The sequence below is a fragment of the Calothrix sp. CCY 0018 genome, from assembly GCF_963920925.1.
Classification (GTDB): domain Bacteria; phylum Cyanobacteriota; class Cyanobacteriia; order Cyanobacteriales; family Nostocaceae; genus Rivularia.
This window is the reverse complement of the sequence record NZ_CAWUDI010000012.1, coordinates 57,672-173,014: the sequence shown is the minus strand read 5'-3', so window position 1 is coordinate 173,014 and position 115,343 is coordinate 57,672. Positions and strand designations below refer to the sequence as shown.

The following is a 115,343-nucleotide window of genomic DNA, read 5'->3' as shown; positions in this document are numbered from 1 at the left end:
ATTTCCTTTACAAGGTTCAGCCTTCGTTTTAACGTTAGAAACCGAAGGGAAAATTCCCGAAGAAGGCATTCTTGTAACCGTCAACAGTGATATTTACTTTCAAGACTATTTCAGTGGTCGTTTTCTTCAACAAGCTCCTTTTTCCCCAGGAGCTGAATTAGTTGATGTTGTTACTGATGACACTGGAAGGGAAACAGGTATTCAATTAAGAATATTTGAGCCAAATACTTTCTTTTCATTGAATGCCAAAACCCAGTATCGAGGTGAACTATTAGAACCAGAAACTGATGGTCCTGAAGAAGCAACGTTCTTCTTAGAAGAAGGTGAAGGTTATGGAGTTAATCCCAATGCTAATCAATCCACTACCACTTTTTACGACAATATAGATCAAATTCCCGAACCCACTGTTATTCCTGAAGTTAGCCTGAGTATTAGTAAAGACGAGCTAATTGAAGACCAGGGAACAGAAGCGACGCTCAATTTTAACCTCAGCGAAGCTCCGTCAGAAGATGGCGTGCTGATTTATGTCAAAGGTAACGAGGGCATTCTTCCTCAGTTTGATGTTCTTAACGCTGACATATCTGGAGGAATCTTTCCATTTTCAAATTTCGATGTGAGTGGCTTCTATTTTAAAGTTACAGAACAAGAAGCATCGATAGTTTTACCTGTCTTCGCCGATCCGTTTGAAGAAGGATTACAAAGCTTTAACTTAGCTGTACAAGAGGCACCTACCTACACAATTAACAGTGGTGCAGGTGAAGTTAATTTCACAATTGCCGATACGCCCCTATCATTGCCCGAAGTTAGTTTGAGAGCAGAATCAGAAGTTTTAGTTGAATCAGAAAACGATACCAGCTTACTAACCTTTAACCTTACAGCAGCATCACCATCCGAAGATATTACAGTATCCGTCGATGCTCCCAACTTACCGGAGTTTAATGTAGATGCGATCGCTGTAACTGGAGGCGAAATCACCGAGATAAGTAATACAGCCTTTTCTCTAAAAATTACTGATATTACAGCTACAGTTGAATTACCTGTGGCATCAGACGGCGATTTGGAGAAACTTGAAACAGCTACGTTTAGTCTTGTTGAAACTGCTAACTCAACAATCGATCCAGAGGCAAATGTTGCTACATTTACTATTTTTGATAGTCCAGAACAAGTTCCTGTAACTGAGGAAAATCGACCTAACGACACTATCGCCGAAGCCATTAACCTCAATTTAAATCCTGAAAACACTGATACTACAGTAAAAGGCAGTATTAATGGCTTAGATTCTGATGATGAATTTTTCCTAAAAGCAGTAGACTTTACGGAAGATGTAGACTTCTACTCCTTTAATTTAGAAGCGGGAGATAAAGTAAAGATCGATCTTGATTCTATTCCCTTTGAATTCGAGCGTTTTCCCGGTATTGAGCAACGGTTAGATTCTGAACTACGCTTGTTTGATGCTGATGGTAACGAACTAGCTAGCGTCAATAACGGTGCAGCACCCGACGAAGAATTCAGTCGCGATCCCTATCTTGAATTTACCGCAGAGGAAGCAGGTAGTTACTATGCGGGCGTTAGCCAACTTGGAAACCGCAATTACGATCCTAATGTTGAAGAAAGTGGTAGTGGTTGGATATTTACAGAAATCGGTGTTTTTGCAGGAGAATACGAACTCAACGTGGAATTAGCATCAGCTAATGTCCCAGAAAAACCCACTACCGAACCCGTATTTGGTTCCCTAGAAGCAGATATTATCGAAGTCACCGGAACTAGTCAACTGATTTTCGGTGGAGACTCCGACGATTTTATTGACGCTTCTATCGGTAGTCAAGGCGGAAACCGTATTTACGCTGGTAGCGGTGACGATACTTTGATCTTGGGAAGTGGCGATCGCCTTGTTGGTGGTGAAGGCACTGATAAATTCTTCGCACTTTCCGGCGGTGATAACATTCTTACAGGTGGTGCAGGTGCAGATCAATTCTGGATTGCCACTGTTGAAACTCCCGAAGCTACGAATATCATAACCGATTTTACCAGTGGTGAGGACGTGCTTGGTATCGCTGGCTTAGGAATCGGCTTTAATGATTTGAGCATTACCCAGCAGGAAGATAATACCTTAATTGCTGCAAATGGTTCGGACTTAGCGATATTGCAGGGTTTTGGTGCAAATAGCTTGATTGCAGATAACTTCGCTTTCGCTTAAGCATCTAGCTGTACATCCTAGTCCAATGCAGCCGTAACGCACTGTTAATTAAGATTTGTGACATTTGAGAAATAAGGGGTGGTGTATTACCATCCCTTATTTTTTATGATATCCAAGGTGCAAAATTTGCATAAAAAGAGCGTGAGACTTGCTGCATCCGTCACAATGAACGCATCGAGAAAGGTAAGCAACTAATCTTTCATGACAACTCATATCTAGTACTTCATATTGAAGTATATAGCGTAGCACAGTAAGCCGTAAAAATATTTCTGATAATCCAGAGCCAAATAGATCCTTAGATTCAGTAGTTCGCAATTTACTAAAGTGCGATAGCGAAGCGCTGCTGCAAGCAGAACGCCCTGAGAAAAACTTTTCACTACCTACACTCCCATGACTTAACTCATAGTGATACCCGATAACTCCTTTAAAAAAATTAGGAGTGTAACTTAATTAATCAAATGATAAGTTATCAGAAACAACAATAATAAATAACATACATTCTATTATCTATAAAAATAACATCTATCTTTAGGATGAATTATATAATTTCTGCATTATCGCCTTATTTAGTACAACTGCTTAATAAGATGTTATTAAATGTTTCAGTATTTTGGTTACGTAAAAATAGCTTTAATCAAATATACTAAGAAATAATATAGTCTCTAAAAAAACAACTCTAATTTGTTAGAGAATCAACCTTTATCTACTTGGTAATACCTTTACTTCTTTGTTTACTAAAGGAAAAAATTGGAATACAATTATCTCCGATAATTTAACGAAAACGGGATTATTTACGTATTTTTATTGGATAAAGATAACTTTTTTGGTAAAATAAAATGCTAGTAGTCTTTTTCATACAAAAACAAAAAAAACAATCTCTCTTAAGTAGGATTACCAAGCAAAAAGAAGCAAATACTACTTTTGATAGATAAATTTCGAGATTATTCTTGGCAATATTTTTAATTAGGTTTCAAAACTTACATTAATAAATTAGGAGGTATTAAAATACAAGTACACCAAGAGGGGAATACATATCTACCGCATATTGGGTACAAATCACTAGAATACTTACTTACTGCAATAATCATGAATAAAAGCAAGAAATCTTCTGTTTCAGGGAATACTCCCACAAAAGGGTACTTACACCAGTTAATTCAAGGCAGTAAAGCTACCTTCACAACTACCTCCCACTTGCGACGAATGCCAGTATTTGTAAGTATTTTAATAACTTCCGAAGGATTATCTTTGCAACGCCGATCCTTTAATTTCGGTAAGTATCAAAAACTTACTTCAAAAAATAGAACTCTTCGACAAATTCCAACATTAAGCTCGAAAAAAGATACTTATATTCATTTTTTTGATTTGGGAGAGTTTCAAAAGCCAGACCAAAAAACTTTATCAAAGATACTACCCTGAAAAATTCTTGCTGGGTTCATTGAAATAAACTACGCCAATCTAAATGTAACTGCTGCTTGTATTACATTCGTAATATACAAAATTTACGCAGAAACACTTCTTTTTGCTAATGTTTTGACAGCCACAGAAGCTACCTCTGCTACTGCTTCGGATGGAAGATTTCGTATCGCACCTAATATTGACTCTAATCGGTATACTGGTTCACCGGAAGGTAATTCTCCCTCAACAAGATATGCCTGTAAGTCAGAAAGATTCCACCCTTTCAAATCCGCCAACTTTTGCAAATTTTGCGTATCCGGCCAAGCTTGACCTAATTCCCAAAAAGTAACCGAAGGACGACTTACACCAAGCAACTTGGCGAATTTGTACTGACTTTGGGAGCTTCGTAACTCCTTGACTAATGTGGCTAACCGTTCTGCTTTAGGGTTCATATACCTATTTTAATATTTTTTTGCTGACTGCATAAAAAAGTGTCGTTATGCGGTAGATTATATAAGTCTAGTTAATTTATTTACTTAAATTAGTAGACAATTTTACTACAGCTTCTGCGTATCAGATAATTTTGGTCAAACAACCTTAATTGGGGTAATGTTCGTTTTTGAGGTAATAGATTAAACATACAGATACTTAAAGTTAGATATAGAGAAAAATACATAATTGGCATCCCTATTGGCAAGCCAACTCGAAACAAAGTACGCTTAACAGCGCTTGGTTATTTTATCACCCATTTGGTCAATTGTTTTTGATTTTAATAGGCACCTCTTAAAACAATGGATAACTCCTTTACCTTATCGAATAACACAACTACTCATAATTTTACATCTATTTTCTATGAAATAGATCCCCGTAAGCTGAAACCACACCCACGCAATGACTTGATTTATGGTAAGGAGGAAGACGCAAGTGAATTAGTAAAGCTAATAAAGTATTCAAATCAAATAAGACCATTAGTAGTCACCAAGGAAGGAATCATTGTTTCGGGGCACCGACGCTGGCAAGCAGCTTTGCAACTAGGATGGAAGGCTGTACCTGTTGAAGTGAGAGAATTTGACGACGAACTGGCTGAACTACATACCTTGCTACTAGAAAATGCCAACCGCGAAAAAAACCGGGAGCAGAAAGTCCGCGAAGGGCAAGCATGGCTTGAGGTAGAAAGTGATGCAGCTAGAAAAAGGATGAGCAACGGTGGAAAAAAATCCGCTCCTGGAAGACCAGCTAGGAAAGATGAGAAAGGGGTGGAAAATTTTCCACACCTTTGTTTAAGTTCCACAAGTGGAAAAACACGCGATCGCCTTGCTCGAAAAGTAGGGCTTGGTTCTGGGCGCACATACTCCAAAGCCTTGAAGGTAGTAGAGTTTATAGACGAGCAGGAAAGTTTAGGAAAGCCGGAAATAGCAGAAGAGATTCGACAAACTTTAAATTTAAAAAGCGTAGACGCAGCTTTCAAAGCATTTCAATATAGTAAAAAGCATCCGCAGTCAACCGAAGATAATCAAAATATAGAAGAATCATTTCATACAGAACATTTATTATCACAGCATCCAATAAGAAAAAGCTGCTGGAACTGTCAGCATAAAACAGACTCAGTAGACAACCAGCATATTCACTGCAACAAACACGGCATCCTCAGCACGATTGAGAAATCAGGAAGGGAGCGAGGTCAAGATTGTCCACAATGGAGGGATAGATATTCATTTCCCGAGCAATTGAAAAATCCTTGCTTTGCCATTCAGTTATTACTACCAGTGGAGTGGCAAGAAAGGTTAGAGGAAAGTGCCGCATTTATAGATATGGATGCAGCTACCTGGATTGTCAACTTAGTAGGTAGAAATCTTGCTCGCAATTATGACCATTTGAACTTTCAAGATGCGATCCTGCGATAAAAAACTGTGCAAGTTACTTAAAGGGCTAGCAACTGTTACCTAATTTCTACCCAAAACTAGACAAATATTACCGTTTATCCACATTTATACGAGCTAACCTTTCTACCGCATCACTAAGACTGTTAGCTCCCATTTCTTCTTTCATAGACTCTAGCCATTCAATAGCTGTTTCGGTTAAAGTCCGCCGTGAATCTACGTTTTGGTTCGTTATAAATTTTTTTAGCTGGCATTGTTGACAAATATAATATACTCATGTGTCACATGAGTATATTATTGAAAAAGGTCGAATTCAATAAGGAGTTTCAAATGGGTATAAAAACATTCACGGCAGAGTTACCGAAAGCATTAGTTCCTTTCGCTATTAAATATTCTAAAAAGCAGAAAGAACATCGTTGTACTGCGATGGAATTAATTAATAGTGATATTTCTAAAACTAAAAAGAATCAGGAACTACAGAAGTTTGGCTTTAATAAAAGACAGGCTAATTCTTTACTTATTGATATCGACGGTAAAATCGGTTCTGCTCGTGAATGTCGCGAAGCTCATATAGAAACTATAGAAGATAAAATTAATTCTGCTCAGGAACAGATTACCGAATGGGAGAAAAAACTATCGAAATTAGCTTATCCTTGTTGCAGAGTTAAACGTAATCAGTTTAAGTCCCGCCAACATGAATTAAGATTTAAAATCCACCATAAGCGTCGTTACGTTATTGCTCAACACGGTAAAGTAGCTAAGTTAAAAGAAGCTCCTATCGAAGTTAATTTTGGCACTGAATTTAACTTTCCTTTGGTTGGTAGTCAGGGAGAATCTAATGGTAATCAGATATGTCAGTACGATTATAAGAAGAAGTCTTTAAAAATTCGTGTTCCAGTTGAATGGGAATCTGAGTTTGGTAAGTACGTTACAGCTAATCTAGAGTTCCCTTATGGTCAGGATTGCATTGAAGCAGCTTTGATGCGTAGAGCAGTAAATAAAAAATCATTAGAAACCATCCCTGCTAGTAAAGGAGAGTCTTTAACCTGGAGATTATTCTATAAGAATAATCGCTGGTATATAGCAGTTTCGGTAGAAGTAACCGAAGTTCCTATCCAGTCTAAACCAGTAAGATATGGTTGTATTGGCGTTGATTTAAACCCAGGTGTTATAGGTTGGTGCTACGTTGACTATAACGGGAACCCGGTAGCTAAAGGTCAATATGAGTTAAATCTACATTCCCGCCGTTCTGGTCAAGTAGAAGCTGAACTTTCCGACCGAATTAAACGGCTAATATTACTTGCTCAATTGTACGGCTGTGCAATTGTGATAGAAAACCTTTCTTTCGCTGCTAAAAAGAAGCGCATGAAGGAAGAAGGTCGTAGATACGCTAGAATGCTCAATTATTTTGCTTATTCCCGATTCAATGAAATACTACAAACCCAAGCCCGTAATAAAGGTATTCAAGTAATTAAAGTTAATCCTGCATACACTTCATTAATTGGATTAACTAAATTTATGCGGCTGTACGGTATGAGTTCTGATACCGCAGCCGGAATGGTAATAGCTCGTAGAGCTATGAGACTTAGTGAATCTGTGCCTACCCATGTCGCTCTCCCGGCTGTGATGGTCGCGTCTAGACACGTATGGGCTTCATGGCACAGAATTAATAAGTCGCTCAAGTCGTTACGCCGACATGAGTATTTTAACCAACAGGCGTTAACAGCGCATCTCAGCAATTACTCTAAGGACGTAGAGCCTGTGGAGGTCGGTACATCAGACGTGACTCGTGTTGAGGAATTCGGTGAAAGTCCGAACTGTAGTCCCGAACTAGCCGTTAAGGTCGGGCGATGATGGGTAGCTTTATCCAGTAATGGGTAGTTTTGTCCATTTATTAAGTGACGGCTAAGAAGCTACCTAAACACTATATTATTAAACACTGGTTTCCAGCATTTATAAGTTTTATCCCACCAGACAACGTACAATATAAATTGCAAGAACTAAAAACTTTTGAAGCTGATAAAGATAAAAATATTACTAAAAGCGATTCGAGAAAATTTTCTGAATCGATTAAATCCGATCAAAATGACCCCCAAAATTAAGTTATCGTACAATAAAACCAGTCAATCAATATTTTTAACTAGAACCTTAATAAAGCAACGCCGAAAAGCTATTGGAATGAGCCAAATGGAACTTGCCCAAGCTATGGGAAAAAGCCAAAGTTGGGTACGCGATTTAGAAAACAAATTAAAACAGCGAACAATTAAGCCGAAATATGCTTTTCAATTGAAAACAATACTCAAGATAGCTTAATTTTGAAGATTTTATTTAAAACTATATTATTATTACAATTTGTACATTTAATCAATAAATAATTTTTTTTTAAAATCTTTTATATAAATTTTCAATTGAATAACCAGTTATCAGTTTCATAAAAAAATACAATACCCTTGCATACTTAATTTTTAATCTTTAAACAGTCTTAAAATAAAAATTAAGACTTTAATAACACATTTCATAAGAACAATAAACGAAAAAATTATAGTTTTAGCTACCTGCTCTAAATAGGTATTTTTATATTATTGGAATAGATTCCAATTAAAGTAAATATAGCGTAGCTGACATTAGGGGCAAACTAAACTGTCTAGTTTAATCAAGCTGGAAGCTCCGGTTTGAAGCCGGGGGTCATTGATAGTAAAAGCATAACCGCGTCGAAACGTTAAATAAACGAACTATTTAAATCTATAAAAAGGTTTCTAGATTTTTAATTCCGAGTAGTAGTACCAGTCAATGATCGCTATCTGTAAATTGCTAAATACTGCTACACACCTGCCGAAAAGACTATTAATAAAGTTGAAGTTTTAATAATAATTGTAAGCAAAACTATTAGCCGCAAAGCCTTACACTTCAATGCTTTGAGGTCATTATTTAACATAAAACACGGTTTGTCAAGAAAATTTTTGCTCAAGTAGAAAAATTTAACTTTAGTGCTGTTTGGTTAATTAGTACTAAATAAAATGTAATGCGTGAAATACTTGTCTCACTTACGTTTTAGCACCTCGTACTAAGAAATGATAATAAAGAAATCTCACGAAGAATGTCACTGATACCGCGATCTGAAAATTTTCTTTAGTACTTTTTATATTAAAGGATAACAGAATCAAACCCTGTAAAGCCTATATATGCTCAATTACAGCGTTTATTTTTAAGTAAAGAACTATTAAGTAACGCCCCCTCGTGGTGACATTAGCACCCCTGACGGTGACATTATTTTCTGAAATACTTGATTTATAAGGGTTACAGCATTTAGTACTAATCGGGTTTCTCGCAATTAGTACTAAAAACCGCAGAAAACACGAATGTTATTGTAATTAAGGCAAATTCCGGGACTAGCCGCTTTAAAATTCATACAAAGATTTTTGCTAATGAAACGCCAGTACACTAGCAAGCGCTTTCCCTGTCCCATCTGCAACAAAACTCACGGCTGCGCTATTAAAGAAGACTCATTAATTGAGTGCTTGCGTAGTTTTAGCCAACATGACGCACCAGCGGGCTATCGTTTCATAGCGTTACTGCGTAACGATATGGGCGGTTTGTTTGCTCTCGAAGATAGTAACGCCTACCTCACGACAGAAAATAACCTAAATACACGGAGACAACATTATGTCAAGCAAAAAAATCTACTATCTATTTCGGAACGCGATCGCGATTTCCGTTCAATACTTCAAGAATGTACAAAAACTCTTTCGTTCCAACATTCTTCTCACCTCCATGAGGACAGACAGCTAACTATCGAAGAAATAAACTGGTTAGAAACTTTAGGATGGTTAAGAACTTGGAAACCCGGTACTTATGCTCCTGATGGTATCAAGTCAACTCTTCCAGGTATCTCTTCTGAAGGAAAGCTGTTAGGAATGCCAGGATTTGCGATTACGGCTCTCTCACCAGACGGACATATTACGGGTATGCAGATTGCTACTTTAAGAACTAAACCTAAATATGTTTGGTTAAGTAGTAACAAAGATGGGGGAAACGGACCGCAATTACCCAACGGGGAACTACCGCTATTTTGCTGGAAGCACCCCGATGCGAAAAAAATCAAAACAGTAATTCTTTGTGAAGGGGCGTTAAAATCACTGCTTGTTGCCATGTTTTTATGGAGACAAGGACGAACTGATATTGCAGTTATCGGAACTGCGGGTGCAGCTAGATACGGTAAAAAAACGCTTAAAGATTACCTGAAGCGATTGCGCGTAAAAGAAGTTAGATTAATGCCAGATGCTGGAGCAATCGACAATCCCCTTATTACTAAAGCTAACGAAGCAACTATTTACTCTTGTCAGAAATGGCGCTATCGAGTCAGTGTAGGTTGTTGGGGACAATGGCATGACAAAAAACATTTGGATATTGACGAATTACTAGCTGCTGGTCGTCAAAATGAAGTTCAATTGCAGACGAGTGGCATTTTCTTATTAAAATGTCATCAAGCAAACCAAATCCGAAAGTTACTAAAATTAAACTATTTTTATCAAATTGCAGACAAACAAGTTGAATTACGTCCGGAACCAGATGCAATTAACAACAGTAAACAGATTCACTTGTACTACCAAAATATTCAAACTTTCCGTAAAAGCGATTATGAAGTGGTAGTGACTTGGGAAAATACGACTTTAAGACCGGAAGACTTTTTCGCACTATGTCCTGAATCGATTCAAAAGCAGTTAGCACGCTCGGAACGCGAGTGGGGGATGCTCTACAAACTCAAGTTATGGCTGCGTAGAACAATTGAAAGATATAGACCTAAAAAAGGATTTGGGGAATCTCCAACCAAAAAAGAAACAAATAAAGCTAAAAATATACCTAAATTTATCAATTATAAACCTGGAAAACTACCTAAAATAGGTGTTTGTGTTCGTCCTCCCAAAATCATTTTTAAACAAGGACAGCGCTGGCAAGTTTTAACAGAAGCAATTGCAGCGGGGTGGAAGCATATTTTAGATAAAAGCCCCACTGGTACATTTAAAAGTCATGATGCAGGTTTAGCAGCCCCAATAGCATTTGGAGTAGAAAGGTTATGGTACTTTACCAACCATGCTAGAAACATAACTACACAAACCGTTGAGCAGAATTATGCTTATATGAATGTTCGTAACGATGGTATGGTATGGGACACAACACCTGGTGGTAAAAAATATTTGAGGTGGCCCATCCAAGGAGAAAAAGCATCAACTCCGGGTAACTGTCATCGCAGCAAGGTTTTCGCAATTGCGCGAGAAAAAAATATTGATATGGATGGTATAGAAAATCCAGTTTGCGCTACTTGTCATTTACGAGAAGCTTGTAGCTCTGCTTATGGAAAAGGATTTGGACATCGTTCATTACGGAAAGAAACTTTAAAACACGACCGCATTCGTGCCCATCCCGATAGTGCCCCTCAGATTGAAGATTATCAATGGGAAAACTGTGGTAACTTCTGGGATGAAGTAATGCAAACAGTACAGCCCATTAATTCCGTTGCAGCACAATTATCAGATATTGACCAAGTAATCGCGGAACTGGCAGTTAACTACCCCAAAGTTAACGCCCTTTTAATCAATCTGTGGATGATTTTGCGTCAATGCTTAAATGGAGAAATCAAGCAACCATTCCACGGCTGGAATGATGCAGCAGTAAGGGAGTTATTACCGGAACTACCAGATAATTTAGATGAAATTATTGGTATTGCAACCGAGACTTTATATCCCAACCTAGAGGAAATACTTAATACTACTAGTGAGTATGGGTCAGACCTTGCCGATCTTCCTAGTAAAGTCCGAAAAAGGTTTGGTAATAAAACTTCGGAAGTAATTGAGAAATTCAAGCAAGATATTATTCTCAATTGGTTTATACCATTTTTACAAGTCTGGGGTAAACAGCGTAATGGAGCATTACGCATTGAAAAAGGCAAACTATTTATCTACACTCGCAAGGAACGTCACAGCGAAGTTGCTGCATCTTCTGCTTGGAACGTTTACTTAGATGCAACAACTACAGCTGAGTATTTGTCTTGGTGGATAAATATTGAGGAGTGCGAAATTCTAACAGTTGAGCAAGAAGTTCCTTCTGCTCAAAATTTGGAAATAGTTCAAATTATTGGTCTGGGACATTTAGGAAAGGAACGCAGCACACTTTCCCAAAACCGAATAGCAGCATTAAAACAAGAGTTACAAGAAAGGCATTCAAACATAAAATTTATTGATTGGAAATGTCAGACTGAATCGGAAGATGGTTCTTGGTTTGTTGATTCACGTGGTAGTAACGATTTCTGTGGAGTCAGTGCCTTAGCTTCCATAGGCATTCCGTTTTGTAACCTCGGCTATTTGGAAGTGTTGTATATTACCTTAACGGGACGCAGCATCGAACCTGGAAAAGCCAAAGTAAAAATACCCATTGAAATCAAGGAATTGGTGGAAAAAGAAAATGATGATATACCTTACTTTGAGCGTACAGTTTCCAATGACCCAAACTTCCAGGCTTTTGTACACTGGTCTACCTCTTCAGAAATTTACCAAGCTTTAGGACGTTTGCGCTCCCATTTAAGGCTCGAACAAAAACTTACTTTCTACTTTATAGGTGATTATCCACTTGAGATACCAGTGCGGATAGTTAAAGCTTGCGATATTACTATTGAAGCGGGTTCTCGTTGGGAGCAAACTTGGTTTAAAATTGCTTCAGCTGCTAAACAGTTGGTCGAAGAAGGTACAACGCAATTACGAGGTATCAATACCGCAATAGCTCAAAAAGTAGGATGCTCCGTGGGTTTAATATCTAAAGATTATAGAGAAGCATTAGACAAACTTTTACAAAGCCTATTAAACCCTTTTAATACAACTTGTAAAAATTCCCAAAGCGAAAGTAATTTAGAAGCGGAAGCTCGTTCAGTAGGCTCAAACATAATGCCTATAGTGGCTCAAAGTAATCCTTATGAAATACTGTCGGAACTGTTTTCATGGCAACGATGTGTAGATAATGATTATTGGCTATGGATTTTGTCAGGAACGTCAACAAATACTCAAATTAAAATTATTAGTAGTTTGTTATCAATCTTGCCAAAAGCTTGGGTTTGCGAATTGGCTAACAATATCCTTATAGAATAAGTTTTTTAACCAAATATTGTAATTAATTGTCTTTATTTACAACAAAACAATAATGGTACAATAACCCTATCTTCACAAAATGATATTTTCCATTAAATAGTCATTTGTATCGTCTTTTAATCATCAATATTAGGTTTAAAATACCGAAAAGCCTTATATTGATAGGCTTCTATCCAATTTGTTTGTTGTACCTTAACGAACACCTTCGCTCACAACCGGCACAAAAAAATTTACTGACGCTTCTTTTAAAACCATTGCGTCATTTGATTAAAAAATTTATTTTTGGGGTAATAAATTGAGTTGCGTAATTACACTATTTAACCAATCAGGCGGCGTTGGGAAGTCGAGTTTAGCTATGAATCTCGCTTACCATATACAAGAGCGTAACCGAAAGGTACTTGTAGTAGACATGGACCCCCAAGGTTCATTGACTACTTTTATGGGTGTAGAACCATCCTCTCTTACCGAAACAGTTTACGATTCAATTTTGCACTCTTCACCACTACCTATTCACAAAAATATTCACGGTATCGATTTAGCTCCAGCTAACATCAACCTTAGTGCTGCTGAATTAGAACTAGTAGTAGCGGATTTACGGGATATGCGGCTTAAAGAAGCTTTAGAGCCGATGCTCGACCAATATGATTTTATTTTGATTGACTGTCCTCCTAGTTTAGGGCTTTTAAGCTATATCAGCTTGGTAGCATCAACCCACGTACTTGTTCCAATCCAAACTCAATACAAAGCATTTTGTGGAACCGAGTTATTGTTGAATACGGTTGCAAGAGTGCGATCGCGCCCGAATAAAAAATTACAGATAGCTGGATTCATTCCCACCATGTACGATGGTCGTAACGTTCAAGATGCTCGTACTTTGCAAGCGATTAAAGAGCAGTTACAAAAAGTGGGTGTTGTTTACCCGGCAATTCCTCGTTCTACTGCCTTTGCCGATGCATCAGAAGACCACGTACCGTTGGCTGTGCTAAACCGCAAACACCCCGCAGTGCCTATTTTAAAGAAAATTGCTTCTCGTTTGGAGAAAATCGCATCATGAGTAATAAAAATAGACGCGATCGCCCTTATCAGCAAATGAAATCCCTGGATATTCTGTTTGGGGATTCTCAAGCAGAAGCGGAAGCTGCCGCGAAGATAATTTCTATCGAAGTAATTTGTTTACCTGACGAGCAGCCAAGGCGTTATTTCGACCCCCAAGCAATGCTGGAATTGGTGGAGTCGGTACGTCAGCATGGAGTACTGCAACCTCTGTTAGTACGTCCGCGCTCGGATGAAAAGTATGAACTGGTCGCTGGTGAACGACGCTATCGGGCTGCAAAAGAAGCTCAACTTGCTGAAGTACCAGTTGTTATTCGGGAACTCAGTGATGAAGAAGCAATGCAGCTTTCTCTAATTGAAAATCTCTGCCGCGAGGATTTGAATCCGGTAGAAGAAACAGAAGGTATTTTGCAGCTTTTGGCACTTCGTTTGTCAACTGATGTTGCAAATATTACTTCCTTGTTGTATAAAATGAAGAACTCTATAGAAAAGCCTTCGGAATCTAGGCATAACGTTATGCCTAACCCAGAAGCAAAGATGGTTGAGGAAATTTTTGCTAGCTTGGGGTTAATGACCTGGGAATCTTTTGTTAAAAACCGCTTGCCACTATTGAATCTCCCTGAAGATGTTTTAGAGGTGCTGCGTCAGGGAAAAATTGCATATACTAAAGCGAAGGTCATTGCTCGATTAAAAGATAAAGATGCACGAAAAGAATTACTTGAAACAGCAATTTATGAAAATCTTTCTTTAACTGAAATTCAATCACGCTTGAAGGATACATTCCCACCTAAAGAATCGTCCGGACGAAAAGAGCGTGTTGAAAACACAATTCGTCAAGTCAAACAGGCGCGAGTTTGGGAAGACCAAAAAAAGTGGAATCGTTTAGAAAAGCTGTTAGAGAAAATTGAAGAATTACTTACTTAATAGCAAAGGTTTCTTAGCTAAATTTACTTTATTAGTTTTTAATGATGAAGACGAATAATGGGAAAAAAGAAGCGTTCAAAAAAAGGTAGATTCCCGTGGAACCTTGAAGATGAAAAGTTATTTACTATTTCCAAAACCGGAAACGAAATTGTATGTGATGCTGGTTGGGAAAAAATGTCATTCGAGAAAGCTTGTGAATTCTTTAGTTCTGAAGAAATAAAAGAATGGTATTCATCGTATTGGGAAGGAGCAGATATTAGCGATTTATTTACCGAACTTGGTATAGATATTAATCAATTCGATGATGAAAGTATAGAAGAATTTCTTGAAAACTATGATTGGACTCCCAAAGAAGTCAACGTAGTAGTAGCTAAAGCAATTTATGAAAATCACCGTTGGGTTCGAGTCTTAATAATTTCTACACCCGAATTTGAAGAACATAATTTTCAGAATTATGAGATGGAAGCAATTTACTTAGGAATACATTTGAGGAACTGTTTAAAATTGAATATTCCAGTTATCAATGATTGTAAGAATGCAGTTAGATACTTGTACGGAAGATATCCAAATGTTGGATGGCAGTCAAGAAAGTGCGTTAAAGCAGCACATAACTTGAAACTTGATCGAGCAACCAAAGTATTTAATGAAGAGTTATGGGATTTGGAATGGGAGGAAGAATATTGGGATTTTTGAATTTGTAGTAATGTACTGGCACAGATTCCTTAAAAGACTGTCTATAGCTATAAAGAAATAGCGTTGTAATAGTGTCTCTATATCTAATGATATAGAAAAATATCTATGTAGTATACATAGATATTTGTTATTAATTTAACAAACTAAATTGTGTAAACTTACATTAAATATGAATTAAAAATAATTATTTGATACGTGAGTAAATAGAAATAATGTAGTTATACATAAAATCAGTATCTTGATTAGTAATAATTGTAGTCATATTTAATTATATTTAAACGTAGAAAAACCCGATTTTAATTTACCTAAATCGGTTGATTCATTTTGAAGCTAAAACGGGTTATCAGATATATATGAAATGATTGAGTTAAAAATTTCATGTCCCTGAGAACATCCCCTAAAAGTTCGATGTCCCCAAAACGTTATTTCTCGTTTTATTCAATATCTAATTTCTCTTTATGGGTTGCTGCGATTGGAATCACAGTACTAAATGCAATCATTAATCCAAGCCTAGCAAGCGTTACAACATTAACTTTCTTGTTTTGTGCAACAATTGCAATAACTTGGCGACATAACTTTAATGAGTTTTTTGATTTTCTCTCAAAGCTTTTTCGGCACTATAGATTATCCACACCTATATTCATAATCGTGGGTACTTTTTTCCTGCTAGATGCACTATCAACACCAGCACAAGCACAGTTTTTTCAAAACGCAGAAACCTGGATGACAGGACAATTTACAGGTGCAGGGGAAGCAATTCCATTAGTCTTCAATGTATTGCGAGGTTTGTTTTTAATTTACTTAGGAATATCTTTAGTGAAGGTTATCCAATCCGCAAGAGAAAATGAGGATTGGCAAAATTTAGCCCGTACACCGATGATTATTTTAATTGCCGTGACAATAGGTGATGTCTTAGCGAATCTAATTATTGGTGGTGGAGGTGGTGCAGCACCAGGAGGATGAATATAATTCGTAATTCGTAATTCGTAATTATTAATCAACCAGCACAATTAAAAAATATGGAATCAAATAAATCAAAATATCGTACTGTCAACGCCACTTTAGGAAAACAACCATTAATCGGACCTTTCCCAGCAGACCAATTAGTTCCTTGGGCAATTATTTGTGGAAGTTCTTATTACCTCGCTCACGGTTTACTACGCTTAAATTGGGTTTGGACAATCGCGATCGCAACTTGGGGAATTTCCACCTGGTGGGTGCTGACTGCTAATGGTGCTTGGAGAATTTTATCTAAATTTGTAGCTACTCCTAACTGGACTAGAGTCGGTATACGTTATCAGCAGCTTATGGATACAAAAACTAAACAAGTCCACTCAAATAAAAAACATAGAAAATGAGCGTTCAATCAAAAGTTGGCAAACGCACAGTTGACAATGGAACAGATAAAGTTCGTTTAACGCCATTAGAAGATGCTTTATCTTTAGTATCAATGCTACAGATAAATCTCCAAGGACGCTCTGTAGGTGCCTATGTTTTAAGAAAGGGTACCAACAATTTTATGATTCATTTTGGCTTCGAGTGCGCGGGTATTCACTCTACTTTACGTAACGAACAAATTTCGCCAGTATTTGATGCGATTGAATCAGGGTTAAAAGATTTACCATCTGGGGAACGTCTGACAATTCATTTAAGTTCTTTTACCAACGATACACAAAGACAGCAACAACTAAAAAACTTGAGTGAAGCCGTCCCTAACCAAGAATTGCAATACCTATTAATGGGTGAACGCGCTCGCATCCAACAACTAACACAACAAGGCATCCGTAAACCCAAAACCCTGCGTCTGTACTGCACCTACACCATAGAACAAGATACCAACGGTGCAAATGACGCTATAGAAAAAGGGCTTTCCAAGTTAGAACGCTTATGGAAATCATTCACTGGCGAAATTAACGAGTTACAATTTGTTCGGATTGAGCGTTTACTATATTCTTCTTTTACCGATGGTTTCCAACTTTGGGAGCAGCTGCTTGCTAACAAGATGGGTTTGGATATTCGTCCCTTGGGTGCAGAAGAACTTTGGAAAATTTTATGGCAGCGCTTTAACGACACTCCACCGCGTCCAATTCCCCAGCTTTTAGTTCTCAATGAAGACGGATTGCATGAAGAAATTTACTCAGACATTGCCCCTAAATCTCTTTTAATGGAATCCGATTCTTCTGTTCCTGTAGCAGATAAACGCTGGGTACATCTTAAAGATAAGTATATAGGCGCATTAACTTTTGTAGAAAAACCCGGTGGCTGGACTGATAAAGAACGACAAATGCAGTATCTATGGGAGGTATTATCAAAAGAGAGAATTTACGACACTGAAATCTACTGTCAGTTGATGCGTGCGAATGAAACACTGGTGAAAACCAATATGCAGCGTCTTACAAAACAGTCAAATACAAGTGCTACTATTGCTCAACAGAAGAATTCGGTAGATGTAAAATCCTTACTTAATATCAAAAAATCAATCGACGCGCAGTCAGAATTATATGAAGGAGCTGTACCCATTCATACTGCGGTTGTGTTTTTAGTGTATCGCAACACCCGCGAGCAATTAGACGAAGCTTGTCGTTACTTACAATCAAGTTTTCTGCGTCCCGCATGGGTGGTGAGAGAAACCGAATACCCTTGGCGGATTTGGTTGCAAACTCTGCCTATCACCTGGGAGCGTTTGATGACAGTTCCCTTTAATCGCAGACTGGTTTATCTAAGTGGGGAAGTACCGGGGCTTTTACCATTAGTGAGGACAAAGAAGGGTGATGATGATGGTTTTGAATTAATTGCCTCCCAAGGAGGAACGCCAATATTTCTCAACTTGTACACTCAACATAAGAACTTAGGACTATTTGCTACCACCCGTGCAGGAAAGAGCGTAATGGCATCAGGCATCATTACCCAGGCTTTAGCGTATGGAATGCCTGTAGTTGCTATGGATTACCCGAAACCTGATGGAACAAGCACCTTCACTGACTACAGTAAATTTATGGGTGACGATGGTGCTTATTTTGATATCGGTAAGGAATCCAGTAATTTATTTGAGCTACCTAACTTACGTTCTCTTCCACCTAAATTGCAGCAAGAAAGATTCTCCGACTACAAAGATTTTCTTGCAACAGCTTTACTTACAATGATTGTAGGTAGCCGTCGGGGTTCTGGTGGTGCAGAGTCGCAAACACTTACAGATACCGTGCGTTCTATCTTGGCATTAGGACTAAAAGCTTTCTTTGAAGACGATTTGATACGCGATAGATATGCCGCAGCATACGTTAACGGCTTTAGTTCTCCTGAGTGGTCTACAATGCCTACCCTGCATGACTTTTTAAGTTTTTGTTCCCACGAGCGATTGCGTTTAGATTCGATGAGTGGCGATACCAAAGCCGCATTAGAAACGATAAAATTACGCTTGCGATTTTGGCTTTCATCCCGAGTCGGACAATCCTTAGCCCAACCTTCCACCTTTCGTAGCGATGCGCGATTGCTAATTTTTGCACTGCGTAACTTATCAAATGATGACGATGCGGCAATTTTAAGTTTGAGTGCTTATAGCGCTGCATTGCGACGAGCATTATCAGAGAAAGCCAGTATATTCTTTATTGATGAGAGTCCTATCTTATTTGAATATGACTCAATTGCAGCACTAGTTGGAAGACTTTGTGCAAATGGAGCAAAAGCAGGGATAAGAGTTATTTTATCAGCCCAAGACCCAGAAAGTATTGCTCAATCTCCATCGGGGGCAAAAATTTTTCAGAATTTAACTACTCGTTTAATTGGACGCATTCAACCCAATGCTGTTGATAGTTTCATTTCAATTCTGAAGTATCCTTTAGAGATAATTGCTTGTAATGCAACAGAAAGCTTTTTTCCAAAAAAAGAAGGATTTTATTCTCAATGGTTGCTTGATGATAACGGAATTTTTACAGGTACTCGTTATTATCCACCGCTTAATTTACTCGCAATAGTAGCGAATAATCCTATAGAACAAGAGTGCAGAACTGCTGCGATGACGAAATATTCAGATAAATTCGTGGCTGTAACAGAATTTTCTAAACAATTAGTAAAAGCTTTGTAAAGCTATAAGGAATCGAGTAATTATGAGAAAGAAAAAACTAGTATTTTTCGGATTAGGAGGAGCAATTGTTATTTCTATTGTAGGTATAACCAGCGCTCGCGCATCATCAATACCAGTTATCGGAAACACTCTCGACCAATTAAAACTGGAGTTAAAATCTTTTGATAATTATGTTGGATCTATATTGGAGAACAAACTAGAACCGTTGAGTGCCTCTTTAGGTAAAGATATAGAAGCAGCTATTAATGAAACGCTTGGTGTATTAGGTTTACCGGACGCTACCGAGGCTCGTACAGAAGTAGAAAGCGTTGCAGCAACTTCAGATACTGCTGTAAATACGGTAGAACAAGTAACAAATGAAGTTGATCGTCAGATTACTCGTGCTGTAATAGACAGTACATTGGGCAAAAATGGACAACAATCTACTACTCAAGAAGTTGAAAAAACCCAAACCTCTATTGAACGAGTTCAAATTTATGCAGCCGCAGCTCAAGACGAGGTAGTTACACAGAATGTGATGAAGCGAATTGCCCAACAAAATACATCAACCGCAGCGATTTTAGGAGCAATGCGTGCGGATGGTTTGAGATCGAAACAATCGCAAGATTTAGCAAATCTAAACTTGACTAACATTTCAAGGTCTTTAGATGGTCAAAATCAAATGCGTAACAAGGAAATAGTTGGTCAAGGCTTTAGTAATTTAAGAACAGCATCACAAGCAAGATTGTTTTAAGAGGATTGTCTTTATGTCATTCCTATTACTACATTGGGGACTCATTCTTGCTCAAGTTGAAAACCCTAATCCTGGGCAAGCAGCTTCTACGATTACGGAGGATGGAATCGCCGCGAGCGAAGCTGTTGCTCAGTCGATGGATAAACTGTGGGATGACGTACTTGGTGGGGGATTGTATGGTGCGATCGCCAATCTGGGAATTTTCTTTGCTGTCGGAACTCTATTAATTTTTATGGTGCAATGGACGAGAGAAATGGTTGATGGTGATAACAGCAAAGCTTTCTCAGAAATCATCTGGCCATTAGTCGTAATAGTTTTACTTACCAACAATGCCAAACTTTTATCACAAGCAACTCTTGGCATACGGACTATTATCAACCAAACAAATCAAACGCTTTTAGAAAGTACATCTGCTTCTATCCAATTGCAAGAAGCTTATCAGCGAGTAATGGTTAAAACTGGTTCGGGAGACGCAATAAGAACATTAATTACTCAATGTAACGCGATCGCTGACCCCACTCAACAAGCAGAATGCTTACAAAATGCCCAAAAACAAGCTCAAGAAATTGAATCAAAAATTTCTTATAACAATCCCAATTTTCTTGAAGGTATCAACGATTTTTTCAACACTAATATCTTTCAATTAACGGTTCGGGGGTGGTTGTTGGCTTTTAGTATCGCCTTTCAGTGGATTGTAGAAGTTTCTATGTTGCTGACAGCATTATTAGGACCTCTAGCCGTCGGAGGTTCATTACTACCTGTAGGGAACAAAGCAATTTTCGCTTGGTTGACGGGTTTCTTTTCAGTAGGAATGATAAAACTTTGTTTCAATATAATTTCTGGTTTGGTTGCCACATTGGTTATGGATACCAACAATAATGACCCGATGATTTTTGCTTTTTCTATTGGTATTCTTGCCCCTATTTTATCTGTCGCATTAGCTGCGGGTGGAGGTATGGCTATTTTGAGGAGTTTTTCAAGTATTGCAAGTTTGGGACTTTCTTCAGTTGTAACTGGATTTGTTAGAAAATAATCAATGATATTTAATATATGACAATTGATAAAAATTTAAACTCTTCCAATGAAAACAGACGCTTAAAATTTTTGAATCGTAGTGCAACTCGTTTTTCTAGAAGTGATACTTTAGCATTGTTCACTGTTGGAACTTTTGGGTTACATCTTTTAGCTTTCGTTATTTTATTTCTGTTGTACGGTTCCTATTCTCAACTAAGTAAAAAAGCACCTCCAACTTTAGTGCAATTAGAAAGTGGTAAATCAATTAAAGTTGCTCAATTAGGAAGTTTAGAACGCACACCCCAGGTAGTACTACGCTTCGTTTCCGATACAATGACTTTGATGATGAATTGGTCGGGAAATTTACCAGCTACAACAGTTGAAGATGCTTATGAACCCAAGTCCGATAGTGGTGTAGATATTCGTTCAATTAGCAATAGTAGGGGTAAAGTTACTTATGGAGCATGGCAAGCATCCTACGCTTTATCGTCAGATTTTCGTAAACAGTTTTTAGAATTGCTTGCTGACATTACGCCTTCAGGAGTGTTTAAAGGAAAAACGCAAGTAGTTTTTGTTCCACAATATTTTCAACAACCAGTAAAAATCGCTGAGGGTAAATGGAAAGTGAGGATGGTTGCTAACCTTACTATGTTTGAACAAAGTAATAAGTTGGGAGAAGTGATTCCATTCAATAAAGAAATTTTTGTACGAGCAGTAGAAGCACCTTCTCCTCCTAACAAAGTTGATGGACTTGCCTTCTTAGTTTATCAAGTACGTTCAAGTGGTTTAGAAATTTATGCAATACGAGATTTACCACAGGAGAATCTGTGATGAATGAAAATTTAAATGATGAAAATGTTGTTAAAGAAGAAAACCAGGAATCTGAAACCAGTTGGAATGAAGAAAGTTTAGCAAAATTACTAGGCTATGATTATTCTGATAATCAAAATAATACTGTTGAAGAAACTGATATAGAAACGATTAGTTCTATTGATGAGCCAATAGGCAATAACGAACAAGAAGAAAACGGTACAGAGGTACAAAGCACAAATAAGAATGTAGTTGATACTCACGAATTATTTGACTCGCCACATGATAGTAAAACTCAGCCAACTTTTGCAACTAATCCTTTCGCTAAGTTTGGTGCAGTAGGTTTGATGTTACTGGTTGTGTTTGGTACAGGAGCCACTTTCCTAAATACTATTATTTCTGGCAAACCAAGAACTGCACCGAAGCTTACAGCTAGCAAATCTGAAAAACCGAAAGTTCTTTTTAAAGAAGATACTAAACCAGCAGAAGTAGAGAACGGAAAATTAAAGGCTTCATTGGCTCTCTCAACTCAAGCAGAAAAAATTAAGTCACAAGAAGAGTTAAAAAATACTAAAACACCGATTCCAAAAACGGATTCTCAAATTCCCCGAAAATTGAACAAAGAGAATACTAACATTCAAAGGAAAAATATAGCCCCCGTTGAAAGACCGCCAGTAATAACGCCAGTAACAAGTAGAACACCAGTTTATAGAACAGTACCTCGTCCGACCATACGGCAAAATAATTATCCAACACCCGTGGATTATCCTCCCTCAAGAGCTTTGCCTCCCTCTCCCCCGTCTACTGTAATCAAGCCTAATTCAACACCAATACCTTCTCCCGTAAGAAGAGTATCACCACCACCTATCCCTGAGAAACCACCCGACGTAATCGACCCAATGAAACAATGGGTAGCAACTAATCAGTTGGGAAGTTATGGTAGCGCTGAAATTGCGATAAATACTTTAACAAAAAACGAACAACGAAGTTCAGAGCAAACAGAAGTTGCAGTAAGTGAGGAAGACTTAAAGCCTAAAAAAATGCCCCTTTCTGTTCCTTTAATGGTTTCTAATCGAACTGTTGAAACTGCTATTCATCCCGAACCACTTTACGCAGAAGAGGCTCGAATTTTGAACGAAGGCAGAAGTATATCTGTCGAAACTGTAGGAGTACTAAAAGTCGGTTCTACCATTCAGGGTAAATTGCTGACACCATTGATTTGGGATAAAGATTCAACTAATAATGCTAATCCCAAACAATCAAAGTTTGATCGGAAAGAAAATTTTATAATTCAAACTACCGAACCCCTTAAAGATAGCAATGGTTTTATTACTCTTCCAAAAAATACTCAGATTGTTGTGACTATAAAAGACATTCAAGAATCTGGATTAGTACAACTCCAAGCAGCGCAGATTCTTATTAACGGCAAGCAATATATCCTTCCTCAACAAGCAATTAGTATTCGTGGAAATTCGGGTAAACCTTTGATAGCTTCAAAGCAAGGTAATAAAGGTGAAGATATTGCCGCACGGGATGCAGAAACGTTTGTAGTCGGTTCCCTTTCTAAAGTTGGTAAAGTACTTAATCAACCCAAGTCCGAGCAATTCTCTACTTCGGGTGGTTTTGGCGGTAATAGTAGTTTTTCTTCTATTAGACGAGGTAATTCTAATATTTTGGGTGCTGTTCTAGAAGGTGGATTTGAACCACTTACCGAACAAATTAAGGAGCGTAATAAACGTAAATCATCAGAAGTTGAACGGCGCAAAAAGGTTTGGTATGTCCCTGCTAATAGGGATGTACAGATATTTGTGAATCAATCCTTTACCTTCAGTGAACGATGAAAAAATTTGTACAAAAAACTATTATTTTTTCAATTTCTACCATACTAACTTTTACCAGTATTTCTATAAAAGTAATTGCTGGTGAGATGAAAAATGGTGTAAAGCGAATAAGCAATACTGTTGCGACTGGAAATAGTGAAAGGGAAATACCTTTAATTAAATTATCTCCTGGATATGGAGTCAATATTTCATTTATCCCTACTGGTGAGAAAGTTGAGAAGGTATGGTTGGATAACCCTGCTATTGCTTCTTTAGATGTTGATGGATGTTTATCTGGATTGGGAAAAGAGTGTGAGTCAGGTAATGGTGCAACTGTATTACATTTACGTCAAATTAAACCTTTGGATTTTAAGCAGTTACCTTCATCAAATAATAGCTTATTGACGGTAGTAGCAAGAGGTGAAGATAAGCGACGGGTTTATTTATTTCGGGTAGCAATGGGGGATAAAACACCCAAATTCCACACAATTGAAATTACACCAACTCAAGAAGAGTTTAATGCTGATAGATTTCTGATTACAGATATTGAGAATTTACAGTTAATAACGCGAGGGCTTGAGATTGCCCAGCAACAGCGTTTAATTTCTCAAGAATCTCCCTTGATGAGAAGAATACAAAACTTTTTAGTTTCGGTGAGAGCGGGAGAACAGATAAATATCGCTGCTCGTAAAAATGGAATTTCTTTACGGTTGGTTAATCGCTTAAAAGAATTAGGACATACTCAAAATTCAAGTTTAAAGCTATGAAATTATCAAATAAAAAATTTAGTTTAAATAAAAGTATAGGTTTATCAATAATAATGAGCAGTGCAATCATTATTTCATCCCAGGCTCAAAACAAACCTGCTTCTTTAACTACACAAACTCAAATAAAAACTGTTAATTGGCAGAATACTCGTATACCAGACTGGAATCAAATTACTTTTTCGACAATGCCTTTTATTAATACAGATGGCTCATTTCAAGTACCTCAAGATGTTGAGAAAAAGTTAGGTTATAATCCCAATCGAAGTTGGGAAGAAGGACAAAACATAGCAGAATTTATGATGCTAGGTGATTTTCAGGACTCTTTTGAACTACAAAAGTTTTCGCTGGCTGATATTTCTCAAATTACTGGCGAGGATTTGACTAAACTTAATTTAGGAAGCTTTGGTGTAATCAAACTACAAACTTTAGGTAGCTTGGTTTCGGCAATTCCTGAGTTAGAGAATATTCCCATTGCTGAAATTAAACCTGTTGCCGATCTATTATCTCAAAAATTATCTGCTTCTGTAGATGGTAATCAAACGATTGGTAATTTATTAGGGCGATCGCCACATTTAAGTAAGTTAGATTTTTCTGAAATTGCTGAAGGGGCGAATTATAATATTGATTCCATACCTGGACTATCCACAACGCCAATTGAAGAATTTGAAAAATGGCAAGGGGTTTATATCAACTCTGTTCCGGGTTTGGAGTCGGTTCCTTTCTCCCAATTCCCCAATCCCATAAACGCCTCCGGTGGAACGTTCGGAATTGTTGACGTTGCTTTTGGAACCGACGAACAGCAGCGACAACGAACAATTTCTGGAAGTAACAAAGAAGGTTTCGCCGTACCTTGCAATAAAGACTGCGCTCATGTTGAGTTATCTGGCTCTAATGCTGTTAAAGGTAAAGCCTGGGTTAGTGGTAAATATCAGTTAGTCAAAGGTGGTAGAGGAATTTTAGGTTCTGTTAATGGCGGAAAAGAACCTACAGGCAGACATCTTTTTGGCGATGCTTTTAAGGTAGCAGTTTGGGATGTGTCAGAAGTAGATGGAATGATGTCCCAAGCTTTATTCTTTCGGGTTTGTATGCGAAATAATTTTGTTGATTTGGGATGTACACCCTATTTTATCGGTCCGGTTCCATTTATGACTTATCGGGAGAAAGACCCTATATTTTTAGGCTTGATAAATGGAGATGGTGAAAATTCTATTTCTACTCCTACAGGTTTGAAAAGTAGCGGATTTACTTTTAATAGTTCTCCCATAATTTCAAGTAGTAATTTATCTAATTTATTACCACCAAACAAAGGTAGTTGTAGTAAAAAGCATATATCAGGTACTAACATAGATGCTTTAAGCACTGCGCTTTCTGATATTCAAGATAACTACAACTCTGTTGGGAATTATCTTTGTGATGGTAATGGTAATTGCGGTCGCTCTCTGGGAGCAATGCAATTTATGTCATACCGTCCTAATGTGAGAAAAATTATTAAGAGTAAATCTGGTGGGACAAAATTTCTTACTAGATTAGATAAAGGTAAAGAAGTTACAGGTGAAGAAATGGTGCAATATTTTTCACCTACAGAACAACAGAATTTAATTGCTTCTGATACGAATAAATTATTGGATAAAGCATCAAAACAAATTGACCCAACTACGGGAAAAACATTTGCAGGTGAAAGATTAATTGAACGTGTTGGTCAAATGCATTTTGGTGGTGTAAATATTCCAATTGATTCAGAAGTTAGTAATGCTAACGAAAGTAATTCTGTCAATAAGCATGGTATTGCAGTTGTAGATAAATATAGTGAAGCAATGAAAGATATGGAATGTATTGATTAAATATTCCTAAATTGAATCAAAATTATAAACCATTATATCTTGACATATGAAGAGGCACAATAATTTTTTAGCTTTTAAATTTTTCACCTGTAGTTTATTTGCTTTATGTATATTAACTGCTACTTTACTATGGATATTAAGCTTCAAATCGAATAGTAATAAATATCAATTTAATAAAAAATCAGAATATGTTTGGGAGAATGCTTACGATGCAGTTCCTCAATCTCTACTTGCACAAGTAAAATCTTCTCTCCCAAAAACTAAGTTAGAAAAAAAATCAATAAAAGTTATAAAAATATCATTAAATGGCGCTGGTGAATTATTTGTATTTGATTATCGTTCACCTGAATTATGTGGTGTCGCTGGCTGTTTATATGAAGTTTATCGCTCGGAGGGAGAACGTCTTTTACAAATAATTGCTAATCCAAATTTACCATCATCTCAACAATTAATAAAAGTTGATGATAGTATTTTTAAACCTTTTCCTTGTCTAATTTTTACTCAAAATACAACGTACCTTCATAATGGTATCTGAGAACGAATATTGTTTTGATACTGGTAGATATACGCACTTCCACGAAACTTGGACACCTATCGGAAAAACTAAAAAATGACAACTATTAAATTACAGACAACTACGACACCAACAACTTTACAGATTGAAAGACTGGCAGATTTAATGAAGTCACAATCTGGGCTGATGCTTATAGGTTGTTTTGCTGCGATCGCCATTTTCAATTTCTTATCCGGCGGTAATCATAAGGGTAAAGTAGCAACCAGTTACTGGGGTGGTAAACGTGAAAAACAGAAAGCTAAACGTAAGGCTAAAAAGCAGATTGCCAAACCAATTCGTAATTCAGTAGCACTTTATGTCGGTACTCCACCAGATATACGTTCGCAAATTGAAAAACAGTGGCGCTCCAAAGGGCTATTAAAATCTAAACCTTCTTTTACTCAAAAACTGCATAGGTGGAAAGAGCCAGAAAAAACGTTATATTTCCCTGATGCTCAAAGAGGAATTTCTGCTATTGGTGCAGCAGGTTCTGGTAAAACATTTTCAGTTATTGATCCCTTGCTCCGTAGTGCTTTTGACCAAGGATTTCCAATGTGTCTTTATGATTTTAAGTACCCCGCGCAGACTAAACGAGCTGTAGCTTATGCGATGAAACGTGGTTACAAAGTGCGGGTATTTGCGCCGGGATTCCCCGAAAGTGAAACTTGTAATCCTTTGGATTTATTGAAAGATGAAGAAGATGCTATTGCAGCAGGACAAATGACGCAGGTTATTTCTCGTAACTTTGACCGTAATAATAATAGTAGCGATAAATTTTTTGAAGAAGCTGGCGATAGTTTAGTTGAAGGTATTTTACTGGTAACAAAAGCAGTGAAAACTTTAACTGGTGATGATAAATATTGCGACTTAATGATGGCGCAAGCAATTTTATCTTTACCAAATTTGGCGGCACGTATGGAAGCTGCTTCCAAAGATAAACTCAAAGTATGGACTTCTCGACCACTTTCTCAACTTATCAGCGTTAAGGATTCTGAGAAAACAGCAGTGTCGATTATCGGTACTGCACAAAGAATGTTTCAGCGTTTTCTCAAACGCGATTTTGTAGGTGCTTTTTGCGGTGAAACGACGCTACCGTTGGATTTAGATGGAAAGCAATTGATTGTGTTTGGGTTGGATAGAAATAACCGAGATATTGTAGGTCCCTTACTTGCAGCTATTTTGCATATGATTGTTACCCGCAATGTATCGCGTACCGTACCCCGTTCTGACCCTTTGATTGTGGCATTGGACGAATTACCAACTTTGTACCTACCAGCGTTAGTAAATTGGCTTAACGAAAATAGGGAAGATGGCATGGTGGGGATTTTAGGATATCAAAATATTGCTCAATTAGAGAAAGTTTACGGAAAGGAACTGACAAGAGCTATTTTAGGGGGTACTGCAACTAAATTTATATTTAATCCCCAAGATCCCGAATCTGCGAAGTTATTTAGCGACTACCTCGGAGAAATGGAGATTCAGTTTAATTCTAAATCTCGCAGTACGGGGAAAGGGGGAGGCTCTCGCAGCACTAACGAACATCATCAAAAAAGACATCTATTAGAACCAGCCCAGTTTGCCAAGATGGGTACTGGGAGGGCAGTAATTATTAACCCAGCTTACCAGAGGGGTACGGAAGCTTATGTTCCGTTGTTGCAAAAAATAAAGGTTCCCTTATCAGATATCGGGCAGATGAATTGGTCTGAGGAGAAATGGGAATTTGTAAGAGAAAGATTGGTTCAAAATAATAGAGTACAAATTACTGACTCGGAACGTTCTAATCAGTTTTTGGAACGTGTTCATTTAGCAGAAGAATTATTTCCACTACCTGAACAACCTGGCGCTTTACCTTCTCCCCAAGAGCTTGCGGGTGTGTTTTAAATGAGATGTTGAGGATGTCTCTTTTTTTATTACTTTCGGCGGAATCAAAAATATTGATAAAAAAAATGCAAACACTACAAACACACTGGAATACAGAGGTTTCATCTCTTTTAGAAAAGTATCCCGAATGGCAGAAAATGTTAATGTCCGCTATTGATAAACCACAATTAGATGTAGGTTACTGTCCTTTCGTCATAGAAATATTTGACCAATATGGTTTATTAGCTGGCAGGATTAACAAGTTTGGATGCTATGAATGTAAGCGTTTAAGTAATCAAGAAAGCCAATTTGTAGCTTGGATGTTTGATGGAGAATTAGCAATCTTTTATGTGGATTCGCATATGCTTCTAAATCGTATAGCAATACGGGAAGAATTAACATTATGAGTGACATATTTACTTTAAACTCTGGTGATGCGACTGCGATGCAACAGCATTACGAACGAATAATTGAAAGTTTGTTAAGAACGTTATTAAATGACAAACATTCAGGAGAGAACCAACAGCAAGACTTGAAAATATTTGATGGCGATAGGTTGATTTACGGACGAGATAATAATCACTTTAGAGATGAAATATCTGGGATATCAGGACAGCTTTTAAATCCTCAACTAATTACCGAAATTCAACAATTACGCTCTACTCCTGTTGGTGATGTAGCTTCGGGAGTAATAAATAAAAAAGTTGAATTAGACGGAAAAGTTATTTTACAGAGTGATAAAGATGGCAAAGTACTAGTTAATAATTTTTTACAAGCTGAATCAAATCAAAGTCAAAGTAAATCTGAAGTTGTTGAAACAAGTAATACAAATACAGTTGATGAGAAGCAAGATTATGACAGCGATTCAAATAGCAACAATTCTAATAACCAAAAACCTGAAATCAAAGAAGATATAAGTTTACCATTTATCAATGGCTCAACAAGAGTTAAAGAATCTCTCCAAGTTTTAGAAGATAGCCCTATAAAAAATATACTTCTATCTGAGGTTGAGCAATTAAAGACTGAGTTAAAAGCATTACAGCAAGAACGCAGTTTTTATAAAGAGCTAATCGAACAAAGATTGCAGCAACCCAAAAATACTTCATGGTGGCAGCAAGCTATTAATAATGTCTCAACTGTGGTTCAAAGCGTGAATTCTGCTATCAAAATGGGAATACGCGAATTCAAAGATAGTTCTGTGCAACACAAAGGTGCTGCATCTTTAAAAACTTTATTTCATCTCGAAACGCAACCTGGAGCAAATCAATATACTGCTGGAGAATACCAAATTTCTCGTCAAGGTGCTTTATACGAAGTATCTAGCGAAGCAACGGGTAAACAAATAATGCAGTTTCGTTCAACCCCTTTGGGCATAAAAGTTGAACAAGGAAATTTGGACAGCACACAAATTCAAGATATTAGCAGTTTACAACTTTCTTTGAAGGAAAATGAACCTCTACCTACAACCTTTGCTCCTATAGGTAAACAAGAAGCCGAGTATTTTAAGGGTGTAGAGAAAGTTACTAATGCTTTAGTACAGTATGCCATCGCTCAACAACAGGAAGTAGAAATTGATGGTGTATTTTCTTATAAATGGCGAGCTAGCCCAGAAGGAAATGTGCATATTGAGGCGAAAGATGGACGTGGTGTGCTGTTAGAAAAGGATGGAGGAAAGCTAAAAAGTAATATGAGCCAGAAAGATTTAAATTACTTTGAACAAATTTTACCAAAGCTACAACCAAGACAACAAAATTTAGTTTTACCAGAATCTAAGAATAATCAAGGTATTGAATTAGTTTAGTAAGAGCTATTATTAACAATGGAATTATCTTATTTGAATTTATTGATTGATTCAGGTCTTCCTGTAGTTAACGTAACTTCTTCAACAAGGGAACGCATGACTGTTTTAGAGTGGATTTACCGGAACTGTGCGGAACCAAAAAATGTTCCTGTTTATTTATGGAATTCTGGCTGGAGTTGTTTTGAAGAAGTTAATTGCAATAAGATAGGTAAAATAAGTTTTTCAGCTATAAATTCAAGTCTGTGGGGCAACTGCGAGCAGGATATTTTTGCTGCTTTTAACTTTTTATTGAATACGCCTTCCGAAGGAATGTTTATATTTGAAAACTTGTTATCTTTAGCAAATAACCCATCACAAGAGGAAGGATTCTTTTCTCATAAGCTTATATCGCAAATAGTTAATATCTATTATGAATTAGAGAATCATGATGTTTTCAAAAGAATAATCATTTTAACCACCGATAATGTTGAGATGTCCCAGTCTCTGGCTAATTTAATTCCCAATTTATTTAATCCACTACCTTCCGCTCTCGATATCGCTGATTTTCTACAGAAAAATTTACCTAAATATATAAATAAAATTGATATATCAACTTTGGTAAATGCTGCTTCTGGTTTGACAATTGAAGAAATTCGTAATGGTTTAGCAATTGCGATTCATTCTTGCTTTTTATCAAATATTAATGATTTATCTAAACAACTTCTAGCTTATAAAATTCAACGCTTTCGTTCTTTCAATTTTAATTTTGTTTCAAAGCCAAGTGTTCCGGATTTTGGCGGTTTGGATTTATTCAAGAAGTTTACCCTTCAAGCAAAACTGGATTTTTCGATTGAAGCACAACATAATAATATTCCTCTTCCCAAGGGATGCTTACTAGTGGGACCACCCGGAACTGGTAAAACACTTGCTGCAAATGTTTGTGCCTCTCTTCTGGGTTTCCCTCTTGTCAGCGTGGATACCGCAGCCGTTACCTGTTACGGTGCAACATATTTAAAACGCACTTTAGAAAGAGTAGAAGCTTGCGCTCCTGTGGTGCTTTATTTTGACGAGTTGGATAAACTATTTTCTACATCTACTAATAGCGGGGATAATAATTCCACACAGATTTTAGGAACTCTACTTACCTGGTTGCAAGATAAAAAGACTCCAGTATTTGTCGTTGCTACTCTCAATAGACTTGATGCATTACCACCAGAGTTAACCAGGATGGGAAGATTTGATGAAATATTTTATGTAGGATTCCCTCAAGCTTACGAGCGCAAAGAAATTTTGATGATGCATTTGGCAAGATTTGATAAGCGATATCAAGATACTAATGTGCTTACACAAAAGGAATGGCGGATTATTCTCAATAAAACTGTTAATTGTACTGGTGCGGAATTAGCGCGGATAGTAGAGAAGGCTGCACGTAAACTATTTCACCAAGGACTAATAATGAATATTGGGTTGGGAGAATTGTTGGAACAGCGGGAAAAAATGGTTCCGTTGTATGTTAGAGATACTGACAGAATTTTGGCGATCGCCAATCGTGCTAAATATTTTGCACAACCTGCTAGTAGTGAAGATACGTCGGAGTTTGCACCTGTAATAACTTCGTTTTGGGGTGATGTACGCGATTTGAACAATAATAAAAACAATTAGATTAAAAAATGATACAAATTCGCCCCATTCCAGAAATCGTCATTTTTATTAAATGATACCTTACGTTTCAATTCCTACACTGCTTGCGGTAAGTGGCTAGAATCCTTATTTTCACAGGATTGAACGACCCAAATAGCAAGAGCATTGAGAACCTCTGCTTTTTCTTGGGGAGATGCTTCCATTACAAGCGATCGTAGATTGGTTTTTGGTTTAGAACCAACTAATCGCGAAATATACCATTCTCTTGCATCTTCAGGAAGAACCAATAGTAAAGCCAAAAATTTTGTTGTTAGCAAGTCACCCTTACCGCGCCGGAATCGAGACAAAGTAACTTCGGAAACCCCTATCAATTGAGCGATTTCTTTAGCTGAGATGTCAAAACGTTCTAGCATTTCATCGAACAGCTTTTGATGCATCTCCATACCTTTTGTAACGATTTCTTGCATTTTTAACGACAAATTAATTTAAGAGTTCTTTAAGTGATTAAATATTTATTTAATAAGATAGGCAAGTGAATTAAACAAAGCTTTAACTATCTTTATCCTAGCAATATCTTAAACCATTGGAGCAGGGTGTGTTTTGTTAAGCAAGTACTCCAATAAAAAATGATGACAATTTTTAATATTGATCAATATCAACAAACTTATAAACGCGACTGGAATGGTTTTAGATATGACACTACTGAAATTCAGCAGAATGTAGAACCGCTTGAAAATTCACATAATAAAGTTTCCGCAGGTATGGAAGTTTTAGAAGCAGGGGAGCAGGGAGGTAGGAGTGATAAAGATTCTTCGGATCGATGGAACCCGGCACATTTTGGCGAAGTCCCACGTAAACTCGATTCAAATGGCAATCCTACGATCTTTTGGGACGAAAGTATAGAACCACCAGACCCCGATGATTTTAAATCGTTACAAGAATACGAAAAAGCATGGCAGCAATGGGAAGAAAACTCCGACAACTCGATTTGTGTAGCGGAGTTGGAGCGGGATTTCCTCTCTCAGGAATCATCACCCGAAAAGTCAACTTGTGCGGACTCTGCGAAATCGACTCCTGGTGTAGAGAAATATTGCAACAACGATTTCCCGGAGTCCCCATCTACAACGACGTTAGAGAATTCCCAAGAGTCCAGGGAATCGACTGCATTACATCATCGCCACCGTGTCAATCTTTTACCGTTGAAGGAAAACGCTTGGGTGGAGCCGATAACCGAGACTGCATACCCGCAATACTGCGACTCGTCAGCACAATCCAACCCAAATTCTTTTGTCTCGAAAACGTACCCGGATTGCTATCTGCACCCCAATATCCTGGAGAAAAACCCGGAACATATTTTAAACAGATGCTCTGGCAGCTTTGCGAGTGTGGGTATGATGCACAATGGATTGTTGTCGGAACGCGATTTAAATTTGGAACCAGATGGTCTGGTAAAAGACTCTTGCTCGTTGCCACGTCCCGGAGCATTGAGTTGGAGTGGGAACGGACGACCTCCTGGGAATACCAAATCGGAAGCCAAAGCCAAGAAACTGGGATTGATTGGCAAGAACGAAGTATTCAACCCAGAATGGCTGGAGCAGGAATTTGGACTGCCAATCGGTTGGACAGATCCCCAGGAACACCGAGCGGCAACCGAACTAATCGCGCTCGAAGAGCAGCCCTCGGAAACTGTCTCGACACCAGGCTTGGTCAAATCGTCTGGCGGCGAATACTTTACCTCAACTCACTTATCAGTTAAGGAACAAAGCGGTAATTACAACACCACTACGCCTAATACTTTAAAAGCGATTAGTCTGTGGCAGCCGTATTGCTCTTTAATTCCCTTGGGTCTAAAAAATTACGAAACTAGAAGCTGGAAGACTAAATATAGAGGGAAGTTATTAATTTGCTCGACTGCTAAATCTACTAAAATTCAATACCAACAATATTTAAAGATTTGTAACGAGTTAGAGTTACCAGCTTGGAATGAAATTAATTTCCCACATGGTTATGCTCTTGCCGTTTGTGATTTGGTTGACTGTATCGAGATGACACCTGAATTTATCGCTCAACAGTCACAAACCGAACTAAAAAGTGGTGATTGGCAAATTGGACGTTATGCGTGGAAGTTAGAGAACGTTCAACCTATTACAGAACCGCTTCCAATTAAGGGTAAACAGGGACTTTTTAATGTTTCTGTCGATCTCTTTCAATCCCAAAAAGATAACTCCGGGGATAAAGAAGAAAGTAGCCCTAGTAAAAATAATTTATCCCCTAGTAAAAATAGCCTTAGTAATTTACTAAGGGATAAGAAAGAAAGCAGCCCTAGTAATAATCCTCTTCATAGCCCTAGTAAAAATGATTTATCCCCTAGTAAAAACAGCCTTAGTAATTTACTAGGGGATGGGGAAGAGGGTAGCCCTAGTAATAATTTAGGGGATAAGGAAGATAGTAGCCCTAGTAAAATTATCTCCCCTAGCAACAGCCCTAGTAATTTACTAGGGGACAATGAAGAGAATAGCCCTAGTAAAATTGGTTTATCCCCGGAGTTAGATAGCCCTAGTAATTTACTAGGGGACAATGAAGAAAACAACCCTAGTAAAAAGCGTCTATCGGGAGAAGGTAACGGCTATATCCATTGGCGCACTATTACCAAAAATGGCAAAAAATACCCACAGGCTTATTACCACTGGAAAGAAGGCAATAAAAAGCGCAGCAAGTACATTCCTAAGAAATTATTCGGAAGCGTTGAAAATGCAGAATCTGCTAAACGCCCCGTTATAGAGATATTGAAATTACTGGATGTTGCGACTAACTCTAGTAATTTACTAGGGGATGAAGAAAACAGCCCGGAGTTAAGTGATGCGAATGCAGATATTTCTAAAGGCGCAGATAAATTACTAGGGTATAAGTGGATAAATAACGGTGAAATTAATATATCACAAGGCTTTGATGGTAGCCCTAGTAATTCAGATAGTAGCCCTAGTAAAATCGAGTTGTCCCCTAGTAAAAGACGTAAAGGTGAAGGCAGCGGTAGCATTCACTGGCGTACTATTACTAGGGGTGGAAAAGATTACCCGCAAGCTTACTATCATTACGAGCTTTGGAATAGAGGCGATAGAGGCAGCAAAGCTGAACGCCTAGTTAAGTCGTCAAAGTACATCCCCAAGGGATTATTATCTCAGGTGCAACGGTTGGAAGCCCAGAAAGCACCAGTGAAGAAAATATTAAGAGTATTAGGAATATACCTGTAATTTTAAAATTTAAAATTAAGGTTCTTCTAATTTTCGCTTTAATAGCATTAAGTGAAATACTTTAATTTAATTAAAGCCAGAAAGAATATTTTCTTTAAACACATTTCTTTTTTTAATATTCTTTGACAATTTTTAATCTCCTAAAAAATTTTACTCGTGTGATGAATAAATGATATTTAGCCAAGCGCAATACTAAATTTATAGTAATAAAGCGCAATTTACCAAAATAAGAAAATTAACAACTTTTAGAAAGCATTTTTTCAACTCTTGCAGAAATACGTTCCTTCGCACAAGCTTTTAAAACCGTAATAGCACGTTTATTACCTTTTTTTGCTAAATATTCCCATATTGATAGCCAATCATTACAACTAAAAGTGTACGCCTGTTTAATCCCTTGTTCGGTAACAAATCGACATTCTATGGTTTGATGAGACAATTTCATTTTAGAAAAAACTCTGGCTTTTTTTGGTGAGGTATCCATTAACCATTCGGGGTTAGCTTGAATGCAATTCAATCCTTCGGTGCAGGAAATTCGATATTCTCCAGTCTGTAAAATTAGCACTTCCAAAGTAATATTATCTTCAAGTCGGATTTGAATTGTGTTTGCTCTTACAGGCGGACAATTACTTATGAAGAAGTAAGGATTTGGTGTTAAGTCTTCTCCGAAGGATGGATTTGTTAATGCGTCTATTAATTCTCCCCATTCCTCACGAGACAGAGATAATCTATTATGCTGTAACTTATCTTCTTCAAGAAGCCGTCGTAAATAGATTGCGATGCTAGGCAAAGTGATTGCATTTATGACAACTCTAGAAGGGATTATTACATTTAGTGTTTCTAAATCATTCGATTGCACAAAGTCTATGACATCCGTAATCGGTTGCCCAGCTAACTGTGCTACTCGACGAGCGCTCATTACTTTCATGCCATTTGGAAGTTGATAAGCTGCCCAAGAATATTGCTTCCATCGCCAGTTAGATGCAGTTGTTTTCGGTATCTTTGAATTTTGATTTGGATAAACAATTGTTCTAAAGTGACGAGAACTTACTGTTTGTTTTGGTGTATTGGTTTTAAAGAGATTCATCATCCGCTTATTGACTATCAATTAATACAATTTGTGTTCTCCCATCTAATCGTCGTTATAAATTACTACAGCGACGGTTGTTGCGTAATATTGATAATGTAATGGTAGTTATATGCACTTAATAACACTTTAATTTTTCTTGTTTTTTTCCATTTACTAACAGCAATTACTTCGCTAATTACTTTCAATTTAGCGAGAAATTATTAACTTTATAGTAGCTTAACTTAAGATGAATAGATTCACACTTTTTTAATATTAAAAAATATAAAGTTTCTATATCCTATATTTTTCTTTATAGAAAATTATTCTGTCATACATATAAAAATAAATAATTTTTTAGTTACAGATAAAAATATAATATTCCCTTATAATTACAAAAAAATATTTGATAAAAAAGATAATAGTTCATAACTATCAAGCCGTTAAGCAGTTATTCGCTGTTTATGCAATATATACTTAATTACTTGTTTATAAACTTCAAAATTAAATCTATATTTTTAGCTTCTCGCTTTTTTCCTTGTTGTAAATAGAGGGTTTTGGCACGGCGAAGAGATTTTTTACCATTTACAAGATTCTTCTGACAAATTAAACTCATACCTTGTCCTTGATAGCCTAAAGCAATTTTAGAATCAAGAGAAATAGCTTTTTGGAAAGATTGTTCTGCATTCTTACAATTAGCTTGGTGCTGTGCGTTGTCATTTTGTTGAAGTGGCGGTATTTCATTCATTACTTCGTAACCTCGTTCAACATACTCTTGTGCCGTCTTTGGTTGTTTAGATTGTTTGGGTTTCTGAAAACTTTCCATTGTTGAATTAACCCAGAGGTTAATACCCAGTATCATTCCAAGCAAGCCAAAACCAAGTATGTATGAGAAGGGATTATTACTCATCAAAACTGACAATATCGTCATTTCCAGCACCGTTCTTTATTCCAACGCGGCATAATTTGTAGCTCCAAGACGTGTTTGTAACTCTTTATTCCAAGTGGTTTTCGGCTGTAACTTGATTGAATGAGGTAAAAGCTTTTGAATGGCACCCGCCCTATAATGCGACATTGCGATCGCCACATTCGGTATAGTCTTGAGAAATTCTATAGGTATAGGAGCGTAAGTCTCGGTGATAGGGTGAATGCTATCGATGGATAAGTAGAGAGTTCTGTGTATGTGAGGGGCGTTTAATACTGCTAGAGACAATGATTCAATCGGCGAAGCAGTTATCATTGCTGCTGTTATGAGATTATCCGAGCTTCTTCCCATGCTCAGATGAAACCAACCACCAGAACGTTTACTTCCAGGATATAAACTAAAAGTATTCGCCGTCATTTCTAATGAATGCAGGTAGGCTCCGGTGACTCCAGAAGAAAGATTTCGCGCTAGAAATAGGGCACTACCTGATGTATCCGCATACAACAAACCACGCTGATTCAGTGTCTGCATTAATTTTTGCGGAATACAGTAATGTTTCTGGAAATATTTTTCAATTTCTTTCCAATGACTTTTATCGGGTACTGGTGCTACAAATTGTGCTTTGGGATTTTGATATGCAATGTGTAAGGCTTTGCTAGTGACTTGATTAGTTGCCGCAGCAAGCATTTGCTCCTCCCCGAATTTATCGCGCAACCAGATAAGTGCATCATCAAATTTACATTGATTAACTTGCATTACTAAATCAATAGCGTTATTTGTTGATAACCATTGATTGTCTTGATTTACCCCTAGTTCGTAAGCAACTAATTCTAAAGGTAAGTCTTGATGTTTAATACTTGCTTTCAGGATTCGTAATTCGGCAGAAAGTTGTTGACGCAGTTTTTCACCCTGTTTTGCAGTGTGTTTCAACTCGGCAAATTGCTTAAGCAAGCGAGAGCGTTGGTTGAGTTGATAATTGATTATTTCAAACTCAGGATTTAAAATTTTAATAATTCGCTGTCGGTACTCTTCACCTGTTTCATGCACCTGGGCTTTTGGAAGAAAGCGTTCTAAATTTATGAGTTGAGAATCTTGATTGACGGCAGCATAATATTTTTTGAGCGTGGTGTAGGTAGCTTTACTGCCTTTAATTCCGCGAGAGATGCCTAAATGTGAAAGAGCCATTCCAAAACTATCTTGCAGCTCGGATAATTTAATTTTTCCACCAAACAAGGCGCGACAGTTGAGTTTACCTCGTTCATCCAGCGGCACGATGTAAGCGTGAATGTGAGGTGTAATTTCATCGAGGTGCAACTCTGCTCTAACTACTCGTTCCCTCCAAGAAGAATCTAACCAATTAACAGATGCTTTCACAAAGTTATCTAAACGTTGTTTTTCATAAGTTCCTGCTTCTTGAGGTGCATTCGGACGGAAATAGGAAGCACTTGCACTAAGCAACATTTCTACCGCAAGAACGGCATTTGAGCGAATTTTCTGCGAACCGATTTTGTCTCTTACTAAAGTTGCTAAATCTAGATCAAAGGAGTCACCAATAATCCGTATATTGGTTACTTCTGGGTTGGCGTTAGGGGTGTCTCTCTCTCTAGCAGTATGTGCTTCATTGCCCTTCAGCATTCCCCAACTTTTTATTTTTTGGATTCTACAGATGGCTAGCGGCATAATTAATTGCCAATATTCTTCTGCTTTACTTTTGATAGAGGTAAGAAGTTTTCCTGCTTAAGGTGTGGAAAATTTTCCACACCTTATATCTCTTGGTTTTCAGTAAACTCATAACTTAACTATCAAAATTTTACACAAATATTTTTTATCTCGCTTATGTAGCTTCCTCAAATTAGTGTGATTAATTTTATATAGTTTATGTGATTACCCTTAAGAATAAAATATTATCTTGTTTTAATTATAATCTTTAGCATTAAAAATCAGTGTAATTATACACATATGCTTAATGGTTACTTAATGACTGTAATCAAGTTATAACAAGGATTTATATACTTTATAATACTGAGATGGTGAGAAACAGTCTTTAGAAAATTATAATACCAAAAATTTTAGTATTGATAGCCCTAAATTTACAATCTCTCTTTTGTAGTATTGCGGCTTTTAATGTTCATTCGTTACTAATAGAGAAGGAATCTGAAGGAATAAAGTATTGAAGATTATGGAAATATTAATCGAGCCGATAAGTAAATTTTCATCAGTTATGTTCTATAAACTCATAAGCAGAATTAATAGACATTTGTGCTATTTATTTGAAGCAAGTTTTTTTAATAATGCGGCAACAGATTAATCTCATTACCACAAGACAATTAGTAAATTGTGTAGTGAGTTTACATTTGGTTTAAGATGAGAGGCTGGAATATTCTGTATGGATTCAAGTAAGAAACAGAAGCCATCAAATCTGATAAACCGAAAACTACAGTAGCTTTTTGACCATAACTTTGTTCAAACCCATGTATAGAGATTGTTTGAAGACTTTTGAATTTATTCGATAGTAAGAAATATGGTGAAGGAATTTGAAGGAAATTTTTGACCGTAGCGGACTTAAAAAACAATAATTATTCCTAATACTTTACCTTCATTTACCTTCAGATTCCTTCAAGTGTTTGGAAATGAAAATATTAATGAAGAGGAAGTACTATCATCAAGGAGTATATAATTTAAAAAACATTTCCAATTCATCCCAAGTACCATTTAATATTTGCTGTCTCACTATCGCAACCAATCTAAAAAAATCGAGTTAAATTAAATTAGGAATCATGAGCGAAACTACTCAAACTTTACCTTTACTAATATTGGCTTTAGATTTTGGAGGAAGTGCAACAAAAGGAATTTATTATACCTTTGAGAAAAGAAATCCGGCATCTTTAATCGTGGAACCAGAAGTGATAAAAATACCCTTGGAATCAGTTGCTTCTGATTCGACAGAAATTTTGGGTGCAACTTCTCCAGAGAATATTGCATGGGTGAATATCAACGGTGAAACCTTTGCAGTTGGTTATTTAGCCCAGCAAAAATACTATGCGAATGCTGGTTTGAAAGAATTGAAGTACGAAAGAGCAATAGCTAAAACTGCTTCGGCTGTTTGGGTTGCTTCACAAAAACTCAAGCTAGGTTGTAACTTTCAACTGGCACTTGCTTGTTTGCTTCCACCAGGAGAGCTTGAAAATAAACAGAGTTTGGAAGAGCAACTTGGAACAGCACTTGCCAACTACATAACGGCGACGGGACGAATGCAGGTGAAGTTAATAGAGTTTAAGTGTTTGCCAGAGGGTGCGGGAATATATTTGGCGTACCAAAAGAGAGTGGGAGAAGCGCTTAAAAGAAAAGTCATTGCTCTGGCGATGGTAGGTTACAGAAATGCTTCAGTATTGATCGGCGATAGGGGTGTAGTTGCAGCTGATGGTAAGACTTCCGATTTGGGAATGATTCGGCTTTTAGAGCGAGTCGTAGCCAAGACATCGGGGCAAACACCTTCTTTACTTGCTCCGGCGATAGTAGCAGCAGGAAGTGACTTATCACCTGTTCCTTTACTACGACTATTAAGAAGCACGGGAAATGCTAACAAACAGCAAGAGTTACAACAAATCCAAAAAGCGGTAAAACTAGCCAGAAGCGAGTATAGCGCCGCCCTTACAAGTTGGTTAAATCAAGTGATTCCCCGTCAAGTCGATGAAATATTGTTTTGCGGAGGTACCGCAGATTATATGAAGAAGGAATTGAACTTGCACTATCGTGGAAAGTCTTGTGTGTGGGGAGTGGGTGCAAATATCCCCAAACAAGTTGACGAATTTTCTCTGTTGAGCAGATTGGCGGATGTTTACAGTCTATTCTTGTACTTTTCACAAGCTGTTGAGAAACGGTTTCAATCTGTTGGTACAAGAGGAGGTAATCATTAATGCCTCCACAAATTGATTTCCGCTGGCGCTATCAACCACGCAAAAAGTCAGACGTACAGTTGATGAAATACATTCAAGATAATTGCATTATGGGTAAAACCGAGATGCTACTGTTAGCAGTTAGGTCATTTTGGCTTCCTTACTCCCTAACAGCAGATTGTACTTCACAACAATTGCGTTCTGTTGCAATGGATGCGGTACAGGTTTTAAGGAAACAAACAAAAGATATTTTAGAATTGGCTGGTTTAGAAGATGTTTCTTCTTCAGTACAGGTGAGATTTACAGAAGATACTCCATCCCAACTTAAACAGAAGACTGTAAATTCTTCTTCTCTGAATGAACTTCGTACTCAAGCTGGTGATAATGAATACGATGACACGGGTTTAAACAATTTTTTGTAACCGAGAGTGCGTACTGGAAATTCGCACATTCAACCGGGGTATTTTTGTACTTACTCCTCTCATAATTTCTCTTATTAAACATTCACATTTTTTCAGGAGCTTTAATTATGGTTGCTAAACGAGATAAAAGAAAAAGGGACAATAAAAAGAAAAACCCTAATGCTTGTTCGGATGAATTTTCTAATTATCCATCTGATTCCTTAACTGAAATGCAAGCATCTCCCGATCATTTGCAAAATGCTCAACCACAAACCGATGAATTGCCAATTAACGGTGATAATGATTCCCCTGCTGATAGTTCAAAAAGTAAAATAGATGTTGGATCAACTGTTTACAACGAATTAAAAACTGATGAAAACTTCAATCCCGTTGAAGATTGGGAAACCGAACTCAATGATGATTTGATTTCAGATGAACAAGATAGCAAAGGTATTACAAATCAAGCTTTACACCAAGACGATACTCCTAATGGTGCTTCCAAAAAATTGTTGCAAATAGAAGATGCGGTAGAAGGTGATTTTTGGAGTGAAGATAATCCAGTTTTAGAAGAAGAATTAATATTAAATGGAAAAAATAATAGCTCTGAAAATCAAGAAGAATTAATCAAATCATCTACCACTATTCATATAGTTGATGGTGAAAAAGGCGGTGCGGGGAAGTCTTTATTCAGTAGAACATTAATCGAATACTGTTATTCTACTGGATTAAATATGGCAATTATAGATGCAGATACCAGCAATCAGGATATTGCTAAAATTTACAAAGACGTGGATTTGGCATTTTTCAGCGATGATGAAAATCTTGCCCAGAAAGCAGACTTCATTTTTGAGAAAGCTTTTGAAAAGTCAGTAATTGTAAATTTACCTGCTCAAGTTTATTCTAATGTTACTAACTGGATAAATAAAAATAATTTGATTGATTTAGGAGCCGAAAATTCAATTACTTTTGTTAAATGGTTTGTTTGTACCGGAGGTGTTGATTCTGCCGAATTCTTCTTACAATCTTTAAAAGATTTAGGAAATCAAATGACTCACGTATTTGTCAAGAATATGGGTTTATGTGATGACTGGAGTTACATAGAGAAAATGCCGGAGTTTATCGCAGCCCAAAGTGATTACGATTTTATCATAATGGACTTTCCTAAGTTTCCCTACTGGGAACGCAATATTATAGATAGATGGGGATTAACTTTTTCAGAATCGCTGACACATTCTGAAATAAAAGTAGTATCAAAGCAGCGAATTAAGAATTTTCTTAAAAAAGCTCATGAAGCGCTTGCTCTTACAGATTTAATAAAATGAATCAATTAAATCAAGCAGATAAATCGGATGAAACAGACGCGGAAGCATTTAAAACTGAATCTTCAAAATCATCGCAGGCTTCAGATAAATTACTTTTAGAAGCTTTGAAAGGTAAGAGCGAAGCGTTTAAAAAGCGAGTGCTGGATTTCGCGCTGAGTTGTGGATTATCTCAAGATGACCCTTTATTTCTAGTGTTGATTGCTACCGGACAATTAGAAGTAATGTTGGAAGATGCACCGGAAACCTTAAAACTACTGTTCAAAAATTGGAATCGAGATTTAGCACGTAACTTGGAAAAGGTAGAAGAAGTAGCGGTGGAACGGCAGAAAGTTGCGATTGATAGAGCCGCTCACGCTCTGATTCGCAAAGCACAGTTCGCAGAAAGTAGAAAACTTCTTACTGCTGTATTCCCCGCAGGTATGTTGTTGTTTTTTATTCTAGGAGTAGGAATAATCATGGGAATTTTAATGCCTCCTTGGATTGCTGGCATACTAAGTGGCGGATATACACGGGTGCAGGCAAACACTTTAACCTGGGATGAACTGGAGGCAATGAAATGGGCGGTATCCAAGGAGGGAAAGTTCGCCAGGAGTTTAATTGATTGGAATCGTGGCTATTTAGATAACGGAGAGTGCGTAAAAGATGCCCAAAGGTTGGGTGTGATTTTATCTCAGTACGGACGTAAAGCAAAGTCAGGACACTGTGTCATTTGGGCTACTCCGCCTCAAAAGCGTAAGTTTGCTAATTGAACCCAAACAATAAAGTTCTAAATTAAAACGTAAACTCGTAAACTAGGCGCGAAAAATAGCAAAGTAGATACGGCGATCGCCATTTGTAAATATGAAATCTAACGGTTAGAGATTGTCCTTCTCAAAACTCTATACGTTTATGTTTGGACTTATCAGATTCTCTAGCTATCCGTTCCATTTCCTTAACATCCTTTTTTATTTCTTCTAAATCGGGGTCATAAAAATAATCTACATCTACATGACCTTCACTTATCAGTTCTTCCGGGGTCATTCCATAAGAAAGCTGGTTAATGCTAGGAATTACTTTTTTAGTCATTTGCTAATCCTTCCAACTTACAAAATACCAGTTTTAATTCTAAAACATTTTTTTAGTTTTGCTCTTAATTAACTATTAACTTTTAATACATAATTTTTAGAAACACCGTAAAATAAATCGAATTACCAACTAAAAGAATTAAAAATAAATAGAGTTCTTTAAATCTAAATTTTTCTATATGCCATTAAAACCACTTCGCTTTATTCTCCTTCAAGATGGCTTTAATACTCAATCACTTTGATACAAAAACTAAACAAAATACAGGAATTCAAGAGAAACTTGAAAACACCCTCGCTGAATACCTATTTGACGGTGCTGAGTTTAGCATAGGTACGGCTTATCCAGAAGCTACGGTTGCATCCGATTTAACTCAATACAATGGGATGACTCTACAGTTTTGTGCGGGTAAAAGGATGTTCTTCGCTAATGATACTAATCTTCGTTCTTTACTGTATCCTAACCCTTCAGATGGTGCTGCTTATCCTTTACCGTTTACATCCTGCCAAAGTTTACATGAGTTGCGTGATGCGAGAATCTTGGTAATTGACGATATCACTGGAGATTCTGGTGGTATTATTGCTCCAAGTAATGCAAAAAAACTGGTAGGTGATTGTAAGGGTTTAATTGACAGTAATTTTGCAAAAGCTAACAGTATAAAGCTGAGTACTTTTCAATTCAGACTGGGCGTAAAACAGCAAAAAGAAAGTCCGGTAATGCGAATTGCTAAAGGTACGCTTGCACCGACTAACTTAGATAAGCTTGGAGAATCATCTTTACGGATAAGCGGTAATATAAAATCCGGAACTTTGCGTACTAAAACTGGCTATGATATGGTACTCGCAACTTCTTCTTTTAAAGGTAGAAAAGGAACAGATGCTATTAAGCCTGGGGAGTATGTAATTGATATTGGCTTGGGTGTTAAATCAATAGCTAAATACAGAGAACACAGTTTAGGAACTCAGATTTTAGTTAATTATCCTCATGCTGTAAAAGAAGAAATTTTACCTATTATTAAGCAACAAGCAGAAAAGCTAGCTTTAGAGCAGAAAAGCCCCAAAATGTTAGCATTGCGGTATGTTGAAAATTACGAACGGCGCAAAAATTTTTTAGCAGAAAATATTGAACCAAGTGAATCTTATCAAAATGAAGGTAAGACAGAAAAACTGCGTATATTTGACAGCTTATCATCTGAGAATGAAAGCGAAGAAATTCACGAGAGTGAAGAATTAAATAATGAACAAAAAGATTTATTAATATATTCTTTATTGAAAGCTGATTTGTCAGGTTACTGTCAACTTATTGAACATCCCAAAATAATTACCGAACTTCAAGATTTTGTAAGAAAAGAGTGGGTTGATATTGCTACTGGACGTTCCATTAAATTTACATCTGGTATGGCTCAACCAAGTTTAGATTTAAAGTTAGATGAAATTAGCATACCTTATATACAAGAAGGTGAAGAAATTATAGTTACTCGTTCTCCATTAATTAATTCAAATGGCGTTATTACTCTTAAAAATAAACATTTACCTAAAATGCTAGATGGATGCGTATACATACATCCTGATACGGCAATGGATAATATGCAATGTGATTTTGACGGTGATTTACTAGCCTTTGCTCCTGCTAAAGACTTTCCCTTGTTAGCTACAGAAGTTAAAGAAAATAATTTACCACAAAACCGCTATCCTAATATTATCAAAAAAGCTAAAGTACCCTATCAAGGTACTTTTGAAGAAATTGCCGTTTCTGCAATGGATAGTAAAATTGGTATTATTGCGTCGGAAATTCAAAAAAATGTCGCACTTCAATGTGAAATTGATACAATGCCTCAATCAGAAAAAATTGATTATGCTTATAAAATACTACGGCATTTAGATTATATTTCGTCAGCACCTCGTTATCAAAACTTACAGTTACCGCACAATATATCAAATCAAATTAATAAAATTACTAATAATCCACAAAATAAAGCTTTAAACAATAATAAAATAGAACAAAAGTTGCAATTATTTAAACAACTACTGAAAAATTGCGTAGCAGAACTTGGAAACGAACTACAAGTGGCTGCCGACGGACCTAAAAGTGCTTTGCGACCAAATCAAGATATTATTCAATATTGTCAAGCTATTACAGCATATAAAGAAGTTGAATGGTTAGCTGATAAGAAAAATCCAGAAGCTTTTACAAATAGAGGTATGAAAACCAATGGTTACAGTCCTATCGATTTAATGATTGAGCAAACAAATAAAATTTTTGAACAATGTCAACTGAATGCTCTCTCTGTTGAACAATTTAGAAACTTTTATCCAGGAATTGAATTTACTCCCGAACAAAAGAAGCAAGCTCAAGAAATAAAAACTAATTATAATTCATTGGTAAAACAATGGATTCAACTAGAACAAAGAAAAAAATTAGAACCAGGTCCTTATTTAGTTATTACTTCACCTACCAGCGGTAAAAAATTAGAAATTACCAATTTAATTAATTTTGAAATAGCAAAGAATCCTAATTTCTGGAAACTTAAGAAATTGACTTTTGAGATTGCATCGAGAAAACCGACCAAAAAAATGCCTCATCCTTTATTTGTTCAAGCTAAATTCACAACCTTGGATGGTAAAAGTATAAGTGTTCCGATTGGTACAATTAGCTTCCGCTCTATTAAAGAACATCAACTGAAACCAGGAATGTTAGTCGAACAAGGGAATGTAGAATTTCATTTTGGTGTTAGCGATCGCATGATAGATGCCTTGAAACAGCAATTAAAAGAATATGTAGAATCGATAAGAACCAACACCCCTACAGAACAAAAGTTACAGCTAACAGCAGCTATTCACGATATCAGTCACACAGAAGAAAATTTCAAATATTCAGGGATGCGCCGAGCGAGTGTAGCATTTGCAGTCTTTCCAGGTGAGGTAATAAGTCAACTCAAGGAGTTACAGTTTACCCAAATGAGGATAATTGGTACTCAATTCAATGAATATGCAGATAGAAATTTTAGGGGTGAAAGAGTTCCTATTCAGTTTGAAGATGGTTCCCATCCCCGCGATAATACTAAAACCGCTCGCTGGGTAAGGGTAGAAGGTAAAAAGTTTGGTACTATTAACGCTCATTCTCCGGCTTTACTTGCTGGATGTGAGGCTTATGCTACCATTACTTCCGCTCCTACAAAAAGTGTTATCGTTACCAGCTTGAAGAATCCAGATAATAAGTTGCAAATTGATAGCGTTGATAAGTACGAAGCGGCTAATCGTCAATGGCAAGACGGACAAACCAGTATAACTCTTGAAGTACAGAAAACTGACTCGCACAAACCACCAACAGTTTATGCTAAGGTTGAAAACCAAATATTAGGAACTGTCAATAAAAAGTCAGTTAATTTTTTACAGCAAAAGCTAACAGCTATTGGCAGACCGATTCAAGGGTTTACTTTTTCTGGTACTATTAATAATGCTCCTGCTAGTTATGCCGATATAACTATTGACCCAACTTCTGTAATATATCCAGGCATTCAAATATCTAAACAGCAGCAAGATGTTGTAAAATCCTCTCAAGAAAAACAAGAAGTTCAACCTGCTATCGCCACTGTCGTATTCTTTGAAGCTCCGGCTGAGAACCAAGCAATTAAAGCTAAAACCGAACAAATAATGTGTAACATGGTTTTACGTGCCGTTGATCGAGCAATTGAGCATGGTTATGATGCAGTTCAATTTATAGATGCAACGCCATATAAGTCAAAATCATCGCCTGCTGCGATCAAAATTGAAGAGTTAGCAGCACATAGAAACGATATTAAAATTGAGTTATCAACCGTAACTTCAATCAAAAGCGCAATTCAACAAATGAAACAGTCGGACGATATAGTACTTGGTATTCGCAGTTTAGAAACGGTATCAATTATTGATTATGCTGCACTTCAAGGTAAAGCTGTAGCCGCCTATAGTCCGGAAACTGGAGAGTTTGATAGGCATAATTTACCAGGTAATAAAGTTGTTTCTCAAAAGGAAATTTTGGTATCTAAAGGTGGTGGGAATAAGGAAATTGACAGGACATAAATGAAGCTCCAATTAATCTTATTAAAAACGTTATTCCAGATTAACGATTAAATTTCAAGCTTAGAGGATAGGCAATTTCATCAACTTTACAATACCACCATCAATAACCTGTATTTTTAATTCGTAACCTTCCATTAATGACATTCCAACAAGTGGATCGGAGTCAGCCTCATCAATTGGAATTGTTAAAAACTGTTCATCCCAAACTACTGTTGCTTCATATATATCAAAAATACTTTCGCTGCCATCTGCTAATAATGCTCGTCCGCGTCTTTTCCAGTTAAGTCCGAGCAAAGCTATAAAATCTGGAGGTAAGCAAAGCCATCCATCGAAACCTGTATCTATCACTGCATCTCGTTCGTGTACCTTTCCTTGTGAATCGCAGATTGCAATGCGAATAATTGGCTCGTAGTCAGCATTAACTTTTCCTATTATCATGCTGTTTTTGTTTTTTGACTGTGACTTACACCAAACCGACGAACATACCCAGAACCAACTTTTACAATCCAAACTTGTGCATTTGGATAACGTTCTTCAAGACGATTACAAGCTGAAATCTCATCATTATCTATTTCCCATGCACCTGTAGTAATGTCAATGGCAACTATCTTGCCTTGACTATTTGGTTGAAGTTGTGGATAAATATCCCGTGCATAAATTTCATCACCCAGTCGTGCAAATTCTTCTTTACTGTATTGTGGTTCTGGGGCTGCCATAATTTTGCGCTGCTGCTTTAATAATGTTTGACAACTATATAAATAATGTACCACTGCTCTAGTAAAACAAAAAATTAAAATTTCTAGTATCATGATTTCTTGTAGCCCATTTGTGAAAATTTGTGAAAGGTTAAAGTAATTAATATTTATTTACATAATAGGCATAATTTACTAGATGATAAAAATGTGATTTAAAAGTAAATTTTGAGATCAAAAAATGATTCACAGCAATTAGTTAATTATCAATTACATACATTAAAATTATTCACCGAACATTATGAAATAAAAAAACTAACCTTCACAAAGGTTAGAAAAATTTGATTCATTGACAATCTAATAATTTTGTTCTCGTATGTAATCTGCAAGCTTATTAAGCCAACCATCAACGGTTAGTTCATGAAAACAGTAAAGAGGGTCTTTTTGAACTACATTCCCTTGTTTATCTACAATCGCGCAATTTAAAGTTTTACAATTTCCTTTTTTGTCAAATTGAATAATTGACCAATAAGTAGGTAATGCTTTTGGTTGAAGCAATATATAGGTTTGTTTTTCTCTTACGTGTTCCCAATACCTTTGACTTTTGTTTTCTCCGTATTGGAAGGTTATACCTTTTATAGTTTTAGTTTGTGACATGATTGATTTTGTATTCCGTGAAAAGCCAAGACAGTAGTTAACTCAAACGAGACGACTAAATACGCTTTGTGAGAGTTATTTGGAATTCTGCTTCAAGTGCTTCAATATTGATATCAAGCCTTAGATTTGTAATAGCTATAATCATTCTTTGAATGTCTTGTGCATCGCTGCCTGTTTTATAATAGTTCTGAATGAATGAGTTAGCAGTTGCCATAAACTCTTCCAGCGTAGAGACTAAATAACTCGCGCTAGAGGGTGCTTTAATTGTCATAATTAAAAGTCCAGTTGAGTATTGGGTTTAGTTTGGAATGTTGATGCTATGATTGGGATGTCTTTACACTAGTTGCGATGCTTCTTGACTAATTTTTTAATAAAAGGAGTAAGAGAGGAACGCATTTTGTTTCATTTACGTTTAAATGCGTTCGCTTATTCTTGCAGGCTTAATAGTTGAATTTCAGCTACTGTTACCAATCCAAGTAGTTTTGGAGTTAACAATTGATGTGCTGTTTTTAGATTCTTTGTCATAGCAGTTCTGCCAGGGATGGAGTAATTTGCTGCTAACTGCTTAAGTTTACGAAGGGTTAAGGTAAACAATTCTTCTTCTGTAGCTAAACGAGTTGAATCGGTTTGAATATCTTTGGCTTCAAAAGTTGATACTTCGATATCAGTAGATTTGGGAGAGTCTATAGATTTTGGGACATCATTAGTTTTATCTAATGCTTTCTCTTGAAAAATTGGTAATACTGTATTGTTTTCTTGCTTGGCGCATTGATTCCACGAATGTACTAAAATCGCAATAAAATCGAACATCATCATAATCGCAAAAGCTGCACAGATAAATACAATGGCATCTGTTAAAAAATCTTGATATGAAAGCATTTTTTCTCCTTTAATTGAATAAATGAAGTGATAAACTGTGAAAAGTTTTATTCCATTACATTTCACAGCTTTTGATCAATTTTGAGCTACCACAAAATCAACTTTCTTGATCATGTAATAATAAGGTACATTAAAGTCTGTCTGCGTATAAAAATTGGTCGTGATAGTAAGTTTGTCGTGCTTCCCAATTCGCTTCTTCAACATCTAATTTTTCTGAATCAACTAAATTGGTATCAGCAATTTTGGAGGGTTGTACTGATTTCAATTGCTGATACCATGCTTTTAAAATTTGTTTTTGTTTCGATGAAGAGTTTTTCATTATTCTTAACAGATACATCACTGCCAATTGCGCGTAAGCGCTCTTGCGGAAGGCAGCCCCAATTACATCTGCATAATATATTAGACATGAAAGCTAATACTTATGGAATTACAATAATTGCAATATAGCTTGTAAACCCCAAAAACAGAACAAATAAGCAAGCTTGTATAGAAAAAGGATGATTTTCTTTGTAGTGATTTGTTGTTTTTGGGGTTCCCCCAAGTCTTGAAATGGTTTCTGAGTCTTCCGGGAAAACAGATTACTTAACGTAATCAGAAAAAATACATTATAGGTAATCTTAAAGCGGGAAGAGAGTATGAAATTGTTAATAATATACTAAAAATTATTTTCTCATGTTTGATTAAAATGTTTTGATAGTATTTTTAATATTTTCATAGCATCTAAAAAAATATTATATAAATTTGGTACTTATATTACGAAAAGCTAAAATTATTAATTTTAATTTCCAAAAAGTAATTTAATAATAAATAGAGACAAATACGGGTGCAAAAAGTGAAAACAGATACCCTTTTCTATGACCTAGTTAGAGAATTACCTCAACTTTTTTTTGAACTTATTGGTAAACCAGAGACGAATCCTGATATTTACACATTCACAGCACAGGAAGTAAAAGACCAATCATTCCGTTTAGATGGTTTATTGTCTACCGTTACGGGTTGTGAGGACGAGCCATTATATTTGGTTGAATTTCAAACTTATAAAGATGAAGAATTCTACGAACGCATTTTTGGACAACTTTTTGTTTATTTTCGCCAATATCGTCCTCCTAATCCCCAATGGTATCTGATTGTAATCTACGATAAAAGAATTAATGAAACTCCACCCCATCCCCGCTATGCCAGTTTGGTAGAAAATCATCTACATCGTATATATCTTAAGGAACTTCCTGATGATCGGTCGTTAGCAACAGGAATAGCAAAACTATTTGTTGAGACTCCTAAGAAAACTAGTACTCTAGCACAACGACTTACTACTCAAGCCAGGGAAGAAGTGATCAATGAAAACAATCAGAGGAAAGTGCTAGCATTTATCCAAAGTATCGTGGTTAAAAAATTCCCAGAACTTAGCAAAGAGGAAATTGAAGCTATGCTTAACTTAGGTGATGACATTGAAAAAACAGGTTACTACCAAAGCGTATTGAAAGAAACCTTATTAAAAACTGCCAAAAAATTACTGGAGGAAGGAGATAGCATTGAAAAAGTTGCTAGAGTATTGGAATTAGATATTGAAGAAGTAAGAAAATTGACTGAGAAACAATAAATTTGCTTTGTTTGACTCGTTTTAATAGTAAAAACGAGTCATAAACTCCTAATTATATTAAATACATAATAATCAGTATTTATGAAAATATATTTTATAAAAAAATAAAAAATTACATACATAATAGATAAATTCGCACGAAAAAATCAAACTATACAAATTTATTTATTGAATTTATTCAAATTTGATCGTAATTAATAAATTTTTTTATTAAAAAAGACCAGCGATTTATAATTTACTATATGATTATAAATTGGCAAAATTTAATTTTGCTTGAAAAAAATATCCCGTAAAAGGGATAAAAGGTTCGCAGTAATAGTCACTACTGTGCAGTAATTAAGCGTATTAAGATACTTTCAAACTCTCCCGGATTAGAGGTTGGTAATAAAGGACTCCATTCATCTGCATTCGCATAACCAAGTTCATGCAAAATTCGGATTGTATTCATTACTGCAAAGCTTGAACCTATGAGTATATGTTTTATTTTCTCATGTTCTGAAATTTGGGATACTAGCGCTTGAGAATTAGGAATAGCTAAATCTTGACTATTAATATTAGCTCGAAAATTTCGATACTTTAAATTCATCAGTTATTACACCTTATCGACGAAAAGCTATTTCGCTGTTTTTTCCCCGTAAGGGGTGTTATTAAACGCCAATATTCAGATAGAACGGAATTACTTGTTCTGAAATACAAACGAAACGAACCATCTTCGTATTGCTTCAAATCTTGTTCATCAAAGATAATTTCTTGTCTTTGCAACCAGTGAGCAACAATTTCGTAATAGTCAGTTAAGTAAAGCGCAGAAAAGTAAATTCTTCCAGTTTTAACTCCAGTTTTCGGATGAGTAAATATTTTAAATTGAGGTTCACTCAAAACTTCCGTCATAGATATCACCTTGCTTAATATCTTTTTGATTAAGGTTGAAAGCTTGTGATAGAGAACTGAAGCTAAGTAATCACAAACTTTCATTTCAACTAAGTGGATATTGATTCAGAATATTTCACAAAATTCGATATTTTCCATTTCAAACCGTGAACTCTGTCAGCAATATTTGGTTTAGAGGATGCCCCATCACACAGCAAACAATTTTCACATTGAATTCTGTCATCTTCTGTATGACAACAAAGAATTTCGTTTTTACCCAAAGGTGCTTCGGGAGCGATAATTCTGAAGGTTCTCCAACCTTTGCTTTGAGCAACACGCGCTTCTTCTTCGCTTTCAACTGAAGCCATCAAATATTTCTGCCAACTATGGTTACAATTGTTGCGCCACTGATGTGTATACCCCGTATATCTACTTGATACACGGATAATCGGTTCCCACACTTTAATTGGTACTGCGGTTGGGTCGCCGTAAGATCCTAACCTAATAGGATAGCGATAACGTTGTAAAACTGCTATTTCGTTGGCGGTGAATTTTGGATAACTCCCCGTTTCGTACTTGCGATAAATATTATTGGTAGGTAGCAAATTTACATAGCAACTACCCGACTGACTTAATTTCATCGGACAATTTCCGCAGATACCTGAATCTAAACCTTTTTTTGCAGCTTCCGTCGGCACAATATCTTGCTGCAAAATCCAAGATTGTATTAGTCGTCCAGTTTTACGATTTGATGTGTGGTTAACGAATCCTGTCAAAATGAGAACTATAGGAGAACCGTCAATTAAAGATGCCCCTTCCCAAACAATGTAACTATTTTGTAACATCTTGAAAACAGAAAAATATTTTGAATCTTATGAATTGAAAAGTGTCTGAAGTGAAGATAGATTTGAAATCATTTCTGATATTAAAAAAGAGGATAAAATCTTCTTTATCCCCCTTTATTGTTTGTTATGTCAGTATTAACTCTCAGCTTTTATTTGAGGATTAACACTCGCATTTACTCGCGCAGCATATTCTCGTCTGCGCTGCCAAGATAGTTCCCAACCGTACTACCAAATCTTCAAGAGTTTTATCAAACTTACGATTAGCAAATTCAAGTAATTGTTCTAGAGAAAATCGCTGTTCTTCTACTTTTCCAAAATCACTTGCAAAGCGTTCTTTGAATGCATCCCAATTAAAATCTTGAAAACTGCGTTTTGCAAGAAGTCCGCATAAAGAACGAATGGAATAGTAGACTTTTGAGTACAGACGTTCTGAGTAATTGCTAACTGCATATTCGCCAAGAACAGAATCATCAATTGCTTGAAAGTTGGGTGTAGAGGATTTACGTGCAGTCATAAGACAAATATTTCCTAATTACTTCATTTGTCTCTGGGCGTAAGCCCTTCTGCTTTCGAGTATTTGATTATTTTAGATTTGTGATTTGTAATTTAACTTTGCCAAGATAGCAAGGTGATAGTAAAAAAAAGTTCGTGGCAAAGTTATGGTACAAAACTACCCAGGGTTGTGTTGCAGTTAAAGAATAAAACCCGTTAACTTCCTATATATTTTCAATAATTGGATAGTGTGACCTTTCTGGTTGAAGTCAAAGCAGCCTAAATTCATCATTACTGCTTATTTCAGATTTTATTGATGATAAATGCCGTAATGTTTAAATTACGGCAATTTCAAACTCCAAAAATCCAATTACGGTAAAGTCAAAGCGATGCGGTTTAATATTCGTTGGGAAGCATTAGAACTTTTTCAACCAAATAAAGTTTGATGTGGCTCAATGGAAAATCTGTATACTCAATTTCTTGCCGTAATACTTCTTGATTCGTATCCCATTCACATATCAAAACGCTGGAATTATCTTGAACTTGTAAATTCCAAATTTGAAATTCTCTTAGTTTTGAATTTGATAGTAAATTCTTTGTTTGATGTGAAGCAATTGCATCTACCAACCAGTAGCAATTTGCTTCTTGTGCTAGGTATTGGATACCATCTGTATATTTCAAACCGAGCCAATGTTTGTAGAGATTAACTGAACCATTAAATTGGTTTAGCTCGTTGGTTATTTGTTGTGGAGTTTTCATATTTTAAAATTTTTGATTTTACGTACTTCACGTTCTCATCGGCGTGAGCCGTAAAACAACAACTGCCGATAACAGATACCAGCAGTTAAGAGATTTTTTAATTATAAACATTATGGAATTTGTAACTATAATGAAATTTGCTTTAAGTAATATTCGATTTAGCAATTGTTTACTGTTACTAACTTGTTTTCCATATAGATTTTCGCTGCAAAATCAAATACCTTAACTTTTCCACACCTCTGTGTAATCAAGCAATCATATAAAATAAAAATAAACTCATTATTTCTTCCCTACCCACTCCCTACCTGCATCCATCGCAGCTTCCACAGTGTAATAAATCCTTTTTTCTCTAAATACCGAGCCACTTGAACTTACCACCTGAAACTGCCAGCAATAAGCATCAGTATGAAAAACTAACAAAGTATAATTATTGATAGCAATTACTGCATAGACAAAGGTTGTTTGTAATCATGAAAAGTCTGTAATAATGCTTCATCAGTAATTGGTATGCTTAAATTTTAGAAAATAAAGCTGAAACTCTTGCTGTGAAACAAAACTATCCTTTTGAAGATTAAATTTATTTAAGAAAAGATTTTTTTCGCTGTTTCCTATTCCCTGTTCCCTTTTTTTTGAATGTTTTTTTAGCATACTAAGTGCGGAAGAACCGCAATAATATTTGATTAGATTGTATTACTTTTTATTTGGGATTATACTGCTACTTTTCCATCCTAAAAGCCTGGTCAATTGCTACTACCTTCATTCAAGTATTTAATTAAAATTTATGGCAAAGTTAATGCCGAATACTTCTTCTTTCCTTTGCAGCAATTTAATAGCCGCATTTAAATGCGTTATTGTTGCTACTTCGCACCCTAGAAGTTCATCCAGGCGAATTAGGTAGTAGGTAGCAGCACGAATAGGAAGGACTTTTTTTCTTTGTTTCATGATTGAAATTGAGTTTTCGGGGATTATTGATTAATCTTTATGTGCAGATATCTCGATTTATCTTTTGCCAGGAGACACCAACTCTCGCCATTGTCGTAGGTAGTAACGTATTTCTATTTCGTGGAATGCTCGTTGCTCCCAGAGTAATGCACCCGGTAGTTTTATCTGATACATTCCTGCCGTTATTTCTTTAAATTCTTGGATTATACCTTCTTTTTTTGCTGTACTTAGCAGTTTAGTGGTGTCGGGTGTAATTTCAAATACCCTTTTTTTCTGCGTAGCAGAAAGCGCTTCCCATGCTTTACCCTTGATTTCCGGGTGTTGATTGAACGTGTTTCTAATATCTTCCCAAGTACCCTGTATCAGAACATTGATTCCTTTATCAAGTAGGGTTGGCTCTAATTCGATATCAGATTCAATTGGTTCCTCTAGATATTCTTCCTCTTGGACTTCATCAAGACTGGCGCAAGATTCAAAAGTTTTTGTTTCTTCTATAGCTTGCAAATTATTCCAATGGAAATACGATTGTGAATCATCTAATTTTACGAGTATGGGGCTTGCGTTTTCTCCATGCAATTCGATTATCTTGCCTTGCCTATCTTGAAACTCACCTGTTTTGACTTCTACGATGATATGTATTTCATATCCCATTGCTATCAGCGCATCGTTACGAACGGTAGTGCTTACCCACTCTAATTCTTGCTCGAAATTGTGATAACTCGCCAAAGTTGCACCCCAACTCTTTCTCCATTCAGAATGGTTACTATATGCATAGTCGGAAAGATGTTTTAACCGTATCGAGTAACGTCCGACAATATGCGCGATCGCATCCCACTTTTTATCTTGGGGAACTGCGGCTTCCCATCTCTGGCAATTTTCTACGATTAAGTTACCCGTTTCATCGCTTATCTCGCCAAGTGTTTGAGTATCTTCTTTCAATTTTTTGTTTAATTCAACCCATTTTTCTTTTACCGTTTGAACTGGGTTGGGTGGTGAGGGCTGGCTATAACTATCGTTACCACTATTTTCTCTCACATCCACTTCTTGGGCAGCATTTCCTTCCTGCTGTCCATTTTCATTTGTGATTTTTTGATGTAAATCAGCGATTGCTTGTCTAAGGATATTCTGAGGAATCAACCCATACTCGTCCATTAATTTCTGGGTTAATACTCCGGTTTGTTGATCTTCTTCGTACACCGGGGGAAATTGGGCATAGCGCTCACCTCGACAATTTCTTTTCCAAATTGAAGGTTTTTCGGGAAGTTGTGATTCCTTTTCTTTTTTTAGTTGAGCCTGCTTTTGTTTGATTAAATCGTGTACGTAATCGCAGGTTAAGTCATCTTCATCTGCTTGCTTCAGTTCTTCGATTATAGATTTGTACTTATTAGTACATAACCTTAACAATATGGTGATGGATATTTGAATTAAAGCATGGGGGCGATGTGCGAATTCTTCAAAATGCTCTGCTAGTTTGAGTGCCCGCTTTTCTTCGGCACTTCCTTTGTCCCAGCCGTATCCTTCCAGTAGTTCTCGATATTCCTTCTTGCTGTAACTATTTTTGTATTCCCATAGCAGAAAGCTGGTGTGGAGATATTCTATGGTGCTGGTTTCTAGATGCTTTACTGGATCGGCATCTATATTTTGCAAAAGCGAGTAAGTTGATTTTTGAAGTGTTTGCATGATAAGGTTATTGGTTATGTTATATTTTGTTTCTGACCTGTGGTAAGGTCAGAGTTTATTATTTGAGTTACTTTGAATATTAAGCAGCATTTTGTTTCGCCCCAGTAGCTTGCTGTTTTTTGTACGCTTTAAGTGCGTAGGCAAGAGTATGCTGGTAATGTTTGGGCATATTTTTTAACTCGATATCCCGTCCCCACTCATATATTGCGCTTTTAGATACTTTCAGGACTTCTGATAGTATTGCAAAGCATTGTCCTCGGAACTTGGTGGAGGTTACTATCTTTAGCCTATCTGAAGGCGATAATTCTTTGAGAAATACTTCTTCTATAAATTGGGCTGCGGTTATTGCCGGGGCCTGAGAATCACTCGCTTCGATTTTATTTAATTCTTCTCTTGATAGAGCCATGAGCGCGTAATTGTAAGTAGTACGTGCGTGTTGGGGCATACCTTCAAAATTTGGGTTGTGCCCCCACTCCCGTACTGTCTTTCTTTGCAATCCCAGTATTTTGGAGAGCAACCTGACGCATTTGGTGCAATATCCAAAGCTGGTTTCTTCTTCAAGAGCTTCTTCGGGGGCTAGCTTGTCGATGCCGAAGCTATACCGCAAAAATTGTCTGGGTTCTATGCTTTGAGAAGATAAAGTTTTGATAAGTTCGTAGTTGTTCATTTTTTTCGATGGATAGAAGTTTTTACTGATAAAAGGATAATACTCTACATAGGTCATATATATCAACTAGGCTGTATGGTGTATTTGCAAATCAGATCATCTAACGCAAAATAGACATTTGATAGTTGATATATGTAACCTACCTATGACAAATGACGCAAAAGAAGACCCAACAGTTAGTTTTCGAGTTTTTTTGCCTGAGTCGTTACGACGAGACTTTAAAGTCTGGTGCGCTCAAGAAGGAACTAATATGAGCGAAAAATCGCGAGAACTTATAGAGGAATGGGTAAAAAGCAGGAAAAACCTCGATAAATAAATTCAACATAAATTGCTCGTTGAAACACAAACTGTAGAAATCTCTAGACTGAGCATTATTAAAGAACAAGTCGCAGATATGGCAAAAAGCGAAAACATTACCGTTGAAAAATTGGAAGAAAGATGGGAATCAGAATATAACAAATTATGATAATATTACAGGTATTATCTTGCTAAAAATTATTTTAAGCCATATGCGCGTAACTACAAGTCATACGTGCGTATTGAGGCATTCTTTCAAAATTTGGGTTGTGCCCCCACTCCCGTACTGTCTTTCTTTGCAATCCCAGTATTTTGGAGAGCAACCTGACGCATTTGGTGCAATATCCAAAGCTGGTTTCTTCTTCAAGAGCTTCTTCGGGGGCTAGCTTGTCGATGCCGAAGCTATACCGCAAAAATTGTCTGGGTCTTGTAGTTTCGGAAGATAAGGTCTTAAGAACTTCGTAAATATCCATAATTTTTCTGCTTTTTAGGGTTTGAAAATACAATATCACAACTAGAGTAGCTCCAGAGCATAACTTTTCTCAATGTATCGTATAATCTTTATAGAAGAATAGGAAATCTCTGGACTTGACCCAAAGCGTAAGGGAATATATATGAAACGTTCTATGAAATCTACTATGGCAATTGACCCTAATAACACGAGATTGACTATTACAATATCGAAATATAATTACAAAAAACTTATGAATTGGGCTAAGATTCATGGCAAACAGCCTACAGCTTTTGCAGGTCAGATAATTTCTTCGAGATTAGAAGCAAACACAAGTCTTATTAAAGAACAAGTCGCAGATATGGCAAAAAGCGAAAACATTACCGTTGAAGAATTGGAAGAAAGATGGGAATCAGAAGATAACAAATTATGAGAACAAATACGGTATTACACCTGAAGAGTGTTTTGAACGTTTAAAAAATGGAGAAGACTTAGATAGTCTTGCAAAAGGTAAATAGTAAATATTTATAAGCGATTGCCCTGCCAAAAATAATGTTTTTTACTTTTCTATTAAGGAATATTTTAAATATTATTATTGTTGGTAACTGTTCCACTGTTCCAAATAGCTTGTAGAACGTATATATAATGTGAATTAAGCAGCATCCCGCTTTGCGGTATTTTGCTGCTTTTTGTATGCTGCGATAGCGAAGCGCTGCTGCAAGCAGATCGCATCTTAGGGAAGCGCAATTGTTGCTAAATCAACAGGCGGACAAATATTGAGAATTGGTGACAGTGGCGAGATTATCCCTAAGCGAGTAAAAGTACTACCAGATAGACTGCAACTAAAAATTAGACGGCAGCGTATAGAAGAAGCCGAAGCTGAAGAGTGGATAAATTCGCTACCGCTTGATGCTTTGGTAGTGGGAACTTTACAAATTGAAGACGCGATGGAAATAAATTTACCGATACCTGCACTAGGGACAATGCAAAATATTAGTAAAAATGGTGGCGGTGTAAGTCTTGACCACGTATTATCACAGCAGTTAAGACCGATAGAAGAGTTTTTTATACTGAGCAGTCAGGTGGTAATCATTAGTCACAATTTAAAAACAAGTGCATAATGTCAATACGTTAATATATAGAAATTTATTGTAGTAAGAATGATAATGGAAACAATAAATATTTATCTTGGGAAAGAATTATGTGAAACTCAGTAATAACAATGTACGCAGCAAACGCAAAATATTCATGCTTTTTAGAATACTTTCTTGAAAAAAAGTATTCTTTTATCTAGATTTATTTAAGTAATTATCGATTGTGAGAGTTGAGGTGCAGAATGTAGGTTTTATAAACGGTGTATGCTTAATCCCAATCGTATACCTATTTGTTCAAGCAAAATTTTAAAATCTGGTGAGTCGCCATTGCTACAATAGGTCTGTATCAGTTTTAATAAATCTTCTTTAATGTCATCGATATCGTAATATTCTCCATTTTTGAGTTTTTTTCCGCAACACGGACAGGTTTCAAGAGATTCTCCTAAGCTAATGCTTTTCGCAACGATATCAACAGGTTCAAACCATTCTTCTTCTGTTTCTCCATTATCAGGAATTATATTATAAGCGTAATAAATTGGATATCCACATTCATGGTACTCTAAATATCCATCGCTCTCTTCAATTTCTTGTAATGTAATATCAATTTCATATTGCGTTAATTTATGCATGATTAATTGTTAGTGTAATTTCAAATGCCGACAAAAGTTTTATTCTTAAGTAAAATTATTGCTATCCCGCTTTTAAAAAGCGCGAAAATAATAAGTTTATTTTAAAACAAAACACTGTGATAAACTGAAATCTATCTTTCCTTGAAGTTAGAACCCAAATCAATTGCCGGGGCTTTTCATCAGCTAATCGCCGATATTTCTACGTGTCCAATTTGTTGTTCGATATTGTAAACGTAAATTCGCAGTTGAATTAAAAATCCAACTAAACCGTCTATACCACCTTCTCGATAAGCAGTGGTGTAGCCTTTAACTTTGTTTCTTTTACAAAACTGCCGAAGTTTACCCGCACCCAAATCTTTAAGGTTTTGATATTCAACATCAACGTCAAATAGTTCAGTTTTGCAATTTACTTCCGCATTGGAAAGTAAACTTTCAGCCTGCAAATCTTCTTGACGAGCAATATTTTCATCAGTAATGAGTTCTTTATCAACTAAGAAAATATCGCACATAAACCAAAAGATAATTACAAACAAGAAAACTGGAAATAGGACATCGTTGATAGCTTGAACGGTAGCAGAAATTTCAAATGCCGAACAATCAAACAAAATTTTAAACATTGTAATTCCTTGTATATAGTTATTGGATGAAAATGTAGATATCATCCAGTAGTGGGGGGAAAACCCCCCGTACTGAATGCATCTAACAAATCACGCCTATAACCACAGAGGAAAGAGAGGTTTATGCTACTTTTTTATTAGTAGATGAACTAAGTTTCCGAAATTTGTGGTGGTGTCAAAGAAGTAAATGAGTTCTCAGAAACTTTACCAACTGGTACGTTATCCTTGGTATTTTTACGTTGAGAGTTAGAAATTTGGTTCATCTTCTTGTTCTAGTTTTATTGTCTTTCAACCATTCAACAAAAGTCACAAGGTTGTAATTAGATTTGATTTGTTGCGGCACAATTGATTCGTAAGGGTACAGTGGAATACCGTTCAATTGAAAACGAAATATCCGTTCGTGGTTACGCATCGGGCAATGTTTAACCCTGACATTAATACCCGTATCGCTAATTTCAACACTAGCAATACCTTTCAATTGCTTAGCAAATTCATCAATCTTAGATGAATAGTCAAACTCAATTACAGCTCGTACTGAAAAGTATTGGACGTAGGAAAGTAATCGAGCGTGTTCGCCTAATTCCACTAGTTTATCTGAATCATCGAGAAGAATCCCTGCCCACGAAAAACGAAAGTATCGATTGGTATAGTAATCCCAAAGAGTTAAAGTACCGTTGTCGTGTTTAATTAATCTCGCTTGATTAACTTCAATTCTCTGACTCAGATGTTCAACTACTTCTTCGCGCTCGAATGGAAAGTGAACTTGTTTTTGATTATTTTTAGACTCCCAATCGGGACAAGTAGAATTATCCCACCCATATGGATGTATACCGCAAACAATATTGTCTGCGCCGTGAAAATTACGACATCCACCGCAAGCCTCAAAGTTAATAGCAAGGGAACCCTCACGGTTAGCTTCTATTTGAGGACGGTAAAAATCAATAAGTTCACGAGCCGCATCCAAAGGTTTTGGATTGATTGATGAAAACGCCTTCCCAATCAGTTCGTTTTCATCGTAAAAACAATCAAATACATCTAAGAATCCATCTTTGCAGTGAGAATTTACAAATTCGTGGACAAATATTCCATCTTCTAATCTTCCAATTATCAAGTCATCCCCAAATTGAGAATACCCATTTAATCGCATTATCAGGTAAAGATATGGCAATTCGGTATTATCTTCAGATAGGATACTTTCCCTCGACTCATTTACCAAAGAATTAGTACTAATAGAAGTTGAAGATTCCTCCTCGTCATCCCTATCTAAAACATGAGCAACACAAGTAGTAGTGGCACCAAATAGAAGTCCAAAGGCTCCGAAATAGATCGAACTCATTCCCAAGTTTAAGGTTTGTTCGATCCGTTTTTCTGGTATGGTTTCCACTCCGGCTTTATTAAGACAGAATAAGCCACTGCTGCCAAAAACTGTTGCCGCACCAATAGCGATCGCAGTTAATGAAATTGCTCCTACCGATACGTTAATTACTTCAATTGCACTAGCACAAAATTTCTTAAACATAGTCCATTCCCTCTCTAAATATGTTAACAAAAGCAAAAATTACTCTTGCCCCGGCATATTGAAAATTGGGATTTTGAGGAAACAATTAACCTACGCCTTACTCTGCTATTTTCCAGATTTTAGATAAATCTGTACTAATATTTTCAGTATCGGCAATCATCATCCTCAATGGTAATAGCAAGAATCGAACTTGCTTTTACTTACCAAAGATTACCTATTCTTGGCTCATTAAATAAAATACTTCCAGATATCGCTCTACTTCGTCGTATTCTTCTGGATAAAATGAATAAACTATTAGCAATTGTTCTTTTAGTTTATTAATTAAATCATACAATTGTATTCTATCTAAATCAAACAATATAATATTATTAGGCTTAAATCTTAGGAAAATTAAACACTTCATACTCTGCCGTAACCAAGAATAAATATTCCAGCAGCTTTGAAAAAATAAATACCAATCAACATCGTAATCTAGTTCATCAGCTGTAATGCTGCAAAAAGATAACAAACAATCATCGTTTAACTTTGTAGATGCTTCTAGACAATTATCTATTCTTCGACAAAGTTCTCTAGTTGGTAAGTCACTTATATCTGTTTTAATTTGTGTCATTCGTCTTCACTCAATGCTAACTCTACTTTTCGTAGTGCTTCAATTGCTAAATCTGCTCCTTCTCCTTCTCCAATCCATCTGTTAGATTTCTTGTGCCCATAGGTAGAAACAGTACCCCAACTAGAATTGTCGGCGTAATATTTTAATGCTTCTAAGGCAATATCTAAAGCTTATTTATAACTTGTGATCTGCTTTTCCATATTATTTAATTGCTAACAACTTCGTTATTTTACTCGATGAATATTGGTTTGACAACAGAAAATTATCTAAGAGAAAATCAGGTGAATGCGATATTCGTAGTATTACAATATCAGCACTTTTGCAACGATGATAGTAATGAACAACTGGAGATTTTATTACCATCAAATTATCACTACGAATAGCTTTTGCGTTTACTATACCATCCATAATAAACTTACTACTTGCAGCTACATTATCGAAGTCTCTGCCAAAATTACGTAGATACCAGTTGAATTCGATCCATATTTCTTCGTTGAAATTGAATCCGCATTCTTTAACAAACCTTGCTATCTTATTAGTCCATTGCTTCTTTAACTGATTACTTGGTTTCCAACCACAACGAGCAGTATTAATAATTTCGTTTAAAGTTGGTGGTAGCGGCATTTTTAGTTCATAAATCATTTTCATCACTTTCTTCATTTAAAAACTCTTCCACAACAGCCCGATATTTCTTGTAATATCTACCATTTTGACGAGATATATTAAATATTACTTTTGCAATTTCATCAACACCGTAACCTTTTTTATGTAAGTTTATTATCGAGTTTTTTGATTCGTCATCTAACTTGATATCAAAACCAAAACTACTATCAAAATTGACTTTACTTACCTTGCCGCTTTTAGTATTGATAGTTTCAGGAGCAATAAACTCTTCAATATCATTAGGTTCCCAAGCATTATAAATATCCTCTTGATTGATTGCTTCTTCTAATAGCTGCTCAAAGTATTTTGGCTCCTCCGCATCACCAACATAAAGTGCTTGCAATCTCGATACTTGGGTAGAAGTTTTATACAAAAAGTCTCCATAACCTAATAAGTTAGCAGCCAAGGTGTTATCATCGCCCAAAATAATACAGCTATCTTCTGGGCGGGTAGTGGCAAATGCAGTTTTAGCAGGAAAGTTACTTCTAATTAAAGGATTAATAACGTTTTTATCAGGTCGTTGAGTGTAAAACATCATATGAATTCCCGCACCCCCAGCCTTAGCTAAAAGCTTCATCATATCCATTTCAATTAACTCGCAATATCCTTTATCAGTTAACAAATCAAAGCACTCATCTACCCACGTTGCTATCCGGGGCATAATTAACTCAGGATAATGCTTGCGATTAAACTCTCCGATTGTCTCTACCCCCACCCTCTCAAACTCCCGGTATCTAGCTTCCATGTGGTTAACCAGCAAACTAAATAGCTTGGCGCTCGATTCAGCATCCTTAGCTACGGGTGAAATTAGGTGAGGTAGTTTCGAGAACTTGCTAAAAGTAACTCGTTTCACATCGGATAAAGCCAATTGGACTACCGACGGGGGATAGCGGCGTGCCAAGTAAAGTATTGCTGCTTTCTCAAATTGGGACTTACCACCCCTAGTTCTTCCACCACCTAAAATATGTGTAACGTTTTCATCAGATAGCGAAATATCAACGTAATTCCCATCAACCCCAACCCCACCAGGGATAATAATATTATGTATATCTATAGGTGATGTAAAATCAACATAATCTTTGAAATAAACAATTTCTCTATCGGTACGAGGAATATCAATCGCAGCACCACCGGGAACAACATCAATCATTGGTGGAACTTTTATATTTAGCTCCAATCCTAACTGAATAACAAAATCCTTACCAAAATCTTGAATCTTCTTAAATGACATACCTTTACCTAGTTTAATTTTGATGCGTTTAAAGGTAGGACCGCATTCAGCATCAATATATTCTGCTGCTATCTTAAATTCTGCTAGAGTATCTACAATTAGTTTTCCCGACTCAGTTGTTGATAAATTTTCTGGCTCAATTTCAGATGAGGCTTCTAATGCTGTCATTGGCTCTACACCTTGCGCTTTCGATATCATCACCGCTATGCGATCGCAGTATTTGATTATTGTTTCATCTGTAGTTTGGGTTGCTATATCTACAAACCACTTGATTGATTCCCCGTCGCAAAATGCCTTGTGAAAATGCTGCAATATTATCCGATAAGCAACTTCTTTATGTGCCAAGTTTATGATACTTTCACACCGCTTAACTAACTCGTTAATATCCAGGTTAATTAGTTCGTTCTGAACGTTGTCTAATTCCCATACCGAAGGGATGCGATTGATAGTTATATAGCGTAAAGCATATTTAACAAACTCAAACTGTTCTAAATTACAGCTAGCTGATAATTGATTTAAAATAGATTTATCGTTCTTATTCTGACTTACTAAATAAAATACGTAGTTAAATAGTTCAGAGAAATTATTAAAATCAGCTTTATCATCCGTATCTAAACTATTAATAATTGTGATTGCATTACTATGTAAATCTTCTGGTAAATTAGCAAGGATTGTTTCTAATATCTCATCCTTACTCATACCTTGATTGCCAGCGTAAACAATAGCATCATAATATATAGGGTTAATTGGTTCCATCACTCAATTACCCCGCGATTAGTTAATACGGATTTAATCGCCAACCGTCTGCGGTTTTGGTCGATATCAATACAGTTACGTTTCCATTGCGTTGAATGCCGAGGATAAGCAGAAAGTTTGTTTATATAAAACGGCTCCCTAGCACAAATATTGAATAAACCATTTGCACTTAAATTAAATGCATCAACTCTTGCTTTACGAATCGCATCATTGCTTGATAATCCTTTATTAATATTTGCTGCATAAAATTTAGGAAAATTATCGCTTACTCTAGGTGCAGCTTGGTTCCATAAATCAACTGCATTGATAAAAGCAACGTTGTGTTGATTTATATCAATATTATGTTGTTTAAATAGCTTACTTAATCTTGACAATCTTGAATTGATTCTATGCAAACAACCACGATTCGCACCATCTATATCACCAGCTTTACTTTTCCCGTAGTCGCTACAAAACCCTTGGTTTAATACTCGCTTACCACCTAATTTCGATGGGTCAATGTGACCATAATATAGTGATGTAAATTTACCATTATCGTCGCAATTTCCTTCCGCGCGGCAGATTGCAAGATTACCAATGCTATCAATATTGGTAAACAATTCTTCCACATTATTACTTCTATGAATTGGGATTACGTAACTAAAAGTTTTAGAAATCCGTAATCCAAATAAAGATGAAGTTAGCAATAAAATAGAAGCAATAGTAACGTGATAGGGACGAATCATTTTTACCTCCCAAATTGCTGTAGATAGGGACGTGGGTTAACTGGCTTATTGTTAACCCTCACTTCAAAATGCAGATGAGGTCCTGTTGAAAATCCCGTACTTCCTATCCTGCCAATCATTTGTCCCGATGCAACTCTTTCTCCTTTCCGCACGATAATTTTACTAGCGTGAGCGTAAAGAGTTGAAAATCCCGCACCATGATTGATAATAACGGTTTTCCCATAACCACCTTTCCTACTAGCAAGTTTAATCTCGCCTGCTTGATAAGCATAAATTGGAGTACCTTTGGGGGCACCAAAATCAATACCAGAATGAAACTTACGTAGCCCAGTAAGAGGGTGAATTCTCCAACCAAAACCACTGGTGGTAGGTAAACCTTTAGTTGTCGGATAAGCTATGCCAACTCCTTCAATAGCATCGTTCGCAGTTTTTGCAAATTGTTGGAGTAACCGTATTGGTTGTTGAGAATCAAACAATTCAGAACAAGAGGGAATTGCGATCGCCATGCACAAAATCAAAGTAGCAAAAGCATATTTCCAATCGGGTGAAATTGATGGCCTTACTACTGTTGTTTTCTTTTCTTCCTTATCGGTGGTAGTAGTAAAATCAATTAGAAGTCTCATTGTCACAGCCGAATCTTGCTTGAAGTATTGCTTCTAAATCATTGTCTGGTGGGAGACAAGTAGAAGATTTTTGAGGGGATATTGTAGGTGTATTCTTCTTAGAATTTAGGAAAGGCAACCTAAAATTAATGTTGGATAGTTCAATATTAGGCTGCCAAAACTTAAAGTGTCCTGGCTGGGCTATATCAACGAAGAATAGGCATAGTACCAACCAAAATGTAGTGCGGACAAACATTAGTCAACGATGTCGAGTACTGGGGTTAGATTGGGTAAGTTATCCGGTGTCATCTTTATTTCTTGGTTCTGCACGTATCCAGGACCAGAATAACTCCCATTTAGCATAAAGTTTATCCCACCAATACCCAACCACAACATTACTAATGCAATTCCGACGGGGGAAGAAATTACATCTTTGAGCCAGTAAAAAATATACCAAAAGTAGCGCAGGTTGTTGTGGGGGTGAAATCTATGCGCTTTCCATATATCTGTTACGGGTACATATATCTCCGGTACCCTATTTACATCTGGTCTTGAAGCAGAGTTTACGTGTTGAACGGTAACTTGTTCGCGCTGCATTGCAGTTGGCTCCACGTTGATGGTAGTTGGTTGTTGATTTGGATATTGATGCTGCTGGTATTGCTGCTGTTGAGCCGACTGCAACATTTGCGCTAGTTGCTGCTGTGTCGCAAGTTGGCCGGGTTGGGAATAGTCAGCATTAAAATCTCTACGTCTATTATTTGACATAATTTACCTCTTATTTGTCTGACCAAAAATCTTCTTCTTCTAAAACTTTCTTGAACTCGTCTTGCGATATCGGCACGCTACCATCGGCGGTACGGCGGAATGGAATTATATTTTGATTTAAGGGTTTAGACTTAATACCTCCTTGCAATTGAGTAGTTTCAATATTCAAATATTGGGGTGTTTGGATATCGGTGTCGGGCATTGGCGGAATAACTGGTGCAACAGGAACATCAGACGTGTCAATAGCAACATTAGAGTTGTATTCCCAAATAGCCCAAGCAATTAATCCGATACTTGCTGCAAAAAACACCCCACCCGATAGCAAATTCAAGTTAGCTCCCGGAGGTTTCATCATCGCCACGGCGGGACGCGATGAGTCACCCACGGTTGTTTTCACGGGTATTTGCTGCATTGCCCCCAATATATTGAATAAAGAAAGCACGAAACATATACCTGCTCCCAATAATTTGATATACACATTCACTAGTCTCCTTTGTCTTGTAATGGTTCTTTCAACTTCTGTAATTTCAATCTTCTTAAACGCAATGATTCCGCTATTCGCTGGCGTATTATCGGCACTTCTGATAATTGTCGCACGGGATCTTTATAACCCTGAACTCTCAAATAATTAGCTTGAGATAAAGCATAGGGTTCTTGCACCGTCTGGATTTGCGTGACCATCTGGTTCAAATCGACAATAGGTCTATTTTGTAAATTCTCGGCGTAATCGATAGCCTCCAACTTACCTAAGAGTAATACCGCTGCACCACCTGTACTCAATCGCTGTTCAACTTTAGTACCATCAGTCTTGGTATAGCTGTAAGTAAAAGTATTATTACCCGCTGCAACTTCTACCAGAGCATCCATCGCATCTTGCTTGGTAATTGCCAGTGCTGCCATGTGGTGCAATCTAAAGAAAGCCGACCTTTCGTTACTTTGCTGGTTATTAATATTTTGTAAAATCTCTCCAGACCACTGCGCTGCGCTGAGTTGCCGCCAACCTGTTAACGTAACACCACCATCGGCAGAGTAATTTTGTAACTCGTCGGGGTTGAAATCGGTGCGGGTCAATTTTTCGATGTAAACCCTTCTTCTAGCTTCTACTATTTCTTTGGCGCGGGTGATATTAGAAATAGTAGAAGGTACTTCGCCACTTCTGCCTACCACGATTGCGGCTGCTGCCAATACCGAACCTAACCCAACCGTGGCACAGCATACCCATAGCACAATATCAATTTTTCTACTACGCTTTCTAACTACGCCAGGGCTATCGCTCGAACTATATTTATCTCTTTTTGGAAGTAGATGCATGGCATTTACCCGTTATCAACTATTACGTATAATGGTTCTGCGGAATACTTTGCAAAGGACGAACGCAATATACACACCCACGCTCCACCAACAACCGCACCCATTAACAACAACAGTGGATTCAAAGCAAGAGTGGCACCTACTCCCATCATTTGTCCGATAAATCCACTAATCCCACATCCGGTTGCTATTCCACCACCAACATTTACTAAAAAATCTTTAATTGCTCTCACTGGTAAACTCCCTGGTTTTTTTGAGTAATAAAGTAAACGCGATCGCACATCCAATAAATCCCCCAAACAGCGAACTACCGATAGTTTTGGGTATATTAATTGATGGTGGGGGAGATAATGTTAGCCCCACTACCATCCCACTAAAGTTACCCAAACATACAATTCCCATACCCTGCATCGCTGCAATTCTGTATTGATTAGTAGCTTGAACAAGATAGGAATCACATATCGGCATTAATTCTTCGATTACTTCCCTGGCAAGGATTTTGTCTTGGGGCGTGATTTTAATTGTTGAGATTGTTTCCCCGACTCGGAATGCGGTTCCTCCCCCCAATTGACTTTGCCGAAAAAATCATCATCGATACGCTTGTAAACACGATTTTGGTTTTCTTCTAATTCCGTCGTAGGTTCTTGAACTCCGTTAAATAACATATCCTCCAACATCAAAGTGGAAGTTTCTAAAACTACTTTATGACGCAATGTTGCAAGTTGCTTTCCCCTCTCTACATCCGAATGCAAAACATTAACAAAGCTATTGGACTCCGATTCTTCTGGATTTACCCCAAACCTTTGTTGGATGTATTCATTCCCATCAAATGTGTGTTCATTACTAGAACGTTCGTTACGCATTTCTAATAAATAATCGGCAGCTTCTTCCAACGACATATTTTCAACAGCAGCTACTTCTTTTAATTGAATTAATTGTTGCTCTACATCTGGTTTAAGGGTATCATCCTTGTTTATTTTTAGTTCCAGCTTCTGGCACACCTTGCTTATTATTTCAGGCGTGGTTTGCAAATCCTGAGCTACTGCGTTGATATGCTTCATCTCTTTCTATCCTTTTAATTACAACTTTTACAATCGGGTTTTCTTTTTCTTCGTCAGGAATATGTTTGGTTAAGAAATCGTACAAACTAATTCCATTAACCTGCATCATAAATTTATTTAACCCGCCCGCAGGAATTACCTTTTCCAAGTATTCCTCGTGAGTCAAACGCCTTATCTTGGTTGCTACATAAAAGATATCCGCTGTTTGAACTGCATCTAAAGCAAAATATCCTCCTCGCTTCTTAGGCTTAACTATTCCCGCAAATGGATACCAATACTGCAATGCAGCAATTGATATTCCATATCTTTGGGCAAGTGATTTTTGGGTATAAATTACATTTTCATCGCAATTCATTTTGAGTTCGAGTCATAGTTAAAATTAAATCTCACTTTCATTAAACCTTTGCGACAAGAGTTGTGAACTTATTCTTACTCAACAAGCCTTCTCGCTTTAGCTCAACTTTAATTGAATCAAAATTCAGCTAAAGTCACAACAATTTATACATACAATAAAGACATACAATTTATAGCTTTGCAAGGAAAACAGCGAATATAAGTAAACTTTCAATATTTTAGATATCATCTGTATTCTTGAATAATCAAATAAAGAATAAATAAGACTGAAACTACGTTATATAGTTTGGTCGGAACGTTGGAAATGCAATTGCATCGCTGTCTTATCAAAGACGAAGATTAGAAGCTATTAATCAACTTTTGGCGAGTAATTATCAATGAATTTATCAAAATAATTAATAATTACATTTTGATTTGTTATTTTAAATATGTAGTAGATAATCCTTTTTTTTAATTATCAGTGGAACTACATTAACTTGATTTATTTAATGATGTATCAGTAGAACTGCGTCAATCGGAATTGTTTTCGTTTTAACTTAGTGGTCGCAGGTGCTTTTAGCAAACGTATAAGATACTTTTTTTGAGAGGACAGTAGCGTAAACACTACAGTAATTGTAATTTTTAATTTGCTACTTCGCACGTTCCCGTGCGATAGTACTTGGATAATTACAAGAAAGCAAGTAATAATGATAACTACTGATTACGCAATATAAGTAAGACTACAAAACTGAGAATAAATAATTTTAGTTATCTTAGTTTCATTAAGTATAAAAAGCTCACAATATAAGCTTTTGAAAATGACTATCATTTACTTGGTAAGTAGCTTTCGGTAATGCGTACTGCAATACACTAATAACAAATTTAAAATGTACCTTCTACAGATAATACTTATTAACAAGTTTACGATATGAAATGCAGAATCTTTGCTGAAAAAATTGCTGACTTCCTTGTAATACCGCTAATTTTCTTCATAGTATTTTCTATAATTTGGCATAATAACAATTTTATATTGTGTAACGCTACGGTTAAGGTATGAGTTGAAAACATATGGAGATTGTTCTTCTACTAAACCTTTACCCATACTGAACATTTTTTAATCTTTGGTTCTTCAGCATACCAAATGCTGAAACTTGAGTTTTAAACTCTTAAAGGTATGCTATACAAGGATTATCTACTTAAATAACTAACATAATTTACTGCTGGGATTTTCTTTTTCAGATCCGGCGTTCCCTGTTCCCTTTTCCCTCCTCTACGATTATTTAATTAGCATCCCTTTGTACGGAAGAAAGTAAACTTTTCAGTTTAATACATATCAATTGTATTCTATAACACTTAACATTACTGAGTCTATCGTGAATAATGTAGTTTGTTAGTTGTTTGATATACCTATTTCCTTTGATATCTCTAAACTTTATATAAAAATCAGCTAATCACTTTATTCCCGAACAATAAAACTAAAAGTATGATTAATCGCCGTCATTTTTTACAGTTAGCTGGTTCAACTTTGGCTGTAGGCTTGTTTAACCAAATCTATATTAAACAACGAGCTACAAACTACGGTAAGGTTTTAGCGGCAAATACATCACGTAAAGTTGCTCTACTTGTAGGTATAAACGATTATCCTGATGCAGCAGCCCGTTTGGATGGATGCGTCAATGACGTTAAGTTGCAATATCACTTACTGAAACATCGTTTTGGCTTCAAACATGAAGATATTTATACGTTGACAGATAAAGAAGCTACCCGTGAGAATATTTTAGGCGCTTTTGAAGAATATTTAATTAAACAGGTAAAAGAGGGGGATGTAGCCGTATTCCATTATTCCGGACACGGTTCCCGCGTTGAAGATCCCGAACCTATCCTTTTTGAACCAGGGAAAAAATTTGGTTTGAGCGGTACTTTTGTTCCAGTAGATGCAAAATTACCTATTGGATATCCAGAGCAAGTTGTAACGGTTGATGATGTTATGGGACACACATTATTCTTATTGATGTCAGCCGTTAAAACTGAAAATTTTACTGCCGTTCTTGATAGCTGTTTTTCCGGTGCAGCAACCAGAAAATTTAAAGTTAGGGCTAGAGAAGGTGGTAAAAATGTACGTATTTCTCCTCAAGAAAAAGCATATCAAGAAAAGTGGTTGTCGAAACTAAATATATCCCGTAAAAAATTTGTCGAGCTATATCGTCAAGGAGTAGCTAAGGGTGTTGTTATGGCTGCAACAAAACCCGATCAATTAGCCGTAGATGCTCAATTAAATGGTTTTTATGCAGGGGCTTTTACTTACTTATTGACAAATTATTTATGGCAGCAAAATACTCCTATACCCGAGGATGCAATCAACTTTGCAATTCAAGAGTTACCCGAACAATTTAGCCAAACTCCTCAATACGAAGTGAAGTTAGGAAGTAAACATCATAAGCAACCGATTTACTTTATTAGTAACCCAAACTCCTCAGCCAATGCAGTAGTTACCGACGTAAAAGGTAATAAAGCAACACTATGGTTGGGGGGAGTAGATTTGGGGAAGCTGGAAACAGGTACCACGCTCAAAGTTATAGATGATACTAATAAATCTGCTGCTCAAGTGATTTATGAATCTCGACAAGGCTTAGTAGGAGAGGGAACGGTGAAAGGAAATGTGAAGCCAAACGCGCTTTTGCAAATTTAACAATATTTGATACGTAATATCTTCGCAGTTGGTTTTCTAGCTCTAACAACATTCTCTTATTAAAAGAAAGTAAAAATTATGAATAAAGGGCAACAATCGCTCTATAGGTTATTCCGGTTTGCAGTATTTTTGACCGTTTTATGTTCGTTAAAGCCTGTAAACGCAATACCGAAGCATAAAGAGGCAAATTTTGCTCAACAACTGGCTGTTTCTAAAAACCAAGAGAAGACAGCAAAGCAACTTTTTAATCAAGCACAGATACTTTATAACCAAGGTACCGCCGAATCTCGACGTATAGCGCTAGAAAAAGTCCAACAAGCTTTGAAGATTTGGCAGGATTTAGGAGAAAAAGAAGCACAAGCAAAAGCTCTTAATTTAATTGGTTTGCTTCATTCTATAAATAGTGAATATCCACAAGCATTGGCTTCTTTCAAGCAATCTCTTAATATTTGGCAGCAAAAGGATAACGCACCAGAACAAGCTAAAGCTTTATTTTTAATTGGAAATACTTATTCTAATATTAACCAACAGGAGACAGCATTAAAATATCTAAACCAAGCCTTATCTATATATAAAGCAGAAAACAATCTTATTCAACAAGCTAGAACTTTATATATTATCGGTACAGTTTACAATCAATTAAATCAGACATCGCAATCTCTTAAATCTTTTGAAGAAGCATTAAGAATTCAACGCAGCCAAAATGATACTAGCGGACAAGTAAGGACGCTTACTTCTATGGGGTTAGTTTACACTACTTTAGGTGAAACCCAAAAAGCATTTGATGTTTATAATCAAGTATTGGAAATTGAACGTCAAAGTAATAACCCTATCGGACAATCGAATATTTTAAATAAGATTGGTTTACTTCAAATTTCAAAAGGAGAACATCAAAATGCACTCCAAACTTTTGAAAAAGCATTACAACTACAACAGGTTATACCAGAAAAACTACCAAAAAATAATAGGTTATTTTATTTTTACAACCAAGCATTAATTTTAACAAATATAGCTACAGCCCATAGCTATTTGGGAAATTATCAGCAAGCGGTAAAACACAGCCAGATGGCGCGTTCGGTAATCAAAAAAACTGGCGATCGCTCAAAAGAGGCGATGATTCTGAATATGACCAGTACAATATATTATTTGGTAGGGAATTACCAACAACAGCTTGCAGTTTTAAAAGAAGCTTTAGAATTACAAGGTGCAATTTCCGACTCTAAAGGACAGATAAATATATTAGGTGAAATAGCTGGAGTACATCAAGCGTTCGGTGATTATAAAATAGCACTAAATTATTATAATCAAGCATTACAAATAGCACGTCAAATCAAAACCCCTTCTTTACAAGCAGATACTTTAAGTGAGATAGCAAAAACTTACTCTCAATTAAGTAATTACGATTCAAGTATCAATACTTATAATCAAGCTTTACAAATATATGAAAAAATCGGCGATAAATATAGGTCTGCTCAAACTTTAGATGCTATTGCAGGTGTTTGGTATGCTGCAAAAAAATATGAATTAGCTCTTGAAAAATACCAACAAGCGCTGCAAATTTGGCAACAGCAGAACATTCCCTTTGGACAATTGGTTTCTCTTTTAGGGATGACAAGAACCTATGAATCGTTGCAGAATTATACCCAAGCACTCGATACAGCTAACCAAGCATTATCTATATCTAAAGGTCAAAACCAGATTTTTCCTGCCGTTACTTATAGTCTGATGAGTAAAGTATATCAAGCAAAAGGTGATTATCTAAAAGCTTTATCCTTTGCTCAAAAAGATGTATCTATTATGGATAAGCTAGGCAATAAATTGGGATTGGCAAACGCTTTACCAAGTGTTGGTAAAACATACAGTGGCTTAAAAAAATATCAACAGGCAATTAATACTTTTAATCGAGAAATAAAACTACGTCAAGAATTGGGCGATAAAGTAGGGGAAGCAGAAGCACAATATAACATTGCAATCAACCAACGTATTCTAGAAAAGCCTCAAATTGCTCTCTCCCGAATAGAAGACACAATTAAACTTGTTGAAAATATTCGCTCAAATGTTGATAGACGGCAACTGCGTACTTCTTATTTCGCCAGCGTGCAGAAATATTATGAATTTTACGTAGAATTATTAATGCAGTTGCACCAAAAATATCCATCAAAAGGATATGATGCCCAAGCTCTATATGTTAGCGAACGCGCTCGCAATCGTAGTCTTGTAGAATTGCTCAACGAAGCTAATGTAGATATACGTAAAGGTGTAAATAGCGAATTACTACAACGCGAACGCGATATACAGCGCAAATATAATGCAGCAGAATTTAAAAGAATACAATCGTTAAAAAGTGGCTATACAGATAAACAGCTAGAAAATATAAAACAAGAAATTCAATCACTTCTGACACAGCTTGACGAAGTACAAGCACAAATTAGAGATCAAAGCCCCCAATACGCTGCACTAACCCAAAAACAGCAATCTCAAAAACTGACGCTCAAGTTACCAGAAATCCAAAAGCAGGTACTTGATGACGATAGCGTACTTTTAGAATACTTTTTGGGTGAAGAAAACAGTTATCTATGGGCAATAACCAAAACAGGCATTACCAGCTACTCGCTTCCCAAACGTGCTGATATAGAAACTGTAGCAGAAGTTTTCAAAAAAGAATTAGTCAAAGAAAATCAAGTAGGTATTCCTAAAAGCGGTGTCAAATTGAGTCAAATGATATTGGCACCTGTGGCATCCCAATTAGGTAATAAACGTTTACTCATAGCTGCTGACAGTGTATTGCAAACAATTCCTTTTGCTGCATTACCAGTACCTGAAAAATCATCTACAGCCCCTACACCACTCCTCGTCAATCATGAAATTGTTACCCTTTCCTCAGCTTCTAGCATCGCAATCTCTCGCAATCAACTCAAAGGGCGGAAATTAGCTCCCAAAAGCATCGCTATTCTAGCAGATCCAGTTTTTTCACGTAACGATAAACGCATTCAAGGTAATGCACAACCAATAAGTGACGAAAATAGAGGTGCATTTGATTACCAACAAGATGTATGCCTCAATCTGCAACGTCTCCAACACACCGCTACAGAAGCTAAAAAAATTCTTAGCCTATTACCCAAACCAAGCAATGGTTTCTCTGCAACTGGCTTTGCAGCTTCTCGCGAATCGGCTACTAATAAAGAATTATCTCAATATCAGATGATTCACTTTGCTACTCATGGCTGTATTTCAGAAAAACGTCCCGCATCTTCGGGTTTGGTTTTTTCATTAATTGATAAAACAGGAAATAATACTGATGGTTATTTACGTTTAAACGATATATATAACCTTAATTTACCTGCCGAACTCGTTACTTTAAGTGCTTGCGAAACCGCAAAAGGTAAACAGGTTGAAGGAGAAGGGCTTATAGGGTTATCGAGAGGCTTTATGTATGCAGGAGCAAAAAGAGTCGCGGTCAGTTTATGGAAGGTAAATGATAGGGCAACTGCTACGTTTATGGATAAATTTTATACCAAAATGTTAAAGAAAGGATTGTCACCATCCAAGGCTTTGCGAGCAGCTCAATTAGAAATGTGGAATAGTAATAAAGCTAATAACCAATGGAAAGCTCCTTATTATTGGGCAGCATTTACCATAATTGGAGATTGGGAATAATGTAAAAGAAAAGCTACTTAATTTATGCTGGAATAAAAACTGATAGCTAGCAATGGGTGCTACATCAATTCATATGAATAACATTCAGAAACTAGAATCAGCAGTTAATATCCTTTCATCTTTAGACCTAGATAAGGAAAAAGGCATGATTGTAGCCGACGAGAAAGAATTAGGAAGCTCGATTGAGAAATTACAAAAAATTAAGCACAAGTTGACATACAAGAACTACTTCCCTGACGACTTCCTTAATTAACTTTTTGAACAAAAGAGGAAATTTTGGTTGTATATGTATGTTCTGGGTATAAAAGTTGTAAGCTAAAAAAGCTGTCACAACTCCAATCGAAACAAGAGCGGCATATTAGCTATGGTGTTGATTGTTAAGTTTTGTAACGATAGTTCCGGTTTTGCGTAAAACCGGAACTCAAAACCCGATATATAAGTAGAAGGGATTTGAATAAAGCTGGTATTCCTATCGAGCGGCTAACTTGGATTGGATAACCTACTTTGACTTTTACCTTTGCAGCCCATCTCCGAGCGTCGAGAGAAATGGGTATATAAAAAATAAATTGAAAAGTCCTCTTGGGGCTTGGTGTACTTTGTAAATTTTTATAAACACCAAGCCACTTAGGACTTTTTGTGTATTGACACGCCATAGCTATGTAATTAGACTTAACTATTAAGAGTTAGCCGCTCGATAAAACTTCGATACACAGGAATATCAGTAATAAAAATGAATATTGACAAAACGTATAAGGTTGAACGCCGAAGTACATCCAAGAATAATTGGTTGTTTTTTCGGCTTTTAAAACGTTTGCGCCTATCAAATTCTGCTAATGTCTTTCCTATGACTGGCGATCGCCCATTAGTAGAGCGAGACATAATAATTAAGGAGCGCGTTCGTCAAGCCCGTCTAAGTTTTAACCTCACTCTCACGGTAATATTGCTAAATACCTTGGTCACTGTTGTTGGTGTAGGGCTTTTGTTTTCAGGTAATTTGCCGGAGGGAACAATTATCACTGTTGTAGGGCTTACCTCAAACGTTGTTGCAGACTCCCGTCGGCTTGATAGGGATACTAGTGAAAGCCTTGAGAAGTTAATGAGAAGAAGTCAGCTAGAAGACTAGCGGAGGGCGTGGGCGTTACAGCGCATAGTGAAGCTATATCACTGTGTAGAAGGTTGATGTTCCAGAAGTATTTTCTGTTGGGTATGCCGTAAACATACGGGAGCGCATCTCTGGAACAAGGGTTTTAGCTGTAGTGCTATTAACTTTTTCATGCATCCTTCCTTCGCCCGCAATACAGAATAGACCACTATCGACTTAACTATCAAAGCTTTTATTAGTTTTTTATAGGGAACTTAGTAGTGGTCTTTTATCTATTTATTAGTCGCTTCACTTTCTTTATTGCCATGTCCAAAGAAGAACAAAATAAATTTTTAAACGAGCTAGCTATAGAAGTTCAAAAACATCCACCATTATCAAGGCAACGGCAAATAGCTATAAACCAGCTATTAAATATAATTTATAAGCGTTTTTCTCAAAAAAATAGTTATTATAGTTATTATTATAATCAATATAAAATTGATACCATTTATGATGAAGTTGTACAACAATGTTTAATATATATAAATAAAAATATTGACAAGTACAATCCCGAACTTGGTTCAATAATTACGTGGATTGACCGAATTTTTAAGTATAGGTTAATGGATAATTTAATGGATTATAAGAAGAAAGCCATCATTTTCTCTTATCCAGATGAATTACTAGAACAAATACCTGCATTTAATGAAGATGAAGAACTTGAATCAAATGCTGAAAAGTTAATACGAATTATAAAAGAAGACCCAGATAATATATTTCATAATACTCATATAAGAGGTCATCCTAATGCTAATTTTCAATATCTCTTGTTGTCAAGGTCGCAGGGAAAATCGTGGCAAGATATTGCGAAAGAATTAAATATTGGTATACAGTCACTAAGTAGCTTTTTTAATCGTAGCTTACGAAAATTTACTCCTAAAATTAGAGAATATTTAAAAATTCATTGACTTTAGATAAATTTTATAAAATTTTAAGTCTTTGCAAAAAAGCGATTGCATGATCTTCTTAATGTACCTGGAACAATTAGCAAATAATGGTGATGGTTGGTAACTAGAATATTTAGCTTTTGGGTATATGTTTTTTATACCTAAATATTATTTATTCAAAAGCGATTCTTTAGCTCGTTCCGATAGTGGTTTATCATCACCTTCCACAGCCCAAAAATCGGGGCCTGGGAAAGCGCCAGCACCAATTGGAGCGTTATATAGTTGACAAATAGTTCTACACAGGGAGCTTAAAGAATAGATTTGCTCGTCGAAGTCCCATTTGAATTTTTGGGAAGTCTTCTCAAATGTGGCATATTTGGCTTTTTCTTCAATATCTTTAAAATCTAATTCGGATTTAGGGGAACGTATCAGTTGAACTCTTCTACCATCAGTGAGAATATTATTATCTATTAAGGTTTTGATGCTTTTTTCTCGGCGCTGTTTGTTGGATGCTTCTCTTACTGCTTGATTGGTTTTTTCTCTTATTTTAATTTGATAATCTTCTGCTGAAGGTAAGGGAATTATTTGTTCTATATTTAGGAATTCGGAATCATTAATATTGTAAAGATTTACTTCCATACAACGGATATCAATTCCGGCTTCGTTGAGCCATAAAACTGTTGTGGTAATTTCTTGGGAGAAGCTAGGAGCAATTAAGATAATCCGGGGAGTATTACTAATCAAGCCTTCTTCTTCTGCTTCTAAACCCAAGAATTTATTAATATCTGAACGTGCGTTGGTGGAGTCGAGTCCTAGTTTGAGAAGAAACTGTTCGTGGGCGTGAATTACGTCTTCCAAGTCCATTGTTGAAATCATTGCTGCGTAACGTAGGGCTTGCAATTCCATATGTCCGCCGTCTTCTACTCGCTTTAATTCAATAACAACTAAGTTAGCTTCTTCGTCTAAAGCGAGTAAATCTATTCTGCGGGAACTGTTTTCCCAGTTGGTGAATTCTTCTGAGACAATGAATAAATTTGGGTCAATAGATTTAGGATTATCTCTAAATAAAGGTTGTAGGTGTTCTCGTTCTAGCCATTGTGAGTTAGTGAAGTTACTAGGTTTTATAAGTTGTAATTTTTTATTTGCTGTATCTACTTGATAAAAAGGCATAATGCATTCTGGATATTTTTACCGCTTAAAGACTATCATTAAAATTACCCAATATTGTTTAAATTGCTCAATCAAATGCTTCGGTAGTTTTATATGCAGTTGGTCAAGGGTTCTGTATTTAGGATGAAATCAAAAATGACTCAAGACAATAAGTCAATTAACAGCCATATTGAAGAGTATTTAGATTACTACTGTAAATTATCTCATGCTCCTGGATTCGCCGTTTTATTAAAAGGACAATGGGGATGTGGGAAAACATGGTTTATTGAAAAGTACCGCGATAAGTTAAAAGCAAAAAAGCAAAAATGTTTGTATGTCAGTCTTAATGGAATAACTAGTTTTACTGAGATAGGAGAAGCTTTTCTTCAGCAGTTGAATCCTTTTTGGGCATCAAAGGAAATGGCAATAGTAAGAAAAGTTTCCGGAGGACTTTTTAAAGGTTTATTAAAAGGAACATTAAAAATTGATTTAAATAATGATGGTAAAGATGATGGAACATGGAGTTTTGGCATTCCAGATATAAACGTCCCTGAATATCTTAAAATTACCAATGAAACTATTTTGATATTCGATGATTTAGAGCGTTGTAAAATAGATATTAGCAATTTATTAGGTTATATTAACAATTTTGTAGAACACGATGATTTAAAAGTAATTATCGTTGCTAATGAAGATGAATTGTTAAAACCAGATATTAATAATTCCAGAAGTGATAATTCCAGTAAAGATAATTCCAGTACTAGCTATAAAGTTATTAAGGAAAAGTTAATAGGTAAAACTTTTGCTGTATCGCTTGATTTTGAAGGAGCATTAGAAAGTTTTATCGCTATAGTAGAGAATTCATGTGCTAGTCAGTTTTTATCCAATAATATTGAATTAATAGAAATATTATACCAGAAAGCAAACTATGAAAATTTAAGATGTTTAAGACAGATCATATTAGATTTTGACAGAATTTATGAAGTTTTACCAGAAAAAGCGACAAGTAAACCAGAGATTCTTCAAGACATCCTGAAAGTGCTTATGGCTTTTTCTATTGAAATTAAACGTGGAAATATGCTTGCGACAGATATTAGTAAATTAGAGAATGGATATACAAGTGAAGCTATGCAGAGAAAGATGGCTCTAAAGCGTCAAGCACTTAGTTCAGTAACTAATGAAAATAATGAAGAAGAAACTAAACTTAAAAAAATTATTAGCACATACCCCGAACTGGGCTTATATGAGCCATTTTTAGGTAAGGTATGGTGGCAAACATTTTTTGACAAAGGTATTTTAAATACGCGGGAACTAGAAACATCATTATTAAATAGCAAATATTTTCAAGATGAAAACACTCCTAACTGGATTAGATTATGGCACTTTTCCTACCTTTTTGATGATGAGTTTGATAATTTACTTAAAAAAGTAGAATCAGAATATACTAACAGACAGTTTATTGAACTTGGAATTATTAAGCATATTACGGGACTTTTCTTAATGTTCTCCGATATTGAGGTATATCACAAAAGTAAAGAAGAAATTCTTGAAGAGTCAAAACTTTATATCAATTATTTAAAGGATGATAAAAAATTAGATATTCCTGATAATAGATATGTTTCTGCTGATGATATAATTGGAAGTGCTTACGCTGGACTTGGTTATCAAGGGAAAGAGTTTGAAGAATTCAAAGAATTTTGTTCTTATATTGAAGAAGTTCAAGACTTAGCAAAGGTTGAAAGTATGCCCGGTGATGCTCAAGATTTACTTGCTATCATGCAGAATGATACACGGAAGTTTTATGGGATGATTTGTATAAGTAATTCTCCAGAACAAATATACTGTGATACTCCAATATTAAATTATATAGAACCATCTGTCTTTGTAGAAAAACTTTTAGAGATGGAATTTGAAGACAGACGACGTGTTGGTTGGGCATTAACTGAACGATATCAATTTGATGATATTAATAAACAATTATTAGAAGAATTAGATTGGCTACAATCTGTAAGGGATTTATTGTTAAAAGAAGCTGATACTAGAAAGGGTAAGATAAGCGGATATTGTTTAAAACAACTAAATGAACATTACTTGAATAAAGCAATTGAAAAGTTTGAAAAAAAGACGCAGGGGTGAAATAACATTCCTACTCCTCCATCCCCGGTAATTCTAGCTGAATTGCTTCTTCCGGTTGCTGCGGTGCTTTTTTACTCCGACTTTTAGTAGTTTTACCTTTAGATTTTTTAGCAGCTTTGGTTTGCTGTTGAAGTTTTTCTCTTTCTGCGCGGATGCGTTCTAATAAGATGGATGCGGGTTCGTCATTAGGGTTTTGGGGTACGAGTTCTCCACGAAATGCTTTAGCAAGGATTGATTGATTTAGTAAGTCAAGATTGGCTTTGGTTTCTTGGTATTGTTGTTCGATAGTGTCAGCAGCTTTGAAAAAAGATTGTATTTGACAAACTATTTCTTTTTGTTCTCTCAAAGGAGGAATAGGAATTGCCCAATCTTTTAAAATTGGAGACTCAAGTCTTCGAGTTCCATGAGTTGCAGCTTTGACTCGAAATAAAATTTTCTTTGAAACGAATTTACTAGCAATTAATAAATATTCACTCATCTCACTTAACTCTGGAACAAGGGCTTTCATATCCTGATTAATTGTTACTACAGCATCAGTTATTGCCACAGGTAAAGTATGATTAAGAATCATTCCACGAACTACAAACAAAATCGAGCCTTTAGGAATTTTTTTGGTAGAAGATTTATTAATTGCTTCTTCCGATATATGGTCTGTACAATCATTAATTCTATCTCGCTTCATATCCTTTGGGCTGACCCAAGGAATATTACCATTCCAAAATTCAAAATTTCTTTTTGAGGGTGTACCTCCACCAACTAATAAGCCAAGTTTTCCAAGCTGAACCCAAACCCATGATGATGGCAACTCATAATCAGAACTTTTTTCAAAAACATCTAAATGATGGTTTGGTGAAGGTATTTTTATTAATGAAATTAAATTTGAAGCAGGTTCCACATCGGGGTTATTCTCGCGCCAATCAGCAGTCAAGTCCCCACGGAATGCAGCAGCGAGGACAGATTGACGGAATTGGTCTAATAATTGCGGTATTGCGTCAATTGCTTCTTTTACCCGTTGGCTTCTCGTTTGTAGCGCTTCGATTTTCGCTACTATTCGCTTTTGTTCGTTGAGAGGTGGGAGGGTAATCGGTAAAGTTTTTAAGATGGTAAGATTTAAGATGTCCATTGTCCCACCATGAGACAAGCTAGAAAGATAGTTGCGAACCAAAGAAGATTCAAGATACTTTTTAATATAATCAGCTAATATCAGTTTCTTTTCTAAACTTAGTTTTACGAGACGTGGGTTAATAATTCCAGGCTCTATACCGTCTGGTAAAATTAAAACTTTTCCAATAGTTCCAACTAAACTTATAAGAATGTCTCCCGGTTTGACAGCACAAGATTTAAGTGCTTCATATCGTTTTTCATCTATATAATAATCACCATAAAATGGGTCTTCTTTAATAACCTGCTCTTGCCCATAAATTTTATAACCTTTTTGCACATAAAAACTTTTTTTAAGAGCCGAGCCAAATGGTCCAGCCTTAAGTGCGTTAGGAATAGATTCTGCTAACTCTTCAAAATTAGTCCATTCCCAACCGCTTGCTAATTCAAATAAATACTCTCGTTTTTTTATCACCCCTCTTCCTCCCAATCTTCAATTTGTAACCCATCCACCCTACTAAATTCCCGCGTATTATGCGTAACCAAAATTAAATTATTCGCTAAAGCAATCGCTGCAATTTGAAAATCATTAGGACCAATCGGAGTTCCCAACGCTGTTAATTGTGCGCGGATTTCTCCATAAATAAGAGCAACATTATCATCAAAAGGTAACGATACAAATAAATTGAGAAACTGTTGCTGATTGGCGAGTGTTTTTTGTGGATTATTACTCCGCATTGCACCATAAAATAGTTCTGCTTTAACAACCGAACAAACTGCAATATCATCTCTATTTGTTGCTCGGATGCGTTCTCTTACTGCTGGCGATTTACCATTAAGATAACGAGCGCAAACATTAGTGTCTAACAAATATTTCACACAATTTCTTCCCTTTGTTCAAAATCTCCCTCGGAATCAATAACAATTGGGTCATCTTGACAGCTTCCATAAGTTTGTTCAAAAAAACCGGGGGGATATCCTAAGTCTTCTGGTATTTGTGTTGTTTCAACTGACTGATAAATTACCATTACTTCTACTTCTTTATCTTTCATTCCCAAGGGAATATCTAAATGTAAAATACCATCTTCTCCGACACGTTTTTTTAATTTAATACTTTGCATAGTTGATTTTCCTAGAGTTGAATTAAATGTATTATTATATTTCTTCTATTTAACAAGTGAAGTATTTACCAAATACTACTTAAATCCAACACAAATCCAGATAAAATATCTTCTCCACTTAATGTTGAAGGATTATCTAATTCCTCAACCGTAGTATCTGGACGATAAATATAAACTTTGCGTTCTTTTCTATCAATTAACCATCCCAATAAAGCACCATTATTAATATATTCGAGCATCTTATCTTGTAAGTCCTTCAAACTATCGCTTTCCGAACGCAATTCCACTACAAATTCCGGACAGATAGGAGCGAATTTTTTACGTAATTCGGCTGGTATTGCTTCCCAACGTGTCTTTTTTATCCAAGCAGCATCCGGGGAACGTACAGCACCAGATGGTAATGTAAAACCACCGCTCGAACCAAACCCTACACCCGTACCGTCTTGCTTAACCCATATACCTAACTGAACTATTAAATCAAAATTGCGTTGTTCAGTTTCCGAACCTGTAGGGGACATAATCACAATTTCTCCATTGGCTTTACGTTCGATGCGGAAATCCTTATTTAGCTGACAAAATTCAAATAATTGCTCATCCGTCATGCTAATAACGGGATGAAATTTTAACACCATTGGAATAACTTCTGTTGCGATTGGTAATTGTGCAGTCATTTTCAACCTCACCGATTGATTTCTTGCTTTTATTCTAGAATCGGTTCATCTTCTTGGGTTTCTTCTCCTGACAACAAAGCCGTTAACGCTTCCATTTCTGACATCGCGGTTTGCAATTTGGTCATAATCTCCGCTGCGATTACATCTGGTTCTGGTAAATCTTCCCCTGACTGCAAGCTTTCATCCCGCAACCAAGTAATATCAAGGTTTTCTCCCCGTTTGGCGATTTCTTCTCGACTAAAACACCTCCAACGTCCGGTTTCTCCCGTGTCTACGCGATCGCTTCCCCCATTCGCGTCATCTCCGTAAAAAGTTTCAAATTCTTGGAAATGTTCTTTAGTTAAGGGGGTGCGTTTACCAAACGTCGGCATATTGGTACGCATATCGTAGAACCAAATTTGCTTGGTGTTACCTTTTTCTGTGGTTCCCCGTTGGAAAAATAAGACGTTGGTTTTAACACCTTGAGCGTAGAAAATACCCGTAGGCAATCTCAGAATAGTATGCAAATTGCATTTATCCATCAAATCGGCGCGGATGCTCTTTCCTTGGCTGTCTTCAAACAACACGTTATCCGGTAAAACCACCGCTGCGCGTCCTTCTGGCTTCAGTCCCCGATAAATATGTTGTAAAAATGCTAACTGCTTGTTGGATGTGGGGTAAGTAAAATCATCGCGAGAAGGTAAACCGCCACCTTTTTTAGTACCGAAGGGGGGATTTGTCAGGATAATATTAGCTTTAGACAAGCGCTGTCCGTTAGAAGAAAGCGTATCACCCAAACTAACTTCCCCTTCTATCCCGTGTAGCAGCATATTCATCAACAGCAAGCGGTGGGCATCTTGTACCAACTCAATGCCGTAAAATGCTTTTGTACGTTGAAATTCCTGTATTTCGAGGGGTAAGTCAAATAATTCTGCGGTTTCCTCTTTGATATATCTATCGGCTGCAATCAAAAATCCACCAGTACCCGCTGCGGGATCTTGTATTAGTTCCCCCGGCTGCGGTTTAATTAAATTAACCATACAGTCAATCAACGGACGCGGTGTAAAATATTGTCCCGCACCGGATTTCTTTTCTGAGGCGTTTTTTTCTAAAAGTCCTTCGTAAAGGTCGCCCAATCCCTCTTCTTTAGCGGAATACCAGTCCAAATCGTCTATACTTTTAACCAGCTTATTGAGAATGCGCGGCTGTTTGAGTGCGGTTTGAGCATTAGCGAAGATTGCCTGTATCCGTGGAGAATTTGTATTAGTACCCAATTCTAGCAGCGCGGCGCGGTAAAAGTTTAGTTGTTCGATGCCTTCTAAAGTTACTAAATTTTCCCAGCGATAACCTTCAGGGATTTGGCTTTCCGTATCCGTTTCCCGCGCCATTTTTAGGAATAGCAAATATGTTAACTCCGTCACATAAGCGAGATAAGTAATCCCATCATCCCGCAGTACGTGGCAGAGATTCCAGAGTTTTTGGACGATATCAGTAGTTGCGCTCAAGGTTAATAATTTAAATACGTGAGTAAGATACCAAAACTATGATTTTTGCATATTTGTGGTACTAATTCTACTTTCCTGTCCATTATCGACACAATTTTAAGATTGACAAATACATTTTTTCCTTTTTGTATTATTAAAAACTACAAAAATAATTCATAATTGTTACAATCAAGGCTAATGGAGATATTGAAAACAATTTTAGCCGTTTAATGTCATAGGAGGGCAATAGTATGATTGAACAGTTATTACTAATAAAGCGATTATTTGAAGAAGGAGAAAAGTATTCTTTACAAAATGACCCTATTTCTGCGGGGCTTGCAATATCGCTTTTTCAAGATTCTGTTGAAAGTGTAATATGGTTAGTTACCAAAGATTTAGGGCTTAATGTAAAAGAGAAGGAATCTTTCACGGTACTTTTAGATAAGGTTCATCAGGAATTAGATGATAAGCTATCTATAAAAATTCCATTTAAGGCGAAAATTCAAGAATTAAACAAAGCAAGAGTTAATTTTAAACACTATGGTATATTACCGGATAAATCAGAAGCTAAAAAATTTCATGGCTATGCAGAAGCTTATTTAAAAACAATTTTTGAATTGTACTTTAAAAAAGATTTTGATAATATATCAATGTCAGATTTAATTGCATCAGATGAAATTAGGTTACTGATTAAGGAAGCTGAGAAAAATTTAAGTATTAAAGATTATAAATCTTGTGTAGATGAAATTGCTAAAGTGAAGGCAATACTATTTTACAAAATAAAGCGTTTTATTCCTGAAGTTGATAGAAATCTGGTAAATGCAGCGACATTTTTTGATAGACAGATTAGCTCTCACGTCAGAGATGTCTTAAAATATATATCTGATTATATGGAAATGCTAAGAGAAGCTAGCATAATTAATCTTTGTAGTATATCTGTCAAAGAATACAATCATTTTCTAAAAGAATTGCCTTATGCAAATGTTTTTAGTGGTGGTAATTTTGTACTTCAAGGTGAATCTAATAAAAATTATACGGAAGAAGATGCTAAATTTTTGCTGAAATTTATAATTGATTTAGCTTTAAAAATTCAAGAGATTGATTAATTAATTACGAACTAACAGATTTTAAATCATCCCACATCTTGCCACAAAGCATCATTAATCTGTACTAAAATTGTTTCCAACTTCCCTTGAAACACTTTATTAATCCGGTTAAATCCTCCCTGCGCTTTGAATTCCCCGGTGTTGAATGCTTCTTTATCTACAACGGTTTCTACTTTTAATTGTTTTCCGATTCTTTCCAACCACTTGCGTTGGGGAGTAGTCCAATTTTGAGCAGCGAGGATTTTATTAATTGCCTTATCTACCCGTTGCGAGTAGGGAACAAGTGCATCCCCGATAGCTGCTTGGCGAATGAAACCAATGATACTTGCAGCAATATCTTGATTGGTAAAGTGTCGCCATGCTTCTTGTAAATAAGTTTCTTTGTATCCGGCTTGGTCTAATAGCATACGCAATTCTTTCAACTGCGCTCTGGTTAAGTTGCGGGGGCGTTGGGTAACAACCATCAAAGCAGGAATTTTATTAATGTTTTCTCGCAAAAAGGTCTGGAAGTTATCTAAGTAATCTTCTGGTTGTTCGGCATTACCGTAACCTCTTTCTATACTAATAACTTCGTCATCGTGGTGGGAAATTAATATCGGTTTTCTGCCCCCGTCTTTAGCATCCAACATTTGGGCGATTACCTTCGGTAGAGCTTCGCTTAACGCTTTACGTTGGGAAAACCATTGTTTTACCTCTTGTGGGGAAGCTTGGCGCAGGTGTTCTACCATATCATCTAAAGGCATTCCCGCCGCTGTTTCTATATTTTGACTGTTGGTGTCGCTGATGCTGTGATGTTTGCGCTGTAGTTTGGCAAGCAATTGGTCTACGATGTCTTGAGAAGCTACTGCATTCCTTTCCTTGTCCAATTCATCTACCAGTTGCGTAAAGGTGATGTTGGGATCGACAACGACTGGTTTCATCTGGTTGAAAGGGGCGATCGCATTATATAAATCAACAGCGTCAAATATCCGAAATACTTCTTTATTAATATTGTCACAGCGTCTGGTAGCACGTCCCAACATTTGTTCGTAGAGGATGCGGGAGTTAACGCGACGGATAAATACTAAGTTACAAATTGGCGGTACGTCGATACCCGTTGTCAGCAAATCTACGGTAACTGCTATCTTGGGATTGGCTTCGTTTTTAAAGCGTCGGATCAGATGCAATGGTTTATCAGCATTACCAGTTATTTTGATGACAGCATCATCATCTACGCTGCCGTATTCCTTCTCCAGGGCTTGCTTGAGTTGGTCTACAACAATATCCGCATGGTCATTAGTAACGCAGAAAATCAACGTTTTTTCTGGCATTGAGGGGTCAATTTCTGGCGCTAGGGTTTCGCAAACTACGCGATTGAATTCGGTGGTGATAACCTGCTTGTTAAATTGTTCTATCTCAATTGTGACTTCATCGGGGGCGTGAACCAAATCGACTTCACCAGTTGCGGGGTCAAAATATTCCATTGCTTCCCCAGCTTGCCAAGAAATTCCCGATTGTGAGAGTCTGGTAGTAATGCGGATGGGTGGTTCGTGGTCTATCAGCCAACCTTCTATGACTGCTTTACGATAGCTGTAGGTATAAACGGGGTCGCCAAATATTTCCGTAGTATGTAGGGCTGGAGTGGCAGTTAAACCTATTTTGACCGCATCAAAATGGTCGAGTACGCGACGATATTTAGAAATATAATCGTTGTAATCGCGGAAAGTAAGTTCGGTTTCGCTGAGTTCTCTATCTAACAGATATCCCCGATGGCATTCGTCAACTACAATACAGTCGTATGTGTCGGCGGTGGGTATAGTGGCATCGTCTGAGGGATAAAAAAGACGTTTGACAAAGCTTTGTACCGTAGCAATTTGCACCTTAGTATCCCTATCCGGTGCGCCTTCACCCGGTTCCTTGATATCAAAAATATCAGCAAAAGTTTGTAAACTTTCCATCCGCGTATCTTTGAAAGCATTGACGGCTTGTTCTCCCAAGGCGCTGCGGTCTACTAAGAATAATACCCGGCGAAACCGTTTGGTTTTGAGCAGGCGATACACCAGGGCGATACAGGTTTTGGTTTTCCCCGTCCCGGTTGCCATTGCTACTAAGATACTGCGAATATCTTCTGATAGTGTTGCTTCTATTTTCTCAATTGCCAGGATTTGATATTCCCTTAATTCAAGGTTGTAATTAAAACCTTCCTGCTGAAGTTTTTGGTGTGCTAGCTCTATATCTTGTTCTAATAAGTCAAGCAACCCCTGGGGACTGTACCAAGTAGTAAGGGGACGGCTCAGGTTTTGAGTACGGCGCAAATCGCAAAACCAAATACCGCTTTTAGTACGCAACTGCTGCAAGAAATCCCGTCCGTTAGTAGCAAAGACAAATGGTACTTTAAATTCTCCCCATGCACCAGCAGTAAAGTATTCTATTTGAGTAGCGTTGCTGTTTTGTTTGAGAGAAGGTATTTTAAATCCTCGACTGTAGCGCTTTGCTTGCTCAATATCCGCAGCAACATCCTTACTCCGACGCTTGGCTTCTACTACCGCAACGATTTGCAACCCCGCGAATAACGCATAATCAGCCCTGCCGTTTTCAGTCGGAAACTCGGCGATCGCCATATTCTTATTTTTCTGGGGACGAGTACCGTTAGCATAAGTAAAATTCTCCGAATCGGCTTCCCATCCAGCTTCTCGCAGTTGTGCATCAATAAGACGGCGGGTTTCTCGTTCGTCAATGTCTACCTTATCCCCGGCAATTTGCGCTTCCTGAATGGTTTCTTGAATTTTTTGCGGGGATTGGGTTTCGGCTAATCGTTGAATTGTAGCAAGATGGTTTAGTGCTTCAACCTTTGCTGCTTCTGCATCATAAGCAAGTTCTTCTGCCGATATCCTAAGCTGTGCTTCCTGCTGTGCCTTGATTTGCGCTAATTCCGCTTTACTGCGACTAGCATTTAATTCTTCTTGGAGTTTGGCAAGTTCTTCCTTGAGCGCCCATGTTTCCTGTTTGGGATTGGGTGGTGGAACAAATGCACCGGGTTCAAAGTTGCGTTGCTTAGTTGTATATTTGTGGAACCATACACCCAGTTCCCTAGCATATTTAAGATTACTTAGTGCCGTGCGGCTGTCGTCTTCTAATGCGTGGTTAGCTTTATTACCTACAAACCGTAATTCATCAAATAAGCGATATACCTTCCCGACGACTATATTCTTATCCCGCAAACGGCGTAATAAATCAATTTGACGCTCATCATACACGTACATCCCCGCTTTAGCTGCTACTAACTGCGCCAAGAGTTCGCCAAATTGCCGTAGTTTGATTAAACAAGTATTGGGGTCATCTGCAAAGTACCGTTCTGCCAACGTACCCAACCGCACTAACTGCGAATCATGTGGCGCAAGGAATCCAAAGTTGGGAGATGCTGGCTGAGAATTGGTCATCGGTAGATGCAGCTTGAAAAAATTATTTAGTTACCTATTTTGTAGCAATGTAGCAAATTATTCAAGTATTTACAATACATTAAGACGACTGATTGAGACTTATGTAGCTTGCGTTTCCATGTTTAAAGTTCATTAGTAACATCTGTATTTATTGGTAGTGAGTAGTGATGACTTTGACAGTGCGAACGAAAGTTTGTTTGTAGAATTGTCGGTGTCTTCGCGCTTCACCCGAAGCGCGATGGGGTAAGCCATTCGCTACATTGTTACTCTTCTAACTCATCCACAACCTTCATATCTAAAACAACACAGATGTGAATGAAGAATTTTAATCAGACTAACATCGCAGCGTGTCGCAGCTGCATTCTTCTGAAGGACTATCGCGCCCGAAAAGCGGCATTGAAGGTGGGTGCTTAAGTTAATACGGTGCGGAAGGTAAAAGCTTTATTGAAGAAATAATATGAGAAACAATTTATCCCGTATTTATGTAACGCTATTTCTTCTTATACCAAAAATCAATTTTAGGAAACAGATAGGGTAAGTAATAACTTGTATAAATTTGTATCAAATAATTTATTACTTGCGTATTGATAATTCCGATTAATCTTGAAATTATATTTAATAAAATTTTATTATCATAGTTTACTTTTGCCGTGAGTAGATATAGAGAATTAGAGTTCTTACTACTAGTTTTAATAACGTATAACTACTGTTATATAAGGCTTATACACGAAAGTTTATACTTTATTTTACTAAAAACTTTTGTTAACGGTATAGCGGGAGAGTTTCAAATGCTTAATTAATTCTGTACGTTGGAAAACACAGCAGCAGTAACAAGCGTTAAAAAGGCGTAGCGTATATCATTGCAAAGGTTATATCGCTTCTTACCAAAATTGACACTACTCCTGTCCCGCTCTAAGATTACCGAAAAATTGTAGGTTAGGTTGAACGGACTAAAACCCAACTTACGTTATTGGCAGTGTTTATTTTGTAATGCTTTGTTCTTGGCAGGACTGTGCCTAATATTCCTTGTATTTAGATTTATTCAAACTACCTGCACTACAAACCCTACCTTATTTCCCCATGAAATAGGAGTCCGCAGCTTTAGCATATTCCGTGGAAGCAGTAATTACTCAAATCTAATGATGCAGTTTGCACCTAAAACTTAATTTTCCCTAGCGCTTCCAATCCAAGTTCTAAATCCGATTTACCTAATACTTTCTCAATCGTTCCTTGTTGCAGTTGGTTAGCTAAAGTCACAATCTGAACATTTACTTCGATAAGCTTCTCCAACTGCTTTTCAATTCTTTCTACTTCCTGCTTCTGCTTACCATTCAAGTTGAGAGCTTTCCATCTAGATAGTTGCTCGGCATAAATCCCAAAAAATTCTTGCCGCTCTCCAAACACCTTAATTAATCGCCTTACAGTATAATCGTCAAGGACATGAGGTCGAGCTACAGCAGGTTGTAGGTTTTGATATTGGCTTTGGGTGTCGGTTAATTCCCCATCAATCATTTGAGCGATCAGGGGTAATTGGCTGACAGGTTGCCAGTTTGGTGTTTTTGACATTAAGATTCTTGCTTTGGACAATATCTGACTTTATCAGATTTACTTGTACAACTTTATGAGTTTTACCCAAAGGACTTAAAAGCAAACTACAACCAGGGCGATCGCATTTAATGCCTCGCGCATCGTTCGCCTCGAACCTTCAACGAACGTAAGTAAGTAGCGTCAAAGGAATTGGCTGAGCCAACGCTAATGAATCGGAATTGAAGTGTCATAATTGCCACCGATGTTTTACGGATTGCCGTCAGACATCCCATTATTATCATACAAATATCTTCCACTAATTCCAGTACTTATTACGTGTCGTTATTAGAATTTCTTAGTATATAATCATAAGTCTAAATAAATGCATAAAAACCTTCGATGGCAGTAATTACACAGTATTAAGATTTGTTGCGAGAAGGTAGTTACTCTAAACTTATTTTAAGTAAGATAAAAGTTCTTACTACATTTTTATTTTTGTACAAGAAATATTCCAATTACAGTAACTATTACTGCAATTGGAATATTAATCACAAGCTACACTCTACGTTATTATTTCTCCCAATGGGTTCAAAATATGAAAGCACCGATTTACGGCTGGGTGAGTTTGTCAACATTAAGGTAGAAATAAATCGATGAGCGATTACAAATAAAACCGCATAATAAGATTAAAATTGTTGCAACAGTATTAAACATAAAAATGAAGAGACCTTGCTACATTTCCAGTATTATAATCAATTAAGATTTAAATTGTTCTTGAGATAAGACATGAACTATGGATAGTAAAGAATTCTTAGATTGGGCGAACAAACTTACTGAAAATGCACAAGCAGGAGTAAGAAAAGAAATTGCCGAACACAAACAACATGGTTTAGATATTTTTTATATGGAAGGGGAAATTCCTATAATGGAAAAATCTGATGGTACTAAATACGAGTATAAAATGGTAAATGACCAACCAGTCATTATTCGTGAAATTAAATCTTAACTTATCATTTTATTAAGATATTTATAAACATCATAACTATTTTTATGTTAATAAAAATGCATAAATAAGGATGAAATCAAAACCTATTCTAATAATTATCGCTGGTTCTAATGGTTCTGGTAAAAGTACTTTGACAAGACGAACTTTTCAGAGGTCTAACTTACCAATAATAGACCCAGACGCTATTGCAAGAGGAATAAATCCTTCTTCACCAGAAAGTGTTTCCATTGCAGCAGGGAGACAAGCTATCAATCTTACTAGAAATTATTTGGATAATGGTCAAAGCTTTATTGCTGAAACTACTTTAAGTGGTAACAACTATTTGAGAATAATGGATAAGGCTAAGGCGAAAGGATTTGAAATAAGCTTAATCTACATTGGTATTAATAATATTGATACCAGTATTAACAGAGTTCAATTAAGAGTTCAGCGGGGTGGGCATAATGTACCACCATTAGACATACGCCGTCGCTATGAACGAAGCCTGTTAAATCTACCATTAGCTTTATTATTAGCAGATAAAGCTATAATATATGATAATTCAACAGAATTAGGACATCAGAAAGTTTTACTATTAGAAAGTAATCAAATAGTTCAATCATCTGGAGAAATACCACAATGGATAATACAATGTTTGCCACAAGAAATATTTGATTATTACAATGATAGATTAAAAATAATCCAGGAAATATACCCCATTATTAATCGTTTCAAAGAAAGATTTGCTGATGATTTTACAGAGAATAGTCCTAATATCCAAAAATTATCAGGTAAAAAATATAATATTGTTATTGATAATAATGCTAAAGAATTAACGTTATCAGCTCCTGATAGCAGAGGTGATTTATTTACCTATAATCAATCCAATAATCAAGTAATATTCGTTTCACATATTAACGAAACGGATAAAAGCATTTGGTTAACTATCTCCCAACTATTAAATAGAGCCGATAATCAAGCTACAATAATCCGATTTGATTTTTGAATCGCATAAATCCTTATCCTCTATATCCCCCATCCATCCAAATCGTATGTAATCGAAAAGTGCGATACGCAAAGTCGTCCGTCACCCTTAGTCTAACGACTCACTGCGTAAACGGGCTATCGCCTTCCATCTTAAGTCGTAGTATTTCCTATTGGCTTAAATTTTTTACCCTTTTCTTGTCACGTATGATCGTGTTTTTGTACTATAGGTGGTGAAAGTTAAAGAATCCAGAGTTTATAGCTTAACTTTAGTAAACCAAGTCTTATTAGAAATTAATAAATTTATAGCAATCTAAAATTGCTATCACTATATGTAAATTGTAATATCATTATTTGACATTTCTTAATTAAGAATTATTTTGACTAATCGCATCCAACAAAAACAACCCAACATCTTTATGCAATCCTAAGTTCTTCTGCGGACAACCAGGTGAGTGTAAACACCGAGGACAGCCCCCTTCACAATCACATTCAACTGCTAATGCGTAGGCTTTAGCAGCAAAACGAGATAATTGATGGAATATTGCTTCTGCTGCACCATTACCACCTTCACTAGTATCATAAAAATAACCAGTAGTTTTCCCTTCTTTTTCCATGACAATTCCGTCTACATCCAAACTGGAAGATAAAACCACCAACGGTACAGCTTTGACTATTTGGTGTTGTATGCTGTGCAGTGCAGTAAAATGGGAGGCGCTAGTCCACAAAGCTTTGAATTGTTCCGGAATGTCCCTATATTCACCATAACATTGCATAATTTCTTTTTTACATCGATTAACTTCCGTAGTAATTGCTGTTTGTAGCCCTTCATTGAACTCAACCAACACGCAAGGTGCTTGATATTTAGTAATGTATGGCTCCTCAAATACTACTTCTGACTGAAGGTTTGTGACTTCTGCCGAATATATAGGACGTTTACATTGGGAACAGGTTTTACCTTCGAGTGGTTTCTTATAATTGCTACAGTTCTGATTTTTACAAGTTCTCCCGTAAGTACGTTTCATTAACCTGTAGCCAGTGACAGAATTGGTAATTTCTCCCCAAACCAGACTTAAGCGCAATCTGCCATCTTTGATATGAGTGGGAATAATTTGGGGTTGTGCCAGTAAGCTGCGGGGTTGAATGTCAAGTTCTGATTCCGCTTCGGTATATAAATCTGTATTTTTAGCTAAAAAAGCCAGTTTTGCTTCTCCTCGTACTTCATCTAAACTTTCGCTGCGGTAAGCAATAATTTCTCCACTTTCATCTTGGAGAAAATAGATAGCTTGGGGAAATACCTCCCGGTGTGCCAGAGGGAGGGACATTTTTTCTAAAGTCTCCCCAGTATGCTTGTCGATTAGCGAAATTCAACGACCCTACCTTGCTTCGCTGAAGGTAGGGATTGCATCTGCGCTCCACCTCAATTCTAAAAACCTCGAAAGGTAATTAGCTTTGGTTTCTTCATGCGATACATCAGGGACGGCTGAAATTCGCCCCGTACTCTCAAAGTCTTGCCTCAAGAGCATCGTTCGTAATGCGACGTTTCTCGCTCCTACTAAATCGGCGTGCAAGGTATGATTACAAGCAACACAGCTAAATGTTAGTCCCTTATTCGGTCTATTTTGTTTAGAAACATGACCGCATTTAGGACAACACTGACTTGTTAATTGCGCTGGTACTTTAACCGCCAGAGAACCAGACAATATTGCTTTGTAATCGCAATATGAATGTAACTCAGCGAAAGCCCATAGAGAGCGATTTCTATTAGCTTTTCTTTGCTTAGAAGAAGCTTTTTTATTGCTTCTACGGGTTATTCTTTCACGAATATGCAAAAGATTTTCTAATCCAATCAAAGTATTAGGAGAAACTATCTTTTTGCTAATCAAGTGATTAACATCAGCAGTGAACCGTCTCTCTCTCCCAGACAAAGAAATAAATCTTCTCTTTGCCGAACGAGTGCCTTTCTGCTGTAGTGATTTTCTAGCTTTATGATATTTGTCAGCTTTATGCCTAACTTGTTTACCAGAGAAAAACTGAGTCTGATTTTGGATATTAGTCGCAACAGCTAGATAGCGTTGACCGACATCCACCCCTTTAATTTGCTTAATGTCTTCTGGTTTTATTTCTGGTACTTCTAAATTTAGACTAACTAATAAGTAATAGTTCTTTTTAGATTTGTCGTACCAGATAGAGGCAGCACCTATTTTTACACCTTTTTTAATTAATTCTAAATGCTTGTTGTATCCAGAATAATTGACTTTTATTCTGCCAGATAAAGTAATTAAGCTTACTTTATCTTTGACAAAAGAATAATCTCTTTTGTAGTTAAGAGCGCAAGTTCTAGAAACAAATTTAGGTGCAGAGTCCAATCCTTTGTATCTTTTCTTGGTTCTACCAGATTTAATAGCTTCAGAGTTTTGTTTAACTTTAGTCCACAAAGATTTATAGGTAGCACCTACTTGCCTTGGGACATTACAAGACATTTGGGCAGGTAAACCAAAAACAGAACGAAGCTGGTGATAAACTTTTTTCTGTAAAGCTACTCCAGAAGACATTTTATTGTTCTCAAAAGCTACGTGAGAAGCATAATTTAGAGCATCACGATATGCCAAAGTTGTCTGTCTGACCAATTGTTTTTGGCTATCAGACAACTCTAGTTTTAGTTTTGCTGTAATGGCTTGCTTCACTAGAAAAAACTTCATCAACAACATAATTACTTTATAGCTGGTGAACATTTTTTGTCAACTAGCTATAGTAAGCCGTATCGCGTAGCGATGTTAGTTTATTGGTCAGGCTTTCCTCCCTACCTTTTAGAAGAATAGGGATTCCAGCCCGACATCTCTGTTGAACCTTTAGTGAGTGCATCTTCCCAATCCTTAAATTGAGCAGGATTAACTTCTTCAACGAACTGAATAATCAAACGTTTGCCCAGTATTGCCATAACTTCCCCTACTCCGTATTCGGGAGAGTAGACGTGTTTTCCTGTAGTTAACCATTCTGGTGGTTCCGCTACTGTACTTTGTGCAGCGCGGATGATGGCAGCGTAGTCAGTCGGTTGATTGTCACTCACAGAAGCTATTGGTTGTTGTTAACGGTTTAAACTGGTCTTACTTATTACAATTAGTTTACCTTCTTTGATTGAAATAGTATTTGTAATTGGGCAAACCGGAAGTTTATCTGCCTCTACCAAACGTCAAAATTATCCTTGTTTATTACTTATTCCAATCGCAATAGCGGGAAGAGAATTAAAACTTAAATTATTATCTTTGCTCCCACATCGTTTTATGCTTGTGATATAAGCATTTTTTTGGGAAGTGCTATGTCAGACATTAGATATGTCGTTGGCGATTCAGATGCTATCCGTACAGGGAGAAGAGGTTAATCGTAGATATCTTAAAGCTTTGAGTCCTTACGTGACCAGATATATCAAAAAATACGGAGATTATGTGGTGAATTTACAGCAATTCCCCAGCCATTGGAAGCTGCAATGAAACTTCCACCCTATATACTTGAAAGCTAGACATAGCAAGAGTTTATAGACCATGTTGCCGGTTTTTACACGTATCTTGGCTCAATGCCTTTAACGCTCATCAATCACTGCCAAGAGCTTACCTGTTACAACATCTTAGGCAATGTGGCTTATCGTTTTCTTTGCTGCGGCTAATTCTAAGTAGCAGTATGGTAATAGATACAATTCTCAGAAATTAAAACAACTTTGGCAAAATTTGAAATAGTGACCCCAACTAATAGAAAATGTTTGAGGGTGACTATTTAATTTAAGGAAATGTCCGACGACAAGCCGCTAAATATCGGAGACAATCAAAACCGGGATAATCCATTAGCTTTAACCCAGCCAGTACCTTTAACCCTGCAACCAGCTGAGGTTTACTTACGTTCGCTCGGTGAAGGCTCTCGTCGGACAATGCGCGAGGCTTTGGATACTATTGCTAAGTTATTAACTGATAACCAATGCGATGCAACGACCTTAAATTGGTCAAAACTTAAATATCAGCATACGGCTATAATCCGGTCTATTTTGATGGAAAAATATAGCCCTGCAATGGCTAACAAAATGCTGTGTGCCTTGCGAAGGACGCTCAAAGAGGCTTGGCGGCTGGAATTAACAACTAGAGAACAATACGCACGAGCTGCCGATATTGCTTCCGTGCGCGGTAAAAGGTTACTAAAAGGAAGGGCACTTAATGACGCAGAAATTACGACTTTATGGAAGCATTGTCTTGATGATAATTCTAATCTGGGTTTAAGGGATACTGCATTGCTTGGAATATTGATGGTAGGGTTACGTCGTAGTGAGGTAACGAGTCTCGACTTAAGCCATTTTAAACCACGTAATTGCTCGTTACATATCCACAATAGTAAAGGAAATTTAGACCGCGTAGTATACCTTCCACCTAAAGGTGTAAAAGTTATAAAAGAATGGGTTAAATTCAGAAAAAAACAACCTGGACCACTTCTTTATCCCTTTAGTAGAGGTCATAATATTATATATAGAAGAATGTCAGACCAAGGCATATTAAAAGCCCTACAAACCAGGGGAAAAATTGCTGGTTTAGATGGATTTACCGTTCACGACTTCAGAAGAACTTTTATTACTAATTTATTGTATGCGGGGGTTGATTTAATTACTGTCAAAGAATTAGCAGGTCACGCTTCTGCTGACACCACTGCTATGTACGATATGCGTGGGGAAGAAGCTAAAAGACAAGCAATTAATTCAATTAATATACCTATTCCTGAACCAGACAAGCGAAAAACTAGAAAAATAAATTCAAAAATTTCGAGTTTAAAATGTCCTAATTGTAAGTCAGAAGAGCTTATTAGAAATGGATTTCAGATATTAGCTGATGGCAACAAACATCAAAGTTATCGATGTAAGAAATGCAGTTATGCGTTTACTCCACTGTTATCAGTTCCAGATAAATAATTCAAATTCATCAAATAAGAGAGCGATTTTTTTCAGGGGAGATGGGGAGATTCATCCTAAAACTCTTAATTGATGGGAGAGTTACGCAACAATAACTACCCATTTCTTGAGATAACTACAAAACTTCAACTTGCAAAGCACGCAAATCTCATTCTATTGGTAAAGAGTAATGTATCAACTTTTTGGTACACATTTTTATTTTTGTTAAAGATGCTGTTTTTATATGAAAAAATGCTGTCAATGAAAATTCTATATTATTAACCAATTGTATGCTTTTTTTAGTAAAACTACTTGACGATTTTAAATTAGCACAGATAAACTTTTTGGCGTTGCTGAATCCGGGTATGAATTTACATTTTTAGCATGATTGAACAACGTTTTTATAGTTCTTTTCGTTTGTACTTTAGACGCATTCATACTTTCAATCAGCAACGCCAACTTTTTTAAGCATTTTTTTAAATTACTAAATTTTTATATGTTGGTAAATTGAGAAATGACTTTTATTTAATTATTATCCTAAAATACAAGATAACTTTCGGTTTATTTACACCGTACTGTGCGCCGAGATTTCTTGGACTCGTTTTGATAGCTTACCAGCAGTATCAGCGATTTCACTGCGAGATTTTGCTGACTTATAGGTTTTATTCCAACTGTGTTGCCATCTAGCAATAATACGTCCCAAATCTACTAATTCTGCGGCTCGATCAATATCAATCTCAACTAACTCAGGAACAGTCCATTCAATAAAATGTAGACTTTGACGCATAAAACTAACGATTACGTTTTCCTCTGCTTTATTTATGGTAAGCGATTGAATTTGAGTAAGGTGTGCTGCCAAATGGCTTAATCTTGTAGAAATATTGTAATGTTGAAAATGTTCTTTATCTAAGTAAGCTGTATTCATGTTTTCCCCAGTAATTCAGTTACGATTTGAGTTACATTTTCTCTTATTTTAACGTCAAGAATCTCCATTGAGCGATTCTGACGTGAGCGGATGTTTATTAGCGAATCGTAAGTTACGTTTCCAGTTAAAGGCATATAACCTGCGCCCCAAAGGTTTTGTTGCTGACTACCATTTTCTAATAAATCCTGTTCGCAATCATAATGCATTTCGCCACCGCCAGCTAGGATATGGTGTTCGATGTCTACTACCACTTTTATGTAAAATTTATGCTCTATTTCCGAGGCGGTTGCTCGCTTGGAAATAATAATAATCAAATCTCGCACCCCTTACTTGGAATATAATTAACGTATACAGTGTACACGGAAGTTTCCTATCTTTTCTTTTTGTCAAATAGTGCGATAATGGGTATTTCCGCACTATCTCAATTTTCATGAATCTTACGAACTCCCCACACCCAATTACCATCGATAATGACCCCGATGTTATTCAGCAATTACTCAGCGATACGCGATCGCTAAATACTAAGCGAGCGTATGAAAAGGATATGAAGGATTTTTTCTTATTCGTTGCGGGGTGCGTACCATCTCAACAGTTAGTTCTAGAATTTCTACAATTGGATCAGCATCATGCGGTGATGTTAGTTTTGAAATATAAAGCTCATTTGGTGAAGAAGGAATTAGCAGAAGCAACGGTAAATAGAAGGTTAAGCGCAATTAAGTCACTTGCAGCAATGGGACGTAAGTTAGGATTGTGTAAGTATACCCTGGAAGATATCAAAGGGGAGAAGGTTGAATCATACCGCGATACAAGTGGTATTTCTCCTAAAGATTATGCAAAAGTATTAGCGTTAATTGATAGGGATACGCTATCGGGTAAGCGGGATTATGCGATATTACGTTTGTTGTGGGATAACGCGCTCCGCAGAAGCGAAGTTTGCAATTTAAACGTAGGTGATTTTGACGGGCAAATGAGTACGTTATTAATACTAGGTAAAGGGAAGGGCACGCAAAAAGTGATTGTTGATTTGAGTCGGAAGACTGTAGAGGCGATTACAGATTGGTTGATAACTTCTCATAGGAGTCATTTTAGTAGAAAACCTTTGTTTATGGTACTTGCGTATAACGGTAGAGGTAAACGATTAAGTGGAGAAGCAATTCGTCGATTAGTAAATGGATTATGCAAGAAAGCAGGAATTAGCAAACAAATGTCACCACATAGGGTAAGACATAGCAGCATTACTACAGTATTAGATAATAACAATGGTAACTACAGAGCGACACAGAGGTTTAGCCGTCATTCTAAACCAGATACGGTTATCAAATATGATGATAATCGGCAGAAATTACAAAAGAAGATGACAGATATAATTGCCGATTTGGTTTGATAATAAGCTGAATTACAAATCACGAGGCTTTCGGATAAACATTCGGTGGCTATATCCCGAACCTTGCTATCATCTGATATTTAAGGGAAAATGCTAGCTGAATTTCTCGTTAATAAAGCTTTATGGTGCTTGATATTGATTGCGAAGCGGTGCAAACAAAGATAAAAATGAAGCCAGCAGCAGTTAAAGAACTAAAACTCTAAGAAAAACCCAGGCTGGGTTGCCTCATAATAATTTGCACAAAAAAACTCAAATCCAAAACATACGCCCACTAACCATAATGCTAGAGCAATGTCACGTTCGCGGACTTCAACAAAGTTGGCAACTAATTCATTGAAACTAGTTTTATCTAGGTTTTGGTGTTGGTAAAGTTCTGCTCGTAGCTTCAAGAAAATAATTGATGCGGTACTTAATTTAATATTTAAAGCAGTATCAAACAAATTCGTCACATTATCAGTTTTTTCTAATAAATGGTAAAGTGTAGTATTTTTATTGTTATTAGTAGTTTCTTTTAAACAGGAGCGATATTGGTTTAGCAACTTAACAATATCATCGTTGTTCGGGTAGGCGAGACTGTGGTGGGGTAGGGCAGAAGCAATAAAATCAGTTAAAGTAATCCCCATCTCCTTTGAGCGATTCATCGCAGCTTGCTTTAATACTTCTCTACCATCAAATCTTAAATTCAACTGACATCGGCTAGTCATGGTTTTTTTGTTTTGGCTAACTCAAACAACTATTAATTTTTAGGCTACTAGCTGATGTAGCCACTGTCTAGTCAGACTTTTGTACTATTTTCAAGGCTGCCAGAAATACTTTAACCCGCTTTCTAAATCTTTTTACCCCACAAAGGTTTCTGTCATCAAAGATTTAAGTTAAATCAATTAAGGATTAAGACGAAAGCTCGTCTTTTATTTGCTAAATCGCATAATCATCTTGTTCTAGCTATATATTTAATCTAAACTGCTAGAACAAAATGATTATGCCAACTAGAAGAAATACCAATATCTATAAAAAGTAATGCTTCATCAAAGGGTACAAATCCAGCGCCATATTCTCAAACTTTGAACCATCGGGGTAAGGTTGTGGCAATTCTTTCCCGTCATCATTCATCCAATAGAAATTGTTATCACCTCCATGAACCAGAGTTAATAAACTACGCCTCCAGAATGATGAAATAAGCAACCTTTCTTCGCTATCAAACCATACATCAAAGTCAATACTATTGATTTTATAAGAATCATCTGTTGGGTTAATCTTAGAACGATTAGAACAACTTTGTTGGTTGTAATAAGCTTTAAATTCTATATTTAATATATTTCTATCAAAACTTTTTTGAACTAATTTAAACCGGGCACAAGTATAACTTTTAGCTGCTATTTGTAAAGCTTTAAGTTCAAACTCTATAGGGATTATCTCCAGGTTCATAATACCTCTTTAATCTCATCTTTATATTAGCTGTATTATATAATATCCCTTGTTGTTAATTTAATACTTGCTATGTTCTTAAAGAAATATGAAGCCGAAGGGTATTCTTTTGTTTTGACTATCTTATTTTAGAACCCTTTGTTCTAAAAAATCCACTTAGAATTTCAGAAACTATGGAGTATGTTAATGGTGTAGGTTTTTATCGCAGGTTGGGTATACACAGACCCGATGTTAAGAAAAAGAGAATTAAGCATAGATTATCTACAATGCGCCAGTGGGAGTTAATTGAATTACTACCGAGCAAACAATATCAACTGACAGAAATTGGTTTAGATAATATTAATAAATACCATTCAAGGTTGTGGAAACAGATGTGCGCTCGCAAAGATAATTTATTATGTTTAATTTGCGGGCATATATTATCTTCACAGGATGAAAAATGTCTCAGCTGCAAAATTAAGGATGCCCAAGGCAGAGGGGGAGTTAATACCTTGAGTAGAGGTCTATGATTCCTTTCTGCTCTACGGTTCAACCCAAGCAACAACAACTTTGTTCTAGCTAAATCAGTTATAATAATAGCTAGAACAAAATTGCATATCCCCCACCAACCATGCCCAAGAAAAAATGCGGTTTAGGTTTTGACTGTGCCTCAATGATGATCCAACCTGGGATAGACCCTAGCGACTGCTTGAATTACCAAACTTGCGGTAGTGCTTACGAACTGACACCTGATGAACAGTTGGAATTGATACGAGTTCGTGAAAGGCGGTGGGAAGAACTACAGCAAGCTAGAGCAGAAGCCCAGCAAGAACAGCAGCGGATTCAAGAAAGAATACTTATCTCAAGAAAACAAGCTGCAAGGATGATGCTGATAAGTCGGGGTTGTCCCCAATCCCTGGATTCATTAGGAATTACTTACCTAATCACTAATTTAACAGAGCAGTTATCTCAATTATCCCAACAATTAGCAGAAGCAACCCAAGACCAGTACATTCCGCCTCGTGGAGTAGAGGTTCACCAGTACAACGTTAAAAGGGGTAGAAAAATCTTTGAGTATAACAAATTAACGGCTAGCGAAGCCATATTCAAACCAATTGAAAAAACCAGGGAAGTAACCAGAAACGGTATAAGAGTTATGATAAATGTTGAAGCAGTTAGAATGATTCATCTATCAAGAGACGACGATGCCAGAAATATAGTTGCCAGAGAAAGTATTAAGCTTAGAAATAAGTTATTAAAAGTGGAAACGCTATTAAAAAATGCCCAGCAACTGATTGAAGAAGTTGGCAACTTAATAGAAAGCTGATTTTGGGATAACAAACAAATCTTGTTTATTAAATAATTAGTTAAACTGCGGTGCTAACAAGCGATTTTATTGATTGTATGCCAAAAAGGGGTTAAGTTCTAGCTGTAATTATAAATTGTTTAGTTAGAACAATATTTGTTAAGATTGGTAAGTATAGTTATGATTAAGTGTATGTTAGTTGTGCATGAATAATTGCTGTCAGTTTGAAAGAAAATTCTTCAACGCAATGCTTGCAGTTTTCATTAAAGCAATTAAAAGTTAGCTTCGGCGGTATGTGTCTTACTTTGTAAGTATCCATATCATGTATCACTGTTGTTACTCCTTCGTAATTACCAAACTTTATGTTGCAATGCGGGCATACAGCGATTTTTCATCATTTATATTTACCTATTCAGGGTTGTGTTCAAAGCTCATTTTTGTCTCCCAAATTAATAAATATTTAGTGTAACGAGCGTTTTTATTTTAGATTTGGGTAGTTAAATATTCTTCAATTTCTTTTGCAAACATTCGATGATTAATAAGAGCGTAATTGTAATTGAACAATCCTGAAATTGAATAGAACAACTTTTAATTTTGACCGTTGTATTTAAGTACGGTAACGATACATGGAGGTTTGTAGTTGTGTTGCCGAATAAAGTTTCGGGCAGTCGTGCATAATTTTTTATTATTTTCATAACAAGAATATTGCGACACTTTTTCAAACAATTTTTTACCTTGGCGCTGATTGCGTGATTTGTAAGCTGGTTGTTTTGTTCTTGTTTTTTGTACCATCTTTCCTTAATTGTCTTGCCAAAACTAGTCGATTGTTTTTTTTGACGTTTCAGTTTGATTTCTAATTGCCGCGCTTCTCTTTTACTTTTAGTGCGCCAGATATAGACTATTTGAAATGCAATTCCTTTTTCCACTGCTGCACGAGTAAATGCTGAACCCGTACCTTTTAGGTGTTGTTCAAACCGCTTCTTAAGGTTGGAACACGAACCCAAATAGTATTGAGCGCTATGCTTTTCATTACCTAAAGGTTTATCTAAACGAATTAGATAACAGCATGAACAGGAAGGAATTTTCTGTTCTTTCCCCATGATTTATTTGATGGAGATTTTTAATTAATCCCCATGTAGAAAAGTAGTATCCTGATTCAACTTTTAGTATTATTCACTAACTGCTGCTGTCGCGCTCGCAGGTAATGGATTATTTCTATTTCATGGAATGCTTTTTGTTCCCACAATAATGCACCGGGTAACTTTATCTGATACATCCCTGCTGCTATTTCTTTGAATTCTTGAATGACACCTTCTCTTTTTGCTTTAGCTAGTAGCTTAGTGGTTTGAGGTGTGATATCAAGTACCCTTTTTCGCTGCGTAGCAGAAAGCGCTTTCCATGCATTACCCTTGATTTCCGGGTGTTTGTTAAATAGATTTCTGATGTTTCCCCAATCACCATGTATCAGAGTTTCAATTGCCTTATCGAGTAATGTTGGTTTTACTTCTGTATCAGATTCAATTTGTTGCTCTAAATATTCTTCTTGCTGAATATCTTTTACGGTGGTGCAGTGAGTGAATGTTTCTGCTTCCTTTACAATTTGCAAGTTATTCCAATGGAAGTAAGATTGCGAATCATCAAACTTAACGAGTATAGGGGTGGCATTATTACCATGTAATTCGATTATCTTGCCTCGCCTATCTTTAAACTCACTTGTTTTGACTTCCACAGTGGCAGATATTCTGTAACCCATTGCTATGAGTGCATCATCGCGAATGGTAGTGCCTACCCATTCTAATTCTCGCTCAAAGTCGTGATAAGTAGCTAAAGTTGTACCCCAACTCTTTCTCCACTCAGTTTGGTTGCCATGTGCGTAATTGGAGAGATGCTCGAAAGAAGTTTCATTATGCCCGACAACATGGGAAACGGCATCCCACTTTTTCTCTTGGGGAACTGCTGCTTCCCATCGCTGGCAATTTTCTACGATTAAATTACCCGTTTCACCACTTATCTCGCCAAGTGTTTGGGTATCTTTTTTCAACTGCTCGTTTAATTCAATCCATTTCTCTTCAACAGTTTGCACTGGGTTGGGTTGCGAAGGCTGGTTATAATTATCATTGCCACTATTTTCTCTCACATCCACTTCTTGGGCAGCATTTTCTTCTGGCTGCCCTTTCTCATCTTCAATCTTTTGATATAAGTCGGCGATTGCTCGTCTAAGGATATTTTGCGGAATTAGTCCGTATTCATCCATCAATTTTTGGGTTAATACGCCAGTTTGTTGATCTTGTTCATAGACTGGGGGAAATTGTACGTAGCGTTCACCCCGACAATTTCTTTTCCAGATTGATGGCTTTTCGGGTAGCTGTGACTCTTTTTCTAGCTTGAGTTGAGCCTGCTTTTGCTTGATTAAATCTAATACGTAAGTAGAAGTTAAGTCATCTTCGTCAATTTGCTTTAATTCGTCGATTATTAAGCGATATTTCTCGGAGCATAGTCTTAATAAGGTAGTGACAGATATCTGAATCAAAGCATGGGGGCGATGTGCAAAATCCTCGAAATGTTCTGCTAACTTGAGCGCTCGTTTTTCTTCGGTGCTGCCCTTGTCCCATCCGTATCCTTTACTTCTTAACATCTATAAGAAACATATTTAATCAAAAACTTAAGCAGCATTCCGCTTTGCGATACTTTGCTGCTTTTTGTATGCTGCGAGTGCGTAAGCAAGAGTATGTTTATAGTATTTGGGCATACGAGATAATTCCATATTGCTGCCCCATTGGTATATCGTGATTTTAGATACTTTTAAAGTCTATGATAGTAAATTCAAAAATTGACTCCGAAACTTAGTGGAGCTTATTATCTTGAGCTTTTCTTCGGGTGATAAATCTTTGAGCAATATTTCTTCTATAAATTGCCTTGCGGTTATTCCTGGCGCTTGAGAATCGTTTGTCATGATTCTCTTTATCTCTTCTCTTGATAGTGCTACTAGAGCGTAGTTACAGGTAGTGCGAGCGTGTTGGGGCATATTTTCAAAGTTTGGGTTGTGCCCCCACTCCCGTACTGTTTTTCTTTGCAAACCTAATACCTTGGAGAGCAATCTGACGCATTTGGAAGAGTAATTGAAGCTGGTTTCTTCTTCGAGGGCTTCTGCGGAGGGAAGCTTATCGATACCAAAGCTGTATCGTAAAAATTACCTTGGCTCGATATTTTGGTTTTGAGTTTGGTCAATTTCAGATTTACGCATTTTTTCGGTAGAAGGATTTTTATTACGTTTATACATTAGCCTATTAGCAGCCTATAGGCATCCGTAAGTGAAAATCTATCTGATGGTTGGTTTTATACCTAATATTAGCCTATTAGCAGCCTATAGGCATCTTAGCCTTTGAAAAGGTGTTTTATTACACCTAAAATTAACCTATTAGCAGCCTATAGGATAATTTGTGATATTCTTTAGTATGTAAACTCTATGGAAAATATGCCCACAACCCACAAAATCAAAAGAATCAGCGTTGGTTTGCCTGCTTTGTATGTGAAAAAGCTCGAAAAATACTCAGCTTTATTAGGTCAAGCTCTTTCTCCTGCGGCAACCTATTTAATACAGACAAAGCTTGATGAGCTTGAAGAAGCGGGTAAGCTTGATGAATCTTCTGATGTGTTCGCTGATTATATAGATGTGCTATCCGGTGCTAAGTCGGTTAAAAATTTAGATATTCAAACTTTGAGTCGTTTAACAGGTAAGCCAATAGAAATATTAGAAGCTACTATTCACGAACATATAAATAAAGGTAGAGAATCTTGTTGTACGGATGATTGCGAGGAAGAGAAGCAGGATAAATGCCAAAACAAACAGTAGATTTTAATAAGTTAGCCAGATTAGCTAGGTTTACCGATAATGAAATAATCTTTAACTTATTTGACTCAGAAATAGAATCAATTTATGAATCAGGTAAGCATCGTTTGGAAAGGTGGGGATTGATCTTTGGTAAATCCGAGGTGCATTTAAAAGGAGAATTAGAAATGACTACTAAAACGATTAAAGTTGGCGGGGAAACACCTCTGGGTATTGTTGAGGATGCATTGCTACATACTTCAATCACTCCTAATGCTTGGAATTCGGATTGGATAAACATTTTTGATTTAATGACGAGAGGAGAAGGTCAAGACAAACCGATGGGGCTGATTAGATTAAGCGATCATCGCCAGTGCTGGGTTAACAAAGCTGGTGCTAATCTTTTTGCTTCTACTGGTGCGGAAATGACTCGCCGTCAAATTTCACGGTTTTGGTTTTCAGAATCATTAGAAAGATTAGAACAAGAACTCAGAACTAACAATTCCAATAATTTTGAGATTTCCTATCGTGCTTACAAAAACGAAACAAGCAGTGTAGTTCTCGATTTAGTGGGCGAAAACAAAGTTGTTCAGTTAGATGGCGAGTACTACCGTTTGTGTTCCAATAAGGATTCTCAAATTGTTGAAGTCGCTAAATTAGCTTAATTAGTTAAATGATTCACAACAAGACAACACCTCTGCTTTTATCCCAGCAAGAATTCTTGATGTTCTTCAGCCGATTTAAGCTTTTTTATCAGTTCAACTAAACATCAGATCCAAAAACGATATACTTTTAAATTCCTTTCTTAAAGTATGACTTTCACCTACCTGAGTGGGTGTTACAAAAGTATATCCAGATGGTAATAAGTAATCATATTCTTCTGCTAATTGCTTTGCTTTTTCCGAAGCTTGATATCCAGGGGCTAATTTCCGCTTGTGACATTGCCTTAAATGAGGACTAATACTTGCTATGGCTTTGGATACATTATCCGGATTACCAAACTTATTATCGAAATCCCTATCGTACTTAATACGGGAAACGTATTGAATACGATGTCTATTAACCCTTGATGATTTTCCGAATCCAGTTCCGGAAGTCGGCGTAATGTTTGGTTTTCTTAATACTTTTCTTGCAACTAAAAGATCGCGGTATGCAATTGTAGCAAGGAATTTAAGAATTTTAACTTCTGGATCGAAATCGGTATAATCTCCGATTATTTCCACGCTTCGCTGTTTGCCATCAATTTTACCGACAACAACTAAGCAATTATTTGGATTATCATCAAAATATGCAACAACTATTTTAACTAAGCATAGCAGACCACTGTTATCTTGGGGATAAAAGATAATTTCTTCTAGACCATTTTTATTAACAATGATGCTGGTGGGCTGATGTATTGAAAATTCTCTGTTAATTACAGCTTCTGTCAACACTTTGGTACAATTGTCAAATGCTTCTTGGCTAGGAATGTTACATAAGCTAGATACAGTAATTGTGTATAATTTCTGATTAACTTCATCACTATCATCAAGGATTTTATCCCACCTATCGCCATTAAGTAAATAAGCATATGCAGGTATTTTTTGCACAAATTTAGCTAATAAAACAATTTGACTTGAAGTATTTATCTTGAATTCTCGCCATATTATATTATCTTCAACTCGTGCAATTGGAAATTCTAATTTTTTAGTTTGTAGAAAGTGATTTTCGACTAAGTGCGTCGTATCACATACGATAGTGGGTGGAGCTTCATTTTTGATATAGTTTTGAATTAATGAAGATAATTTATCGAATTTATTAATAGGAATATCATCTTTATCTTTATGACTTAATTTGCTCGTTATCTCTTTTTTCAACTTATTTAATCTATTTCTATGCAACCATTTTGTAGCTTGGATGTAGCTGATTGAATTCGTCTGTGAATATATCATCCAATCATTCATTAACTTACACCATTTCTGAACCTCAAATTTATTCATAAGCCGATACCTATGGAGGTAACGTTCATGTTGAACATATAAATTAAGTTCATTTTGTTGACAAAGAATGTCAAACCACTTTTGGACAAAATCGCGATTTTCTTCTTTACTGACGTTAAATATCAAATCGAAGAATAAATCATTATTTTTTTCTTTTAATTTCCGATCTGTGTGCAGCACAAATAAAGCCCAGCAAAGCATTCCATAGGGGGTATTATCTATGCCAAAGCTAACTTTCCCGTAAGGTTCTTTCCATTTATCAATTAGTTCAATAAATTCTTGTTTACTAATTTCTGTATATGCTAATATAGCTAGATTCTTATTTTTATTTGAAATTATTCTTGGAACTATTTTAATTTTCATGTGTATCAAATTTAGAGCAAGTCTATAAATACCCTGTATTTAGCATCTTTATTTGGTAACAGCTATATTTATGTCTAAGAGTAAAACCTATATATTACATAAGAAAAACAAAAGCTTCAATCTAAACAGCTATATTTAATTATACTTTTGTAAAGAATAATTAAAAGTATTTGATAACAATTCCTGTTATTATTTATTAGGTAAAAGTGAAAAATTTTGCTGTGCAACGTAGGTTATAAAATAATCTACTGCCAAGGTACCAGTATCGACTCGGTAAGATATCAGTAAATGTGATATTTGGCACATATGCAGCTTTTTAAAATATCATCAATTAACTTAAATAATGTTCATTAGCTATGCAGCAGTTAATTCCTACCGTTAGCATTTTGCCGAATGGCGACAAACCTCTGATAATTAATGTTTTCCAAAGAAATCGCAATCGAATTTTACCATTTACACTCAGCCTATTGCTTGCATTTATTTTAGGATGTCAAACTCTAGGCTCTCCACCAAAAAGTACTGAAATATTGTGGGATACCTACGGCATACCGCATATATATAGTAACAATACCGCAAGTGCATTCCGTAGTTTCGGATGGGCGCAAATGCAAAGCCACGGTAATTTACTCTTGCGTCTCTACGGACAAGCAAGAGGACGTGCAGCCCAATACTGGGGAGAGGACTATATAGACTCAGACCGTTGGGTGTTGACAATGGGAGTACCCGAACGCGCTGGCGTTTGGTATGAAGCACAAGATCCATCTTTCCGTAGTTATTTAGATGCTTTTGCGAATGGTATCAATACTTACGCCAAAGAAAATCCGGATGCAATTGATGACTCTGTTGAAGTTGTTCTACCAGTCAAAGGAGAAGATATACTCGCTCATTTACAAAGAGTACTTAATTTTACATTTGTAGTCAGTCCAGAACAAGTTGCGGGTGTGAGTAAGTCAGAATCAAAAGCTGGTTCTAACGGGTGGGCGATCGCACCTTCTCGTTCAGCATCTGGTAATGCAATGCTGCTGGCAAATCCACATTTACCTTGGTCGGATTTGTTTTTATGGTACGAAGCTCAAATTACTGCACCGGGAATCGATGCTTATGGAGCATCACTTGTCGGGATTCCTGTTTTAACAATTGCTTTCAACGATAATTTGGGTTGGACTCATACCGTTAACACCCATGATGGGTGGGATGCTTATCAATTAGAACTAGCTGGTGATGGCTATCGTTTTGATGGTAAAGTTCGTCCTTTTGAAACAAAAACTCTTTCCTTGAAGGTAAAACAAAAAGACGGGACACTTAGTGACCAACCGCTGGTAGTTAAAAGTTCTGTTCATGGACCCGTTGTGTCAGAAAAAGATGGTAAAGCTACTGCACTGCGTGTTGTCGGTCTTGATCGACCGTTCGTGTTGTCACAATGGTGGGATATGGCGCGATCGCAAAATTTGGCAGAGTTTGAAAAAGCCCTCAAACGTTTGCAATTACCGATGTTTACAGTCATGTATGCTGACCGCGAAGGGCACATTATGCACTTATTTAACGGACAAGTTCCAGTACGCGAACAAGGGGATTGGAAATATTGGCGAGGTCAAATTCCTGGAAATACATCAAAAACTTTATGGACGAAAATTCATCCTTATGAGGATTTACCTCGAATTATTGACCCGGATAGTGGTTGGTTACAAAATGCTAATGATCCACCTTGGACAACAACCTTTCCAGCGGCTATTAAAGCAGATAAATATCCGTCTTATATGGCACCTCGTTTTATGGATTTCCGAGCGCAAAGTTCAGCTTCAATGTTAGCTGAAGATGAAAAAATAACCTTCGATGAAATGGTTAAATACAAGCACTCAACAAACATGGAGTTTGCAGAGCGGATTCTAGATGATTTACTTCCATCAGCGCGAAAGTATGGGGGTGAATTAGCACAGCAAGCAGCTACTGTTTTAGAAAAGTGGGATAGACAAGCGAATGCGGATAGTCGGGGAGCAGTATTGTTTGCGAACTGGGCACGAGAACTAGATTTTGATGAAGCCTTTAGTAAACCCTGGACAAAAGACTCACCATTGACTACACCTGATGGATTAGCTAATCCTAAGAGTGCAGTAGCATTGTTGGAAGCAGCTGCAACAAAGGTACAAAAAGTTTATGGAAAATTAGATGTTGCTTGGGGAGAAGTTTTTCGATTGAAATATAGGAATGTGAATTTACCGGGTAATGGTGGCGATGGAGACTTGGGGATTTTCCGTGTCGTCAACTTTGCTCCCTTAGAAAATGATCGATTTCAACCCGTCGCGGGTGATTCTTATGTTGCTGCGATTGAGTTTTCTAAAACAGTCAAAGCAATGGCGCTTATGAGTTATGGTAATTCATCTCAACCTGGTTCGCCCCATTCTGTTGACCAGTTACAACTTTTTGCTGAGAAAAAGTTGCGTCCAGTATGGCGTACTAGAAAGGATATTGAGGCTCATTTAGAATCTCGTAAAGTATTTTAGGAGTCTCATATATGGGCAGGCTTTGAAATCTGTAATAAGCCTGTCTCTCTATTTAAGGGTATCTCGGACGCACGGGGATATGGTGAAGATTTCCTGGGGGGATGTTTTCTGGGCTGATATTGATTAGCTTTTCGACCGTTGCTGTAGCATCGGAAACATTGCAAACGGAAATTACTCAAGAAGATTTACGAATAATAAATAAGCTAGTACGGATTGCCCAAAAGAACTCTCATGAGGTGAGAAAGGCGAAATATGAAATGGGATTGGATGCTTTTGCAGATACTATCAGTATAGAATTATCACCAATGAGAAAGTATTACAAATTATACAAAACCTAATTTTTTATTTGAAGATGTGCTAGGTTTTTCTATTAGTTTGACTATTAAACCGATTAAAATCTTTAGTGCCATAGATAAAATGCCTGTTATGAAGGCTCGTTTGCGAGAAACGGGCGCAGCAAACTCGTCTGAAAGTAATGAAACAATACTTTGCTTACTTACAAGCACGTCAAGCCAGCAAAATCGCCGCTTATCAGATGCAAAAATTTCGGGAGCGCGAACGCATTGCCAGTAATGTTTCTTTAGGAAATTCTCAGCAGTTAGATAATGCTGACTATGTTGCAGTAGCTACGGATACGTTGAATAAAAATATGCAGGAAAGATTGGCTTTAGAAGAACTTTCTGAAGTGGTTGGTTTATCTTCTCAAGATATGATAAATATTCTCAATAAATAGGATTAAATGATGCATTCTTGAATTAAGTAATATTAGTAGCTAACGCAGCGTACTGTAGGTATTGTACGAACTCATATTATATTTATTTATATTTTGCATTCAAACACAAAACTGATGTCTCGACGTAGCAGTGTTACGTCGAGACCAAACTGTTAGACCATAATTAATTTACTGTACTTAAAAAAAATATAGGCAAATATTACACAGCTATAAAAGGCATTTCAAGTTTCACCTTTATTGAGTTTTTAGTTAATGTAAACAACTTGCGCTTAGGTCGCTACTTATGCATAAGTTATTATTTTCAAGTATTTAACTAAATTTTCAAGTAAAAGTGATTGGGCTGAGTGTATAAAAAAGTGGTCTCCGGAAAACATTTGCAATTTGAAAGAGCTTTGTGTTTGCGATCGCCACCCTTCTAGTTCTTGTAAAGTTACTTCTTGGTCTTCTAATCCACCAAAAGCCGCAATTGGACATTCAAGTGGCGGCTCTTGAGTGTAAACGTAAGTTTCTAAAACTGCAAAATCGGCCCTTAGAATAGGGGTAAGTATTTGCATTAATTCGTTATTTTCCAACACTGAAGCAGGTGTACCATTAAGATGGCGAAGCTCTTGAAAGAACTCAGCTTCTGGGAGTGCGTGGATAGGTGGTTTCGGTGACGGGATTTGAGGAGCGCGACTAGCAGAAACAAATAGTTGGACTGGTTTTTTACCATATTCTTTGCGAAGATGGCGAGCAAGTTCAAAACTGAGCAATCCGCCCATACTATGACCAAAAAAAGCGAATGGTTTATCTAAATATGGGAGGAGAATCGGAGCAATTGCATTAACTAAAGCTTCCATTCGCGTAAATGGAGGTGATTTCATCTGCGTTCCCCGTCCTGGAAGTTCTATAGGACAAATTTCAATATTGTTAGGTAATCTCGAAGCCCATGTACGAAAAATTAAAGAGCTACCACCTGCATATGGAAAGCAAAATAACCTCAAGGAGGCTTGAGGTGATGGTTTAGGGCAAGTAATGTAGGAATTGAATGCTTGCATATTTATAATAATCTTTACA

107 protein-coding genes and 1 pseudogene (1 of these 108 only partly in view) are annotated in these 115,343 nt (G+C 36.6%); 52 read left to right on the top strand and 56 right to left on the bottom strand.

Translation table 11 applies throughout. The features are described 5' to 3' along the window. The coding region annotated (locus ACM03V_RS11385; protein WP_414620894.1) for a pre-peptidase C-terminal domain-containing protein crosses the window boundary (this coding region is incomplete at its 5' end): on the top strand, positions 1 to 2,197 show 2,197 of its 3,623 nt. Its footprint begins 1,426 nt before the window's first position. A gap of 1,499 nt (positions 2,198 to 3,696) precedes the next feature. On the opposite strand, the gene ACM03V_RS11380 is transcribed toward ACM03V_RS11385, so the two are convergent. Further along, positions 3,697 to 4,044, bottom strand: a complete 348-nt coding sequence (locus tag ACM03V_RS11380) for a helix-turn-helix domain-containing protein (RefSeq protein WP_414620893.1) — start codon at positions 4,042 to 4,044, stop codon at positions 3,697 to 3,699. A 339-nt stretch (positions 4,045 to 4,383) separates the two neighbouring features. On the opposite strand from ACM03V_RS11380, the gene ACM03V_RS11375 reads away from it, so the two are divergent. The 21 genes from ACM03V_RS11375 to ACM03V_RS11275 all read left to right on the top strand — a co-directional run bounded on the left by ACM03V_RS11375 (position 4,384) and on the right by ACM03V_RS11275 (position 32,199). Beyond that, entirely contained in the window at positions 4,384 to 5,496 is a 1,113-nt protein-coding gene (locus ACM03V_RS11375; RefSeq protein ID WP_414620892.1) for a ParB/RepB/Spo0J family partition protein, read from the top strand. A gap of 306 nt (positions 5,497 to 5,802) precedes the next feature. Next, entirely contained in the window at positions 5,803 to 7,326 is a 1,524-nt protein-coding gene (locus ACM03V_RS11370) for an IS200/IS605 family accessory protein TnpB-related protein (RefSeq protein WP_414620891.1), read from the top strand. Positions 7,327 to 7,557: 231 nt separating this feature from the next. Further along, positions 7,558 to 7,785 carry a helix-turn-helix domain-containing protein gene (locus ACM03V_RS11365; protein WP_414620890.1) on the top strand — a complete coding sequence of 76 codons (228 nt, stop codon included), beginning with the start codon at positions 7,558 to 7,560 and terminating at the stop codon, positions 7,783 to 7,785. Between the two features lie 1,112 nt (positions 7,786 to 8,897). Next, on the top strand, positions 8,898 to 12,608 hold the full coding sequence (locus tag ACM03V_RS11360; RefSeq protein WP_414620889.1) for a hypothetical protein: 3,711 nt from the start codon (positions 8,898 to 8,900) through the stop codon (positions 12,606 to 12,608). A gap of 295 nt (positions 12,609 to 12,903) precedes the next feature. Further along, a complete protein-coding gene (locus ACM03V_RS11355; RefSeq protein ID WP_414620888.1) occupies positions 12,904 to 13,662 on the top strand; it encodes a ParA family protein in 759 nt (252 codons plus the stop codon). Beyond that, positions 13,659 to 14,585, top strand: coding sequence for a ParB/RepB/Spo0J family partition protein (locus ACM03V_RS11350; protein WP_414620887.1), 927 nt, complete (start codon positions 13,659 to 13,661; stop codon positions 14,583 to 14,585). Before ACM03V_RS11355 ends, ACM03V_RS11350 begins: the two co-directional genes overlap by 4 nt. A 57-nt stretch (positions 14,586 to 14,642) precedes the next feature. Further along, the gene (locus ACM03V_RS11345) at positions 14,643 to 15,278 is read left to right on the top strand and encodes a hypothetical protein (protein WP_414620886.1); all 636 of its coding nucleotides are present in this window, start codon (positions 14,643 to 14,645) and stop codon (positions 15,276 to 15,278) included. A gap of 648 nt (positions 15,279 to 15,926) precedes the next feature. Further along, positions 15,927 to 16,241 (top strand): hypothetical protein, encoded by a 315-nt coding sequence (locus ACM03V_RS11340; RefSeq protein WP_414620885.1) that lies wholly within the window; start codon positions 15,927 to 15,929, stop codon positions 16,239 to 16,241. A gap of 56 nt (positions 16,242 to 16,297) precedes the next feature. After that, entirely contained in the window at positions 16,298 to 16,636 is a 339-nt protein-coding gene (locus ACM03V_RS11335; RefSeq protein WP_414620884.1) for a hypothetical protein, read from the top strand. Beyond that, positions 16,633 to 19,359 carry a hypothetical protein gene (locus ACM03V_RS11330; protein ID WP_414620883.1) on the top strand — a complete coding sequence of 909 codons (2,727 nt, stop codon included), beginning with the start codon at positions 16,633 to 16,635 and terminating at the stop codon, positions 19,357 to 19,359. The genes ACM03V_RS11335 and ACM03V_RS11330 overlap by 4 nt, the downstream gene beginning before the upstream one ends. Positions 19,360 to 19,381: 22 nt before the next feature. After that, a complete protein-coding gene (locus ACM03V_RS11325) occupies positions 19,382 to 20,092 on the top strand; it encodes a hypothetical protein (protein ID WP_414620882.1) in 711 nt (236 codons plus the stop codon). 13 nt (positions 20,093 to 20,105) lie between these two features. Beyond that, the gene (locus ACM03V_RS11320; protein ID WP_414620881.1) at positions 20,106 to 21,125 is read left to right on the top strand and encodes a hypothetical protein; all 1,020 of its coding nucleotides are present in this window, start codon (positions 20,106 to 20,108) and stop codon (positions 21,123 to 21,125) included. 17 nt (positions 21,126 to 21,142) lie between these two features. After that, a complete protein-coding gene (locus ACM03V_RS11315) occupies positions 21,143 to 21,937 on the top strand; it encodes a hypothetical protein (protein WP_414620880.1) in 795 nt (264 codons plus the stop codon). After that, a complete protein-coding gene (locus ACM03V_RS11310) occupies positions 21,937 to 23,757 on the top strand; it encodes a TrbI/VirB10 family protein (protein WP_414620879.1) in 1,821 nt (606 codons plus the stop codon). The genes ACM03V_RS11315 and ACM03V_RS11310 overlap by 1 nt, the downstream gene beginning before the upstream one ends. Next, a complete protein-coding gene (locus ACM03V_RS11305; protein WP_414620878.1) occupies positions 23,754 to 24,503 on the top strand; it encodes a hypothetical protein in 750 nt (249 codons plus the stop codon). Before ACM03V_RS11310 ends, ACM03V_RS11305 begins: the two co-directional genes overlap by 4 nt. Then, a complete protein-coding gene (locus tag ACM03V_RS11300; RefSeq protein ID WP_414620877.1) occupies positions 24,500 to 26,344 on the top strand; it encodes a hypothetical protein in 1,845 nt (614 codons plus the stop codon). Before ACM03V_RS11305 ends, ACM03V_RS11300 begins: the two co-directional genes overlap by 4 nt. 46 nt (positions 26,345 to 26,390) lie before the next feature. Beyond that, the gene (locus ACM03V_RS11295; RefSeq protein ID WP_414620876.1) at positions 26,391 to 26,879 is read left to right on the top strand and encodes a hypothetical protein; all 489 of its coding nucleotides are present in this window, start codon (positions 26,391 to 26,393) and stop codon (positions 26,877 to 26,879) included. A gap of 75 nt (positions 26,880 to 26,954) precedes the next feature. Beyond that, positions 26,955 to 28,778: a type IV secretory system conjugative DNA transfer family protein gene (locus tag ACM03V_RS11290; protein ID WP_414620875.1), complete on the top strand. Its 1,824-nt coding sequence runs from the start codon at positions 26,955 to 26,957 to the stop codon at positions 28,776 to 28,778. A gap of 65 nt (positions 28,779 to 28,843) precedes the next feature. Beyond that, the gene (locus tag ACM03V_RS11285; protein WP_414620874.1) at positions 28,844 to 29,164 is read left to right on the top strand and encodes a hypothetical protein; all 321 of its coding nucleotides are present in this window, start codon (positions 28,844 to 28,846) and stop codon (positions 29,162 to 29,164) included. Next, the gene (locus ACM03V_RS11280) at positions 29,161 to 30,558 is read left to right on the top strand and encodes a hypothetical protein (protein WP_414620873.1); all 1,398 of its coding nucleotides are present in this window, start codon (positions 29,161 to 29,163) and stop codon (positions 30,556 to 30,558) included. Before ACM03V_RS11285 ends, ACM03V_RS11280 begins: the two co-directional genes overlap by 4 nt. A gap of 18 nt (positions 30,559 to 30,576) precedes the next feature. Further along, positions 30,577 to 32,199 carry an AAA family ATPase gene (locus ACM03V_RS11275; RefSeq protein ID WP_414620872.1) on the top strand — a complete coding sequence of 541 codons (1,623 nt, stop codon included), beginning with the start codon at positions 30,577 to 30,579 and terminating at the stop codon, positions 32,197 to 32,199. Between the two features lie 74 nt (positions 32,200 to 32,273). Here the strand turns inward: ACM03V_RS11275 and ACM03V_RS11270 are convergent, their stop codons facing one another. After that, the gene (locus ACM03V_RS11270; protein WP_414620871.1) at positions 32,274 to 32,645 is read right to left on the bottom strand and encodes a helix-turn-helix domain-containing protein; all 372 of its coding nucleotides are present in this window, start codon (positions 32,643 to 32,645) and stop codon (positions 32,274 to 32,276) included. A 485-nt stretch (positions 32,646 to 33,130) separates the two neighbouring features. On the opposite strand from ACM03V_RS11270, the gene ACM03V_RS11265 reads away from it, so the two are divergent. Then, positions 33,131 to 33,934 carry a DNA cytosine methyltransferase gene (locus ACM03V_RS11265; RefSeq protein WP_414620870.1) on the top strand — a complete coding sequence of 268 codons (804 nt, stop codon included), beginning with the start codon at positions 33,131 to 33,133 and terminating at the stop codon, positions 33,932 to 33,934. Positions 33,935 to 35,664: 1,730 nt separating this feature from the next. On the opposite strand, the gene ACM03V_RS11260 is transcribed toward ACM03V_RS11265, so the two are convergent. The 3 genes from ACM03V_RS11260 to mobV all read right to left on the bottom strand — a co-directional run bounded on the left by ACM03V_RS11260 (position 35,665) and on the right by mobV (position 39,097). Beyond that, on the bottom strand, positions 35,665 to 36,516 hold the full coding sequence (locus ACM03V_RS11260) for a hypothetical protein (RefSeq protein WP_414620869.1): 852 nt from the start codon (positions 36,514 to 36,516) through the stop codon (positions 35,665 to 35,667). Between the two features lie 457 nt (positions 36,517 to 36,973). Beyond that, complete coding sequence (locus ACM03V_RS11255; protein WP_414620868.1) at positions 36,974 to 37,423, bottom strand: hypothetical protein; 450 nt, start codon at positions 37,421 to 37,423, stop codon at positions 36,974 to 36,976. Between the two features lie 15 nt (positions 37,424 to 37,438). Then, a complete protein-coding gene (gene mobV, locus ACM03V_RS11250) occupies positions 37,439 to 39,097 on the bottom strand; it encodes a MobV family relaxase (RefSeq protein ID WP_414620867.1) in 1,659 nt (552 codons plus the stop codon). A 1,097-nt stretch (positions 39,098 to 40,194) separates the two neighbouring features. Between mobV and ACM03V_RS11245 the strand changes: the two genes are divergently transcribed. The 4 genes from ACM03V_RS11245 (at position 40,195) to ACM03V_RS11230 (ending at position 43,785) form a co-directional block, all read left to right on the top strand. Then, entirely contained in the window at positions 40,195 to 41,334 is a 1,140-nt protein-coding gene (locus ACM03V_RS11245; RefSeq protein WP_414620866.1) for a ParM/StbA family protein, read from the top strand. Continuing rightward, positions 41,334 to 41,735, top strand: coding sequence for a hypothetical protein (locus ACM03V_RS11240; RefSeq protein ID WP_414620865.1), 402 nt, complete (start codon positions 41,334 to 41,336; stop codon positions 41,733 to 41,735). Before ACM03V_RS11245 ends, ACM03V_RS11240 begins: the two co-directional genes overlap by 1 nt. Positions 41,736 to 41,842: 107 nt before the next feature. Then, a complete protein-coding gene (locus ACM03V_RS11235; RefSeq protein WP_414620864.1) occupies positions 41,843 to 43,036 on the top strand; it encodes a cobalamin biosynthesis protein CobQ in 1,194 nt (397 codons plus the stop codon). Continuing rightward, positions 43,033 to 43,785: a DUF6753 family protein gene (locus ACM03V_RS11230; protein ID WP_414620863.1), complete on the top strand. Its 753-nt coding sequence runs from the start codon at positions 43,033 to 43,035 to the stop codon at positions 43,783 to 43,785. The genes ACM03V_RS11235 and ACM03V_RS11230 overlap by 4 nt, the downstream gene beginning before the upstream one ends. A 121-nt stretch (positions 43,786 to 43,906) precedes the next feature. Here ACM03V_RS11230 and ACM03V_RS11225 read toward each other — a convergent pair whose 3' ends face one another. Then, positions 43,907 to 44,101 carry a hypothetical protein gene (locus ACM03V_RS11225; RefSeq protein WP_414620862.1) on the bottom strand — a complete coding sequence of 65 codons (195 nt, stop codon included), beginning with the start codon at positions 44,099 to 44,101 and terminating at the stop codon, positions 43,907 to 43,909. 215 nt (positions 44,102 to 44,316) lie between these two features. On the opposite strand from ACM03V_RS11225, the gene ACM03V_RS11220 reads away from it, so the two are divergent. Further along, positions 44,317 to 48,159: a hypothetical protein gene (locus ACM03V_RS11220; RefSeq protein WP_414620861.1), complete on the top strand. Its 3,843-nt coding sequence runs from the start codon at positions 44,317 to 44,319 to the stop codon at positions 48,157 to 48,159. Positions 48,160 to 48,219: 60 nt separating this feature from the next. Here ACM03V_RS11220 and ACM03V_RS11215 read toward each other — a convergent pair whose 3' ends face one another. The 6 genes from ACM03V_RS11215 to ACM03V_RS11190 all read right to left on the bottom strand — a co-directional run bounded on the left by ACM03V_RS11215 (position 48,220) and on the right by ACM03V_RS11190 (position 50,706). After that, positions 48,220 to 48,597 (bottom strand): clan AA aspartic protease, encoded by a 378-nt coding sequence (locus ACM03V_RS11215; RefSeq protein ID WP_414620860.1) that lies wholly within the window; start codon positions 48,595 to 48,597, stop codon positions 48,220 to 48,222. Then, positions 48,594 to 48,968, bottom strand: coding sequence for a hypothetical protein (locus ACM03V_RS11210; RefSeq protein ID WP_414620859.1), 375 nt, complete (start codon positions 48,966 to 48,968; stop codon positions 48,594 to 48,596). Before ACM03V_RS11210 ends, ACM03V_RS11215 begins: the two co-directional genes overlap by 4 nt. A gap of 240 nt (positions 48,969 to 49,208) precedes the next feature. Beyond that, positions 49,209 to 49,508: a hypothetical protein gene (locus ACM03V_RS11205; RefSeq protein ID WP_414620858.1), complete on the bottom strand. Its 300-nt coding sequence runs from the start codon at positions 49,506 to 49,508 to the stop codon at positions 49,209 to 49,211. 55 nt (positions 49,509 to 49,563) lie between these two features. Further along, on the bottom strand, positions 49,564 to 49,779 hold the full coding sequence (locus ACM03V_RS11200) for a hypothetical protein (RefSeq protein ID WP_414620857.1): 216 nt from the start codon (positions 49,777 to 49,779) through the stop codon (positions 49,564 to 49,566). Positions 49,780 to 49,934: 155 nt separating this feature from the next. Beyond that, positions 49,935 to 50,387, bottom strand: a complete 453-nt coding sequence (locus tag ACM03V_RS11195) for a hypothetical protein (protein ID WP_414620856.1) — start codon at positions 50,385 to 50,387, stop codon at positions 49,935 to 49,937. Between the two features lie 130 nt (positions 50,388 to 50,517). Next, a complete protein-coding gene (locus ACM03V_RS11190) occupies positions 50,518 to 50,706 on the bottom strand; it encodes a hypothetical protein (protein ID WP_414620855.1) in 189 nt (62 codons plus the stop codon). A 513-nt stretch (positions 50,707 to 51,219) separates the two neighbouring features. Here ACM03V_RS11190 and ACM03V_RS11185 point away from each other — a divergent pair. Beyond that, on the top strand, positions 51,220 to 51,987 hold the full coding sequence (locus ACM03V_RS11185; protein ID WP_414620854.1) for an Rpn family recombination-promoting nuclease/putative transposase: 768 nt from the start codon (positions 51,220 to 51,222) through the stop codon (positions 51,985 to 51,987). Positions 51,988 to 52,309: 322 nt separating this feature from the next. Here ACM03V_RS11185 and ACM03V_RS11180 read toward each other — a convergent pair whose 3' ends face one another. From ACM03V_RS11180 to ACM03V_RS11145, 8 genes are all read right to left on the bottom strand, one after another. Then, positions 52,310 to 52,573, bottom strand: a complete 264-nt coding sequence (locus tag ACM03V_RS11180; protein WP_414620853.1) for a hypothetical protein — start codon at positions 52,571 to 52,573, stop codon at positions 52,310 to 52,312. Further along, entirely contained in the window at positions 52,573 to 52,875 is a 303-nt protein-coding gene (locus ACM03V_RS11175; protein ID WP_414620852.1) for a hypothetical protein, read from the bottom strand. Before ACM03V_RS11175 ends, ACM03V_RS11180 begins: the two co-directional genes overlap by 1 nt. Before the next feature lie 89 nt (positions 52,876 to 52,964). Beyond that, positions 52,965 to 53,699, bottom strand: coding sequence for a hypothetical protein (locus tag ACM03V_RS11170; protein ID WP_414620851.1), 735 nt, complete (start codon positions 53,697 to 53,699; stop codon positions 52,965 to 52,967). 160 nt (positions 53,700 to 53,859) lie between these two features. Then, positions 53,860 to 54,213, bottom strand: coding sequence for a hypothetical protein (locus ACM03V_RS11165; protein WP_414620850.1), 354 nt, complete (start codon positions 54,211 to 54,213; stop codon positions 53,860 to 53,862). Positions 54,214 to 54,587: 374 nt separating this feature from the next. Continuing rightward, positions 54,588 to 54,950, bottom strand: coding sequence for a DUF6876 family protein (locus tag ACM03V_RS11160; protein WP_414620849.1), 363 nt, complete (start codon positions 54,948 to 54,950; stop codon positions 54,588 to 54,590). 768 nt (positions 54,951 to 55,718) lie between these two features. After that, complete coding sequence (locus ACM03V_RS11155; RefSeq protein WP_414620848.1) at positions 55,719 to 55,892, bottom strand: hypothetical protein; 174 nt, start codon at positions 55,890 to 55,892, stop codon at positions 55,719 to 55,721. A 57-nt stretch (positions 55,893 to 55,949) separates the two neighbouring features. Beyond that, positions 55,950 to 57,572: a hypothetical protein gene (locus ACM03V_RS11150; RefSeq protein WP_414620847.1), complete on the bottom strand. Its 1,623-nt coding sequence runs from the start codon at positions 57,570 to 57,572 to the stop codon at positions 55,950 to 55,952. Positions 57,573 to 57,651: 79 nt separating this feature from the next. Then, positions 57,652 to 58,239, bottom strand: a complete 588-nt coding sequence (locus ACM03V_RS11145) for a hypothetical protein (RefSeq protein ID WP_414620846.1) — start codon at positions 58,237 to 58,239, stop codon at positions 57,652 to 57,654. 145 nt (positions 58,240 to 58,384) lie between these two features. Here ACM03V_RS11145 and ACM03V_RS11140 point away from each other — a divergent pair, with 145 nt between their 5' ends. From ACM03V_RS11140 to ACM03V_RS11125, 4 genes are all read left to right on the top strand, one after another. Beyond that, complete coding sequence (locus ACM03V_RS11140) at positions 58,385 to 58,555, top strand: copy number control protein (protein WP_414620845.1); 171 nt, start codon at positions 58,385 to 58,387, stop codon at positions 58,553 to 58,555. Positions 58,556 to 58,567: 12 nt separating this feature from the next. Continuing rightward, complete coding sequence (locus ACM03V_RS11135) at positions 58,568 to 58,705, top strand: hypothetical protein (protein WP_414620844.1); 138 nt, start codon at positions 58,568 to 58,570, stop codon at positions 58,703 to 58,705. A 535-nt stretch (positions 58,706 to 59,240) separates the two neighbouring features. After that, on the top strand, positions 59,241 to 59,420 hold the full coding sequence (locus ACM03V_RS11130; RefSeq protein ID WP_414620843.1) for a hypothetical protein: 180 nt from the start codon (positions 59,241 to 59,243) through the stop codon (positions 59,418 to 59,420). 343 nt (positions 59,421 to 59,763) lie between these two features. Next, positions 59,764 to 60,108: a hypothetical protein gene (locus tag ACM03V_RS11125; RefSeq protein WP_414620842.1), complete on the top strand. Its 345-nt coding sequence runs from the start codon at positions 59,764 to 59,766 to the stop codon at positions 60,106 to 60,108. A gap of 224 nt (positions 60,109 to 60,332) precedes the next feature. Here ACM03V_RS11125 and ACM03V_RS11120 read toward each other — a convergent pair whose 3' ends face one another. From ACM03V_RS11120 to ACM03V_RS11050, 15 genes are all read right to left on the bottom strand, one after another. After that, positions 60,333 to 60,710, bottom strand: coding sequence for a hypothetical protein (locus ACM03V_RS11120; RefSeq protein ID WP_414620841.1), 378 nt, complete (start codon positions 60,708 to 60,710; stop codon positions 60,333 to 60,335). A 179-nt stretch (positions 60,711 to 60,889) separates the two neighbouring features. Next, positions 60,890 to 61,327, bottom strand: coding sequence for a hypothetical protein (locus tag ACM03V_RS11115; RefSeq protein ID WP_414620840.1), 438 nt, complete (start codon positions 61,325 to 61,327; stop codon positions 60,890 to 60,892). Positions 61,328 to 61,586: 259 nt separating this feature from the next. Continuing rightward, complete coding sequence (locus ACM03V_RS11110; RefSeq protein ID WP_414620839.1) at positions 61,587 to 62,846, bottom strand: hypothetical protein; 1,260 nt, start codon at positions 62,844 to 62,846, stop codon at positions 61,587 to 61,589. Positions 62,847 to 63,060: 214 nt separating this feature from the next. Continuing rightward, complete coding sequence (locus ACM03V_RS11105; protein WP_414620838.1) at positions 63,061 to 63,456, bottom strand: hypothetical protein; 396 nt, start codon at positions 63,454 to 63,456, stop codon at positions 63,061 to 63,063. 201 nt (positions 63,457 to 63,657) lie between these two features. Further along, positions 63,658 to 64,098, bottom strand: coding sequence for a hypothetical protein (locus ACM03V_RS11100; RefSeq protein ID WP_414620837.1), 441 nt, complete (start codon positions 64,096 to 64,098; stop codon positions 63,658 to 63,660). Further along, a complete protein-coding gene (locus tag ACM03V_RS11095; protein WP_414620836.1) occupies positions 64,088 to 66,106 on the bottom strand; it encodes a DNA translocase FtsK in 2,019 nt (672 codons plus the stop codon). The genes ACM03V_RS11100 and ACM03V_RS11095 overlap by 11 nt, the downstream gene beginning before the upstream one ends. Then, the gene (locus ACM03V_RS11090; protein WP_414620835.1) at positions 66,106 to 66,831 is read right to left on the bottom strand and encodes a hypothetical protein; all 726 of its coding nucleotides are present in this window, start codon (positions 66,829 to 66,831) and stop codon (positions 66,106 to 66,108) included. The genes ACM03V_RS11095 and ACM03V_RS11090 overlap by 1 nt, the downstream gene beginning before the upstream one ends. Positions 66,832 to 66,833: 2 nt before the next feature. Then, the gene (locus ACM03V_RS11085) at positions 66,834 to 67,454 is read right to left on the bottom strand and encodes a M23 family metallopeptidase (protein WP_414620834.1); all 621 of its coding nucleotides are present in this window, start codon (positions 67,452 to 67,454) and stop codon (positions 66,834 to 66,836) included. A 234-nt stretch (positions 67,455 to 67,688) separates the two neighbouring features. After that, a complete protein-coding gene (locus ACM03V_RS11080) occupies positions 67,689 to 68,198 on the bottom strand; it encodes a hypothetical protein (RefSeq protein WP_414620833.1) in 510 nt (169 codons plus the stop codon). A 10-nt stretch (positions 68,199 to 68,208) separates the two neighbouring features. Further along, on the bottom strand, positions 68,209 to 68,676 hold the full coding sequence (locus ACM03V_RS11075) for a hypothetical protein (RefSeq protein WP_414620832.1): 468 nt from the start codon (positions 68,674 to 68,676) through the stop codon (positions 68,209 to 68,211). Positions 68,677 to 68,681: 5 nt separating this feature from the next. Continuing rightward, a complete protein-coding gene (locus ACM03V_RS11070; RefSeq protein WP_414620831.1) occupies positions 68,682 to 69,509 on the bottom strand; it encodes a phage terminase large subunit family protein in 828 nt (275 codons plus the stop codon). Between the two features lie 5 nt (positions 69,510 to 69,514). Then, entirely contained in the window at positions 69,515 to 69,742 is a 228-nt protein-coding gene (locus ACM03V_RS11065) for a hypothetical protein (protein WP_414620830.1), read from the bottom strand. Beyond that, positions 69,729 to 69,977 carry a hypothetical protein gene (locus ACM03V_RS11060; RefSeq protein ID WP_414620829.1) on the bottom strand — a complete coding sequence of 83 codons (249 nt, stop codon included), beginning with the start codon at positions 69,975 to 69,977 and terminating at the stop codon, positions 69,729 to 69,731. The genes ACM03V_RS11065 and ACM03V_RS11060 overlap by 14 nt, the downstream gene beginning before the upstream one ends. Before the next feature lie 11 nt (positions 69,978 to 69,988). Further along, positions 69,989 to 70,570: a hypothetical protein gene (locus ACM03V_RS11055; RefSeq protein WP_414620828.1), complete on the bottom strand. Its 582-nt coding sequence runs from the start codon at positions 70,568 to 70,570 to the stop codon at positions 69,989 to 69,991. After that, a complete protein-coding gene (locus ACM03V_RS11050; RefSeq protein ID WP_414620827.1) occupies positions 70,524 to 70,925 on the bottom strand; it encodes a hypothetical protein in 402 nt (133 codons plus the stop codon). The genes ACM03V_RS11055 and ACM03V_RS11050 overlap by 47 nt, the downstream gene beginning before the upstream one ends. A 1,461-nt stretch (positions 70,926 to 72,386) precedes the next feature. On the opposite strand from ACM03V_RS11050, the gene ACM03V_RS11045 reads away from it, so the two are divergent. The 5 genes from ACM03V_RS11045 (at position 72,387) to ACM03V_RS11025 (ending at position 79,298) form a co-directional block, all read left to right on the top strand. Then, the gene (locus ACM03V_RS11045; protein ID WP_414620826.1) at positions 72,387 to 73,592 is read left to right on the top strand and encodes a caspase family protein; all 1,206 of its coding nucleotides are present in this window, start codon (positions 72,387 to 72,389) and stop codon (positions 73,590 to 73,592) included. 78 nt (positions 73,593 to 73,670) lie between these two features. Next, on the top strand, positions 73,671 to 77,249 hold the full coding sequence (locus ACM03V_RS11040; RefSeq protein ID WP_414620825.1) for a tetratricopeptide repeat protein: 3,579 nt from the start codon (positions 73,671 to 73,673) through the stop codon (positions 77,247 to 77,249). A 52-nt stretch (positions 77,250 to 77,301) separates the two neighbouring features. Beyond that, positions 77,302 to 77,502: a hypothetical protein gene (locus tag ACM03V_RS11035; protein WP_414620824.1), complete on the top strand. Its 201-nt coding sequence runs from the start codon at positions 77,302 to 77,304 to the stop codon at positions 77,500 to 77,502. Between the two features lie 477 nt (positions 77,503 to 77,979). After that, positions 77,980 to 78,372 (top strand): TRADD-N-associated membrane domain-containing protein, encoded by a 393-nt coding sequence (locus tag ACM03V_RS11030; protein ID WP_414620823.1) that lies wholly within the window; start codon positions 77,980 to 77,982, stop codon positions 78,370 to 78,372. A 284-nt stretch (positions 78,373 to 78,656) separates the two neighbouring features. Then, positions 78,657 to 79,298 (top strand): hypothetical protein, encoded by a 642-nt coding sequence (locus tag ACM03V_RS11025; protein WP_414620822.1) that lies wholly within the window; start codon positions 78,657 to 78,659, stop codon positions 79,296 to 79,298. Between the two features lie 147 nt (positions 79,299 to 79,445). Here the strand turns inward: ACM03V_RS11025 and ACM03V_RS11020 are convergent, their stop codons facing one another. Further along, positions 79,446 to 80,447 carry a type I restriction endonuclease gene (locus tag ACM03V_RS11020; protein WP_414620821.1) on the bottom strand — a complete coding sequence of 334 codons (1,002 nt, stop codon included), beginning with the start codon at positions 80,445 to 80,447 and terminating at the stop codon, positions 79,446 to 79,448. Positions 80,448 to 80,582: 135 nt separating this feature from the next. Here ACM03V_RS11020 and ACM03V_RS11015 point away from each other — a divergent pair, with 135 nt between their 5' ends. Further along, entirely contained in the window at positions 80,583 to 82,562 is a 1,980-nt protein-coding gene (locus tag ACM03V_RS11015; RefSeq protein ID WP_414620820.1) for a P-loop NTPase fold protein, read from the top strand. Positions 82,563 to 82,572: 10 nt separating this feature from the next. Here ACM03V_RS11015 and ACM03V_RS11010 read toward each other — a convergent pair whose 3' ends face one another. The 5 genes from ACM03V_RS11010 to ACM03V_RS10990 all read right to left on the bottom strand — a co-directional run bounded on the left by ACM03V_RS11010 (position 82,573) and on the right by ACM03V_RS10990 (position 86,939). Next, positions 82,573 to 84,138: a restriction endonuclease subunit S gene (locus ACM03V_RS11010; RefSeq protein WP_414620819.1), complete on the bottom strand. Its 1,566-nt coding sequence runs from the start codon at positions 84,136 to 84,138 to the stop codon at positions 82,573 to 82,575. Then, positions 84,135 to 84,542: a type II toxin-antitoxin system tRNA(fMet)-specific endonuclease VapC gene (gene vapC, locus ACM03V_RS11005; protein ID WP_414620818.1), complete on the bottom strand. Its 408-nt coding sequence runs from the start codon at positions 84,540 to 84,542 to the stop codon at positions 84,135 to 84,137. Before vapC ends, ACM03V_RS11010 begins: the two co-directional genes overlap by 4 nt. Then, positions 84,539 to 84,784, bottom strand: a complete 246-nt coding sequence (locus ACM03V_RS11000) for a hypothetical protein (protein ID WP_414620817.1) — start codon at positions 84,782 to 84,784, stop codon at positions 84,539 to 84,541. The genes vapC and ACM03V_RS11000 overlap by 4 nt, the downstream gene beginning before the upstream one ends. Positions 84,785 to 84,849: 65 nt before the next feature. Continuing rightward, complete coding sequence (locus tag ACM03V_RS10995; protein ID WP_414620816.1) at positions 84,850 to 85,455, bottom strand: Uma2 family endonuclease; 606 nt, start codon at positions 85,453 to 85,455, stop codon at positions 84,850 to 84,852. Positions 85,456 to 85,484: 29 nt separating this feature from the next. Then, the gene (locus ACM03V_RS10990) at positions 85,485 to 86,939 is read right to left on the bottom strand and encodes an N-6 DNA methylase (protein WP_414620815.1); all 1,455 of its coding nucleotides are present in this window, start codon (positions 86,937 to 86,939) and stop codon (positions 85,485 to 85,487) included. Between the two features lie 230 nt (positions 86,940 to 87,169). Between ACM03V_RS10990 and ACM03V_RS10985 the strand changes: the two genes are divergently transcribed. Then, positions 87,170 to 88,024, top strand: coding sequence for a hypothetical protein (locus ACM03V_RS10985; RefSeq protein WP_414620814.1), 855 nt, complete (start codon positions 87,170 to 87,172; stop codon positions 88,022 to 88,024). 26 nt (positions 88,025 to 88,050) lie between these two features. On the opposite strand, the gene hsdR is transcribed toward ACM03V_RS10985, so the two are convergent. After that, entirely contained in the window at positions 88,051 to 91,443 is a 3,393-nt protein-coding gene (gene hsdR, locus ACM03V_RS10980; RefSeq protein ID WP_414620813.1) for a type I restriction-modification system endonuclease, read from the bottom strand. A 1,155-nt stretch (positions 91,444 to 92,598) separates the two neighbouring features. Next, positions 92,599 to 93,009 carry a hypothetical protein gene (locus ACM03V_RS10975; RefSeq protein ID WP_414620812.1) on the bottom strand — a complete coding sequence of 137 codons (411 nt, stop codon included), beginning with the start codon at positions 93,007 to 93,009 and terminating at the stop codon, positions 92,599 to 92,601. A gap of 754 nt (positions 93,010 to 93,763) precedes the next feature. On the opposite strand from ACM03V_RS10975, the gene ACM03V_RS10970 reads away from it, so the two are divergent. Together ACM03V_RS10970 and ACM03V_RS10965 are read left to right on the top strand one after the other, a co-directional pair. Next, positions 93,764 to 93,976, top strand: a complete 213-nt coding sequence (locus ACM03V_RS10970; RefSeq protein WP_414620811.1) for an MmgE/PrpD family protein — start codon at positions 93,764 to 93,766, stop codon at positions 93,974 to 93,976. A 70-nt stretch (positions 93,977 to 94,046) separates the two neighbouring features. Beyond that, positions 94,047 to 94,961 (top strand): zeta toxin family protein, encoded by a 915-nt coding sequence (locus ACM03V_RS10965; RefSeq protein ID WP_414620810.1) that lies wholly within the window; start codon positions 94,047 to 94,049, stop codon positions 94,959 to 94,961. A 346-nt stretch (positions 94,962 to 95,307) separates the two neighbouring features. Here ACM03V_RS10965 and ACM03V_RS10960 read toward each other — a convergent pair whose 3' ends face one another. From ACM03V_RS10960 to ACM03V_RS10950, 3 genes are all read right to left on the bottom strand, one after another. Beyond that, positions 95,308 to 96,264, bottom strand: coding sequence for a Zn-binding domain-containing protein (locus ACM03V_RS10960; protein WP_414620809.1), 957 nt, complete (start codon positions 96,262 to 96,264; stop codon positions 95,308 to 95,310). A gap of 51 nt (positions 96,265 to 96,315) precedes the next feature. Continuing rightward, positions 96,316 to 97,674 carry an RNA-guided endonuclease InsQ/TnpB family protein gene (locus tag ACM03V_RS10955; RefSeq protein WP_414620808.1) on the bottom strand — a complete coding sequence of 453 codons (1,359 nt, stop codon included), beginning with the start codon at positions 97,672 to 97,674 and terminating at the stop codon, positions 96,316 to 96,318. 68 nt (positions 97,675 to 97,742) lie between these two features. After that, the gene (locus ACM03V_RS10950) at positions 97,743 to 98,009 is read right to left on the bottom strand and encodes a hypothetical protein (RefSeq protein ID WP_414620807.1); all 267 of its coding nucleotides are present in this window, start codon (positions 98,007 to 98,009) and stop codon (positions 97,743 to 97,745) included. Between the two features lie 244 nt (positions 98,010 to 98,253). Here ACM03V_RS10950 and ACM03V_RS10945 point away from each other — a divergent pair, with 244 nt between their 5' ends. Then, on the top strand, positions 98,254 to 98,430 hold the full coding sequence (locus tag ACM03V_RS10945; protein ID WP_414620806.1) for a hypothetical protein: 177 nt from the start codon (positions 98,254 to 98,256) through the stop codon (positions 98,428 to 98,430). Positions 98,431 to 98,723: 293 nt separating this feature from the next. Further along, positions 98,724 to 99,884, top strand: a complete 1,161-nt coding sequence (locus ACM03V_RS10940; protein WP_414620805.1) for a tyrosine-type recombinase/integrase — start codon at positions 98,724 to 98,726, stop codon at positions 99,882 to 99,884. A 544-nt stretch (positions 99,885 to 100,428) separates the two neighbouring features. Here the strand turns inward: ACM03V_RS10940 and ACM03V_RS10935 are convergent. Together ACM03V_RS10935 and ACM03V_RS10930 are read right to left on the bottom strand one after the other, a co-directional pair. Beyond that, positions 100,429 to 100,788: a hypothetical protein gene (locus ACM03V_RS10935; protein ID WP_414620804.1), complete on the bottom strand. Its 360-nt coding sequence runs from the start codon at positions 100,786 to 100,788 to the stop codon at positions 100,429 to 100,431. Further along, positions 100,785 to 101,102 carry a DUF5674 family protein gene (locus ACM03V_RS10930; protein ID WP_414620896.1) on the bottom strand — a complete coding sequence of 106 codons (318 nt, stop codon included), beginning with the start codon at positions 101,100 to 101,102 and terminating at the stop codon, positions 100,785 to 100,787. The genes ACM03V_RS10935 and ACM03V_RS10930 overlap by 4 nt, the downstream gene beginning before the upstream one ends. Positions 101,103 to 101,218: 116 nt before the next feature. On the opposite strand from ACM03V_RS10930, the gene ACM03V_RS10925 reads away from it, so the two are divergent. After that, positions 101,219 to 102,172 (top strand): tyrosine-type recombinase/integrase, encoded by a 954-nt coding sequence (locus ACM03V_RS10925; protein WP_414620803.1) that lies wholly within the window; start codon positions 101,219 to 101,221, stop codon positions 102,170 to 102,172. A gap of 191 nt (positions 102,173 to 102,363) precedes the next feature. Here ACM03V_RS10925 and ACM03V_RS10920 read toward each other — a convergent pair whose 3' ends face one another. Next, entirely contained in the window at positions 102,364 to 102,876 is a 513-nt protein-coding gene (locus ACM03V_RS10920) for a hypothetical protein (RefSeq protein ID WP_414620802.1), read from the bottom strand. 301 nt (positions 102,877 to 103,177) lie between these two features. Continuing rightward, on the bottom strand, positions 103,178 to 103,597 hold the full coding sequence (locus ACM03V_RS10915) for a hypothetical protein (RefSeq protein WP_414620801.1): 420 nt from the start codon (positions 103,595 to 103,597) through the stop codon (positions 103,178 to 103,180). Between the two features lie 173 nt (positions 103,598 to 103,770). Between ACM03V_RS10915 and ACM03V_RS10910 the strand changes: the two genes are divergently transcribed. After that, entirely contained in the window at positions 103,771 to 104,106 is a 336-nt protein-coding gene (locus ACM03V_RS10910; RefSeq protein WP_414620800.1) for a hypothetical protein, read from the top strand. A 101-nt stretch (positions 104,107 to 104,207) separates the two neighbouring features. Further along, complete coding sequence (locus tag ACM03V_RS10905; RefSeq protein WP_414620799.1) at positions 104,208 to 104,903, top strand: hypothetical protein; 696 nt, start codon at positions 104,208 to 104,210, stop codon at positions 104,901 to 104,903. A 567-nt stretch (positions 104,904 to 105,470) separates the two neighbouring features. Here ACM03V_RS10905 and ACM03V_RS10900 read toward each other — a convergent pair. The 4 genes and pseudogenes from ACM03V_RS10900 to ACM03V_RS10885 all read right to left on the bottom strand — a co-directional run bounded on the left by ACM03V_RS10900 (position 105,471) and on the right by ACM03V_RS10885 (position 107,979). Further along, entirely contained in the window at positions 105,471 to 105,674 is a 204-nt protein-coding gene (locus ACM03V_RS10900; protein WP_414620895.1) for a DUF3155 domain-containing protein, read from the bottom strand. Positions 105,675 to 105,718: 44 nt separating this feature from the next. Then, a pseudogene (locus tag ACM03V_RS10895) lies at positions 105,719 to 105,982 on the bottom strand (GIY-YIG nuclease family protein); the annotation flags it as partial. 56 nt (positions 105,983 to 106,038) lie between these two features. After that, positions 106,039 to 107,517, bottom strand: a complete 1,479-nt coding sequence (locus ACM03V_RS10890; protein WP_414620798.1) for a hypothetical protein — start codon at positions 107,515 to 107,517, stop codon at positions 106,039 to 106,041. A gap of 174 nt (positions 107,518 to 107,691) precedes the next feature. Beyond that, entirely contained in the window at positions 107,692 to 107,979 is a 288-nt protein-coding gene (locus ACM03V_RS10885) for a hypothetical protein (RefSeq protein ID WP_414620797.1), read from the bottom strand. Positions 107,980 to 108,357: 378 nt separating this feature from the next. Between ACM03V_RS10885 and ACM03V_RS10880 the strand changes: the two genes are divergently transcribed. Beyond that, the gene (locus ACM03V_RS10880; protein ID WP_414620796.1) at positions 108,358 to 108,735 is read left to right on the top strand and encodes a hypothetical protein; all 378 of its coding nucleotides are present in this window, start codon (positions 108,358 to 108,360) and stop codon (positions 108,733 to 108,735) included. Next, complete coding sequence (locus ACM03V_RS10875; protein ID WP_414620795.1) at positions 108,717 to 109,376, top strand: hypothetical protein; 660 nt, start codon at positions 108,717 to 108,719, stop codon at positions 109,374 to 109,376. Before ACM03V_RS10880 ends, ACM03V_RS10875 begins: the two co-directional genes overlap by 19 nt. A gap of 93 nt (positions 109,377 to 109,469) precedes the next feature. On the opposite strand, the gene ACM03V_RS10870 is transcribed toward ACM03V_RS10875, so the two are convergent. Next, positions 109,470 to 111,053 carry a hypothetical protein gene (locus tag ACM03V_RS10870; RefSeq protein WP_414620794.1) on the bottom strand — a complete coding sequence of 528 codons (1,584 nt, stop codon included), beginning with the start codon at positions 111,051 to 111,053 and terminating at the stop codon, positions 109,470 to 109,472. A gap of 356 nt (positions 111,054 to 111,409) precedes the next feature. On the opposite strand from ACM03V_RS10870, the gene ACM03V_RS10865 reads away from it, so the two are divergent. The 3 genes from ACM03V_RS10865 to ACM03V_RS10855 all read left to right on the top strand — a co-directional run bounded on the left by ACM03V_RS10865 (position 111,410) and on the right by ACM03V_RS10855 (position 114,287). Beyond that, positions 111,410 to 113,554 carry an acylase gene (locus ACM03V_RS10865; protein ID WP_414620793.1) on the top strand — a complete coding sequence of 715 codons (2,145 nt, stop codon included), beginning with the start codon at positions 111,410 to 111,412 and terminating at the stop codon, positions 113,552 to 113,554. A gap of 119 nt (positions 113,555 to 113,673) precedes the next feature. Continuing rightward, positions 113,674 to 113,892 carry a hypothetical protein gene (locus ACM03V_RS10860; RefSeq protein ID WP_414620792.1) on the top strand — a complete coding sequence of 73 codons (219 nt, stop codon included), beginning with the start codon at positions 113,674 to 113,676 and terminating at the stop codon, positions 113,890 to 113,892. A gap of 137 nt (positions 113,893 to 114,029) precedes the next feature. Continuing rightward, positions 114,030 to 114,287 carry a hypothetical protein gene (locus tag ACM03V_RS10855; protein WP_414620791.1) on the top strand — a complete coding sequence of 86 codons (258 nt, stop codon included), beginning with the start codon at positions 114,030 to 114,032 and terminating at the stop codon, positions 114,285 to 114,287. Positions 114,288 to 114,568: 281 nt separating this feature from the next. Here the strand turns inward: ACM03V_RS10855 and ACM03V_RS10850 are convergent, their stop codons facing one another. Continuing rightward, positions 114,569 to 115,324 carry a thioesterase II family protein gene (locus tag ACM03V_RS10850; RefSeq protein ID WP_414620790.1) on the bottom strand — a complete coding sequence of 252 codons (756 nt, stop codon included), beginning with the start codon at positions 115,322 to 115,324 and terminating at the stop codon, positions 114,569 to 114,571. Between the last annotated feature and the right edge of the window lie 19 nt (positions 115,325 to 115,343).

Bases quoted from the DNA above. Each gene is read 5' to 3' on its own strand.
- ACM03V_RS11380 (WP_414620893.1), bottom strand. From the start codon at position 4,044: ATGAACCCTAAAGCAGAACGGTTAGCCACATTAGTCAAGGAGTTACGA.
- ACM03V_RS11375 (WP_414620892.1), top strand. From the start codon at position 4,384: ATGGATAACTCCTTTACCTTATCGAATAACACAACTACTCATAATTTT.
- ACM03V_RS11370 (WP_414620891.1), top strand. From the start codon at position 5,803: ATGGGTATAAAAACATTCACGGCAGAGTTACCGAAAGCATTAGTTCCT.
- ACM03V_RS11365 (WP_414620890.1), top strand. From the start codon at position 7,558: ATGACCCCCAAAATTAAGTTATCGTACAATAAAACCAGTCAATCAATA.
- ACM03V_RS11360 (WP_414620889.1), top strand. From the start codon at position 8,898: ATGAAACGCCAGTACACTAGCAAGCGCTTTCCCTGTCCCATCTGCAAC.
- ACM03V_RS11350 (WP_414620887.1), top strand. From the start codon at position 13,659: ATGAGTAATAAAAATAGACGCGATCGCCCTTATCAGCAAATGAAATCC.
- ACM03V_RS11345 (WP_414620886.1), top strand. From the start codon at position 14,643: ATGGGAAAAAAGAAGCGTTCAAAAAAAGGTAGATTCCCGTGGAACCTT.
- ACM03V_RS11335 (WP_414620884.1), top strand. From the start codon at position 16,298: ATGGAATCAAATAAATCAAAATATCGTACTGTCAACGCCACTTTAGGA.
- ACM03V_RS11330 (WP_414620883.1), top strand. From the start codon at position 16,633: ATGAGCGTTCAATCAAAAGTTGGCAAACGCACAGTTGACAATGGAACA.
- ACM03V_RS11325 (WP_414620882.1), top strand. From the start codon at position 19,382: ATGAGAAAGAAAAAACTAGTATTTTTCGGATTAGGAGGAGCAATTGTT.
- ACM03V_RS11320 (WP_414620881.1), top strand. From the start codon at position 20,106: ATGTCATTCCTATTACTACATTGGGGACTCATTCTTGCTCAAGTTGAA.
- ACM03V_RS11315 (WP_414620880.1), top strand. From the start codon at position 21,143: ATGACAATTGATAAAAATTTAAACTCTTCCAATGAAAACAGACGCTTA.
- ACM03V_RS11310 (WP_414620879.1), top strand. From the start codon at position 21,937: ATGAATGAAAATTTAAATGATGAAAATGTTGTTAAAGAAGAAAACCAG.
- ACM03V_RS11305 (WP_414620878.1), top strand. From the start codon at position 23,754: ATGAAAAAATTTGTACAAAAAACTATTATTTTTTCAATTTCTACCATA.
- ACM03V_RS11300 (WP_414620877.1), top strand. From the start codon at position 24,500: ATGAAATTATCAAATAAAAAATTTAGTTTAAATAAAAGTATAGGTTTA.
- ACM03V_RS11295 (WP_414620876.1), top strand. From the start codon at position 26,391: ATGAAGAGGCACAATAATTTTTTAGCTTTTAAATTTTTCACCTGTAGT.
- ACM03V_RS11290 (WP_414620875.1), top strand. From the start codon at position 26,955: ATGACAACTATTAAATTACAGACAACTACGACACCAACAACTTTACAG.
- ACM03V_RS11285 (WP_414620874.1), top strand. From the start codon at position 28,844: ATGCAAACACTACAAACACACTGGAATACAGAGGTTTCATCTCTTTTA.
- ACM03V_RS11280 (WP_414620873.1), top strand. From the start codon at position 29,161: ATGAGTGACATATTTACTTTAAACTCTGGTGATGCGACTGCGATGCAA.
- ACM03V_RS11275 (WP_414620872.1), top strand. From the start codon at position 30,577: ATGGAATTATCTTATTTGAATTTATTGATTGATTCAGGTCTTCCTGTA.
- ACM03V_RS11270 (WP_414620871.1), bottom strand. From the start codon at position 32,645: ATGCAAGAAATCGTTACAAAAGGTATGGAGATGCATCAAAAGCTGTTC.
- ACM03V_RS11265 (WP_414620870.1), top strand. From the start codon at position 33,131: ATGGCAGCAATGGGAAGAAAACTCCGACAACTCGATTTGTGTAGCGGA.
- ACM03V_RS11260 (WP_414620869.1), bottom strand. From the start codon at position 36,516: ATGATGAATCTCTTTAAAACCAATACACCAAAACAAACAGTAAGTTCT.
- ACM03V_RS11255 (WP_414620868.1), bottom strand. From the start codon at position 37,423: ATGACGATATTGTCAGTTTTGATGAGTAATAATCCCTTCTCATACATA.
- mobV (WP_414620867.1), bottom strand. From the start codon at position 39,097: ATGCCGCTAGCCATCTGTAGAATCCAAAAAATAAAAAGTTGGGGAATG.
- ACM03V_RS11245 (WP_414620866.1), top strand. From the start codon at position 40,195: ATGAGCGAAACTACTCAAACTTTACCTTTACTAATATTGGCTTTAGAT.
- ACM03V_RS11240 (WP_414620865.1), top strand. From the start codon at position 41,334: ATGCCTCCACAAATTGATTTCCGCTGGCGCTATCAACCACGCAAAAAG.
- ACM03V_RS11235 (WP_414620864.1), top strand. From the start codon at position 41,843: ATGGTTGCTAAACGAGATAAAAGAAAAAGGGACAATAAAAAGAAAAAC.
- ACM03V_RS11230 (WP_414620863.1), top strand. From the start codon at position 43,033: ATGAATCAATTAAATCAAGCAGATAAATCGGATGAAACAGACGCGGAA.
- ACM03V_RS11225 (WP_414620862.1), bottom strand. From the start codon at position 44,101: ATGACTAAAAAAGTAATTCCTAGCATTAACCAGCTTTCTTATGGAATG.
- ACM03V_RS11220 (WP_414620861.1), top strand. From the start codon at position 44,317: ATGGCTTTAATACTCAATCACTTTGATACAAAAACTAAACAAAATACA.
- ACM03V_RS11215 (WP_414620860.1), bottom strand. From the start codon at position 48,597: ATGATAATAGGAAAAGTTAATGCTGACTACGAGCCAATTATTCGCATT.
- ACM03V_RS11210 (WP_414620859.1), bottom strand. From the start codon at position 48,968: ATGATACTAGAAATTTTAATTTTTTGTTTTACTAGAGCAGTGGTACAT.
- ACM03V_RS11205 (WP_414620858.1), bottom strand. From the start codon at position 49,508: ATGTCACAAACTAAAACTATAAAAGGTATAACCTTCCAATACGGAGAA.
- ACM03V_RS11200 (WP_414620857.1), bottom strand. From the start codon at position 49,779: ATGACAATTAAAGCACCCTCTAGCGCGAGTTATTTAGTCTCTACGCTG.
- ACM03V_RS11195 (WP_414620856.1), bottom strand. From the start codon at position 50,387: ATGCTTTCATATCAAGATTTTTTAACAGATGCCATTGTATTTATCTGT.
- ACM03V_RS11190 (WP_414620855.1), bottom strand. From the start codon at position 50,706: ATGAAAAACTCTTCATCGAAACAAAAACAAATTTTAAAAGCATGGTAT.
- ACM03V_RS11180 (WP_414620853.1), bottom strand. From the start codon at position 52,573: ATGAATTTAAAGTATCGAAATTTTCGAGCTAATATTAATAGTCAAGAT.
- ACM03V_RS11175 (WP_414620852.1), bottom strand. From the start codon at position 52,875: ATGACGGAAGTTTTGAGTGAACCTCAATTTAAAATATTTACTCATCCG.
- ACM03V_RS11170 (WP_414620851.1), bottom strand. From the start codon at position 53,699: ATGTTACAAAATAGTTACATTGTTTGGGAAGGGGCATCTTTAATTGAC.
- ACM03V_RS11165 (WP_414620850.1), bottom strand. From the start codon at position 54,213: ATGACTGCACGTAAATCCTCTACACCCAACTTTCAAGCAATTGATGAT.
- ACM03V_RS11160 (WP_414620849.1), bottom strand. From the start codon at position 54,950: ATGAAAACTCCACAACAAATAACCAACGAGCTAAACCAATTTAATGGT.
- ACM03V_RS11155 (WP_414620848.1), bottom strand. From the start codon at position 55,892: ATGAAACAAAGAAAAAAAGTCCTTCCTATTCGTGCTGCTACCTACTAC.
- ACM03V_RS11150 (WP_414620847.1), bottom strand. From the start codon at position 57,572: ATGCAAACACTTCAAAAATCAACTTACTCGCTTTTGCAAAATATAGAT.
- ACM03V_RS11145 (WP_414620846.1), bottom strand. From the start codon at position 58,239: ATGAACAACTACGAACTTATCAAAACTTTATCTTCTCAAAGCATAGAA.
- ACM03V_RS11140 (WP_414620845.1), top strand. From the start codon at position 58,385: ATGACAAATGACGCAAAAGAAGACCCAACAGTTAGTTTTCGAGTTTTT.
- ACM03V_RS11130 (WP_414620843.1), top strand. From the start codon at position 59,241: ATGAATTGGGCTAAGATTCATGGCAAACAGCCTACAGCTTTTGCAGGT.
- ACM03V_RS11120 (WP_414620841.1), bottom strand. From the start codon at position 60,710: ATGCATAAATTAACGCAATATGAAATTGATATTACATTACAAGAAATT.
- ACM03V_RS11115 (WP_414620840.1), bottom strand. From the start codon at position 61,327: ATGTTTAAAATTTTGTTTGATTGTTCGGCATTTGAAATTTCTGCTACC.
- ACM03V_RS11110 (WP_414620839.1), bottom strand. From the start codon at position 62,846: ATGTTTAAGAAATTTTGTGCTAGTGCAATTGAAGTAATTAACGTATCG.
- ACM03V_RS11105 (WP_414620838.1), bottom strand. From the start codon at position 63,456: ATGACACAAATTAAAACAGATATAAGTGACTTACCAACTAGAGAACTT.
- ACM03V_RS11100 (WP_414620837.1), bottom strand. From the start codon at position 64,098: ATGATTTATGAACTAAAAATGCCGCTACCACCAACTTTAAACGAAATT.
- ACM03V_RS11095 (WP_414620836.1), bottom strand. From the start codon at position 66,106: ATGGAACCAATTAACCCTATATATTATGATGCTATTGTTTACGCTGGC.
- ACM03V_RS11090 (WP_414620835.1), bottom strand. From the start codon at position 66,831: ATGATTCGTCCCTATCACGTTACTATTGCTTCTATTTTATTGCTAACT.
- ACM03V_RS11085 (WP_414620834.1), bottom strand. From the start codon at position 67,454: ATGAGACTTCTAATTGATTTTACTACTACCACCGATAAGGAAGAAAAG.
- ACM03V_RS11080 (WP_414620833.1), bottom strand. From the start codon at position 68,198: ATGTCAAATAATAGACGTAGAGATTTTAATGCTGACTATTCCCAACCC.
- ACM03V_RS11070 (WP_414620831.1), bottom strand. From the start codon at position 69,509: ATGCATCTACTTCCAAAAAGAGATAAATATAGTTCGAGCGATAGCCCT.
- ACM03V_RS11060 (WP_414620829.1), bottom strand. From the start codon at position 69,977: ATGCCGATATGTGATTCCTATCTTGTTCAAGCTACTAATCAATACAGA.
- ACM03V_RS11055 (WP_414620828.1), bottom strand. From the start codon at position 70,570: ATGAAGCATATCAACGCAGTAGCTCAGGATTTGCAAACCACGCCTGAA.
- ACM03V_RS11050 (WP_414620827.1), bottom strand. From the start codon at position 70,925: ATGAATTGCGATGAAAATGTAATTTATACCCAAAAATCACTTGCCCAA.
- ACM03V_RS11045 (WP_414620826.1), top strand. From the start codon at position 72,387: ATGATTAATCGCCGTCATTTTTTACAGTTAGCTGGTTCAACTTTGGCT.
- ACM03V_RS11040 (WP_414620825.1), top strand. From the start codon at position 73,671: ATGAATAAAGGGCAACAATCGCTCTATAGGTTATTCCGGTTTGCAGTA.
- ACM03V_RS11035 (WP_414620824.1), top strand. From the start codon at position 77,302: ATGGGTGCTACATCAATTCATATGAATAACATTCAGAAACTAGAATCA.
- ACM03V_RS11030 (WP_414620823.1), top strand. From the start codon at position 77,980: ATGAATATTGACAAAACGTATAAGGTTGAACGCCGAAGTACATCCAAG.
- ACM03V_RS11025 (WP_414620822.1), top strand. From the start codon at position 78,657: ATGTCCAAAGAAGAACAAAATAAATTTTTAAACGAGCTAGCTATAGAA.
- ACM03V_RS11020 (WP_414620821.1), bottom strand. From the start codon at position 80,447: ATGCCTTTTTATCAAGTAGATACAGCAAATAAAAAATTACAACTTATA.
- ACM03V_RS11015 (WP_414620820.1), top strand. From the start codon at position 80,583: ATGACTCAAGACAATAAGTCAATTAACAGCCATATTGAAGAGTATTTA.
- ACM03V_RS11000 (WP_414620817.1), bottom strand. From the start codon at position 84,784: ATGCAAAGTATTAAATTAAAAAAACGTGTCGGAGAAGATGGTATTTTA.
- ACM03V_RS10995 (WP_414620816.1), bottom strand. From the start codon at position 85,455: ATGACTGCACAATTACCAATCGCAACAGAAGTTATTCCAATGGTGTTA.
- ACM03V_RS10985 (WP_414620814.1), top strand. From the start codon at position 87,170: ATGATTGAACAGTTATTACTAATAAAGCGATTATTTGAAGAAGGAGAA.
- hsdR (WP_414620813.1), bottom strand. From the start codon at position 91,443: ATGACCAATTCTCAGCCAGCATCTCCCAACTTTGGATTCCTTGCGCCA.
- ACM03V_RS10975 (WP_414620812.1), bottom strand. From the start codon at position 93,009: ATGTCAAAAACACCAAACTGGCAACCTGTCAGCCAATTACCCCTGATC.
- ACM03V_RS10970 (WP_414620811.1), top strand. From the start codon at position 93,764: ATGGATAGTAAAGAATTCTTAGATTGGGCGAACAAACTTACTGAAAAT.
- ACM03V_RS10965 (WP_414620810.1), top strand. From the start codon at position 94,047: ATGAAATCAAAACCTATTCTAATAATTATCGCTGGTTCTAATGGTTCT.
- ACM03V_RS10960 (WP_414620809.1), bottom strand. From the start codon at position 96,264: ATGTCCCTCCCTCTGGCACACCGGGAGGTATTTCCCCAAGCTATCTAT.
- ACM03V_RS10955 (WP_414620808.1), bottom strand. From the start codon at position 97,674: ATGTTCACCAGCTATAAAGTAATTATGTTGTTGATGAAGTTTTTTCTA.
- ACM03V_RS10940 (WP_414620805.1), top strand. From the start codon at position 98,724: ATGTCCGACGACAAGCCGCTAAATATCGGAGACAATCAAAACCGGGAT.
- ACM03V_RS10935 (WP_414620804.1), bottom strand. From the start codon at position 100,788: ATGAATACAGCTTACTTAGATAAAGAACATTTTCAACATTACAATATT.
- ACM03V_RS10925 (WP_414620803.1), top strand. From the start codon at position 101,219: ATGAATCTTACGAACTCCCCACACCCAATTACCATCGATAATGACCCC.
- ACM03V_RS10920 (WP_414620802.1), bottom strand. From the start codon at position 102,876: ATGACTAGCCGATGTCAGTTGAATTTAAGATTTGATGGTAGAGAAGTA.
- ACM03V_RS10915 (WP_414620801.1), bottom strand. From the start codon at position 103,597: ATGAACCTGGAGATAATCCCTATAGAGTTTGAACTTAAAGCTTTACAA.
- ACM03V_RS10910 (WP_414620800.1), top strand. From the start codon at position 103,771: ATGGAGTATGTTAATGGTGTAGGTTTTTATCGCAGGTTGGGTATACAC.
- ACM03V_RS10905 (WP_414620799.1), top strand. From the start codon at position 104,208: ATGCCCAAGAAAAAATGCGGTTTAGGTTTTGACTGTGCCTCAATGATG.
- ACM03V_RS10900 (WP_414620895.1), bottom strand. From the start codon at position 105,674: ATGGTACAAAAAACAAGAACAAAACAACCAGCTTACAAATCACGCAAT.
- ACM03V_RS10890 (WP_414620798.1), bottom strand. From the start codon at position 107,517: ATGTTAAGAAGTAAAGGATACGGATGGGACAAGGGCAGCACCGAAGAA.
- ACM03V_RS10880 (WP_414620796.1), top strand. From the start codon at position 108,358: ATGCCCACAACCCACAAAATCAAAAGAATCAGCGTTGGTTTGCCTGCT.
- ACM03V_RS10875 (WP_414620795.1), top strand. From the start codon at position 108,717: ATGCCAAAACAAACAGTAGATTTTAATAAGTTAGCCAGATTAGCTAGG.
- ACM03V_RS10870 (WP_414620794.1), bottom strand. From the start codon at position 111,053: ATGAAAATTAAAATAGTTCCAAGAATAATTTCAAATAAAAATAAGAAT.
- ACM03V_RS10865 (WP_414620793.1), top strand. From the start codon at position 111,410: ATGCAGCAGTTAATTCCTACCGTTAGCATTTTGCCGAATGGCGACAAA.
- ACM03V_RS10855 (WP_414620791.1), top strand. From the start codon at position 114,030: ATGAAACAATACTTTGCTTACTTACAAGCACGTCAAGCCAGCAAAATC.
- ACM03V_RS10850 (WP_414620790.1), bottom strand. From the start codon at position 115,324: ATGCAAGCATTCAATTCCTACATTACTTGCCCTAAACCATCACCTCAA.